The following is a 115,343-nucleotide window of genomic DNA, read 5'->3' on the forward strand; positions in this document are numbered from 1 at the left end:
CCGAGGCGCGCATTCTACAGCAGCCTCTGTATCTGTCAAGCGGTTATTTTAAGAAGTTTTCAAAGTTTCCTTATCAACTTCAACCACTTGCGCTTCGACCAACATCACGTTGCTCGTTAGCGGGAGGCGAATTCTACAGCGTTACAACCTGCTGTCAACTGCCTTTTTTCACCGCTTTCGATCAACTTCATCGAAAGCCAACCGAATCGTCCAACTCATTGATTATCAAGGAGTTTTTCGTTCTGTCTGCGCCAGAAGAGGTGCGAATTATAGAGAGATTAGAGAGGCCGTCAACCCCTAATTCACGCTTTATTCCAAAACCAGCGTAATACGCCCGAAAGCCTTCTTCCCAGCCTGGCAAACATGAGTCGCTCCCACCTTAAAGACGAACGAGCGATCAACAACTTCACCATCTATACGCACGCCACCCGAAGCAAGCAGATCCCGGGCGACTGCGGAGTTCTTAACCAACCCTGCCTTATTAAGGACGGCTGAGATCGGCATATCTTCAGGGGCACCTACCGAGATCTCGGGCAAATCGTCTGGCAGTTCACCTTCCTTCATGCGGTTACCCGCAGAGCGGTGGGCACTGGCAGCAGCTTCGTCACCATGGAAACGAGCAACGATCTCTTCAGCCAGCTTGATTTTGATATCGCGCGGGTTTGCACCCTTCTCACAATCTGCCTTGAAGCCGTTGATCTCTTCCATAGAACGAAAGCTCAGCAGCTCGAAGTAACGCCACATCAATGCATCCGGGATCGAAACCAGCTTGCTGTACATAACGCCCGGCGCTTCCTGGATACCTACATAGTTACCCAGCGACTTGGACATCTTCTTCACACCATCCAGACCTTCCAATAGAGGCATGGTGAGGATGCACTGCGCTTCCTGCCCGTAGGCGCGCTGCAACTCGCGCCCCATCAGCAGATTGAATTTCTGGTCGGTACCACCCAGCTCGACATCGGAACGAAGAGCGACAGAGTCGTACCCCTGCACCAACGGATAGAGGAACTCGTGGATAGCGATTGGCTGGCTGCTTTTATAGCGCTTGTCGAAATCATCACGCTCAAGCATCCGCGCCACGGTGTACTGCGACGAGAGACGAATGAAATCCGCAGGGCTCAGCTTGTCCATCCACGTAGAATTGAAAGCCACCTCGGTCTTGGCAGGATCAAGAATCTTGAATACCTGGGATTTGTACGTCTCGGCGTAGTCGAGAACCTGCTCACGGGTCAGCGGAGGACGCGTGGCGCTTTTGCCACTTGGATCACCGATCATGCCAGTGAAGTCGCCAATCAGAAAGATGACGTGATGCCCCAACTCCTGGAACTGACGCAGCTTATTAATAAGCACGGTATGACCCAGGTGCAGGTCAGGTGCCGTAGGATCGAACCCGGCTTTAATACGCAGCGGTTGACCACGCTTGAGCTTGGCCACAAGCTCGGCCTCAACCAAAAGCTCATCTGCCCCACGCTTGATCAGCGCTAGCTGCTCTTCAACCGACCTCATATCCATCCCCTAAAAATAGCCGTTTTCAAAAGGGGACCAACCATACAAGATCAGCGCCCAATTACAAGTTTTGCCCAGCATTGCGGGACGAATCGAAAGCCGATTCATCCGCAGGGTTGCTTCGCACAGGTTTTGGTTATATTTTATACAGTTATTTCATCTTCATCATGTCATTCATCTTTTCCAATTCATCTTTTTTCAAAGTCAAATTACCTATGATAGACACGCCGCCTAAAGCGCCACCGCTTTATCCCAAGACTCACCTGCTCGCAGCCAGCGGCATCGCCGCCCTGTTAAGCCTGGCGCTCTTGGTTTTTCCCTCAAGCGAAGTCGAAGCTAAAAAAACCGTTTTGAATCTTGATATGGAAGCGCCTGCTGATCAAAGCGCACCTAACCAAGACGCTCTGGAAACGACTGAAGCCACACATTCGGCAACAGATTCTCCATTCGCCCAGATCGACAATGGCGATGAGCAAACTGAGAGCAATGCGGCCAATGAACCCCAGCCCACCGCAGACAGCGCAGTGGCGGCTGCTGCACCCAAGAATCCCAACCATCGGGAAGTTACCGTAGCCAGAGGGGACACCCTGTCCACTCTGTTTGAAAAGGTAGGCCTTCCAGCTGCGACCGTGCATGAAGTCATGGCCAGTAATAAGGAAGCCAAACAATTCAGCCGCCTGCAGGATGGCCAGGTCCTGCAATTCGAACTGACGCCAGAAGGTCAGTTGAAGCAACTGCACACCAAGCTCAGCCAGCTGGAAAGCATCAGCTTGTCCAAAACGGACAGTGGCTTCACGTTCAATCGTGAAATCAGCAAGCCAGACGTGCGTACGGCCTACATACACGGCGTGATCACCAACTCCCTGTCACAGTCCGCACAGCGTGCAGGCCTTTCGCACACCATGACGATGGACATGGCCAACATCTTTGGCTACGACATCGACTTCGCTCAGGACATCCGTAAGGGTGACGAATTCGACGTCATCTACGAGCAGAAGGTCATCAACGGCAAAACGGTAGGCACCGGCAATATCCTTTCTGCCCGCTTTACCAACCAGGGCAAGTCCTACTCCGCAGTTCGTTACACCAACAAACAGGGCAACACCAACTACTACACCGCCGACGGCAACAGCATGCGCAAGGCCTTCATCCGCACGCCCGTTGACTTCGCCCGCATCAGCTCAATGTTCTCCATGGGTCGCAAGCACCCCATCCTGAACAAGATCCGCGCGCACAAAGGCGTCGATTATGCAGCGCCACGCGGTACGCCGATCAAAGCTACCGGCGACGGCAAGGTACTGCTGGCAGGCCGTCGCGGCGGATATGGCAACACGGTAATCATTCAGCACGGCGATACGTACCGTACGCTGTACGGTCACATGCAAGGCTTTGCCAAAGGCGTTCAGACTGGAAGCACCGTCAGACAAGGTCAGGTGATCGGCTATATTGGTACTACCGGTCTGTCGACAGGCCCGCATTTGCACTATGAGTTCCAGGTAAATGGCGTGCACGTCGACCCTCTGGGTCGTAAATTGCCGATGGCGGATCCGATCGCCAAATCCGAAAAACAGCGGTTCATGCAGCAGAGCCAGCCATTGATGGCTCGTATGGATCAGGAAAAGGCCACCATGCTGGCCTCGAGCAAACGATAAGCCATGGCCTTCTTTTATATAGGTGTGATGTCCGGCAGCAGTCTCGATGGGATCGATATCGCCCTTGTTGAGCAGGATGACCGGCCAAGACTGTTGGCAACTCACTACATCCCGATGCCGGAGGACTTGCGCGCCGAGTTGCTAGGGCTTTGCTCCAGCGGACCGGACGAGTTGGCTCGTGCAGCGATCGCTGAACAGAAGTGGGTTCGCCTGGCAGCTGAAGGCGTACTGACGCTTCTGACCCAACAAGGTATGGTCGCTGGCCAGATTCGCGCCATCGGCAGCCATGGCCAGACCATCCGCCATGAGCCCGCTCGCGGTTTCAGCATCCAGATCGGCAACCCGGCGCTGCTGGCTGAGCTGACCGAGATCACCGTAGTCAGCGATTTCCGTCGCCGCGACATCGCGGCTGGTGGTCAGGGCGCACCTCTGGTTCCCGCGTTTCATGAGGCGCTGTTCGACGACAATAAAGACCGTCGTGCCGTTCTCAACATTGGCGGTTTCAGTAACCTGAGCCTTATCGAACTGGACAGGCCGGTAACCGGCTTTGACTGCGGCCCAGGCAACGTTTTGCTTGATGCGTGGATTCAGTCGCAGCGCGGTGAAGGTTTTGATCGTGACGGCGCATGGGGCGCAAGTGGCAAAGTTGATCCTGCCCTGCTGAAAGCGCTACTCAGCGATCCGTTCTTCCTGACCAAGGGTCCAAAGAGCACAGGACGGGAGGTGTTCAACCTCGGCTGGCTGCACCACCATCTGTTCCAGCTGCCGACGCTTTCTGCCGAAAACGTACAGGCGACATTGATGGAGCTGACCGCTCTGTCGATTACAGAATCCCTGCAATCGGCTCAGTCGGAAACCAAGGAGCTGCTGATCTGTGGCGGCGGTGCGCACAACGTGGCACTGACCAATCGCCTGGCGGAATTGCTCCCTAATACCAAAGTCAGCAGTACGGCCGCCTTTGGTGTTGACCCTGACTGGGTAGAAGCCATGGCGTTTGCCTGGCTGGCTCATTGCTGCCTGGAAGGCGTGCCTGCCAACCGTCCGACCGTCACGGGCGCTCAGGGTCTGCGAGTGCTGGGCGCTATCTACCCGGCCTGACTCCAGACAAACAAAAACGCCGCGCATTTGCGCGGCGTTTTTATGTGTGCAGGACAATCAGATCGAGAATGAAGACCCGCAGCCGCAAGTAGTGGAAGCGTTAGGGTTCTTGATAACGAAACGCGAACCTTCAAGACCTTCCTGATAATCCACTTCAGCACCCGCCAGGTACTGGAAGCTCATTGGATCGACCACCAGGCTTACGCCTTCGCGCTCAACGATGGTGTCATCGTCGGCGACGTCTTCATCGAAAGTGAAACCGTACTGAAACCCGGAACAACCGCCGCCAGTCACGAATACACGCAGCTTAAGGCGATCGTTGCCCTCTTCATCGACCAGGGTCTTCACCTTGTGCGCAGCACCATGGGTGAATTGCAAAGCCGTTGGAGTGAAGGATTCGACGCTCATGTTAAATATCTCCCGGCGCTAAGCCGTCATAATGCGTAATGACGCGCATTATCCGCTTCTCCGAGAAAATTGGTCAACTATTCCAGAGCAGCGGCAAGTTTCAAGCCTCAAGCTACAAGTGGTCGCACCAACCTCTTGAAGCTTGAAGCTTGAAGCTAAAAACTGCTTCTAGGGCATCATCCCGGCATGGGACAGACCCAGCTTCTCGTCCAACCCGAACATGATGTTCATGTTCTGTACGGCCTGTCCCGACGCACCCTTGACCAGGTTGTCGATAACCGAAAGCACGACGACCAGATCCCCACCCTGCGGGCGATGGACCGCAATACGGCAAACGTTGGCACCACGCACGCTGCGGGTTTCCGGATGGCTGCCAGCAGGCATCACATCGACGAATGGCTCGTTGGCATAACGCTTCTCGAACAGCGCCTGCAGATCAACCGACTTATCGACGACTGTGGCGTACAGCGTGGAGTGAATACCGCGGATCATTGGCGTCAGGTGCGGGACGAAGGTCAAACCCACATCCCCGCCAGCCGCGCGACGCAGCCCTTGGGTGATTTCAGGCAAGTGACGATGGCCTTTGACCGCATAAGCCTTGAAGCTTTCGTTGGCCTCGGAGTACAGCGAGCCAATACTCAAGCCACGACCTGCACCGCTGACACCGGACTTGCAGTCAGCAATCAGGCGCGTGTTATCGGCAAGCCCGGCTTCCAGCAATGGCAGGAAACCCAGTTGCGTGGCGGTTGGATAGCACCCTGGCACAGCAATAAGGCGAGCCTGCTTGATTTGCTCACGGTTAACTTCAGGCAAACCATAAACTGCATCCTTGAGCAACTCTGGCGCGCCGTGAGGCTGACCGTACCACTTCGCCCACTCCACGGAGTCTTGCAGACGGAAGTCAGCAGACAGGTCGATGACCCGAGTGCCGGCATTCAAGAGTTCGCCTGCAAGGGAATGCGCGACGCCATGAGGCGTAGCGAAGAAGACGACGTCACAGGCACCAAGCGTTGCAATGTCAGGCACGCTAAATGCCAGGCCATCATAATGGCCGCGCAGATTAGGGTACATATCAGCAACAGGCAGACCTGCCTCGGATCGAGAAGTAATAACGACCACTTCAGCTTGCGGATGCTGTGCCAACAGACGCAGCAACTCGACACCGGTGTAACCCGTGCCGCCGACGATACCGACCTTGACCATAACCTGCCCTCAACGTACCAACTGGAAAGCCGTCGATAATATGGGCCTGGCGCGTCTGCGACAACCGACAACGTGACGTATGGGCGCTCAAGCCACTACTATTTGCATACCGTGAACCTGGGAATAACTAAAAATGCTTTTATGGATCAAGGCTTTTCATATCGTTTCAGTGGTCTGTTGGTTCGCAGGGCTGTTCTACCTGCCAAGACTTTTCGTTTACCACTCCATGAGCGAGGACGCGGTCAGCCGCGAACGCTTCTGTACCATGGAGCGTAAGCTGTACCGGGGAATCATGGGCCCGGCGATGATCGCGACATTGATTTTTGGCATCTGGCTTATCGCTTTGGTGCCGGGGTACATGAGCCAGGGCTGGATGCACGCCAAGCTGACACTGGTCATTCTGCTGATCGGCTATCACCATGTGTGTGGCGCACAGGTCAAACGCTTCGCTCGTGGCGAAAATGGCCGTAGCCATGTGTTTTACCGCTGGTTCAACGAAATCCCTGTATTGATCCTGCTGGCAGTCGTCATTCTGGTGGTGGTTAAACCTTTCTAATCTCCTGACGGGACCGTCCACTCATCCTAGGCGGTCCGCGTTGCCGATCTCACGACAAGGAAGCGAAGCATGACCACCCCGCTGTTCAAGATTGTGTTCGAAGGGCAGTTGCGTAACGGTGTTGAGTTGCAGACTGCCAAGCTCAATCTTGCTAGCCTTTTCAAGAGTGAAGTCTCCGCTGTAGACAATCTGTTCAGCGGCAAACCCGTCGCCCTCAAGCGAGGGCTGACTCAGGCCGACGCTCAGGTCTACCTTAAAGCGCTTAACGATGCTGGTGTCGAAGCGCGCATCGACAGTGACCCCGTAATAATCCTGAACATTGAAGAAGTAGAAGAAACCTCGCCGACGCTACAGTCCTCTCAGCCAGTACCGACTTCGCCATACGCACCACCTCGCGCAAGTGTCATAGATGACGAGACAAAACAATCAGAACTGAAAATCTTCAGCTTTCAGGGGCGAATTGGGCGTGTACGTTACCTGGCGTGGATATCAGTGCTGGTTGTCACAGGCTTTATTGCTGCCGGCATATGCTCAGTGATCATGAGCGCCTCTTTGGTTGGCGGCGGCTTGTTGCTGGCGATTGTCGGAGCGGCATTCTTCCTGGTTGGCCTTCAGATAGGTGCTCAACGGCTGCACGATGCAGGATGGTCGGCGTGGCTGCTGTGTTTATACCTGGTGCCCTACATAGGCTTTGTGCTGCCTCTGCTTCTGATTTTCGCCCCGGGCAACAAGGGAGCCAACCGCTATGGCCCGCCGCCGCCCCCTAATAACCGTGGCGTCATCCTGCTGGCCTGCATGTGGATTCTGTTCATTGGCGTGTCCGTGATCACCACACTGACTGGTGGGTTCCTTTCACTGAAAGAAGAGCTGTCGGACGTCACCACACAGTATGAGCAGTCACTGCCTGATGACGATCAATAGCCTGTCGTCCAGGCCCTGGACTAAACTCCGCGGCTCGCACTACGTTCAACGGAGAACCGCATGACCCGTTACGCCTTGATCACCGGGGCAACCAGCGGAATTGGCCTGGCCATGGCCGAAGCCTTGGCACGCAGAGGAAGGAGCCTGTTACTGGTCGCTCGTCAGCGCGATCTGCTGGAAACGATCGCCATTGAACTGACTCAGCGTTTCGGCGTAGAGGTACTGATTCGCGCCTGCGATCTGGGCGAACCCTTGCGCCTGTCAGGTTTTCTGCTGGAACTGGAAGAAGAAGGTGCGCACCAGATCGACCTGCTGGTCAATTGCGCCGGTATCGGAACATCCGGTCCGTTCCTGGCCCAGGACTGGGGATTGGAGCAGGACCTGATTGACTTGAATATTCTGGCCCTGACGCGCCTGTGCCACACGGTCGGAAACCTGATGGCGCTGCAAGGCGGCGGGCAGATTCTCAACGTTGCATCTGTGGCTGCGTTCAGCCCAGGCCCCTGGATGAGCGCCTATTACGCAAGCAAAGCCTACGTGTTGCATTTTTCAGAGGGGCTGCGCGAGGAGGTCAAGAAAAACGGGATCAAAGTATCGGTCCTGTGCCCCGGCCCCACGCGCACCAGCTTTTTCCGTACTGCCCAGCTTCAAGTGGGCAAGAGCGGCAATCAGAAAATGATGAGCCCCGAAGAAGTGGCGCTGTACACCGTTCGCGCGTTGGCAAAGAACCGGGCGGTTATCATTCCTGGCTGGCGTAATCGATTGATCACATTCAGCCCCCGACTGGTCTCACGCTGGGTAAGTCGTAACATTGCCGGGCTGATCAACAAGTCAGTGTGCTCGCGCTGACCGACGAATGCTGGGCGCAGACCGATGCTCTCAGTACAGTCGGTTCGGTCCATTCATCTACACGTTCCACCCACCACAAGGAGCAAATGGCTGTGGATACTTTGTTCACCAAGATCATTAACCGCGAGATACCCGCAAAGATCATCTACGAAGACGATCAAGTGCTGGCCTTTCACGACATTGCCCCCCAGGCACCGGTCCACTTTCTGGTTATCCCGAAAAAACCGATCCGCACGCTTAATGACCTGACCGAAGAAGACAAAGGCCTGGCCGGTCATATTCTGTTCACCGCGCAACGTCTGGCGAAAGAGTTAGGCTGTGAGGATGGATTTCGTGTCGTCATGAACTGCAATGAGCTGGGCGGACAGACCGTCTATCACATTCATATGCATGTTCTGGGTCAGCGCCAGATGAACTGGCCGCCGGGTTAATCCCGATATTCAAAGACTTGCAGTACGGCTGGAGCCTGCCAGGGCTCTAGCCAGCTGATCCAGCTCAAGCCTCATCTGGCGGATTGGGGTAGACTGGCCCCATGGTTTTTCCGGAGGTGCCCATGGCTACCGAACGTCACTACTCCCCTATCGACCGTATCCTTTTGCAGGCCGACGCTGCGATGCGCACGCTGTTGCCGTCCAAGGGATACTCCTCTCGTCCCTCGCCCGCCCTCGTCCAGCCCGAAGTTGCGATGAGTGACGTTGATACTCGGCACGTTGCAGGCCTGATGCGTATCAACCACACAGGTGAAGTGTGCGCCCAGGCGTTGTATCAAGGGCAGGCACTCACCGCCAAATTGCCCGATATACGCAAAGCGATGGAGCATGCCGCAGAAGAAGAGATTGACCATCTGGTCTGGTGTGAACAGCGCATTCACCAGTTGGGCAGCCATACCAGCGTACTCAATCCACTATTTTACGGCTTTTTCTTCGGCATCGGCGCCGCAGCAGGGTTGATCAGCGACAAGGTCAGCCTGGGTTTCGTCGCAGCGACTGAAGATCAGGTCTGCAAACACTTGAATGAGCACCTTGAGCAACTTCCCGCCGAAGACGAAAAGTCCCGTGCGATTCTTGAGCAGATGCGTGCCGACGAAGAACACCACGCACAAAGCGCGCTGGATGCAGGCGGCTTCCGCTTCCCGGCGCCGGTCAAGTTTGGCATGAGCGTGCTGGCCAAGCTCATGACCAAAAGCACTTATCGTATTTAAACCCGATAAATCGCGAGCACAAAAAAGGCGCCTTCAGCAGGCGCCTTTCTTTTTGCATTGAATCCTAGACGGCGACGTTAACGTTGCGGCCGTAGAAGATTTCCAGCATTTCGTGCTTGACCTTGGCGGTCACCTGATCGCGTTGCACCGGGGACAGATTGCTGGTCGCGTCGCCGAACAGGTAGTTATCCAGTTCGAAGTTCTTGAGCAGCATCTTGGTGTGGAACAGGTTCTCCTGATACACGTTCACGTCTGTCATCTGGTAACTGTTGCGCGTGTCTTCAGAGAGGTAGTTCTGAATCGAGTTGATCTCATGGTCGATGAAGTGCTTCTTGCCTTCAACGTCACGGGTGAAGCCGCGCACACGATAGTCGACCGTCACGATGTCTGATTCGAACTTGTGAATCAGGTAGTTCAGCGCTTTAAGCGGTGAAATCACCCCGCAGGTTGACACGTCGATGTCCACACGGAAGGTCGCGATACCGTCAACCGGGTGAATTTCCGGATAGGTATGGACGGTGATGTGGCTCTTGTCGAGGTGCGCCAGAATGGTTTCCGGCAGCGGGCCCGGCGACTCTTCGATCTGGCTTTCGGTAGGCGTCACCGGCTGCTCGGAAATCAGAATAGTCACGCTGGCGCCTTGAGGATCGTAATCCTGGCGGGCGATGTTGAGGATGTTGGCGCCAATGATATCGACGACATCGGTCAGAATCCGCGTCAGGCGTTCGGCGTCGTACACACTGTTGATGTACTCGACGTAAGCCTGCTGGTCCTGCGGGGTTTCCGCATAGCAGATGTCATAGATGTTGAAGCTCAAGGTCTTTGTCAGGTTATTGAACCCGTGGAGCTTGAGTTTGCTTTTCACCGTTAAAAACTCTCTATATATGTGCGGCCCAAGCCACGTGATCAAGCATGCCCGTCAGTTGAGCGAAGCTCAGCTGCGTAGGACGGTTAACACCTCTTCGCGGTGGCGATTTTGGTTGTCTGGTCGGGAGCGGCCGCAAACAACCTGCGCATCCTGCTCCCTGAAAAAGGGGCGCATTATGCAGACGTCAGGAGCTGTCTGCCAGAGTGTGCGCCGCTTTTATGATAATTGGGTGTCGTTAGCCCAATTCAATGATTTCGTAGTCGTGAGTAATCTCGACCCCGGCGTTGCCGAGCATGATCGAGGCTGAGCAGTATTTCTCGGCGGACAGCTCGATGGCGCGCTTGACCTGAGCTTCTTTCAAGCCACGGCCCTTCACCACGAAATGCAGGTGAATTTTGGTGAATACCTTTGGGTCTTCAGTGGCGCGTTCGGCTTCCAGAAAGGCCTCGCAGCTTTCTACTGGCTGGCGCGACTTCTTCAGAATGCTGACCACATCGAAGTTGCTGCAACCGCCGAGGCCGATCAGCACCATCTCCATAGGGCGCACGCCCAGATTGCGACCGCCACTCTCGGGCGGGCCGTCCATCACCACTACGTGACCACTGCCGGATTCACCGAGGAACATGGCTTCACCAGCCCATTGAATGCGTGCTTTCATCGCCAGGGGCTCCAATGCTGAAAAGGCGGCCAGCTTAGCACAGCGCTCGCCACGCTCTGAACGTGCCGAGAAATTCCACTTTAAGACCAACCTGTAGGAAATTTCCGAAATGGTCTCAAATGAGATCCAAAAAGCTGGCTAAATGCAATCTGCTGCCGATAACGCTAACAATGCCTCCGGCGATGTACTTTTTCAGGACAAAAGAATGCTAGCTATTCCCCTGTCATCAAAGACCAAGCACCTGGAAAAGTTTCTGGCTCACGCCCAGCGTCGCCGCTATCCGGCCAAATCCAACATCATTTGTGCAGGGGATCGTTCCGAGTCCTTGTTCTTCATCATCAAAGGCTCGGTCACCGTGCTGATCGAAGATGATGAAGGCCGCGAGATGATCGTTGCCTACCTGAACTCCGGAGATTTCTGCGGCGAGCTTGGGCTTTTCGAACCTGTCGGAAATGAAAAAGAGCGCAGCGCCTGGGTGCGTGCCAAGACCGAGTGCGAAATTGCTGAAATCAGCTACAGCAAATTCCGCGAGATATCGCTGCTGGAACCGGAAATCCTGTACGCCCTTGGCGCCCAGATGGCCGAACGTCTGCGCAACACCACGCGCAAGGTTGGCGACCTTGCCTTTCTCGATGTCACTGGCCGTGTCGCCGGTACGCTGCTGGATTTATGCAAACAACCGGATGCAATGACTCACCCTGACGGCATGCAGATCAAGATCACGCGCCAGGAAATCGGACGTATTGTGGGATGTTCACGAGAAATGGTTGGCCGGGTGCTCAAAGCGCTGGAAGAACAGAAACTGGTCCACGTCAAAGGCAAGACGATGGTGGTGTTTGGTACGCGTTGAGAAAGCCAATCGGGGGCTATCGCTGAATCACCCATAGGCATGGATTGAAAGGCATGGATTGAAATCTTATCTCCCGTGGGAGCGAATTCATTCGCGAAAGCGGTATCTGAAGCGATAGATATGCATTGAATGGACTGGCCTCTTCGCGAATGAATTCGCTCCCACAGGTCGTGGGCTCACCTTTGCCCCGATAACAGCGAAAGTCCTTCCTGATAGGTCTGCGCCAACCTCTCCAACACACCCTCAACCGCAAACGCCTCGCGCAATGCAATATGGCTGTCGGCTCGCACGCGCTGATCAAGCTCGCAGATTTCGTTGAAGCGATTAACGGCGGCGACCATTTCATGCCGTTCGTTATCGACCAGCAATGCACCGTGGGCGAGCACGACAGGCCTCAGTCCACCTTGACTCTGGCGCCAACGCTGGGCAGTGCCGACCATCTTGCGGCCATCAAGGTTGACGTTGAAGCGACCGTCACAAAACGCACCCTCCACTTCGCCCAACGAAGCAGCGCCGCCCAGCTCATTCAAAACATCCAGAATCGGCTGACATAGACGGCGATAGGCGAGTTCGATACGGTCGCGATCCGGGTCACTTGCAGGCTGGGCGTAAACCAGGGCGATGTTCACCGTGGCCGACGACTGTGGCACCGGCTCACCTCCGGTTTCCCGCAACAGAATTGGCCAGCCGCTGTCAGCCAGCGTTTCGCTGGCCTCTACAAATCCGGGCAAACGGCTCATGCGGCGAGGCATCACCAGCGCTCGATCGCTCGGTCGCCAGAGCAGTAATGCAAAATCGGAATTCCCGTCACAGACTGAGGCAAGCAAGTCCTGCTCGGCTTTCAGGCCAGCTTCGACGCAGATATCAATCACCGAACCAGACATGTTGATCCTCTGTAAAACCTGTCGAAGCAAAGCCGAGGAATGATCAGTCCAGGGTAGAGCTGCGCACCGGAGGCGTACCGCGCTCAGGAAAGAACAGACGCTGCAGTTCATCACCCGGATGCTCGGCGCGCATGAACGCTTCACCCACCAGGAAGGAATACACATCGCTGATTTCCATCAACTCGACATCGGCACGGTTGAGAATGCCGCTTTCAGTGATGACCAGACGATCACGAGGAATACGCGGGAGCAAATCCAGCGTGGTTTCCAGGCTCACTTCGAAGGTGTGCAGGTTGCGGTTGTTAACGCCGACCAGTGGCGTATCGAGGGTTTTCAATGCGCGCTCCAGCTCATCGCCGTCGTGCACTTCAACCAATACGTCCAGCCCGACGCTTTTCGCGACCGAAGCCAGCTCAGCCATTTTCACGTCATCCAGCGCAGAGACAATCAGCAGCACACAATCAGCGCCAAGGGCGCGGGCTTCAATGATCTGATAGGGATCAATCATGAAGTCCTTGCGGATCACCGGCAGCTTGCACGCAGCACGCGCCTGCTGCAGATAAGCATCAGCACCCTGGAAGTAATCGACATCGGTCAGCACCGAGAGGCAGGTCGCCCCGCCCTTCTCATAGCTTCGGGCGATGTCGGCAGGTACGAAGTTCTCGCGAATCACGCCCTTGCTCGGCGATGCCTTTTTAATTTCGGCAATGACCGCCGGCTGCTTGCGCTTGGCTTGCTCGATCAACGCGTTGGCAAAGCCGCGAACCGGGTCAGCCGCTGCAGCCAGCTTCTCGACTTCGGCCAGGCTGACGGAAGCACTGCGAGCTGCAACCTCCTCGGCCTTACGGGCAAGAATCTTTTCCAGAACTGTTGGCACGCTCATTCTTCATTCTCCTGCTTGAATACCGCGGTAAAGGCACCCAATTCTTCAAGCTTCTCCCGGGCCAGGCCGGTATGAAGCGCATCGTGAGCCAACTCGACACCTTCTTTGAGCGTGTAGGCATGATCAGCAGCATAGAGCGCTGCGCCCGCATTGAGCACGATCATTTCAGCCGCTTTTTGGCCATGTTCGGTTTTACGACGACCCAGCGCATCGCGGATCAGAACCAGCGAAGCTTCAGGGCCATCAACGCTCAGGCCAAACAGGCTCTGGCTTTTCATGCCCAGATCCTCAGGCTGCACCCAATATTCGGTGACTTCGCCGTTTTTTAGTTCAGCCACGAACGTCGGTGCAGCAAGACTGAACTCATCCAGGCCATCCTGCGAATGCACCACCAGTACATGCTTGCTGCCCAGACGAAGCAGAACTTCGGCCAAGGGGCGGCACAGGGCCTGACTGAATACGCCCACTACTTGATGGCGGACACCGGCCGGATTCGTAAGCGGGCCGAGCATATTGAACAGGGTACGCAAGCCGAGATCGCGACGCGGGCCTGCGGCATGCTTCATTGCGCCATGATGAGCCTGGGCGAACATGAAACCGATGCCCACGCTGTCAATGCAGCGCGCCACTTGTACCGGCGTGAGGTTGAGGTATACGCCAGCCGCTTCCAGCAAATCAGCGCTGCCGCTCTTGCCCGAGACGGCGCGATTGCCATGTTTGGCTACAGTACAACCGGCCGCGGCAACCACGAAAGAAGACGCCGTCGAAACGTTGAAAATGTTAGCGCCGTCACCGCCGGTGCCCACTACGTCTACAACGCCATCGAGGGTTTTCAGCTCAACCTTGTCGGCCAGCTCACGCATGACCGAAACCGCACCGACAATCTCATCGATGCTTTCGCTCTTCATGCGCATGCCCATCATGAAAGCTCCAATCTGCGCTTCCGTGCACTGCCCGGTCATGATGGCGCGCATGACGTCGCTCATCTCGGCAGTACTCAAATCCAGATTATCGACAACACGCCCCAGAGCGGTCTTGATGTCCATTGGCTTAGTCATAACGAATCCTTAACCCTGTCGGGTGCCGCCGGTTTGCTTGAGGAAGTTGGCGAACAGCTCGTGGCCCTGCTCGGTCAGAATCGACTCAGGGTGAAACTGAATCCCCTCGACGTTCAGTGTCTTGTGGCGCAAGCCCATGATTTCGTCTCTCGAACCATCTTCCAACGCAGTCCAGGCTGTCACTTCGAGGCAATCAGGCAGGGTGTCGAGTTTGACAACCAGCGAGTGATAGCGGGTAACGGTCAGAGGGTGATTCAACCCTTCGAACACGCCGTGATCCTCATGAACCACCGGACTGGTCTTGCCGTGCATGACCTGACGGGCGCGCACAACGTCACCGCCGAACGCCTGACCAATTGACTGATGACCAAGGCATACACCCAGAATCGGCAGTTTGCCGGCGAAGTGTTTGATCACCTCCAGCGAGACACCCGCTTCATTCGGCGTACAAGGGCCGGGCGATACCACAATGCGCTCAGGGTTGAGGGCTTCGATCTCGGCAACGGTCAATTCGTCGTTGCGGATCACCTTGACGTCGGCACCCAGCTCACCGAAGTACTGCACGACGTTGTAGGTAAAGGAATCATAGTTATCGATCATCAGCAGCATTTGGCTTAAACCCATTGAATTACTGACTATTTTTTCAACCTTCAAAATCGCTGCCGATTGAGTGCCCGCTAGTTTAACGACCGGGGGTTGACCCGGAAAAGCGGCAGGGCGGAGTTTTAAAGGCGTATCAGGAGGTCCGGACAGGCCGGAAGAGAATAAGTCAGGCGCGCCAACGCCAGCGGGCGTGAGCCTTGATAACGCGCATCAAGAGTTTGCTGACGATCAACACAGGGGAGGTCTCATTTTTACGTTCCGGCACATTAGCGTACCGAGGGATGGCGCGCAATATCACATACCCTTGGCGAGATGACCAAAATCTACTTTTGGAGTCACTAAACAATCAAATCTGTAAAGCAGCGAATACACATCAACCATAACGCCAACCGCTGGGCGGTTAATGACTAATTAGCCGGTCGTGCAGGGTTCAGATAGCTACTTTTCCTTAAGCATTAAAAAATAAAAAGGAACCTGACCATGCTCAGACCCCGACGGTTTGCGGCGCTTGTCGCTTGCTTGCTGGTTTCAGCCTGCCCTGACAGCTGGGCAGCCTCTTCGCCTTATTCAACCATGGTGGTATTCGGTGACAGCCTGGCCGATGCCGGGCAGTTTCCCGATACGGATGGCCCAATGGGATCGACGCTACGTTTCACCAACCGTACCGGGCCAACTTATCAGGACGGCAGCGGTGAGGTTTTCGGACTGAACTCATCGACCTTGCTGGGTCTGAAACTCAATGTTGCTCAGGCCGACCTCGCGGCCTCCACGTCGCCAGTGAACGCCGCCTCAGGTTTGGCAGACGGCAACAACTGGGCGGTAGGAGGAGATCGTACCGATCAGATTTATGATGCAATCACCTCGCAGTCCAACGTTATCAACCCCGATAACGGAGCAGTTTTACGCAGCCGACCGGGTTACCTGATCGCTAACAACTTTCGGGCAGATCCTGACGCCCTGTACTACTTGACCGGGGGCGGCAATGACTTCCTGCAGGGCCGAGTGCTGAGTCTGGCGCAGTCCCGGGAGGCCGCAGATCGTCTTGCCGACAGTGCCCAGGTCCTGCAGCAAGCGGGGGCTCGATACATCATGGTCTGGCTGCTGCCAGACATCGGTCAGACGCCAGCCGTGTCCGGCACCATCCTGGCACCCGTCACTTCAATACTGAGCGGTGTATTCAACGCCCAACTGATCAGCCGCCTGGCGCAGATCGATGCGCAAATAATCCCGCTGAATATCCCACGCTTCGTTTCGGAAACGTTGAATGAGCCAGCCCGCTTTGGTCTCGCCGCGGATCAGAATCTAACGGGAACCTGCTTCAACGGTGACAACTGCGACGAGAACAACACCTACGGGATAAGTAGTGCTACGCCGGACCCGAGTAAATTACTGTTCAACGATGGGGTGCATCCCACTGTCACCGGCCAGCGGCTGATCGCCGATTACGCCTACTCGTTGCTGGCTGCGCCTTGGGAAATCAGCCTGCTGCCGGAAATGGCCAACGGCACATTACGTGCGCAACAGGATGAACTGAGGAGCCAATGGCTAGCGGATTGGGGAAATTGGCAGGGCGTCGGGCAGTGGCGTGCGATTGTCGCCGCTGGTGGTCAGAAAATGGACTTTGATGCACAGGACAACTCAGCGAATGCTGACGGTCATGGCTACAACGTGACCGTTGGCGGCAGTTATCGACTCGCCGATCATTGGCGAGTCGGCATGGTGGGCGGAGCTTATCGGCAACAACTGGACGCCGGGGATCGGGATTCGGACTACAAACTCAATAGCTATCTGGCGACTGCCTTTGTCCAGTATCAGGCGAACCATTGGTGGGGTGATCTTACTGCCTCAGGTGGGCATCTGGATTACGAGAATGCCGAGCGCAAATTCGCACTGGGTATCAGCCAGGGGAATGAGAAAGGCGATACGGATGGTGAAATCTGGGGAGCCAGTACAAGACTGGGATTTGATATCGCGGGCGCCAACAGCCCTTGGCATTTATCGCCCTTCATCAGCGCGGACTACGCACATGTGAACGTGAATGGCTATTCGGAAAAAGGCACTCGCTCAACGGCCCTGACCTTTGATGACCAGACTCGCAAGTCACGACGCCTGGGTGCTGGGTTGCAGGGCAAGTTTCAGGTCACCCCCACGACGCAGCTGTTCGCCGAAGTAGCGCATGAGCGGGAGTTTGAAACTGATCAACAGGAGGTGACCATCGCCTTGAACAGCCTGCCGCTCAATGATTTCACCCTTGAAGGCTACACGCCGCAACGAGATCTGAACCGCGCCACACTTGGCGTCAGCCAGAAACTGACCCGAGACCTGACGCTACGCGGCGGGTACAACTGGCGCAAGAATGATGATGTCACCCAGCAAGGGATGAGCGTCGGGGTAAGTCTGGACTTTTAAGCGCGTTGCAGTCGTAGGACCGGCTTCAGCCGGGAGAGCGCCTGCTCTGACAAAGCAGATGTGGCGACTGAACCAAAGTCCTCCCGGCTAAAGCCGGTCCTACGTTTATTCGTGAACTGCAGTATCTGCGCTTACTGCTCCTGCTCAGCCAGCGCCACGGCGCGGAACATCGCCCGGCGTTTGTTCAGGGTTTCTTCCCATTCCAGCGCAGGCACCGAGTCAGCGACGATGCCGCCACCGGCCTGTACATGCAGTTCGCCGTTCTTGATGACCGCGGTCCGGATCGCAATCGCGGTGTCCATGTTGCCGTTCCAGGCCAGATAACCCACAGCGCCGCCGTAGACGCCACGTTTCACTGGCTCCAGTTCGTCGATGATTTCCATGGCGCGGATTTTCGGTGCGCCGGACAAGGTGCCTGCTGGCAAAATCGCCCGCAGTGCATCCATCGCCGTCAGGCCGCTTTTCAACTGACCGGTGACGTTGGACACGATGTGCATCACGTTGGAGTAACGCTCAATGACCATTTTCTCGGTGAGCCGGACCGAACCGATTTCCGAAACACGACCGGTGTCGTTGCGCCCCAGATCGATCAGCATCAAGTGCTCGGCGATCTCCTTGTCATCGGACAGCAGGTCTTCTTCCAGCGCCAGATCAGCTTCTTCGTTCGCACCGCGAGGACGGGTGCCGGCAATCGGGCGAACGGTGATCAGGTTGTCTTCAACACGCACCAGCACTTCCGGAGAACTGCCAACCACGTGGAAATCGCCAAAGTTGAAGAAGTACATGTAAGGCGTCGGGTTGAAGCAGCGCAGTGCCCGATACAGATCAATCGGTGCAGCCTTGAAGTCGATGGACATACGCTGCGACGGAACCACCTGCATGACGTCGCCCGCCAGGATGTATTCCTTGATGGTATCGACTGCCCGCTCGTAGTCATCCTGCGTGAAACTTGAGCGGAATACCGGATCAGCCGCTTGCGGCCGGGTCAGGTCCAGGCCACGACGCGGGGTGATGGGCTGGCGCAGTTGTTCCATCAGTTCGTCGAGACGGGCCAGGCCGTTTTCGTATGCGTCCTGCTGGGCCGGGTCGACCAACACGATAGCGTGCATCTTGCCCGCCAGGTTATCGAACACGACGACGGCATCAGACACCATCAGCAGGATATCTGGCACGCCCAACGGATCAGGATTCGGGCATTTGCCGAGACGCTTCTCGACATAGCGAACACAGTCATAACCGAAGTAACCCACCAGCCCGCCGTTGAAACGTGGCAGGCCAGGAATGGTCGGCACGTTGTAACGCGCCTTGAAGGTTTCAACGAACGCCAGCGGGTCTTCGGTCTCAAGATGCTCGATCTCGACGCCGTCGTGAGTGACACGAACATCGTGATCGTGAACGCGCAAGACCGTGCGGCATGGCAAACCGATGATCGAGTAACGGCCCCATTTCTCGCCGCCCTGCACCGACTCCAGCAGATAGGAGTTCGGTTGGTCGGCAAGCTTGAGGTAGATCGACAGCGGCGTGTCGAAGTCGGCCAGGGTTTCGTAGGCAAGCGGGATGCGATTATAGCCAGCAGCAGCCAAACGCAGGAATTCTTCGCGATTCATCATCAGCCTCATTGGTGAGGGTTAGCAGTCAGGTAAGCAAACAGTGCCGGTAAACGTATCCGGCCGGATTCAAGTCAGGCGCGCCAACGCCAGCGGGCCAAGGCCTTGATGACTTTCATCCAGAGTTTGCGAGTGACCACCACGATGGAATCTCTAAAGGAGGGATCTTTGATTTCCGGCAACAGTATCCCAGCGTCCAGATTCAGGCAACCGGGAATCAGACGTCGCAGGTCATCAATGACCAGCGCCGGGGACTCTTCTTCAATCGGTCGACCATGGTTGTAGCCGTAGCTCATGGCAACACAGGGCACACCAGCGGCTTTGGCTGCCTGCACGTCGCTGCGTGAATCACCGACGAACAGCGACTGCGAGGCTGGAATATTGGTCATCTTCATGACAAAGAACAGCGCCGCCGGATCAGGCTTTTTCGTCGGCATGGTGTCGCCACCGATGATCAGGCGGAAAAAGCGGCCCAGTTTCATCTCATCCAGCAGCGGCGCGACGAACCGTTCCGGCTTGTTGGTGATCAGCGCCATCTCCACGCCCATCTTCTGCAACCACTTCAGGGTTTCACGAACGCCAGGATAGACGACCGTGAACTCATGCTTTTCGGCATAGAACTTCATGAAGATTTCCAGCGCCTGATCGGCCTGGGCATCATCGACACCACTGTGGTCCAGATCATTGGCCAGAGCGCGGCGTACCAGAACAGGCGCACCGTTACCGATCCAGTTTCTGACCTGCGCCAGACCGGCCGCAGGACGACCCAGTTCAAGCAGCATTTTGTCGACTGCTACGGCCAGATCGGGTACCGAATCCACCAGGGTACCGTCCAGATCAAACATGATCAGCTTTGGCAGGCGCCCCGGAAACAGTTGCTCGAAGCCGCTCATGCGCGGGACAGCGCCAGTTCTGCGCGCATCTTGTCGATGACTTGCTTGTAGTCCGGGGTATTGAAGATGGCGGAACCGGCGACAAAAGTATCAGCACCGGCGGCGGCGATCTCACGGATGTTATTCACGTTCACGCCACCGTCGATTTCCAGACGAATGTCCAGACCCGAGGCATCAATCAACGCGCGCGCCTCACGCAGTTTGTTCAGCGTCCCCGGGATGAATTTCTGACCGCCAAAGCCAGGGTTAACGCTCATGAGCAGGATCATGTCGACCTTGTCCATCACGTACTCCAGCAAGTTCAGCGGAGTCGCCGGGTTGAATACGAGCCCCGCCTTGCAACCGCCCTCTTTGATCAACTGCAACGAGCGATCAATGTGCTGCGTCGCTTCCGGGTGGAAAGTGATGTAGCTGGCACCCGCCTCGATGAAATCGCCGATGATGCGATCCACCGGGCTGACCATCAAGTGCACATCGATGGGTGCCGTCACGCCATATTTACGCAGCGCCGAGCACACCATCGGACCGATGGTCAGGTTCGGCACGTAGTGGTTGTCCATCACATCGAAGTGAACAATGTCGGCGCCAGCGGCCAGCACAGAGTCAACTTCCTGACCCAGACGGGCGAAGTCGGCGGAGAGAATCGATGGAGCAATGAGGAAGGGCTGCATGACGCACCTTTTTGAACAGAATCACGGTGGCGCGCATTGTACTCCAGTGGCAGTTGCAAGCTATAAGCTATAAGCTATAAGCCACAAGCTAGCTACAAGCCAAAAGCCAAAAGCCAAAAGCTGAAGGTGCCCTAGCCAAATACTGCTTTAGCTTGAAGCTTGAAGCTTCCCGCTTGCCGCTCACTCAATCTGAGTGCGCAACTTCTCGCTACGCCCGCGCAACCACTCCAGCACCAACAGCAGTACCACCGAGAATCCGATCAGCAGCGTCGCAGCAGCAGCGATGGTCGGGCTGAGGTTTTCCCGGATGCCGCTGAACATCTGCCTTGGCAGCGTCGCTTGCTCGGGGCCGGCGAGGAACAGCGTCACGACCACTTCATCGAAAGAAGTCGCGAAAGCGAACAGCGCGCCGGAAATCACACCCGGCGCAATCAGCGGTAACGTCACTCGACGAAATGCCGTTAGCGGCGACGCGCCCAGGCTGGCAGCCGCCCTGACCAGATTATGGTTGAAGCCCTGCAAAGTCGCCGACACGGTAATGATCACAAACGGCACACCCAGCACCGCGTGAACCAGAATCAATGACAGGAAGCTGTTACCCAACCCCAGGGGCGCGAAGAACAAATAGCTCGCCACACCAATAATCACCACCGGCACCACCATTGGCGAAATCACCAAGGCCATGACCAGCGCCTTGCCGGGGAAGTTGCCGCGGGTCAGGCCAATCGCCGCCAGCGTGCCGAAAACCATGGCCAGCACAGTCGCAGCGGGAGCGATGAGCAGGCTGTTCTTCAGCGCGCGCATCCACTCGTTGGAATTGAAAAAGTCCTGATACCAATGCAGTGAGAAGCCTTGCAACGGGTAAACCAGAAAGCTGCCGGAGTTGAACGACAGTGGAATGATCACCAGCACCGGTAGCACCAGGAACAACAGGATCAGGCCACACAGGATGCGCAGGGCGTAGTACCAGACACGTTCCAGCGGCGAGGAATAAGAACTCAACATGGCAATGCTCCTCAGCTCAAACGCAGGCGGCTGGCGCCGACCAGCCAGCTATAGATCAGATAAAGCACAATGGTCGCCAACAGCAGCAGACCGCCCAGTGCCGTGGCCATACCCCAGTTGATGCTGGTGTTGGTATAGAAGGCGACAAAGTAGCTGACCATCTGGTCGTTCGGGCTGCCCAGCAATGCCGGGGTGATGTAGTAACCAATTGCCAGAATGAACACCAACAGGCAACCCGCGCCGATACCGGCATAGGTCTGCGGGAAATACACCCGCCAGAAGCTGGCAAACGGGTTGCAGCCCAGAGAGATAGCGGCACGCATATAAGTTGGCGAGATGCCTTTCATCACGCTGTAGATCGGCAGAATCATGAACGGCAACATGATGTGCACCATCGAGATGTAAACGCCGACTCGGTTGAACACCAGTTCCAGCGGTTTATCGATGATGCCCATGGCCATTAATGCACCGTTGATCAGACCACTGGATTGCAGCAACACGATCCATGCCGCCACCCGAACCAGAATCGACGTCCAGAACGGCAGCAACACTAGAATCATCAGCAAATTGCTCTGCCGCGCAGGCAGGTTGGCCAGCAAGTACGCCAGCGGGTAAGCCAGCGCCAGGCAGATCAGGGTAATGACAAACCCCATCCAGAACGTGCGGGCGAAGATGTCCAGATAGATCGCTTGATCAGGGGTCGCAGGTGCCACTTCACCAAGGTCATCAATGCGATGGTCCACTGCGGCCAGCAAATAATAGGGGGTGACACTACTGGTATTGCGTCGGATCACCTGCCAATAGGCCGGATCTCCCCAACGCTCATCCAGTGCTTCGAGTGCATCTTTATAAGAAGCAGGCTCTTCCTTGAACGGCAGCGCACGCGCGGTGCTCGTCAACAGGCTGCGATAGCCAGCCAGTTCCATGTTCAGGCGCTTGGACAGATCGCCCAGGGTTGAGTTTTTGCGGGTTTCCGCCAGGTCCATACTCAGTGCCTTGTAGACCGGCTCCGAGGGCAAGCCCTTGCCGTCCCATTTGGCGACTTCGATCACGGTAGTCGGTAGAGCATTAACCACTTCCGGGTTGCCGACGCTTTTGTATAAAAGCGCCACAATCGGTACCAGAAACACCAGCAACAGGAAGATCACCAAGGGCGCGATCAATGCCTGGGCCTTCCAGCGGTTAACCCGCTCGGCACGAGCCAGACGTTGCTTCAAGGTAGGGCTGGCGCCTTCAGTCAGGGGCACGGCGATGGCCATAGCGAACTCCGAAATCTTTGAACGAAGGGCGCATTCCCTACTGTAGGGAACGCGCCCGGATCTAACTCAACCTGATGCGCTTACTTGGCAGCCCAAGCGTTGAACCGCTGTTCCAGGTTTTCACCAAAGTCAGCCCAGAACTTCACGTCTATCTGCACCTGATCCTTGATGTTCTCAGGGGTGGTCGGCATGTTCTGCAGGGTTTCAGCGCTCAACAGTTTGACGGCATCGGTGTTGGCCGGACCGTAAGCGATGTTTTCCGAAAAGGTCTTCTGTTGCTCAGGCTGCAGGCTGTAAGCGATGAACTTCTTCGCCGCTTCGGCATTTTTCGAACCCTTTGGAATGGCCCATGCGTCGAAGTCATACACGCCGCCGGTCCACACCACTTTGAGCTTGCTTTCTTTGGCGACCGCTGCGATGCGGCCGTTGTAGGCCGAGCTCATGACCACGTCACCCGATTGCAGGAACTGAGGCGGCTGTGCGCCCGCTTCCCACCACTGAATGCTTGGCTTGAGTTTGTCGAGCATCTTGAAGGCGCGGTCCTGACCGTCTTTGCTGGCCAGCACTTTGTAGACGTCTTTTGGCGCAACGCCGTCGGCCATCAGGGCGAACTCCAGGGTGTACTTGGCGCCTTTACGCAGGCCACGCTTGCCCGGGAATTTTTCGGTGTTCCAGAAATCGGCCCAGCCGGTCGGCGCCGAAGCCAGTTTGTCGGCGTTGTAAGCCAGCACGGTGGACCAGACAAAGAAGCCTGCACCGCAATGAGAAATGGCGCCCGGCACGTACTTGGACTTGTCGCCAAACAAGGCCGGATCGAGCTCTTCGAACATGTCTTCGTCGCAGCCGCGGGCCAGCTCAGGCGATTCAACTTCTACGAGGTCCCAGTTAACGCTTTTGGTGTCGACCATGGCTTTGACTTTGGCCATCTCGCCGTTGTACTCGCCAGCGATGATCTTGCCGTTGCCCGCCTTTTCCCACGGGGCGTAGAAGGCTTTTTCCTGGGCTGCCTTGTTGGCACCACCAAACGAAATCACGGTCAGGTCAGTGGCGGCCATGGCTTGCGCGCCGCACATCATGCCCAGCGTAATTGCGGTGAGTTTCAAAGATTTGAGCATTTGGTTGTTTTCTCCACGAGCAGTGTTGGTATATGCGTTGTGGGCGATGAATTCGCCTCTGGCTGATGCCTTTTTATTGATAGATCAATGCACGTGCTGCAAGGGATCGAGTGCGCGAACGTGCTCGATTTGCCATCCAATTGGCACAACATCGCCAACACTCAACGCCGGATCCAGCTCGGCGATGGGTTGTTTGACGAAGAAGTCGGTTTTGCCTGCTACCTCCAGGCGCACACGAACGTGGTCGCCCAAATACACAAATTCTGCGACGCGACCGGAGAAACGGTTCACGCAGCTCTCGCTGTTGCCATTCAAACTGATGCGTTCCGGGCGAATCGACAGAGTGACGTCATCGCCCACCTGGCCAACATTCACGGCCAGCGCCTCGACTTTCTCGCCCTTCTCCAGTTGCACAACACAACGCTCGCCGGAATGGCTGAGCAGCTTGCCGTTAAGGCGATTGTTTTCGCCGATGAAGTTGGCTACGAAGGTGTTCTTCGGTTCCTCATAGAGATTGCGCGGGGGGGCGATCTGCTGGATTTCGCCCTGATGAAAAACGGCCACGCGGTCGGACATGGTCAGCGCTTCACCCTGGTCGTGAGTCACGTAGACCACGGTCACGCCCAGACGCTGGTGCAGGTGTTTGATCTCCATCTGCATGTGCTCACGCAGTTGCTTGTCCAGTGCGCCAAGCGGTTCGTCCATCAGAACCAGTTGCGGTTCGAAGACCAGCGCACGGGCCAGGGCCACACGCTGTTGCTGACCGCCGGATAATTGCGCAGGGTAACGATGGGCGAACGTGCCGAGCTGAACCATGTCCAGCGCACGTTTGACCTTCTCGCTGACGTCAGCCTTGCTCATACCGCGTACGGTCAGCGGAAACGCCAGGTTTTCGGCGACGGTCATGTGCGGGAACAGTGCGTAGTTCTGAAACACCATGCCGATGTCGCGCTTGTGCGGTGGCACGTTATTGATGGAGCGACCCGCGAGGAGGATTTCACCCGCTGTCGGCGTTTCAAATCCGGCCAGCATCATAAGGCTGGTGGTCTTGCCGGAGCCGGAAGGCCCGAGCAGGGTCAGGAACTCGCCTTTGCGAATGTCCAGGTTAAGGTCTTTGACGATAAGGGCTTCGCCGTCGTAGCTCTTCTGCACACCACGGAAGCTGACCAGAACATCATTAGCCCCAGCGCTTGAATCGACGTTGCTCATTACCCACACCTTTGTTTTGTCTGCGTGCGGTCAGCCTAGTTTAGGCTGAGAACCGCGCAAATCGGGGGGCAGGAGAGATTGGGGTAGGGATTGCCCTACAGGGATGGCGGGGATAGGTATGTGCAGGCGTCGCTATTTTATGTAGGCGATGCCCCATCACCAAGGCGCCGCACTATCACGCAGCCAACCTAGAACTGTAGGAGCGCGCTTGGTCTGGGCCGCATCCGGACGATTCGATCTGTCAGTCGATGAATGTATCGCCTGTGCTGACGTGATCGCGGGCAAGCGCGCTCCTACAGATTTTTGTCGCTCACAGGTATGAGCATATTCACAACAACTTATGCTCCATCGCATATTTCACCAGATCAGCCAGAGAATGCAGGTTCATCTTCTGCATCAGCCGTGCTTTGTGGGTGCTGATGGTCTTGCTGCTCAGGTTCAGTTGCTGGGCGATGTCGTTGACGTTGGCGCCTTGAGCCAAGCGTTCGAACACAGAGAACTCGCGCTCGGACAATAGCGAATGCAATGGCCTGTTATCCGTCAGCCCGACTTCGAAGACCATGCGGTCGGCAAGGTCCGGGTCGATGTAACGACCACCCGCCGCTACCCGTCGAATTGCCGTCAGCAGTAACGCCGGATCGCTGTCCTTGGTCGCATAACCGGCAGCCCCGACTTTCAAGGCGCGCGCTGCCATCTGCGCTTCGTCGTGCATTGACAGCACCAGTATGGCTGGCGGATTGGCCAGCGCGCGAATACGCGGGATCGCCTCAAGGCCGTTCGCTCCCGGCATGGAGATATCCAGCAGCACCACCTCGCATTCAGTCTGACGAAGAGCCTCAAGCAGCTGCTCACCGTTACTGGCCTCGCCCACCACGAGCAAATCCTTGGCAAGGCCGATCAACTGCTTGATGCCTTCACGAACAATAGTGTGGTCTTCAGCTACCAGTACACGAATCACTTGTGTTGCTCCTGCCCGGCTTGATGCAGCGGAATATAGGCGCGCAAGGTTGTGCCCTCACCTGTCTCACTGTCCAGCTCCAGTCGCCCGCCAAGCATCAACACCCGCTCGCGCATGCCCACCAGACCGAACGACACGACCTTACCCTGCGGCTGAACAAAACCAATACCGTCGTCGGCAATGGTCAGGCACATGACGCCATCGTCCAGCGTAAGGCTCACGTCCACGGTGTGCGCCTGAGCATGACGTATAACGTTAGTCAGCGCCTCCTGCAAAATCCGGAACATGCCAATGGCCAAAGCATCGCTGAGCGTCGGCAAATTATCAGGCACGTCCACCAGACACGGAATTTGCGTGCGCGCCTCGAACCGTTGCGCCTGCCATTCGATGGCCGACGCGATACCCGCATCGAGAATCGGCGGACGTAGCGCGGTCGCCACGTCGCGTACTAACTGGAACAATTGCGATATCAGGCGCTTCATGCTGTTGAGCCGATCGCGCAAGCCCGGATCAAGATCGGCGTAAGCCAGCTCACACATGGACGTTTCCAGCTTGAGCACGGTCAACATCTGACCCAATTCGTCGTGAACTTCCCGGGCGATACGCGCCTTTTCCTCCTCGCGCACGCTTTCCAGATGCGCCGACAGCTCGCGCAGTTGTTCGTGGTAACGACGACGCTCGGTCACGTCAGTGAGGAACACCACCAGATACTCGGACTCCTCGAAGCGCAGGAAACTCAAGGAGACATCGGCGGGCAGAACGCTGCCGTCGGCACACACACAATTGGTTTCGAATGTCTGAGCAATCCCTTCACTGGAGCGCGCACTTTTCCAAAGGCCCAGCCAGCGATCCATGTGCAACGTGGGTTCGAAATCAATTAACGGCCGATCCACTACGCCGCCGGACGAATAACCCAGCATGGCTTCTGCCGCATGGTTGGCATAGCGCACGCGACTGTCCCAGTTGACCCAGAGAATGCCCACAGTGCTTTGATCAATGGAAAACTGTGCCAGCTTTAACGCCTCTTCACCTGCCTCGCGCCGCGCCAGTTCTTCGCGAGCAAGCAACACATCGCGCTCCAGCGACTGCTGCTGACGGCGCTGCCATATAACAATGGCGGAACTGGCCAGCAGTAATACCAGCAGCAACAGACAGATGTTTTGCCAGAAACCAGGCGACTCGCTGGCTTTCACAGCATTGAGCGGCAGCCAGCGCGCATGCAACTGATCAAGCTCTTTGGCCGGAATCGCATGCAGGGCAGCGCTGATAATGTCCGCCAACTCAGGCACATCTCGACGGGAAGCGACGCGCAGCAATTGGGGATAGCCAATATCGCCGACAATACTCAGCCCGGCGAACTCCGGTTCCCGAGACAAGCGACTGAGCTGCGCCTCATCGAGCACGGCATAACGCGCCTGCTGACTCAACAATAATTGCAGCGCTTGCCGATCCAGCGGTACGCCTTGCAGGTTGATATGGGGATAGGTGTTACGCAGGTAGTCGGCGGTGACGCTGGGCATGCGAATCACTACGCGCGTGCGGCTGTCGAGCTTCTCAAGGTCCACGACACCAGAGCCGTCGCGCTCGCCCACCACCAGTTGCGAAATCCGCATATAGGGATCGGAAAACAGCCAGACACGAAGGCCAGCCGGGGTTTGAGTCAGACCGGGGGCAATATCCACCATGCCTTGCGCCAAGGCCTCCTCCAAAGCGGCCTGATCAGGGAAGTTACGCCAGAGCAGTTCTGTTTGCAGGCTCCTGCCGAGCAGATTCATCAAGTCGACGTTGGCGCCGGAAAGCTGCTGCTGGCGACGATCAAGCTGCGCATAAGGTGCCTGCATCACCAGCCCAACCCGCAAGGGCCCACGCTTTGCAAGCCATGCGCGCTGCTCTGCCGACAGCGGCGTGGACACGGCTGGCTCTGAATCCGCCTGAGCCACGACGTTGAAAATCATCAAGAGCAGGGCCAGACAGCCGATAACTCCAGTGCGCAGCAGAACCATCATCAAGGTGTCGTTCCCATGTGTTCTATGTAGTCGTTTGAACCGATGCGCCACTCAAGCATGGGCCTGACAAATCCTTACCAACCCATTAGGCTGCCAAGATAGTTTCTGGCCTGGAATATCCGATGTCCTACACATTTCGCGCAACGCTTCCTTCGCTTTGTCTGGCGCTGATACTACCTTGCGCGTTGCCTGTCATGGCGGCAGATCCTGCTCCTGCAAAAGATGCTGCAACCGAACCCGCTGTGGAAAGGGCACCACTGTTACCGCGCACCCAAGAAGATGCGCTGGCCCTTGAAGGGCGCTTGCCGGTTGCCGATCAACAGCAATTGCAGGCTGGCGAAGACAGTTTCCTCGCCTTGTGGAAGCCAGCCAACACTGACGATCCCAAAGGTGCAGTGATCATTATTCCCGGTGCTGACGAGTCGGCTGACTCTCCGGATGCCGTAGGCCCGCTGCGACGCAAGTTTCCTGACATCGGCTGGTCAAGCCTGAGCCTGACCTTGCCCGACCAGCTGGCTGATTACAATCAGGCCAGAGCCGCCGACACGCCTGCAGAAGCGGGTGCAGCAGAAAAATCCAAAGACGCGGCCAAAACTACCGCGCCAACTGATGCCGACAAAGCCGCTGCTGCTGAAAAAGAGGCTGCTGCTGAAACAGCAAGAGCCGCTGCCGCAGAGGAGCAGGCCAAGGCTCAGGCTGAGCGTATCTTCGCCCGAATTGAAAGCGCCATCAGCTTCGCACAGCAGAACAAGGCCCGCAGCATCGTGCTGCTCGGACATGGCAGCGGTGCCTACTGGGCAGCTCGTTACTTGAGCGAACGCCCGGCGCCGCTGGTACAGAAATTCGCCATGGTCACGGCGCGAGAGCCCGCAGATACCAAGCCACTGCTGACCGAGTTGATACCCGGCCTTAAAGTGAAAACCTCGGACTTCATTTACAAGGACGCGAACAACAGGTCTCCAATGGAACGTCTGCAAATCAGCAAGCGTGCAAAAGGACCAGGCTACAGCCAGATTCCTCTGACCGCGATTCCGGGTAACGCTGCTGCAGAGCAGGAACAGATGTTTCGCAGGATTCGCGGTTGGGTTGAGGCGCAGTAAAGATGATTGATCGGAGCGGAAATGCTGCACCGCTCCTATCACACAAAATATAACTATCTGATTTGGAATGCTTTTTACTGTAGGAGTGAGCTTGCTCGCGATAGCTCCAGTACAGGCAATATATTCATCGACTGACAGGCCGAATCGCGAGCAAGCTCACTCCTACAGGGTCCGTGTTTGCTGCGCGACAGCGTGGTGTCAGGGACACCGAGCGACTCCCACAGAATAAAGCACAACACCATAATCAAAACCCGCGCCGCGCCTTGATCACTTTGTAGGCGTTATGCAAATCCTGAGTCCGGTCCGTTGCATCGCGCACCTGCAACTGACTAGCGCCAGAACCGGCTACTTTATCCGGGTGGTGTCGACTGAGCAGGCGGCGGTAGGCACGTTTTACATGCGCAGGGTCCGCATCGGCTTGCACGCCCAGCAGTTTCAGTGCCGCCTGGTAATCGTTGCTGTTATTAGCCAGGGGTTTTCGGGGGGCCTCGTGCCCGGAAGCCAAAGAGTCAACTCTGGCCGGCGACCAGCCGAGCCATTTACCCCACCAGACGATCAACTCTCGCTCACCGCGTGAAGGTTTTCCGTTGGCCCATGCCATGCGCCAGCAGGCGCGCAGCAGCGCTTCAGCCGTGTGAGGCTGGGGGGCGAGCCGACGCAGATGGCCGCGCAGATTATCACCACCGTCCTTGCCTCGATTGAAGGCCGCTATTGCACGACGCTGAGCGGGCTCACTCATGCCCATACGATGCATTTCAGCCCGCGCCTGCTGGATGTGCTGCTCGACCACCCGCCCGTCACTCTTTGCCAGCCGACCCAGCAGAACGAACAGCAACTCATCATCGCGCAGCGCCGCTCGACCGCGCATGCGCTCCCGCAAATGCGCCCAGCTTTGCAGTGCCAGACGTCGATCCAGTGCTTGCCCCAACAGCGCACCCAGCAAGGCGCCCGGGATGCTGGCAATGGCAAACCCGGCTCCGGCGCCCAACAGGGTGGATGGCCAGAGCATCAGTGTCCCGCCGCGAGCAACTGCTCGACCTGAGCAAGGCGCTCATGGGTGCCGACATCGACCCACTGCCCGGTGAAATGCTCACCGGTCACTTGCCCTTGCTCCATGGCGGCTCGCAACAGCGGCGCGAGTTTGAAAGCACCGGCCTGGCAATCTGCAAACAGTTTCGGGTGAAGGATGGCGATGCCACTGTAGGTGAGCCTTGCACCGGCATCGCTGGAATCACGAACCTGCCCGTCGATCAACGAAAAGTCACCCTGCGGGTGGTGCTCCGGATTATCGATCAACACAAGGTGAGCCAGACCGGCCATTGGCACTCGCAGTGCGCTGAAGTCGTAATCGGTCCAGACATCGCCGTTTACGACCATAAAAGGCTGATCACCCAGCAGCGGCAGCGCACGAAAAATACCGCCGCCCGTTTCAAGCGGCTCACCTTCAGGGGAATACGCAATACGCAGCCCCAAACGTTCGCCGTCCCCCAAGTAATCTTCAATCTGTTGCCCAAGCCAGGCGTGATTGATCACTACATCGTGAAACCCTGCCTCATGCAGCGCGCGCAGGTGATATTCAATCAACGGCACACCGCCTGCACGAACCAGCGGCTTAGGAGTGTGCAGGGTCAATGGACGCATTCGTTCGCCCTTCCCTGCTGCCAGAATCATCGCTTTCATGCCTGCCTCGTCAACACAATCGATAGCCTTATTTCAATGATGACCTTCATACCGTGGCGCGATTCAGAGCGATCCGCTCGCCGGTCGCTTCAGGCTGGTCAGCAAATTAGCCAGTTCAGCCAACTCTGGTCGCCGCTCCAGCACCGCGTCTATATAAGCAAAGAAGCGCGGAACATCGGCCAGATAACGCGGTTTGCCGTCACGATGGCAGATACGGGCGAAGATACCGATGACCTTCAAATGACGCTGTACGCCCATCAGGTCACTGGCACGCAGAAACTCTGCAAAGTCCTCCTGAACAGGAATCCCCGCCGCGCGAGCCTTTTCCCAGTAAATTTCCAGCCAGCCATGCACTCGATCTTGCGGCCAACTGAGAAAGGCGTCCTTGAACAGGCAGGTCACGTCGTAAGTGACGGGTCCGTAGACCGCATCCTGGAAATCCAGCACTCCCGGATTGGGTTCACTGAGCATCAGGTTACGCGGCATGAAGTCACGGTGCACCAGCACTTTGGGCTGCGCCAGCGCGCTCTCGATCAAGAGATCACTGACACGTTGCCAACTCGCCAATTGCTGCTGATCCATCTCGATGCCGAGGTGTTTGCGCACATACCATTCAGGGAACAGTTCCAGTTCACGGCGCAACAAGGCGACGTCATAGCTGGGCAGCGGTGCATCCATCGGCAGTTGCTGATAAGCCAGCAGCGCATCGAAAGCATCTGAGAACAAAGCGTCCGCGTTTTGTTCGTTGATGACATCAAGGTAGGTTTTTCGCCCAAGATCGCTAAGCAGCAAAAAGCCTTGAACAAGATCTTCGGCATAAATTTCAGGAACATTAATCCCTGATTTATTTAACAAACGGGCCACATCCACGAATGGTTTGCAGTTTTCCTGAGGCGGCGGAGCATCCATCACAATAAAAGTTTGCTCACCGCCCTCCCAGCGAAAATAACGGCGGAAACTGGCATCGCTACTGGCCGCGGTCAACGTGGCCGGGGGAATTGCGCCCCAGCCCTGCGCTGAAAACAGCGCGGGAAGCTGCTCATCGAGCCAGGATTTCAGGCGTTGCAGGCGTACATCTTGATCTGGCATTGCAAGGGTCTCCGACGGCGCTAGCCGTCAAGCGGGTCATGCTTTATTATCCGACATCTTTTTCAGCCCATCGAGAGGCGTGCGGCCCCCCCGCGGGCAGATGGCGCGCAGGAAGCCCGGATTAATAAGATGGCATTGAAATCCCCCGCGTTTCGTAGAAAGTTTCCGTTGCTCATAACCGGCAGTTTGCTGGCGATGCAACCTCTAGCCACTCAGTTCGCGGTAGCCGCGGAACAGTATGACTGCTCAGTCTCTGCTTCGGGTGCCTGGAATTGCGCGCCGAAAAGCAATGCAGTCGAGCTGCCTCCGCGTCCAGTGCACAGCACGACGTCGGTCAGCTCCAACGGCACTGTCACGTCGGACAGTAGCTCCACCAGCGAACCTGCCGTGGCCAAGCCGCAGTTGGTGACCGAAGCCAAAGGGCGCGGTCTCAAGTCGCGTAGTGCTGACTACAGCCACCTTGACTGGGTTCCTCGCGAAAGCCTGACGCCTGCTCAGCTCGCAGAAACCGGACCTTATTGCTCCGGGGCCTACGTTGAGCCGATTCGTCCTGGCATGGATGACAAGACGCCGAAGAAAGACGCGCCGATGTTCATCGGTGCCAAGGCTTCGCGTTATCAGCAAGAAGAGCAGATTGCTTCGCTGGCCGGTGACGTCGTTCTGCGTCAGGGCAGCATGCAGGTCCAGGCCCAGGAGGCCAACCTGTATCAAGCCGAAAACCGCGGCGAGTTGAACGGCGATGTCCGTATGCGCGACAACGGCGCTCTCATCGTCGGTGACCGTGCCGAGCTGCAACTGGACACCGGTGAGGCCCAGATCGACAACGCAGAGTACGTGCTGCACAAGTCGAACGTGCGCGGTAACGCCCTGTATGCCAAGCGTGCCGAGAACGCGATCATTCGCCTCAAGGACGGTACGTACACCACGTGCGAACCGAACAGCAACGCGTGGACGCTCAAAGGCAACAACATCACGCTGAACCCGGCCACCGGCTTCGGTACGGCGACCAACGCCACCCTTCGGGTCAAAGACATACCGGTGCTCTACACCCCGTACATCTACTTCCCGATCGATGATCGTCGCCAGTCAGGTTTCCTGCCGCCGTCGTTCAGTACCAGCACCGATACCGGCTTCATGCTGGTAACGCCGTACTATTTCAACCTGGCACCGAACTACGATGCCACGCTCTATCCTCGTTACATGTCCAAACGCGGCATGTTGATGGAAGGCGAGTTCCGCTATCTGACCAAAAGCAGCGAAGGTCAAATCGGCGGCGCTTACCTAAACGACGACGACGACGAGCGCAAGGACCAGAGTGACTACAAAGACACACGCTGGATGATGAACTGGCAGCACAAGGGTGGCCTCGACTCCCGCTGGCTGACCCATGTTGATTACACCGATATCAGCGATCCGTACTACTTCCAGGACCTGGAATCGGATCAGATTGGTGTTGAGCAGTCGGAATTCCTCAACCAGCAGGGTTCCTTGACGTACCGTGGCGATAACTTCAATGCCGTTTTCAATGCCCAGGCTTACAAGCTGGCGACGGTATCGAGAATCACACCATACGACCGCTTGCCACAGATCACCTTCAATGGGTCATTGCCTTACCATCCAGGTGGTTTGCAGTTCGACTATGAGACGGAAGCAGTGCGCTTCGACCGTGACTTGCGCGACGGCACCTATATCAATCAGGACGGCCTCCCTGAGACCCGCCTGGACCAAAACGTTTCCGGCCTGGCACGCGCCAACGGCGACCGTTTGAATCTTGCACCATCGGTCAGCCTTCCCATGAACTGGAGCTACGGGTTCCTGACGCCGAAACTGAAGTATGTTTATACCCAGTACGATCTGGATCTGGACGCGAGAGGCAAGGCATCCCTGCTTGCCGATGAAGACTACAGCAGCAGCCAAAACCGAAGCGTACCGATCTTCAGCGTCGACAGCGGCCTGTACTTTGACCGGAACACCAACTGGTTTGGCAAGGACTATCGTCAAACGCTGGAACCTCGTTTGTTCTATCTCTATGTCCCAGAGAAAGATCAGTCCGACATTCCGGTTTTTGACAGTTCCGAAACCACTTTCAACTATGCCTCGCTGTTTCGCGATAACCGTTTCACAGGTTCAGACCGCATTGGTGACGAGAACAAGCTTTCGCTGGGTGTTACCAACCGCTGGATTGAAGACAATGGTTTCCAGCGTCAGCGCTTCAGCATAGGTCAGGCTCTGTACTTCAAGGATCGTGAAGTTCAACTGCCGGGCGTGGTCTTCAAGGACCGTGATGATGCGCAGGCTAACGTCTCGCCTTACGCACTTGAATATGAGTATCGCTTCAACCGCGACTGGCGTTTGAATTCCGACTTCAACTGGGATCCGGACAGCCGCAGCACCCGCTCGGGCAGTGCGATGTTCCACTACCAGCCTGAAGATAACCCGAACAAGGTTGTCAACTTCGGCTACCGCTATCGCGACGACCAGATTCGCTACGACCAGACTACCGGTCGATGGACAGTGGGTGGTGGCGATTACGGCACTCCGGGTCAACCGGGTTACGTGAAGGACTACTACAAGATCCAGCAGCACGACTTCTCGGTCATCTGGCCGATCGTGCCACAGTGGAACGCAATCAGCCGCTGGCAGTATGACTACAACCGCGATCGCACAATCGAGGCCTTTGGTGGCTTCGAATATGACAACTGCTGTTGGAAACTACGCCTGATCAGCCGTTACTGGATTGATTACGACGAGTTCAGCCAGAACGAGCCTGAGAACGAGAAAGGCGACCACGGCGTATTCCTACAAATTGTGTTGAAGGGACTGGGCGGTGTAACTGGCGCCAAGGTAGAGAGTTTCCTCGACAAAGGCATCCAAGGTTATCGTGAACGTGAAGACCAAGCTTTCTGATTGTCTGCGCCCGCTAATGCTGGGCGCGTTACTCCTGGGAACTGCAGCTCACGCGGCAGTTCAGCAACTGGACAGCGTTGCAGCCATCGTCGATAACGATGTGATCATGAAGAGCCAGGTGGACCAGCGTGTCCGCGAGGTTCAACAGACCATCGCCAAACGCGGTTCAGGTGTTCCTCCTGCCGAGGCTCTGCAGCCACAGGTTCTGGAACGTCTGATTCTGGAAAATCTGCAGCTGCAGATAGGCGACCGCTCCGGCATTCGCATTACTGATGAAGAGCTGAACCAGGCAATCGGCACCATTGCTGAACGCAACAACATGAGCGTGGAACAATTCCGCGCCGCGTTGGCCCATGACGGTCTTTCCTACAACGATGCGCGTGAGCAGGTTCGTCGGGAAATGATCATCAGCCGGGTGCGTCAACGCCGTGTGGCCGAGCGCATTCAGGTATCGGAACAGGAAGTGAAGAACTTTCTGGCTTCCGGTCAGGGCCAGGCTCAGTTGTCAGAAGAGTTCCACCTGGCGAACATCCTGATTGCTACGCCTGACAGCGCCTCGTCAGACCAGATTCAGGCGGCTGCGCGCAAGGCTCAGGATCTGTACAGCAAGCTCAAGCAAGGCGCTGACTTCGGTCAGGCAGCCATTGCCAACTCGGCCAGCGAAAGCGCCCTTGAAGGTGGCGACATGGGCTGGCGTAAAGCCGCTCAACTGCCGCCTCCATTTGGTGACATGCTGGGTTCGATGCCGGTTGGCGACGTTACGCCTCCAGCCCGTACTCCGGGCGGTTTCATTATCCTCAAGCTGCTGGAGAAGCGTGGCGGCCAGGGTCAGGCACAGATGCGCGATGAAGTTCACGTGCGTCATATCCTGATCAAGCCAAGCGAAATTCGTAGCGAAGAGGAAACCCGGCGTCTGGCGCAGAAGATCTATGATCGCATTCAGAACGGCGATGACTTCGCTGAACTGGCGAAGAGCTTCTCGGAAGATCCGGGCTCGGCACTCAACGGTGGTGACCTGAACTGGGTAGATCCGAACTCGCTGGTTCCGGAGTTCCGTCAGGTCATGAACGACACGCCGCAAGGCACCTTGTCCAAGCCGTTCAAGACTGCCTATGGCTGGCACGTGCTGGAAGTTCTGGGCCGTCGCGCCACGGACGCGACCAACCAGGCGCGCGACCAACAGGCCCTGATGGTATTGCGTAACCGCAAGTATGACGAAGAGCTGCAAACCTGGTTGCGTCAGATCCGTGACGAAGCCTACGTTGAGATCAAGCTCCCTGGCGCAGCCCAGGCTGCACAGTGAAACCCCGGCGTTTCGCACTGACACCCGGCGAGCCGGCCGGCATTGGTCCTGACCTTTGCCTGCTGCTCGCCACGCAACTTCAGCCACACCCCCTTATCGCCATTACCAGCCGCGACCTGCTCACCGAGCGGGCCGCGCACCTGGGCGTGGTTGTCGATCTGATCTGCGTCACACCTGATGCCTTCCCGGACACCGCCGCGCCTGCCGGCAGCCTTTACGTCTGGGATACGCCACTGCAAGAACCGGTGATTACGGGCCAACTGAACAAAGCGAATGGCGCGTTCGTTCTGGAAACCCTGACCCGCGCCGGACAAGGCTGCATGGACGGCCACTTCGCCGGGATGATTACGGCCCCGGTCCATAAGGGCGTCATCAACGAAAGCGGTATCGCCTTTTCTGGCCATACCGAGTTTCTTGCCGAGCTGACCGGGACTGAACAAGTGGTGATGATGCTGGCAACCGGCGATCTGCGTGTCGCCCTGGTCACCACTCACCTGCCGCTACGCGAAGTCGCTGACGCTATTACTCCTGAGCGCCTGGAACGTGTGACACGCATCCTGCACGCGGATCTGGTGAACAAGTTCGGCATCGCCCGGCCGCGCATCCTGGTGTGCGGGCTTAACCCCCACGCCGGAGAAAGCGGGCACCTGGGGCGCGAAGAGATCGACATCATAGAACCTGCTTTGGAGCGTCTGCGCAGCGAGGGCCTGGATCTACGCGGGCCACTGCCAGCTGACACTCTGTTTACCCCCAAATATCTGGAGCACTGCGACGCAGTGCTGGCGATGTACCACGACCAGGGCCTGCCTGTACTCAAGTACAAAGGCTTCGGTGCTGCCGTCAACGTGACCCTCGGTTTGCCGATTGTCCGCACCTCTGTCGACCACGGCACTGCGCTGGATCTGGCAGGCACCGGCAACATCGACACCGGCAGCCTGCAGGTCGCTCTGGAAACCGCCTATCAGATGGCCGAGACCCATTCATGACCGAGCAATTTCAACACAAGGCGCGCAAGCGCTTCGGACAAAACTTCCTGCATGACGCGGGCGTGATCGACAAGATCCTGCGAGCCATACGTGCCCGTCCGGAAGACCGCCTGCTTGAGATCGGGCCCGGCCAGGGCGCCCTGACCCAAGGCTTGCTCGGCAGCGGCGCACAGCTGGACGTCGTGGAACTGGACAAAGACCTGATCCCGATCCTGATCCACCAGTTTGGCAACAAGCCCAATTTCAACCTGCATCAAGGCGACGCACTGAAATTCGACTTCACCTCGCTCGACGCACCGGCCAATAGCCTGCGCGTCGTCGGCAACCTGCCTTACAACATCTCCACGCCGCTGATTTTCCATCTGCTGCACAACGCCAACTTGATTCGCGACATGCACTTCATGCTGCAGAAGGAAGTGGTTGAGCGCATGGCAGCGGTTCCCGGCGGCGGTGATTACGGTCGCCTGTCGATCATGGTTCAGTACCATTGCCGGGTTGAGCACCTGTTCAACGTCGGACCGGGCGCTTTCAACCCGCCACCAAAGGTGGACTCGGCAATTGTCCGCCTTGTGCCCCACGAAACACTGCCGCATCCGGCCAAGGATCATCGCCTGCTGGAGCGCGTGGTACGTGAAGCGTTCAATCAGCGCCGCAAGACATTGCGCAACACACTCAAGTTACTGCTTAGCAGTGACGATATTACTGCTGCCGGGGTCGATGGCAGTCTGCGCCCCGAGCAACTGGACCTGGCCGCCTTCGTTCGCCTCGCTGACAAGCTGAGCGAAATGCCAGCACAGGCCTGAGCTCGCAGGACATGTAGATGATCGAAGTCTGATTGGTCATTTATCGTTTACATGTCCTAGACTGATTCCACCGGCTTTCCGGTTTTATCCGCATCCGCTTCCAAGGCCTTCCGAATGCCCGATTCCCGATACCAGGTCGACGTCAGCGTCGTCACACGCTTCCTGGCAGAGCAGTCACAACCCGAGCAGAATCGCTTTGCCTTTGCCTACACCGTCACCGTCCACAATAGCGGCGAATTGCCTGCCAAGTTGATGTCCCGGCATTGGGTAATCACTGATGGTGATGGCCATGTCGAAGAGGTACGCGGTGAGGGCGTGGTGGGGCAACAACCTTTGATTGCTGCCGGGAAGAGTCATACTTACAGCAGCGGCACCGTGATGACGACGAAAGTTGGCAACATGCAGGGCTCATATCAAATGCTCGCAGACGACGGCAAGCGCTTCGATGCGGTCATCGCTCCGTTTCGCCTGGCGGTGCCGGGGTCTCTTCACTGATGGCGGTGTACGCCGTTGGTGACCTGCAAGGTTGCCTCGAACCTCTGCAGTGCCTGCTGGAACATGTGAATTTCGACCCTGCCAGGGATCGACTCTGGCTGGTGGGCGATCTGGTCAACCGCGGCCCTCAGTCGCTGGAAACCCTGCGCTTTCTGTACAGCATCCGCGACTCGGTCAACTGCGTACTCGGTAACCACGATCTGCATATGCTTGCCGCGTCGCGCAACATTGAGCGCCTGAAGAAAGGCGATACGCTGCGTCCCATTCTTGAGGCACCCGATTGCAACGATCTGCTGCAATGGGTGCGGCGGCAAAAGCTGCTGCACTACGATGCCGAGCGCAACGTTGCCATGGCTCACGCCGGTATCCCTCCCCAGTGGACCTTGAAAAAAGCCCTCAAGCTTGCCGCTGAGGTGGAGGCCGCCCTGCTTGATGACTCGCTCTACCAACCGTTCCTTGACGGAATGTATGGCAACGAGCCGAACAAGTGGGACCCCGAACTGCATGGCGTCGCACGGCTACGGGTTATCACCAACTACTTCACCCGCATGCGCTTCTGCACCAGCGACGGCAAGCTGGACCTCAAGGGCAAGGAAGGAATCGAAACCGCCCTGCCCGGCTATGCGCCCTGGTTCAAGCATCAGGACCGCCGGACACGCGATGTGAAAATCATCTTCGGTCACTGGGCTGCGCTGGAGGGCCGTTGCGATGAGCCCGATGTCTACGCGCTGGACACCGGCTGCGTCTGGGGCTCTGCGATGACAATGCTTAATGTCGATACCTTCGAGCGGTATCTCTGCGATTGCGATGAGCACGGCAATGCTGAATCAGGTGCGACCCGAACCATTCTGCATGACCCGGCAGGCGTGATCAGGCGTTAAACTCAGCACAACGTACTTCAACTGTAGGAGCTGCCGAAGGCTGCGAAAGCGGTATATCTGCCACACCTCCATTCGCAGCCTTCGGCAGCTCCTACAGAATCACACCCCGGATAACATTCAAAGGAGCCAACCATGACCGAATTCAAACGTATCCCGCCAGAACAGGCTCAAGCCCTTCGCGAACAAGGTGCCGTGCTGGTGGACGTTCGCGATCCACAGGCCTTCGCCGGCAATCACATCCCTGACTCCCAACACCTGGACAACCAATCCATTGCCGATTTCATCCGCAATGCAGATCTGGATAAACCGGTAGTCGTAGTCTGCTATCACGGTAACTCCAGCCAGAGCGCTGCGGCCTATCTGGTGAATCAGGGTTTCTCCGATGTATACAGCATGGACGGTGGCTTCGAGCTATGGCGCAATACCTTTCCCGCTGATACAGCCCAGAGCTGACAGAAAATATTTTTATTGCAGTTGATCCCGCGTCCTGCGCGGGCTCGCGACCTAACTGACGGACGGTCTGTCAGTCTTTCTGCTCATCCCTTCTTTATCTTTCCGATTCCGAACTATCCTTAGCCTCAGGCCATCCGTAATCAGGGGAGAGCCGGTACACCGGCGCGTGGGTCATCGGTAGCTACTTTTATGGTGTTTGGGGGGTAAACGGCATCCGGATTCTCGGCTGCTGCCAACATCGACTGACGATCCGCCGCCGGCTCTACGTATCGAGCGAGGTGACGTCATGAGTATTTTTAGCCACTTCCAACAACGCTTTGAATCGACACGGCAGGAGGAGCTCTCCTTACAGGAGTATCTAGAGCTCTGTAAGCAGGATCGCAGCGCTTATGCGTCTGCGGCAGAAAGACTGTTGCTTGCTATCGGCGAGCCGGAGCTGGTTGATACCTCGACCAACTCCCGGCTCTCGAGGATCTTTTCCAATAAGGTCATCCGCCGCTACCCGGCCTTTGCTGACTTCCATGGGATGGAAGAATGCATCGACCAGATCGTCTCGTACTTCCGCCATGCCGCTCAGGGCCTGGAAGAGAAGAAACAGATCCTTTATCTGCTCGGCCCGGTGGGTGGCGGTAAGTCATCGCTGGCTGAAAAACTCAAACAACTGATCGAAAAAGTCCCGTTCTACGCGATCAAGGGCTCGCCGGTTTTCGAATCTCCGCTCGGTTTGTTCAACGCAACCGAAGACGGTGCGATTCTCGAAGAAGACTTCGGTATCCCGCGTCGCTATCTGAGCACCATCATGTCGCCCTGGGCGACCAAACGTCTGGCTGAGTTCGGGGGCGACATCAGCCAGTTCAAAGTGGTCAAACTCTATCCATCGATTCTCAACCAGATCGCGGTGGCCAAAACCGAGCCGGGCGACGAGAACAACCAGGACATTTCTGCACTGGTGGGTAAGGTCGATATCCGCAAACTCGAGGAATACCCACAGAACGATGCCGACGCCTACAGCTATTCTGGCGCGCTGTGCCGGGCCAACCAGGGCCTGATGGAATTCGTCGAAATGTTCAAGGCACCTATCAAGGTGCTGCACCCACTGCTTACCGCTACCCAGGAAGGTAACTACAACAGTACCGAAGGTCTGGGCGCGATTCCGTTCACCGGTATTCTGCTGGCCCACTCCAACGAATCGGAATGGCACAGCTTCCGCAACAACAAGAACAACGAAGCGTTTATCGACCGGATCTACATCGTCAAAGTGCCGTACTGCCTGCGCGTGAGCGATGAGATCAAGATTTACGACAAGCTTCTGTTCAACAGCTCATTGTCCAAGGCCCATTGCGCTCCAGACACCCTGAAAATGCTTGCGCAGTTCACTACCCTGTCGCGCTTGAAAGAGCCGGATAACTCCAACATCTACTCCAAGATGCGCGTGTATGACGGCGAAAACCTCAAGGATACCGATCCAAAGGCCAAGTCGATTCAGGAGTACCGTGACGGCGCAGGCGTCGATGAAGGCATGAATGGCCTGTCCACACGTTTTGCGTTCAAGATTCTTTCCAAGGTGTTCAACTTCGATCCACACGAAATCGCAGCCAACCCGGTGCATTTGTTGTACGTGCTGGAGCAGCAGATCGAGCAGGAGCAATTCCAGGCTGAAACCCGCGAGCGCTATCTACGGTTCATCAAGGAATACCTGGCACCGCGCTACATCGAGTTCATCGGCAAGGAAATCCAGACCGCGTATCTGGAGTCCTACAGCGAATACGGACAAAACATCTTTGACCGCTACGTGCTGTACGCGGACTTCTGGATTCAGGATCAGGAATACCGCGACCCGGAAACCGGAGAAATCCTCAACCGCGTGGCCCTGAACGAAGAACTGGAAAAGATAGAGAAACCGGCCGGCATCAGTAATCCGAAGGATTTCCGTAACGAAATCGTCAACTTCGTATTGCGGGCCCGCGCTAACAACAACGGCAAAAACCCGACCTGGCTCAGCTACGAAAAACTGCGCGTGGTGATCGAGAAGAAAATGTTCTCCAACACCGAGGACCTCCTTCCCGTCATCAGCTTCAACGCAAAAGCCAGCAAAGAGGATCAACAGAAACACAACGACTTTGTTACCAGGATGGTCGAGCGGGGCTATACCGACAAACAGGTACGGCTTCTTTCCGAATGGTACCTACGGGTCCGGAAGTCGCAGTAAGGCAGCTGCAAGCGTCCAGCTACAAGCTGCAAGAAAGAAGCGCGTGAAATCTGATAGCCGGGTAATTGCTTCTACTTGCAGCTTGCAGCTCACAACTTGAAGCTCCCCGGAGGGGCCTATGAGCTATGTGATCGACCGACGTCTCAATGGCAAGAACAAGAGCACGGTAAACCGCCAGCGGTTTTTGCGGCGTTACCGTGATCACATCAAGAAAGCAGTCGAAGAAGCCGTCAGCCGCCGTTCCATCACTGATATGGAACATGGCGAGCAAATCAGCATTCCCGGTCGCGACATCGACGAACCGGTGCTCCATCACGGTCGTGGCGGCAAGCAGACCGTGGTTCATCCGGGTAACAAGGAATTCACCTCGGGTGAGCACATTGCCCGCCCACAAGGCGGTGGCGGAGGCAAAGGGCCGGGCAAAGCCAGTAATTCCGGCGAAGGCATGGATGAGTTTGTCTTTCAGATTACTCAGGAAGAGTTTCTGGAGTTCATGTTCGAAGACCTTGAACTGCCCAACCTGGTCAAACGCAACCTGACCGGCACCGACACCTTCAAAACCGTACGCGCCGGCATCAGTAACGAGGGCAACCCATCGCGCATCAATATCATCCGCACCCTGCGTTCCGCTCACGCACGTCGCATTGCACTGTCCGGCAGCAGCCGCGCCAAACTCAGAGAAACCATCACTGAGCTGGATCGTCTGAAGCGCGAAGAACCCGACAACTTCGGCGATATTCAGGAGCTGGAGTCTGAAGTTGATCGCCTGAAGGCCCGCATTCGCCGGGTACCGTATCTCGATACCTTCGACCTCAAATACAACCTGCTGGTCAAACAACCAAACCCAAGCTCCAAAGCGGTCATGTTCTGCCTCATGGACGTGTCGGGTTCCATGACGCAAGCCACCAAAGATATCGCCAAGCGCTTCTTCATCCTGTTGTACCTGTTCCTCAAGCGTAATTACGACAAGATCGAAGTGGTCTTTATCCGCCATCACACCAGCGCCCGGGAAGTCGACGAGGAAGAATTCTTCTATTCGCGGGAAACCGGCGGCACCATCGTTTCCAGCGCACTCAAGCTGATGCAGGAAATCATGGCTGAGCGTTACCCCACCAACGAATGGAATATCTACGCGGCTCAAGCGTCGGACGGCGACAACTGGAATGACGACTCGCCTATTTGTCGCGACATTCTGATCAAGCAGATCATGCCGTTTGTTCAGTACTACACGTACGTGGAGATTACTCCACGTGAACATCAGGCCTTGTGGTTCGAATACGAACGTATCGGTGAAGCATTCGCCGACACGTTTGCCCAGCAGCAGCTGGTCTCTGCCGGTGATATCTATCCGGTATTCCGTGAACTCTTCCAGCGCAGGTTAGTGACATGACCGCTAGAGAGCAGAAGCGCCAACCCCTGTCCACGGGTTCCGAGTGGACGTTTGAACTCATTCAGGCCTACGACCGCGAGATCAGCCGTATCGCGGAACGCTATGCGCTGGATACCTATCCCAACCAGATTGAAGTGATCACGGCCGAGCAGATGATGGATGCTTATGCCTCAGTGGGTATGCCCTTGGGCTATCACCACTGGTCCTACGGCAAACACTTCCTGAGCACGGAGAAATCCTACACACGTGGCCAGATGGGTCTGGCCTATGAAATCGTCATCAACTCTGATCCTTGTATCGCTTACCTGATGGAAGAGAACACCATCTGCATGCAGGCACTGGTAGTGGCCCACGCCTGCTACGGGCACAACAGCTTTTTCAAGGGTAACTACCTGTTCCGAACCTGGACCGACGCCAGCTCGATCATTGATTACTTGGTGTTTGCCAAGCAGTACATCATGCAATGCGAAGAACGCCACGGTATCGATGCCGTCGAAGACCTGCTCGACTCCTGCCATGCACTCATGAACTATGGCGTGGACCGCTATAAACGCCCTTACCCAATCTCGGCCGAAGAAGAACGCCGTCGACAGAAAGACCGGGAAGAGCACCTTCAGAAGCAGATCAATGATCTGTGGCGCACTATCCCTAAAAACGCCGACAAAAACAGCAAAGAGGACAACGCTCGTTTCCCCGCAGAACCGCAGGAAAACATACTCTACTTCATCGAAAAACATGCACCGCTGCTGGAACCATGGCAGCGTGAAATCGTACGTATCGTGCGCAAGATTGCGCAGTACTTCTATCCGCAGCGCCAGACTCAGGTGATGAACGAAGGCTGGGCGACGTTCTGGCACTACACGCTGATGAACGACCTGTATGACGAAGGTTTGGTCACCGACGGCTTCATGATGGAGTTCCTGACCTCGCATACCAGCGTCATCTATCAACCTGGTTTCGACAGCCCTTATTACAGCGGCATCAACCCCTACACGCTGGGCTTTGCCATGTATCGCGATATACGCCGCATGTGTGAAGAGCCTACCGAGGAAGATTACCGCTGGTTCCCCGAACTTGCTGGCACGGATTGGCTGACTGCCGTGAAGTTTGCCATGAGCAGCTTCAAGGACGAGAGCTTCATCCTTCAGTACCTGTCACCCAAAGTGATCCGGGATCTGAAGCTGTTCAGCATCATGGACGACGATCAGAAAGACGACCTGGTGGTGCCAGCCATTCACGATGAGCCTGGTTACCGAATCATCCGCGAAACCCTGGCGGCGCAGTACAACCTGGGCAATCGTGAGCCCAACGTGCAGATCTACAGCATCGACCGCCGCGGCGACCGCTCATTGACGCTTCGCCATCAACAGCACGACCGTAAACCCCTGTCTGAATCCACCGACGAGGTGCTCAAGCACCTGCATCGGCTCTGGGGGTTTGATATCCATCTGGAAACGCTGCAAGGCGATCAAGTCATGAAAACTCATCATGTCCCCCCAAAGAGCGAGCATGCCGACAGTGAATATCCCCGGCTTGATATGGCGGTAGTACACCTCTAGAACGCCTGTTTAATGGGATTGCTCAGCGAGGTATTTGTTTGGCACCCGATGACTATTGATTAGGTTTTACCTCCGCAAGAGCGACACAGGGTTTATCCTGTCGCGCTTACGGAGGTTTTTTATGCAGATCTATAAAGTCGGTGGCGCAGTGCGCGACCGCCTGCTGGGCAAACCGGTTACCGATGTGGATTGGGTGGTGGTAGGCGCGACCACCGACGAAATGCTGATCAAGGGCTATCGACCGGTGGGTACGGACTTCCCGGTTTTTCTTCACCCACTGACGGGCGAGGAATATGCCTTGGCCCGTACCGAACGCAAAAGTGGACGCGGATACGGCGGCTTCGTTTTTCACGCCAGCCCTGACGTTACCCTCGAAGATGACTTGATCCGTCGCGACCTGACCATCAACGCCATCGCCGAAGATAAAGAGGGCAATCTGACCGACCCTTACGGCGGCCAGAGTGACCTTGAGGCCCGCGTTTTACGCCACGTTTCCCCCGCGTTCGCCGAAGATCCACTGCGAATCTTGCGTGTAGCCCGCTTTGCCGCACGCTACGCGCCGGAAGGTTTCAGCATCGCGCCTGAAACGCTGCAACTGATGCGTCAGCTCAGCGAATCAGGCGAACTTGATGCGCTGACCCCGGAACGCAGCTGGAAGGAAATTTCCCGCGCGCTCATGGAAAAACAGCCACAAGTATTTATTCGGGTGTTGCGTGACTGCGGCGCTCTGAAGGAGCTTTTGCCAGAAGTAGACGCGCTGTTCGGCGTCCCTCAGCCAGCCGCCCATCATCCGGAAATAGACACCGGCGAGCATGTGCTGAGCGTTCTGCAACAGGCTGCCATCCACCAACAACCACTAAGCGTGCGTTGGGCCTGCCTGCTGCACGACCTGGGGAAAGGCCTGACGCCTGAAGACGAATGGCCGAGGCACATCGCCCACGAGCATACCGGCTCGCAGTTGATCAAGGCGGTTAATGCTCGCTTCAAGGTGCCACGGGAGTGTCAGGAATTGGCATTGCTTGTGGGCCAATACCACACCCATGGCCACCGGGCATTGGAGCTGAAGCCTTCTACGGTGCTGGATTTGCTGCACAGTTTTGACGTCTATCGTCGGCCTCAGCGCTTTGAAGACTTCATCATTGCCTGCGAAATGGACGCCCGAGGCCGACACGGTTTTGAGCAGCGCGATTACCCGCAAGCCGAATACCTGCGCGGCGCAGCCGAAGCGGCACGCGCGGTCTCGGTGCAGCCACTGATCGAAAAGGGCTTCAAGGGTCAGGAACTGGGCGAAGCACTCAAAGCCGAACGACTGGATGCGTTGAAGGTTTACAAGGCGCAGTACAATAGCTGAGCTTGATACGATCTCCTGTAGGAGCTGCCGAAGGCTGCGAAAACGATAGACCTGATCAATCGCTTTCGCAGCCTTCGGCAGCTCCTACAAGATTCAGCTATGCAGCAAACCTGGCGGCGTCAATTGCGTGCCCCGCCATTCAAACGCAACCGGCCACAGTTGCTGCTCAATTTTCGCGCGCTCCCAAAGCTGCTCGAAAGAGGCGCCAGCCTCAGGATGCAGACGATCCGGCGCAATCAGCGACAATGGCCACAGCACGAAGGCGTTTTTCAGGATCTCGGCACGAGGCAGGATCAAACCGTCGAAGTCACCGACCTGGTCGCCATATAGCAGCACGTCGATATCCAGCGGCAGCCCCTTTCGATCCGGAGCGTAACGGCCGTTATCGGCTTCGATAAACTTCAGGCGGCGGTCAAGCTCCATCAACGGCAGCGCGGTCAAACCCGTTACTACAAGGTTGAAGAACAGACCACTCTTGATTCCGACTGGCTGACTTTCAAACACCGGAGAACAAACGATATCGCTGACGAAGCCATCCAGCGCCTCCAGCCCCGCAATCAGGTGCCTCTCGCGCTCGATGTTACTGCCCAAACCAAGGTAAATCCGTGTCAGCGACATCCGCGCTCGATCTCCACGCCCACACCAGCAGCAGCTGCAACCGCGCCGGGCTTGGTCAGTTTCAAGTGCAGCCAGGGAATCTGGAACTCACTCATGAGCACTTCCGCCAATCGCTCAGCAAAGGTCTCCACCAACTGAAACTGCGCCTTGTCGGCAAAATCCAGAATGCGAGTGGAGACGCTGGCGTAGTCGAGTGCCTTGCTCAGATCATCACCAGCAGCGGCTGGTCGATTATCCCAGGCAAAACTCAGGTCCAGGCGCAGACACTGGCGAATGCCCCGCTCCCAGTCGTAAGCACCGATAACGGTATCGACTTCCAGACCTTCAATGAAAACTCTGTCCAAACACCACACTCCACTGCACGACAAGGGCGCGATGCGCCGTTAGAATCAGGGCTTCCCAGCCCGGAATAGTTAGCATGTTTTGGTTACTGGCGATTTTCGCCTACCTGCTTGGCTCACTGTCCTTCGCCATTCTCCTGAGCCGCCTCACTGGCAGCCCGGACCCGCGCGCCAGTGGCTCTGGCAATGCGGGCGCGACCAACATGTTGCGTCTGGCCGGCAAAAAACTCGCGATCCTGACGCTGCTCGGCGACCTGTGCAAAGGCCTGCTGCCGATACTGCTCGCCAATCTCGCCGGGATGGACCCCAAAGCACAGGCCTGGATTGGGCTCTGCGCAGTGCTGGGTCATCTGTTCCCGCTCTACTTTCGCTTCCGCGGTGGCAAAGGCGTCGCCACTGCCGCCGGTGTACTGCTTGGGCTTTATCCGCCCGCCGCCATCCTGGCAATCTGTGCGTGGGGACTGATGTTCTATATGACCCGCACCAGCTCGATCGCAGCCTTGGTCGCTACCCCGCTGACGCTGCCATTGCTCGCCTGGCAAGAACCGCGAGCGTTGCTGCCGATGACTCTGCTCACGCTGCTGATTGTCTGGCGGCACCGGGGCAATCTACGCGACCTGTTTGCCGGGCGCGAACGGCATTTTTGAATCGCCTGAATGAATCCGCCTCACGTCGCCGCTTTAAATCCTTGAACCTACAAACCTTGCAACTGCTCCATCGGCCAGCGAGCCTGAACGCTGATGCTCAGATCTTCCTTCTGCCCCGCCAATAAACGCTGGCATCCAGCAAAAGCGATCATCGCGCCGTTGTCGGTACAGAACTCAGGGCGCGCATAGAAAACATTGCCTTTGAGCTCGCCCAGCATTTTTTCCAGAGACGCGCGCAGGGACTTGTTGGCGCTTACGCCGCCCGCAATCACCAGACGCTTCATGCCGGTCTGCTTCAGTGCCCGCTTGCATTTGATGGTCAAAGTCTCCACCACTGCCTGCTGGAAGGCCAGCGAGATGTCGCAACGAGTCTGCTCGCTGTCGTCTCCGACACTTTGGCACTGCTGCCAGGTCGTCAACGTGGAGGTTTTCAGGCCACTGAAGCTGAAGTCCAGCCCCGGGCGATCCGTCATTGGACGCGGAAAGACAAAACGCCCGGCCACACCTTTGGTCGCCAGTGCCGCAATTTCAGGTCCGCCTGGATACTGCAGGCCCATCATCTTTGCCGTTTTGTCGAAGGCTTCGCCCGCAGCGTCATCCAGCGTCTCGCCCAGCAACTCATACAGGCCAATGCCATCAACCCGAACCAGTTGCGTGTGACCACCGGACACCAACAAAGCGACGAACGGAAACTCCGGCGGCTGCGCTTCCAGCATCGGGGCCAGCAAGTGACCTTCCATGTGGTGAACACCCAGCGCCGGAATATCCCACGCGAACGCCAGCGCCTGAGCACACGAGGCGCCGACCAGCAAAGCGCCTACAAGGCCCGGCCCTGCTGTGTATGCGATAGCATCGATGTCTGTAGCGACAACGCCCGCGTCGGCTATAACCTGACGAATCAAAGGCAACATGCGCTTGACGTGATCACGCGAAGCAAGCTCCGGCACCACACCGCCATAAGCACGATGCAGGTCGATTTGACTGAACAATGCGTCGGCCAGCAGCCCGCGCTCACTGTCATAGAGCGCGACGCCGGTTTCGTCGCAAGAGGTTTCTAATCCCAGTACTAGCATGGGTTTGCGCCTTGTTTAGGCTGAATTCGAAGGCGCGCATAATAGTCGCCGCCCGATGCCCCGACCAGCGGTTTTCGATCAGAGGCTTTGCATTCCTCTCAATGAGGGGTTAACATCCGCAACCCTTAAAAACCGACGTACTTATGTGCAGTCTTTGCACGAGACGTTGACCCCGGTAATGAATGAAGGTAGCTCTGGATGCCAGCCGTCAAAGTTAAAGAGAACGAACCCTTCGACGTAGCTCTGCGTCGTTTCAAGCGCTCCTGCGAAAAAGCCGGTGTTCTGGCTGAAGTTCGTAGCCGCGAATTTTACGAGAAGCCTACTTCTGAGCGTAAGCGTAAAGCAGCAGCCGCTGTTAAGCGTCACGCCAAGAAAGTACAGCGCGAACAGCGCCGCGCCGTTCGTCTGTATTAATTTACAGACGTCTGTCGCAAGCTTCTGCAATGCCCGGCCCCAAAGCCGGGCTAGCGGCAGTTAAGGCACCGCATAAGCTACATCGAAGAAGCACACAGGTCGCACACGCGCACCTCACACTTCCTCAAAGCACGTCCCGCCTGAGATTCAGGCCACGTTGATCACGTCGTTATGACGAATGCATCAAGGTGAATGACGAGTATGCCTTGATGATCTTCGCAAGAAGCTCAGCCAAGGCAGCGTCGCCCTCGACACGCTGAGCACAACGAATCCGTAACCGGTATTCGGTTTGCTACAAACAGCAACATGCTTAAAAGCCGCCACTGCCTGATTTCTGCTGCCTGATGTTAACAGCAGGTCACGGGTAGATTGCTGGCAGCTACTATTCCAGATAATGATGAGCAGCCGCGCTCAAGTCAGGCTGTGCATGCCTTTGTGGCATTACAGAAAGACCTGCTGCAGCCGTTACATCCTGGATTCGCCACGAGCCTCATGGCGGAACGCTTGATATGAGAACGATATGGCCGGGCTGATTCCCCAAGGCTTCATTGACGACCTCCTGAACCGCACCGACATTGTCGATGTTGTCAGCTCACGTCTGCAATTGAAGAAAACCGGGAAGAACTTCAGCGCCTGCTGCCCGTTCCACAAGGAAAAGACGCCGTCTTTCAGCGTCAGCCCCGACAAGCAGTTCTACTACTGCTTTGGTTGCGGCGCAGGGGGTAACGCCCTTGGTTTCATCATGGACCACGACAATCTGGACTTCGTCCAGGCCGTCGAAGACCTGGCGAAATCAGCGGGCATGGAAGTTCCCAGAGAACAAGGTACTAAAGGGCAAAAGCCCCGCCAGCCTGTGGACTCGCCGCTTTACCCGCTGCTGACAGCCGCCGCCGAGTATTACCGCCTTGCGCTGAAGAACCATCCATCGCGCAGAGCCGCAGTGGAATACCTGAAAGGTCGCGGCCTTTCCGGTGAAATTGCTCGTGACTTCGGCCTTGGCTTTGCCCCGCCCGGCTGGGACAACCTGCACAAGCACTTGAGCAGCGATACGCTTCAACAGAAAGCCATGATTGATGCCGGCCTGTTGATCGAGAATGCCGAAACCGGCAAGCGCTATGACCGCTTCCGCGACCGGGTGATGTTTCCGATCCGCGACAGTCGCGGCCGGGTCATCGCTTTTGGCGGACGGGTATTGGGTGACGACAAGCCCAAATACCTGAACTCGCCGGAAACACCTGTATTCCATAAGGGCCAAGAGCTTTACGGCCTGTTCGAAGCACGCAAATTCAATCGCAACCTCGATGAAATCATCGTGGTCGAAGGCTACATGGACGTCATCGCTCTCGCCCAACAAGGCTTGCGTAATGCCGTTGCAACACTGGGCACCGCGACCAGCGAAGAACACTTGAAGCGGCTGTTCCGGGTTGTACCCAACGTCCTGTTCTGCTTTGACGGCGACCAGGCGGGTCGCAATGCCGCATGGCGCGCACTGGAGGCAACGCTTTCCAGCCTGCAGGACGGACGCCGCGCACGATTTCTGTTTCTGCCCGAAGGCGAAGACCCGGACACCCTGGTTCGCGCTGAAGGCACCGACGCGTTCAAAGCCCGTATTCATCAGCATGCGCAGCCGCTGGCCGACTACTTCTTCGAACAGCTGACCAAAGAAGCAGACCCACGCTCCCTTGAGGGCAAGGCCCACATGGCCACCCTGGCAGCACCGCTGATCGACAAAGTGCCCGGCGCCAACCTGCGCACGCTCATGCGTCAACGACTGACGCAGATAACCGGCCTGAGCAACGAAAACGTCAGCCAACTGGTGCAGAACGCACCGGCGGAGGCACCCCCGAGTTACGACCCGGGCTTCGATTACGACGCGATGCCCGACTATGCTGATTACCAGCCACAGGTCGGATACGAAGCCCCTCAGCAAGAATGGACGCCGAAAAAATCCGGCGGCCAGGGCCAGAAAAAGTGGGAAAAGAAGCCGTGGGACAAAAAAGGTAAGCGTGGAGATGACGAACCACGTGCCCCGCGGACGCCGACGACCGTCGAACCACCAACGTTGACGGCATTGAGAACACTTCTGCATCACCCGGAGCTGGCCGAGAAAGTCGAAGATGCCAGCCACCTGGCGGCAGAAGATCATATTTATGCGCAGCTACTGGTCGCTTTGCTCGAAGCCTTGCAAAAAAATCCGAAGCTGCGCTCGCTGCAACTGATCGCCCGCTGGCACGGCACAGAACAAGGCCGATTGCTGCGAGCATTAGCGGAAAAGGAATGGTTGATCTCGGCCGATAACCTTGAACAACAGTTTTTCGACACTATAACTAGGTTATCCGCCCGCCAACGCGAGCGAAGCCTGGAGCAATTAATCAGGAAGGAACGCCAGTCAGGCCTGGACGCGGAGGAAAAACTTCTGCTGCTCAAGCTGTTAAATCGGAATGTTCCTGCACAAACCCCGACCTCAACTGGCGCGTGAGGTCATAGCTCGGGTATAATCCCCGGCTTGTTTTTTGCCCGCCAAGACCTTCAGTGGATAGGGTGTTATGTCCGGAAAAGCGCAACAGCAGTCTCGTATCAAAGAGTTGATCACCCTGGGTCGTGAGCAGAAGTATCTGACTTACGCAGAGGTCAACGACCACCTGCCTGAGGATATTTCAGATCCCGAGCAGGTGGAAGACATCATCCGCATGATTAATGACATGGGGATCCCGGTACACGAGAGTGCCCCGGATGCGGACGCCCTGATGCTGGCCGACGCCGATACCGATGAGGCAGCCGCAGAAGAAGCGGCCGCAGCGTTGGCAGCGGTTGAGACCGACATTGGTCGCACCACTGACCCTGTGCGCATGTATATGCGTGAAATGGGTACGGTCGAGCTTCTGACACGTGAAGGCGAAATCGAAATCGCCAAACGTATCGAAGAAGGCATTCGTGAAGTGATGGGCGCAATTGCGCACTTCCCAGGCACGGTTGACCACATTCTCTCCGAGTACACCCGTGTCACGACGGAAGGCGGTCGCCTGTCCGACGTGCTGAGCGGCTACATCGACCCGGATGACGGCATTGCGCCGCCAGCTGAAGTCCCGCCGCCTGTTGACCCGAAAACAGCCAAGGCTGCCGAAGGCGATGACGACGAGGAAGAGAAGGACGAGTCTTCTGACGACGAAGAAGAAGTCGAAAGCGGTCCCGATCCGATCATTGCCCAGCAGCGTTTCGGTGCGGTTTCCGATCAAATGGAAATCACCCGCAAAGCCCTGAAAAAGCACGGCCGTGACAGCAAGCAAGCGATTGCCGAGCTGGTTGCACTGGCTGAGCTGTTCATGCCGATCAAACTGGTCCCTAAACAGTTTGAAGGTCTGGTTGAACGCGTTCGTAGCGCACTTGAGCGCCTGCGTGCTCAGGAACGCGCCATCATGCAGTTGTGCGTACGTGATGCACGTATGCCGCGCGCCGATTTCCTTCGCCAGTTCCCAGGCAACGAAGTCGACGAAAGCTGGACGGATGCGCTGGCTAAAGGCAAAAGCAAATACGCTGAAGCCATTGGCCGCCTGCAGCCTGATATCCAGCGTTGCCAGCAGAAGCTGACCGCGCTGCAGACCGAAACCGGTCTGACCATTGCTGAAATCAAGGACATCAACCGTCGCATGTCGATCGGCGAGGCCAAGGCCCGTCGCGCGAAGAAAGAGATGGTTGAAGCGAACCTGCGTCTGGTGATCTCGATCGCCAAGAAGTACACCAACCGTGGCCTGCAATTCCTCGACCTGATCCAGGAAGGCAACATCGGCTTGATGAAGGCGGTGGACAAGTTCGAATACCGTCGTGGTTACAAGTTCTCGACGTACGCCACATGGTGGATCCGTCAGGCCATCACTCGCTCGATCGCCGACCAGGCACGCACCATCCGTATTCCGGTGCACATGATCGAGACGATCAACAAACTCAACCGTATTTCCCGGCAGATGTTGCAGGAAATGGGGCGCGAGCCGACCCCGGAAGAGTTGGGCGAACGCATGGAAATGCCTGAGGATAAAATCCGCAAGGTATTGAAGATCGCTAAAGAGCCGATCTCCATGGAAACCCCGATCGGTGATGACGAAGATTCGCACCTGGGTGACTTCATCGAAGACTCGACCATGCAGTCGCCAATCGATGTCGCTACCGTCGAAAGCTTGAAAGAAGCAACTCGCGAAGTTCTGTCGGGCCTTACCGCCCGTGAAGCCAAGGTTCTGCGTATGCGCTTCGGTATTGATATGAATACCGACCACACGCTGGAAGAAGTGGGCAAACAGTTCGACGTGACTCGTGAGCGTATTCGTCAGATTGAGGCGAAGGCTCTGCGTAAGTTGCGCCACCCGACAAGAAGCGAGCACTTGCGCTCGTTCCTTGACGAGTAAGCGAGCAAAGCTGCACACAAAACCCCCGGCCCTGCCGGGGGTTTTGCATTATGGGTCGCAAATTTTCAACTTGGAGCGACGGTTTTCTCACTACGGCTACACTCTTCGGAGTGCCATCACGCCATCATGAGGCTGCCATGTTACAACTGTCGGCCATTATTCTGACGTACGCTCTAGGTTCTACAGCGGCTGCCGCGAACACGGAAGACCTTTCTACCCTTTACTCCGGGGTAATCTCAGTTTCGCAATTCATGAGCGTTAGCTCGCTCCCTGGACCTACGGCCCTTTATGCGACGTCATCCATGCCGTCGGCCAGTGCAAACCCAACGAGCATCAACACCCCCTCTACAGCATCTGAATCCGGATCAGAGCTGATGCCACGCACCAGCGGCACATCCCTCAAGGAAAGCTTCCTGCTATACGGCCTGCCGGGGCTTTTACTGCTTTCAACTGTCTTGATCATCGTGATTCGTGTGAACCGTCAACTGAGCTCGGAAATCACCCGAAGGATGGAGCTGGAGCAACAACTCCGAAGTAGCGAGTATCACTACCGCGGGATGGTCGAGAGCCTGTCGGCAATTGCCTGGGAGGCCAACCCGGAAGATTATTGCTACAACTACGTCTCACCTCAGGCTGAGAGCCTGCTGGGCTACCCGCTTCATCAATGGAAGGAACCGGGGTTCTGGCAGAGCATCGTGCACCCTCAGGACTTGCAGAAGACTGAAGCGCTGTGCAGAGAAGCCGCCAGCAGCGGCAACGATCACAGTGTCGACTACCGCGTCATCAGTGCTGACGGCCGAACACTCTGGATACGCGACATCGTCAGTTTGATAAAGCAGGGTCGTAAGTCCGTCATGCGCGGGCTGATGATCGACATCAGCGAAACCAAGCAAACCGAAGAAGCCCTGCGACTTTCCGAAGGTAAATTCGCCTCGGTATTCGCTCAGTGTCCGGACATTCTGGTGATTGCCAGCCTGGTGGACGGCGCCGTTCTGGAAGCCAATACCGCATTTGTCGACCAGATAGGCTTCCCCGTGGCTGACATCATTGGGCGGACACCCACCGAACTCGACATCTGGGGCATTCCAGGCATAGGCCCCGGGATACTGGAACGACTACAGAAAGGCAGCATCCGCAACCTTGAGATGCCCTTTCGGCGCAAAGACGGCCGCATGTTTTCCGGGCTGGTTTCCGCCGAACCTTTTGACCTGGACTCCACGCCAGCGGTAGTCGTTGTCGTGCGGGATATCACCCAGCTCAAACAGGCCCAGCAAGAACTTCAGATGTCTGAAGAGAAGTTCGCCAAATCATTCCATTCCTCACCGGACGGCCTGCTGATTACTCGTCAGCGCGATGGGATGCTGGTCGAGGTCAACGAAGGGTTCAGCCGCATCACCGGTCACGAAAGCTCGACTTCACTGGATCAGTCCGTCATCGATCTTGGAATCTGGGCGAATCTGGACGAGCGTAGCAAGCTGCTGGAGCAGTTGAACCGCGAAGGTTTCGTCCGTGATTTTCGTAGCCACATCAGGCACAAGGATGGTCAGATTCGGCTGTGTGAAATCTCGTCACGGCCACTGCTAATCGGCGGCGAAGCGTGCATGCTGACCATCGCCCGGGACATCACCGAGCGTCATCAGATGCAGGAAAAGCTGCAACTGGCTGCCACTGTCTTCGAGAGCACTGCGGAGGGCGTGTTAATCACCGATACCCGACAGCGAATAAACGCGGTCAATCGGGCCTTCAGCGAAATTACCGGCTATAGCGAGCAGGAAGCGCTTGGTCAAACACCGAGCCTGATGGCTTCAGGTCTGCATGACAGCGCGTTCTATGCAGCCATGTGGTACCAGTTGACCGCTGAAGGACATTGGCAGGGAGAAATAACAAACCGCCGAAAAAACGGGGAGGTCTACCCAAGCTGGCTGACGATCAGCGCGGTCCGAAACAGGGAACAGTTCATCACCCACTTCGTCGCAGTCTTCGCCGACATTTCAAGCCTCAAACATGCTCAAGCACGCCTGGACTATCAAGCTCATCATGACCCGCTGACCGGTCTGCCCAATCGAACGCTTTTCGAAAACCGCCTGCAAGCGGCCTTGCTGCACAGCATGGAATCCAACAGCCTTGGCGCGGTGCTGTTCCTTGACCTTGATCGCTTCAAGCACATCAACGACAGCCTCGGACACCCCGTGGGCGACCTGCTGCTCAAGGGCATAGCACAACGCCTCAAAGAAACCCTGCGCGACATCGACACCGTGGCGCGCCTGGGCGGAGACGAGTTCATCATCCTGCTGCCGGGCCTGCTGCACCCGAGCGACGCCGAAACCATCGCCGCCAAGCTACTGGCCTGCTTCACCGCACCGTTTCAGGCCGGGGAACATGAGTTCTTCATGAGCGCCAGCATCGGCAGCTGCCTGTTCCCTACCGACGGTCACGACGTGGCAACCGTGGTGAAAAACGCCGATGCCGCCATGTACCGTTCAAAAGCCAAAGGTCGCAACCGCGTCGAAAGCTATACACAGGACCTGACCTCACAGGCCAGCGCCCGCATCGCTCTCGAACATGAACTACGCCGAGCCATCGAGCGTAATGAGTTCAGCCTTTGCTATCAGCCGAAAATCAGCCTGCTCAACCAACAGCTGGTTGGCGCAGAAGCCCTGCTTCGCTGGACACATCCCACTTTTGGCGAAGTACCACCTGAGCATTTCATTCCGTTGGCTGAAGAGAACGGCATGATTCTGCAGATCGGCGATTGGGTGCTGGAACGCGCCTGCCTGCAACTGTTCGAGTGGAACAAGCTTTACGCCCCTTTCGGCGCGCTCTCAGTGAACCTCGCTGGCGCACAGTTACGCCAGCCCAATCTGCTGGCCCGGATCGAGCAACTGCTCTCTGACCACAACCTGGCCCCCGACTGCCTGCAACTGGAGATCACCGAAAACTTCATCATGAGCCAGGCCGAAGAAGCCCTCGCCGTCCTGCACAAACTCAAAAACCTCGGCGTACAACTGGCCATTGATGACTTCGGCACAGGCTACTCATCCCTGAGCTACCTGAAACGCCTGCCACTGGACATCCTGAAAATCGACCAGTCATTTGTGCGCAGCCTGCCCGACGATCCACACGACGTCGCCATCGTCCGCGCCATCATCGCCCTGGGCCGCAGCATGCAATTGACCGTCATCGCCGAAGGCGTAGAGAACAACGAACAACAGCAATTCCTCGCCAACGAAGGCTGTGAACAGATCCAGGGCTACATCGTCAGCCTCCCTCTCCCACCCGATGAATTCAGCTCGAAATTTCTTCGTACGACTCTTTCGGACTTTTCGGATAGCACAGCATCGAAACCGCCGTTATAATCCGCGGCCTACTGAGGGCCTATAGCTCAGTTGGTTAGAGCAGGGGACTCATAATCCCTTGGTCCACGGTTCTTATGTGGTATGAATGTCGGTGTGGCATTTGGAACCGTTTTTTGATAGATTTATGTGACGTTTTAGGGCCTCTAGCTCATGTTGGTTAGAGCAGCGGACTTAGCAGCTCAGTACCTAACCCTAACGGCATGGTGCTGAACGAATGGGTTGCCTTGGGGTAAGTTAACTCTGCCTCTTGGTAGAATCGCTCAAATTCGGGGAAGCCTCTGTTTCGACGTGGTAATCCCGAGCCAAGCCTTGATATTTGAGGAAGGTGTAGAGACTGTACGGGCGAGCCGTAAAGGTAAGAGACAGTCCAGACCACAAACCCGAAAGGGGCAGCGAAAGCTGTAGCTGGTACGCATAATCCGTTGGTGCCCGGTTCGACTCCGGGGGGGCCCACCATTTCCTAAGCCAGACCATTCGGTCTGGCTTTTTCACTTCGGCATGAATGGAAATTCATATGCCAGTAGCATCGATCGTGCTCCGTTGGCTTAACCCACAGCGGCAGATTGATTGATTTTTCACTATTGATGGCAGAGCCGCGCTGCCTGAAAAACCTCCTCCCAAACTTTTTTGTTGACACCGCGACCTCCACACACAATGCTGAAAAACGGTGTGGTACTTGGAACGTGGTACGAATGAAAAATTTTATTCTGGCTGAAGCCCCTCTGACGAGCGAGGCGACTTACCTCCTACTCCACCTCAATCCGGACGTGCCCGACGACACACGTGAGTTTAAGCCTTTCTCTCACTACTCGACCTGGCTAGCGAATCAAGGCTACGCCCCGAATACGACTAAGGCCTACTCCGAACATGTAGCGCGGTTCATTGACTATGTGTACGAGGCGTCACAGACCCAATTCCCGGTAGACGTCGAGGTCAATATTGAGACAATCATCTTCAGCTACCAAGCGTTCCTGCTTTTTGGGAGAGGTGCCGCCAATCCAATAGCAAGCAGACTGGCCGAAAGCCTTGCTAAGGAGCGACTCACAGGTCACAACTCGCTCTCCCAGACCATCGAATCTTCAATACGCTGGTTTCTGCAAGTCGCAGAGTCTAAAAATAGGATCGCACCCGACCAATTGTTCAGCGCGTTTTACACGAGCCACGCCGACTACAGGAGCCAGTACGAGATCTCTGCACAGAGGGCCAATTCTTGGCTAGCGGGCGTCATCCGCGATTCACTCAACGCCGTTTTGCCCAAGCGCAAACGGGACACTCTGTTTCCCCAGGCAAAGCGAAGAGACAGGAAAAATGACAAGCAGCCGTTCAAAACTGTCGCTTTTCCTATCGAACGGTCTGTCGACTTGGTTAGACAGGCTAAGCCGAAAAAGGCAAAGACCTTCTACCGAGACATGGCACTTTACGCCTTGCTTGCGGCAACGGGAGCCCGGTCAAGCGAGGCGCTGCAAATCCGGATGTGCGACATCGATTGTGACGAATTCGCAGTGTTCCTTCGAAGCCCATTTGGTCGCAAGACACCGGGTGTCACAGAGGCGGAATACAAGCATCTTGCATGGAAAGGGCGCGAGACCGAACTGACCTACATGATTGAACCGTTCGCTCGGATCTTCTGGGAAAACCTAGAGAAATACCTGGGACTTGAATACAACTCAAGCGTCGATCATGACTTCGTTTTTCAAAACTCGAACGGAAGGCCATATTTCGCTAGCGACAGAAGCAGTCGTGACAAGACCTTCAAGGGCTACGCAACCAAAGCGGGCATAAGCGACATCACCGGGATCAGCCCACATTCGCTAAGGCACATGTACGGCACCTACACGCTGAACTACATGCCGGTACCAGGACAAGCTACGCCCGGCTTTCCGATCACCTACGTAAAGATCCTCATGGGTCACTCCAGCGTCACGTCTACGATGAAATACGCTAAGCACGATACAGACATCATCGAGGCTTATCTGGAGCACGCAAACCAATACGTAACGCAACGCGGGGAAGACTCTCTCAAAACAATACGAGAAGAATTTCATTCCCGACAGCTTGAGATATTGAGGGCAGAGGCCGCCAGAATCGAAGGATCCAAACATGATTAACCTCACCAAGGACATCATTATTGTCAAATCCGGGGAGGACTTGGAGAGGTCGATCAAAGACGCGATCACACAGGCAAAGGAATGCGTCTGCAGAGAAGTGTTCGACACAAATCATATACCCATTAGCAAAATCACGAGCGGCTCTCGGAATGAGTATTACAACGCCTCCGTGGTGAGGATTTTTGATGGTCACCTGAATGCCTCGAATGCCCCTGCATACGATGAGGAATGGGTACGCAGGCTTCACATTTGCTCAAAGAAAACACCTGCTCTCGCAATTGCCAAGTCTGTAGTGCCGAAAACATCTCATGACTGGCTGAACAAATCCGCTCTAGAGCGTCTCAGCAGGGATAGTCTCTTGATATTGCATTTCCTATGGCAATCCAAAGTGGTGTTGCTGCCAGCGGATGTGAAAAAGCCAGTGATAGGAAGTACAGCAGCAAATTCAAAAGCCACTTCGAATACCTTTGAATTCGCAGCAGCCACATATACTGAAGTGTTGGCTTTAGTTAGCCGTCCGTTCGTACCTCACGCCTTCCAAGAAGGCGTCCCAGACATTACGACCGTAATGAAATTGACTGCGATCAAAAACTTCGAATGGTATGCGTGGCGGATGATCCGGTGCACAGACTGGCATCGAATTGAAGATATTGATCCCAATGATATTGATGCCCTTGTAATGCATCTCACCTTGGCACGCAGGGGCGAAGTAGACTGGTTTGTATATCCAATGGCCCCCGCAGCTTTTTGGACATATGTCCAGAAGCTTTACCCCGACCGTTATCAACGACGAACAACGGGACACTCGACGCAACCCGACGCGGCAGCGTATGGAAAAAACGATGCTCTTGGTGACACAGGGCAGTTCGACGAACAGACGGTGATAATCAATATCTGGAATAAATACCAAACCAAATTCGTTGAGCTTCAAAAATCCCGTGGGATGAAAACCTACGACTCTTACACCAAAAGCTTCGCGGTTCTGAATAATTTTCTGTTTTACGATCTACCTGCATCGACAGGCAAGCTCCCCCCACTCCCGAATGAGCTAACTCGCAACCATATCGAAGGGGATGGATACGTTGGATTGTTGGGGTATCTCCGCAAGGGAAGGACGAATTCTACCATCCAGCACTTGTTATATAAAATTGACGCCCTGTTCAACTACTTGTCAGCGCATTCGAAGAGTGACCACAGGCTGGCAGGGTTTGCCAATCCCATATGCGACATTGATTTTCCAGTGGTGAAACGTAATTCTGGATCTAATAAACCAGCGTTTGGCTCAGAGCATTTTCCGCATCTGCTGCAGTATAGCTATGCGATTGAGTCGTTTGCCAGCTACCTTGCAACCAAGGTGCATGAAGAACAAATAAAGCTATACTCACCAGAATATCAATCAGACGTTGAAACCAAGGATTGGAACGAGGCACACAAGGTAGTTCAAACGGAAAAATTTGGCTACGTGCCAATTGTATTTTATCGCAACCCCCAATTTGACATATCACAACCTAAATCAAAATCGAATCAACTCATGAGGTATGAGGCCCTGCACCTGGTCTCAAGATCCATTGTCCCCATTGTTGATCGCGCTGTTGAAAACAATGGCGAATGGGTGTTCTACCCACAGTTGAATTACATTAGACACAATATCGTTGCGTTGGAAACAGGCATTCGCAGCATTCACATACGATGGCTGGACAAACGTAGTTACGGCAAAAATATCGACCGTTCAAGATCACTGCCTCCCCTCTGCAAGCTGCACGTTAACACAGACAAGGTGAACGGCCCTTGGGATGCCACGGTATGTAAATCAGTGATTGAAGTGCTGGATCGTCAGAATTCCATGCTCACATGGTTTGACGATGCGTCTCTTGATACAGAAGTATGGTATGACCACCACGAGGACAGTCCGTTTGGGAAAATTATTTCAATCTTCTCAAAAGGTGAAACTCCAGGAGTCTTGCACAGCGGAGCCTATGCTAAATATTTTAAGAGGCTAATTTATTCCTTTGATCTATTCTGCCGATTCCAACTTGGTATCAATTCTACTAACTCGATGCCGGAAGAATTATCAGGCATTGAATCCATTGAAGATCCAAACGATTTTTTGGCAGCTGTGAAACTAGAGAGTCATGCCTCCAAACTCATTGAACACACGCCCCACTCGTGCCGTGTGTCGGTTGTATCGGAATTCATAAGAATTCTGCCCCCTCACATTATTGGCGCACACATTACAGGTCATGCGACTGAAGCACACGTCATGTATTACGCCAAAGTCGATCCAGCTTACCTGAGAACAGTGGCTGAATATCAAAAAATGAGAATTGAGCATGGGTGGGAATTTGATCGCCCGGCAATGTCCACCATCAAGGCTGAAGATGTCGCCTCCAAGCTTCAGCAGGCATTTCGTAGAGACAAGGAAAAAGCCCTCGTCGATTTTGGCGCAATATCGTTCGATCGCGAGACCAAAGATGATGTGGTATCGGGGGTGAAGACTGCGAGACAACGCTCCCTCGATTCGCTGGCCTTTATGCCCACCCACATCTGCCCAGTAGGCAACCAATGCACGGCAGATGTTGTTAGAGACCTTGGCGCTGTGCCGGGATCGGTGATGCCCTGTGGTGGCTGCTACCTCTCAATCAAGACCGTTGACCACCTCCCCAGGATTCACGGCCACATCCGCGTGCTCACTGATGAATGCAGCGAGCTGGAAAGCCACATCGCCGAGGCTAAAAAGAATGGGGCATCGCCAGAAAGCCTGGTACACAGAGCCAACCATCGCAAATTTCTGGCTTCAGAAATTATCTCGTGGAGCATCACCGCTCATTGCCTTGAGCAGATGCTGAACGACATCAAAGCACGGTCGAGCTTCTTGATAGAGAAGCCTGAAATCGTATCGGAGCATTTGGAACGTCTGGAGCTGAAAGACCACACGCTGACCAACCTGATAGCCAGGACTTCCGAAGCCAAATCACATGCAGAGTATTTCACGCCTCAGTTGAAGCATCAGATCATGGTTGCGCGGAACAAGCTTCTAGCGTTCACGGGAGATTTCAATCGAATGCTGCAGGAAGCTCCTACTGGATTCACGCTGATCGACGAATTCAGAGGCCTGATTCGATCGACGTGTGAGGTGCTCGGCCTTTCCCTGCATGACCTGAGCGAAGCCATGGGCAAGCCCATAGCTTTAGACCGTCCCGATTCCATTCTGAAGCTGATTTCCAGTCCAGGGAGCGTCCCAGCATGACCAAGGGAGCTAAGCCGGGTCAGAATCGCTTTGCGGGCTCTCAAAAGCGAAGCCGCGACTACCGGACTATTCGAATCAAGGAAGAAGTCATTCCCAAACTGAAGGCCTTTGCCGGGAAGACATCCTTCGATGGCGTAACTCCGTTTTCCAGGTTTTGTGCGGAGCTGTACAACGACGGTCTTCCTGTGAACGAGAAACCGATCGGATACCGAACCCTTGTTCAGAACGATGAGTATTGGGCGCTGATCGGCCCGATCTACTACAAGTATTGGGATTCGACAGGCACGGAATCCACGAAAGATAAACTTGTAGGTAAGCTGGCTGTAAAGCGCGCAGATCTGCTTCAAGCCGACGTAGAAAGGCTAAAGAAAGAAGCTGACGCTCTACGAGCTGCGCTACGCATCCATGGTGCTTCTCCAGCACCTCTTCCGGATGCGAAACACACCGATCAAGGATTCATGGCGAAATTCGACAAGACATGTCGGGCGCTCAAGCTCGTGCTTGATGCCAGCGACGGAATGTTTGCGGTTGATATGCAGGCTAACAAGATCACTTGTGCATTCAACGATCTTGAGCCGACGGAAGGGCTTGCGCCAAGAGAGCTCGTCGAGCCATTCATTGCCTGGATCAAATCTAGGGAGAAGAATCATGGTGGGCAGTGAGCAGAAACGCTCTCCCTATGAGCGCTATAAGGATTACGTTGCCCAGCTGGAACAGGCCGGCAAGAAATTTCCTGTGAATCAGTTTGGAGATATCAACTTCAGCAAAATCGCTGACGAGTGCGGTAATCGTCGCCAGTGGTTTTCCGAAAGTGCCAAGAAAGTCTTCGGCCCCCAAGCGGACGCCTTGGAGCGGATCATCGCCAAGGACATCCGACGCGTTGGCAGCGAATTCGCCCCACCCAAAGATCCCGAATCTGTCCTGGTGGATATCGCCGATACGAAGAGTCGCGAAGCCAATCGCCTGCGGGCTGTCCTTGAGCAGAAATCAAAGGAAAACGATCTGCTTCGTGACCAGGTAGAGCGGCTGTCTGCTGAGGTGCGACTGCTCCGTGCTAATGCGGCTGAAGTCAGTGGCCAACAAGAGCTGATGATTGATTCGGGAAGGTCATTCATCTTATGAGCAATCTATCCGGCGTGATTCAAGTTAGCTCGGTAAAGCCCGGCAGTATCGGGGGCGCGATTTTTTCTGGCCGCATCATCGGCCAAAACAAGATCTACACATGCAAAGCCAGCTACAAAATCATTACTCGCGTTCCTCAACCAGGTGAATGCTGGCGAGTAGACGGGTCGATCGTGGGGCATGATCAATACCGAGATTTTGTATTGGTCGAAAACTGCCACATTGTGAATCTCCCTGTGGCTGCGTATGTCGAGCGCTTGCTGATAAAGCATCCTGCTTTTCGGGGTCTTTCCTTTGGTAAAGCCAAGGTAAGCAAGCTCATCAAGGAGTTTGGAGCAGACAACTTGGCCCAGAGCCTGACGGCTGGGAGAGTGAGCCACCTAGGAGAAGTGATCAATCCAGACCTTGCCCAAAAGGTTGTGGATGCTTGGGCAGCACTCCAGAACGAGATATCAACCATTGAATTTCTCATGGCGCACAATTTCGATCCGGGGCTGGCCAAGAGCATCCTGAGAGTATGTCAAACAGATACGGTGGAGCGCCTAAAGCGCAACCCGTACAGTCTGATTGCGTTCCACGGTGTTCATCCAAAACTCTGGAGCACCGTGGAGGCCGCCGCATTCAAGCTGGGTATTTCTCAAGACGATCCGCGCCGCCTGGCAGGTATGGTTGAGTACATCCTTTACCTTCGCCTAGATCAAGGGCATACCGCGTGCCCAGTTGATGACCTGAGAGCCCAGCTTAGACAAAAGCTCCCCTCCTCCATCCTCGTTGACCTGGCAATATCATCAGCGCTTGATAGACGTGCGGTGTGCGTGAAAAAGCTGCAAGGCATGACGCTGATCCAACCGCTCGGAGCAGCCTTGGTCGAAAGCCAACTTGAGCAACATGTGGCACAGTTGTCGTCTGCTCAAGGCTCTCTTCTTCACGGATCGCCTCAGGAAATCTCGCGTGCCATAGAAGAATACTGCTCAGACACGACTGCTTCCGCTGCACACTCTCTCACTCCGGAGCAGAAGAATGCGGTCTTAATGGCACTCACCAATCGAATCAGCACCCTTACAGGATTCGGGGGCACTGGAAAGACAACTGTGCTGAAAGCCATTGTGGATATTGCCTCCAGATACCGTCCCGTCCACGTTTTGGCCTTGAGCGGCAAAGCCAAGGAGCGCGCCAAAGAAGCTATTGATCGAGACACTTATACGATCCATAGCTTCCTGATCAAAATCCGTAGCAGCGAGTCTGACCTCAACAGCGGTGGTGATCCACTCGTAGTGGTCGACGAAGCCAGCATGGTCGACATCGCGTTGATGCTGAAGCTTCTGAACGCCTTTGCGAAGAAGGAATTGTCACTCCTGCTTTCGGGAGACACAGGGCAGTTATCTCCAGTTGGTTACGGCATTTTCTTTCATGCCCTGGCAAAGTCGAAAGCAATACCCTCTACACACCTGACCAAGGTTCACAGGACAATTGGGAGCAGTGACCTTCAAAGAACAGCCATGCAGGTGCGCTCAGGGGAGCTGGATGCCCTCCCAGCTTGGAACGGAGAGAGGGAGGGCGTGTATTTGATCCCATGCACCAGCACGCAGGATCTACTAACTCACCTGGCCAAACTCAAAAAAATCATCCCAGACGCTCAGATTCTGACCCCGCATATGTCAGATCGCATGCCTGACTCCGGCAACAAAATTAACAACTATCTTCAAGCCGCTCTTCAGAACACTGATGAGTCGCAAGGGATCAAGATGGGGAAATTCTGGTTGCGAGTTAACGACCCTGTCATCGTCACCCAGAACAGCTACGAGTATAATCTGTTCAATGGCAACACCGGAGTAATGACCGGACTCACATCGGTCGATGGCGAAATCGCCGGTATCTTCACGTTCAACGGGGCCGAGATTACGCTTTCCAGGATGGACTTGTTCCTGCTCGGAATGAAGCTCGCTTACGCGATTTCAATCCATAAGGCCCAAGGTAGCGAGTACCAAACCTCTATCATCTGCTCGCTGAGCCAAAGTGAGTTCGTGGAACGTAGCATGCTGTACACCGGCATTTCGCGTTCAAAGCGGTTGGCACTGATCCTGAGTACGCAAGAGATCGTGCAGCAAGGAGTTGCTCGACCTAACCGCAGCGACACTCTCTGTGTCGGATTTTCGGTTTAACTCCAACATCCACACCCTGCCCCCCATCTCGGTGTCACTTTGTCAAAAAAAATCACGGAGTGTCTGCCCGGCGAAGCTCGGGTAGAAACCGTTATTTTTATTGACAACACCATGTTCAGCGAAGCGATCAGCCTTGGCTCTGGAAGTGGTTAGGCTTTGCCTGACCGATTCCCGAGCCCCTCGGGCGGTGTAGAGCGGGGTCTGGGGCAGCGCCCCAGGGTGTAGCTTTCCTGGCTAAAAAGCGCAGTCAAACTGTCTTATACAAATACGACACCCATGTTGCATATGTAATATTATGATTTTTCATTCATTAAACGTCTTTCAGCCCACGTGCATGCTAGATTTCATCCTCATAACGACCGGACGGACAGTGTCCTAACCCCAAATATATGCACCACATAAGGGTTCGAGTCCGTGTGGGCCCACCAAATTAAAAAGCCGCGCTAATGCGCGGCTTTTTTTGTCACTCCGCCGCGCACACCAGAGCGGCTCAAACTAATCGACACCTAAGCAAATCCACGTCAAGCCTATTGCTGACGGCATCGGTATGGAATGATTGAGGATATACCTAAATGGGTATATATTTTTGTAGCTGTTTCTAGGGAAGCAAAGTCGTTGGTGAAGTCGTTGTTTTGGATAGCAAGCAGTCGAAAAGACTTGCTGCAGATGCCCGAGGACGTACGGGATGTTTTTGGGTATGCCCTGCATCTCGCTCAGGATGGAGGGAAGCACGCTCAAGCCAAACCTCTGAAGGGGTTCTCAGGAGCTGGGACGCTTGAGATCGTTGAAGACCACGATGGCGATACTTATCGAGCGGTTTACACTGTGAAATTCGGAACAGCTGTCTATGCGCTGCACTGCTTTCAAAAGAAATCGAGTACAGGCATCAAGACTGCACAACACGATATTGACCTGATCAAATTACGGTTAAAAGCGGCGGAAGAACACGCGAAGGGTTTGAAAAATGATTGAGATCGAAGAAGGTAGCGGCAACGTCTACGCTGACCTCGGCCAGGATGACGCCAAGGAGATGCTGGTCAAGGCTCAGCTAGCGTCGAAGATCGGCGGCATCATCAAAGCTCGCCATCTGACTCAGCTCGAAGCAGCTGAAATCCTGGGCATGCCTCAGCCCAAAGTGTCCGAAATGCTGCGCGGGAAATTCAGAGGAATCAGCGAGACCAAGATGATCGACTGCCTGTCTCGACTTGGGCGTGACGTTCAGATAGTCGTCAAGACAGCGCCTCGTTCGCGTCATGGTGTGGGACGTGTTGAAGTTGTGTTTGCTTGATCGGGCGTTAAGTTACGACGACACTGCCAAGCAAAGGATGGCAAAACCGTTGGAGCGAGGCTTGCCCGCGAAGAACGAAGACGCGCTGTTCCTGACTTACCTAATCGACTGATTCGCGGGCAAGCCTCGCTCCAACATGGTTATGGTCGACCATCTTGCTGGGTGAACATTGGATGCCTCACAGGTTTGCCCCACAGAAGTTCGTTTCAGCTCAGCCCTGCAGTCAATCCACCACCACATGCGGCAAGAACCGGCTGCTGTCCTTGGTGATCAGGCTGTCGTCTTCCCGAATGCCAATCCCTGAAGCCACATCGCCCACGACCCATGAACCAATGAGTGTGTAGCTGTCGCCGAAACGTGGCAGCGGCGCGAATTGCTGCAGGATGTAGGGGGCGTCGTTGTAGGGGCCGTCTTCGAAAATGACTTCGTCACCAGGGGTGCGGATTTCGATGTTGGCGCCTTCGCGGGAGAAGTAGGGTTTGCGGACCCAGCCTTTCGGGACAGGCGCTCGCGGGTCTTTGTCGACGAAGGTCGGCAGCAGATTCGGATGGCCTTCGTTGAATTTCCAGAGCAGCGGCAGAATGCCTTTGTTGGAGATGATGGACTTCCACGCAGGCTCGATGAATTGCGTGTCGCATTGCGGGACTGCCTGCCCATGAGGCTCGTGGAACACGTGTTCCCAGGCATGCAGTTTGAAAATACGCTCGATCCAGCGGCCTTCAAGGTCGACGAAGCGGCCTTGGGAGTTGAGGCCGATGTCTTCGATGTCGATGTGCCGGGTTTCGATGCCGACGTGTTCCGCCATCTTGCGCAGGAACTCAGTGGTGCCTCGGTCTTCTGCTGAACCTGACATGGCGGAGAAGTAGAACGGCCCGCCCTCTCTGATGGCTGCGAAAGCCCGGACCAGATCTTCTGCCAGCGAATTGAACTGCGAGGCATGTGCAGGCAAGACGCCTCGGGCGATTTGCTCTTCCAGCCAGATAAGCTGAAATGCGCCAGCTTCATAGGCAGAAGTTGGCGTGTCCATATTGCCTTCCAGCAGCTTAGCCGGATTCACGCCGTCATAACTGAAGTCGAAGCGCCCGTACAAATGTGGGTGCCCTTCCTTCCAGGACGTCCGGACCAGATCGAAGAACGCTGGCGGGATGGCCAGTTCAGTCAGCAACTCCTCGCTTTCCACCACCCGCTCGACGGCATCCATACACATGGCATGAAGCTCCTGAGTCGGAGCCTCGATGTCGCGGGTGATCTGGGCTTCGGAGAACTGGTAGTAAGCGCGCTCATCCCAATAGCGCTCGCCGTCGATGGTGTGGAAATCGAATCCCTCACGCTCGGCCGTCTCGCGCCAGTCAGGCCGCTCTTCGATACTGATCTTTTTCATGGCTGGCGCTCCCGTTAGCCGCCGAAACCGCTGCTTTTGCCGCCCCAGCCACTGCGCGCCGTTGCCTGGCTGCCAAAGCCGCCACGGGAAACCGATGACGAGACTGACGAGTTACGGCCCAGTGTGCTCTTGGAGTAGGTACCGGTTGAGCTGGTGCGCGCCTGAGTGGAATTGCCGAAGGTCTTGCCGCGCTCGATCTGACGCGACAGCGTCGAGGACTGATAGCCGCCGCGCGAGTCGCGCTCCTGATAAACCGGTTGGGAATAGTAACGACCGCCGCCACCACTGAACCCGTTGATCATGTTGCTGACCAACATGCCCATCAGAAACCCGTTGACGCCGGAGCTGGCGAAGCCTGAGCCCCCCGACTGGTTCGCCTGAGCCTTGGCAGCCTCGACCTGATCCTTGGGCAGCTCACCGGAAATCTCCAGCTGAAAGCCGCCCAGCTTGGGCGTGAATTTGCCGTCGGAATTCTGCTGGCAGTAATCAGGGACAAAATCCGCTTCACATGCGGCCGCATTGTCGTACGTTGGCGCAATACGGCGGTGATCCGCCAGGGCCGTCATGTAGGCATCCGAGCACACATCGACGGGAACCTTCTGGTCCACGCAGGCTTGCACAGTCGGATACGTCTGCTGGGCCGTCACTTCCACAGTATCGGACTTGCTGCACGCACTGATGGCCAGCGGCAAGGTGCTGGCCAGGACCAGCTTCAAAGAACTACGTCTCATCGAATACTCCTTTCGATCACAGGCAATCAGGTCGACGGCGTCATGCAGGCCGAATTGAGGAAGCCGACACTGATCGAAACGCTGGCTGCGTAAATGGCAGCGGCCAGTTCGCCACGGGTGATGCGAGCCGAGAGGTCTTTGAGAACAAAATTGGTCGCGGTGAACGCCAACAATTGCACGACGGCTGCGATAAGCGCCCAGATCACCACGTCCAGCACACTGATGCTGTAAGTAATCACGTTACTGGCAGGCAGGGCGAAACCAATCAATGCACCGCCCAGCGCAATAGCTGCAGCGACATTGCCTTCACGAATCTGCACGAACTCCTTGTGCGGCGTCAGACGTGTGTAGGCCATCTGGAACAGAGCGAACAAGCCACCCGCCACAATGATGTAGATAATGAAGCTCAGCACGGATTGAAAGCTGAGGGACAAACTAAGCGCATCAAGCATTTTTACTTCCTTTTAGAGGACGGTGAAATCAGTGGATTGCAGCGTGACGCCAACCGAGGTCGTGAGCGAGACCACGCCCTCTTCATCCTCTTCGACAGACAGCAGCAAAAACTCGCGTCGATCAATCAAGCCCGTGTCGCGGGCGTACAGCATACTCAAATGCTCGATACGGTAGCTGCCATCCGGGTTGGCAACATGTTCAGTCATCGGCGTCAGCTCAGTCTGTCCTTGTTCAGTACCCCACTGGCGCTCGTACTCCCAGCCGTCATGCTCATACACTGGCAAACCGATTTTCGATTCAGGGCCCACCAGACGCTTCAATTCAGACTCGCTGTTGATGGTCACGACACTGCTGTAGCCGAACAGGATAACGTCCTGAACGTCTTCAGCCGCAGGGCCATTCATCATGACCTGCATCCAGTAGTCTTCATCTTCGAAATAGAAGCGCACCAGCCGGATGGACTGTCCGAGGTCAACATGGCCCACAGACCACACCACCTCTTCGTTGGGTACGACCAGTTCCGAATGCCCATCAAGCAGCAGCTTGAGGGAGTCATCAAGATCCAGCATGCGCCCGGTTGCCAGGCCAAACGGCGCGAGCAACGCAGCGCCATTCAACGGCGCGGTCGCGGCGGATGGCTTTGGCGGTGCCAGGCCCAAAGCTCGTTTGATCCAACTCATAATGCGTTTCCTTTCATTGACGCCAGAGCGATGCTCAGCGCGAAATTGCTCAAACTGATGGTTTTTCCACCAGCCCTTTTGCGTGCATCAGCCAGGCCACGACAATACCTGCAAGCGCGCCCGCAATGTGTGATTCAAACGAGACGCCCGGCACCGGTATGAAGCCCAGGATCAGTCCGCTGTAACCCACTAACGTGATCAATGCGACGGCGAAGCTGACCAGACTGCGCTGAAACCACGCGCGCGCCAACAGATAAGCCCACAACCCAAAGATCAATCCGCTGGCCCCGACATGAATCGTCGGCCGACCCACCATCCAGACCAACAGGCCGCCTAACAGCGTTACCAGCAAAACCACACGAACATAACGCTGCAAGCCTTCAGTTGCCACCAACCAGCTCAGCACGATAAAGGGCAGCAGATTACTCAGCAAATGACGAACAGAGCCGTGCAGAAAAGGAGAAAAAATAATGCCTTGCAGCCCCGACCAGGTCCTGGGAACCAGACCATGATTCAGGAGGCTGTTTGCGGTCAGCGAGTTAATCACCTGAACTGCAATCATCACAGCGGCAAGGCCAAGAATAACCCGTAGCCCGTTTCCGACATTCATGTAGGCACCGTTCGAATCAGACGAAGGCTATCGAGAAAAGCAAACAGAAAAAAGGGGCAAACGGGTATCCGCCTGCCCCTCTTTAAACGATGTTACTGACCCGCGTTGCCGCCTTGGTTCTGCGCCTTGAGGCGAGCCAGCACGTCAGCAGCGCCACCGGTTTTCGCACCGATACCGGCGTCCTGCAGACGACGCTCAAGATCACCGCCATTGGCGGCGTCCGCGAGCTCTTCCGCGGCTTCCAGCTTGGCATCCTGCTCGTCCTGACGCTGCTTGATGCGCGCCAGCGAACCCACTGCAGTTTCCAGACGACCATTGGCACCGCCCGTGGCTGCCGCGGCGTTGATCTGCGCTTTCTGCACGCTGTCACGCGCCTTGGCCATGTCGGCTTGCTGACGCAGGCCTTTGATCTGGCTTTCGGCCTTGGTGACCTGAGCCGTCAACTTGGTGACCTGAATGCCGAACTGGTCAGCTGCGGCTTTTTCCTGATCGCGCAGTGCAGTCAGTTCGGAAACCTTTTCCGCACATTCCAGAGCCAGGCCTTCTTCGCCCTTGTTCATGGCGGCGATGGCTTTCTGTTCCCAGTTGGCGATGTTCTTGTCGTGTTCATCCACACGCTGTACGGACAGCTTGTGTTTGGCTTTGATCTGGATCAGTTGATTGCGAGCGGCGAGCATAGAGGCATCGGCGTCACGGATTTCCTGGTCCAGAATTCGGAGTGCCTGAGCGTCGACGATTGCCTCACCGACCTCGGAGGCGCCGCCACGCATAGCGGTAACCATTTTCTTCCAAAGGCTCATTGATTTGTCTCCCGATTACTGTGAGTCAACTGTTAAAAAATCTTCGTAGGCATCAGCGGCGCGGATCACGTTGTCTGCCAGGGTAAACACTTCCTGGACAATGACGGTCAGTGAAGAAGCCGCGCTCAGCGCGCCAAACATGCTGTAAACGGTCTCGCCGTTCGGCATGGTTTCGATACCGATGGACGACAGCGGGAAGATGTCCCGGCTGCGCAAAACGGTGTCGTTGAAAGCCGCGACGTCTTTTACCTGGGAGGCGTAAACCAGTACGCAATCCACAAGAATCTGATCGCCAGCAATTGCAATGATGATCGGCAGGCCGCCGAAGTTGTTCATCGTCACGCTCAAGCTTGGCTCGGCCCCCTGAACCAGCGTCAACTCGACTTCATTACTCTTTACCACGTCCAGTTCAGCGAGCGCCGAGTGCAGCGTGTCGATGGTCCAGTTGGTATTTTCGCTCATGAATTCCTCCAGTTTGATGCGGTTACCCAAATAGGGCTGGCGTAACACTTTTTCGACGTTTCTCAAGACTTCAGCGTTTTCAGGAAGCACATACAGCTCTCTTTTAACGTACCCGGCCGCCGTCAGCCGTGCACGCATTTCACGCATGTAGTCGGTTGAAGTTTTTCGAGCCATCCAAGCGCCTTCCGGGACATCACATGTGATAGGTCAGCAAGCTACGCTCAAAAAAACTGATAAGCAATACCTCACATGTGATGAAACATTTCATTGCGACTGTGGCTTACTGGTGCCATCCCGCGTCTCCTCCGGGATCGATTCTCAAACCGCGCGGTCTTTTACGCATGACGAATTCCCGCTCTCTCCGTTTGCCTTTCTGGCTGCGTCGCGTTTTGCGACCTTTGCTGGATCCTTATCGCCGCTTCCGCCACGCACGCCTGATCCACGCGGCGCGAATCGCGGTCGGGTTGCTGGTGACGATTCTCTTGACCACAGGGCTCAACCTGCCTCACGGCGAGTGGGCATCGGTGACAATGCTGATCGTGATTGGCGGCTTGCAGCATCATGGCAATATCCGCAAAAAATCAGTCGAGCGAGCCTACGGAACGTTGATTGGCGCGGGGCTTGGATTGCTGGTCGTTGTGCAGCAAGGCTATCTGGAGATACCGCTGCTGACCTACGCCATGATGTCGGTGATGTGCGGATTCTTTGCGTATCACGCGATCGGTAAAGGCGGCTATACCGCTCTGCTGTCGGCTATTACCTTGTTCATCGTCGCAGGCCATGGCTACAACCCGATCAGCGATGGCTTGTGGCGCACGGTCGACATCCTGATCGGTATCGCACTGGCCCTGGCTTTCTCTTTCGCACTGCCTCTGTATGCCGTGTTCTCGTGGCGCTACAACCTGGCCAGCGGCTTGCGTGACTGCGCGAAGGTCTATGGCCGCATCATCCACGGCCAACCGGTAGCGGCTGATGAGCATTTGAAGTTAGTGGCTCGCCTGAACAGCACGATGCTGCAATTGCGCTCGCTGTTGCCGTCGGTGTCCAAGGAGGTGCGAATTTCCATGGTCGAACTGGATGCCATTCAAGGGCACTTCCGTATGTGCCTGAGCACGCTGGAGATCCTCGCCAATATACGGCCTGATGATCTTGATCAAGCGGCCGGCCCTGAGTGGCGCGCACGTCTGGACACGGAGTTTCGTCAAACCCGCCGCCAGTTGATCGCCATGGCGCGCGCTCTGCAGACAGGCGCTACCGAGCGCCTGCAGCGTACCTCCGAAACCAGTCTGCCAGACATGGGTTACCCGATACCGGTGCAACTGACCGGATATCACCTGTTGATGCTGCAACTGGCGAGCAACATCGACGGCCTGCAGCAAAGGCTGGCAAAGACATCCAGACGCTGGAAAATTTGAGCATGAAGCAGTTGCTTGAATGGCTGCTTCGTTTTTCGACCTGCCCTTTTGGCCCCCCAGTCAAATCTTCGTCATAGCGCTGTCACAAAGGGAAGATAGCTTCATCTGCAAAAACATCCTGATCGCGACCGAAAACGCTTTTAAAAGCGACACAACGGACAAGATTCTGGCTTCATCAGCCTCACAGATGACATATCTTTAAAACTGCTATAGCTTGCCCAAACGCACATTGCTATCAGCGACAAAACAAAGAGGAAGTCCACACTTCCCGAATTTCAAAGGGGCAAATTACCGGCCCCTTTCTCTATACCTTCTTTGCACATGTTTATGTGAAGGCTGCCGCCTAATCACTCTTTGAAGTACACGAAAATGATCGAACCCGAACGGATCGTCACTCTCTCCCGGGAAGTGGAAGCGTTAGCGAATCGAGGTGTCAGCGACATACAGATGATCACGCGGCAAACCCGATTATTGGCGATCAACGCGCTGATTGAAGCGGCGCATGCGGGTAAAGCCGGCCTGGGTTTCTCGGTGGTGGCAGAGGAGGTCAAAGACATTTCCGAACGGATTTCGAAAATCGCCAGTGGCCTGACCCAGGATTTGCAGGCATCAGTCAACGAACTGACTGACCTGGGCCGTGGCATGTGCTTCGACGTACGCGGTCAGCGGCTGGCAGATCTGTCGCTGAACATGATCGAGATCATCGACCGCAACCTTTATGAGCGCACGTGCGATGTGCGCTGGTGGGCAACCGACGCCTCGCTGGTCGATGCGTTAACCACAACCACGCCGCAAACCAGTGCTCACGCCAGCGGGCGGCTGGGGATCATTCTCGACAGCTACACCGTGTACCTGGACATCTGGGTTGCAGACACCAAAGGGCGCGTTATCGCTTCGGGTCGACCGGATACTTTTGGCAAGGTTATCGGTGCAAACGTGGCCGAGGCGCCATGGTTCAAGCAAGCCGTGCGGCATTCATCCGGCGATCAGTATTTCGCCGGAGAAGTGGCCGTGGAACCGTTGCTTAACGGCTCGCAAACCTGTGCGTTCAGTGCGGCTGTACGCAGCAAAGCCGGTAAGCAAACGCCGGTGATTGGCGTGATCGGGATTTTCTTTGACTGGAAAAATCAGGCGGATTCGATCATCAACGGCGTGCGCTTGAGCGACGAAGAGCGCGCTCGCAGCCGGGTGATGCTGATCGATGCCAATCACAAGGTCATTGCCAGCTCCGACGCCCAAAGCCACTTGGGCCAAAACGTTGACCTGAAGGTCAAAGCCGGACAAGCCAGCGGTTACAGCGCTCAGGCTAATAACGTCATTCAGGGTTACTCGATGACACCTGGATTCGAAACCTATCCAGGCATGGGCTGGCTGGGTGTGATCGAGCAGCAGCTGCCCGCGATAGAGGGGTAGCGCGGCGTAGATCAAGCTAAATAGTTTGAAATGCATTCCTGTAGGAGCTGCCGAAGGCTGCGATGGAATTATCCTGACACACCGCATTCGCAGCCTTCGGCAGCTCCTACAGGGACCGTGTTGATGTGTGATTACACTCAATACCCCGCAGCAGCCCCATTACTGCGTGGATCAAACGCGCCTTCGAAAGAGCCATTCGGCAAGCGCACCGCCGCTGCCGCATGCCCCATGGTTTCGGTAAAGGGCGCAAGTATCTCGACCTCATGACCACGCGCTTTCAATTGCTCGACCACCTCAGGTGCGACGCGTGACTCCAGCTTCAACGTATCGCTGCTGTCGCCCCAGGTTCTGCCCAGCAACCAGCGCGGCGCGGTGACAGCCTGTTGCAGTGGCTGGCCGAACACCGCGTATCGGCTGAACACCGCAGCCTGTGTCTGTGGCTGACCATCTCCGCCCATGGTTCCATAGACCAGCGTACGGCCGTCACTCAACCGCGCCGCCGCAGGGTTCAATGTGTGGAACGGCTTCTTGCCGGGTTTCAGCGCCAGCAGGTGATCAGGGTCGAGGCTGAATGAAGCGCCCCGATTCTGCCAGTTCAGGCCGCTTTCCGGCAGCACCACGCCACTGCCAAACTCGTGATAGATACTCTGGATAAACGACACCGCCAAACCACTGCTGTCGATGATGCCCATCCAGATCGTATCGCCCGGTCCCTTACCTTCCCCCCAGAGTGCCGCGTGATGTGGATCGATGCGTTCAGCCAAAGCATGCAAGTAGTCAGCTTCAAGACAGGCCTGTGGCTCGATGGTCATGTGCTCGGGATCGGTGATGTGCTCATCGCGCACTGCAAAGGCCAGTTTGGTGGCCTCCACAAGGGTGTGGATATGCTCGGCGCTGTCAGCCGTGCACTGGCTCAGGCCAGCGTGGTCTGCGATGCCAAGGATCAATTGCGACACCAGCCCCTGACTCGGCGGCGGCATGTTGAACACGGTGCCAGCGCTGTGTTGGAGCGCCAAGGCCCGGACACGTTTCGCGCGATAACCGGCCAGGTCGCTACGAGTGACCGGCGCGCCTACCCGCTCCAGATCCTTGACGATGGAGTCCGCCAGCGAGCCGCGGTAAAAACTGTCCAGCCCCTCTTCTGCCAGGGTTCGCAAAGTAGTCGCGAGACGCGTTTGCTTGAACAGACTGCCTGCCAAAGGCGCTCGGCCGTTGTGCAAAAAGGTTTCGGCGAAGCCTGGAATGTCCTGTAACTCAGCTTTCTTGCTTGCCGTTGCCATCTGCTGGGACGGCGTCACCGGGATGCCGGATTCCGCATAAAAGATTGCATCGGCCAGCAGTCGAGGCAGCTGCAGACGACCGCCCCTTTCGGTGCTGACCTGCAACGCTTCTTGCCAACCGCCGACAGTACCGGCAACCGTCAGCGCAGCATCAGGGCCTCGAACCGGAATACGCGTCATGCCCGCGTAATGCTCCATGGTCGCGAGGCTCCCGGCAGGGCCGCTGGCATCAATGGCAACCGGCTCTCCCTCTGGCGGCACAATCAACCAGAAGCCATCGCCGCCCAAGCTGTTCATGTGTGGATACACCACCGCAATCGTCGCGGCAGCAGCGACCATCGCTTCAATTGCGTTGCCACCCTCACGCAAAACAGCCAGTGCCGATTGCGCAGCCAGGCTATGAGGCGCGACGGCGATGCCACGGGCAGCGAGCGTTGTATTAAGCATTCAGACTCCTTGGTTGACGGGCTGCGGGGCGTTCTTCGCCAGCCAGTTGATGCGCATGCGTTTGAGTACGAAAAAAGCCAGCGCAGCGGTAATGATGTCGAAGCTGATCGCAACGGCAAACACCGGTACCCAGCTGTCGGTGTATTGATGCAGCAAGGCCGCCACCGGACCGCCGAAGATTGAGCCGATGCCTTGGGCCATGTACAGAAAGCCGTAGTTGGTCGTCGCGTTTTTGCTGCCGAAGGTATCCGTCAGCGTCGACGGGAACAGCGAGAAAATCTCACCCCAGCCGAGAAATACCACGCCTGACAGCAACACGAAAAGGACCGGGTTATCGATGGTCAGAAACCACAACGTCATCGCGACGCCTTCAAAGAAGAAAGCGAAGGCCATGGTATTTTCCCGCCCCCAGCGATCTGAGATCCAGCCAAACAAAGGCCGCGTCAGCCCGTTGCAAATACGGTCGATGGTCAACGCCAGTGGCAGGGCCGCCATGCCCATGACCATCACGTTGGTCATGCCGAAGTCCTTGGCGAAACTGGCCATCTGCGAGGTGACCATCAGGCCCGACGTGGACATCATGGTGAACATCGCAAACATCAGCCAGAAGACCGGTGTTTTAAGCATCTGTCGCGGCGCCACATCGGCAACCACTCTGCCGACAATAGGCACCGGCTGTTCGGCGAGGTGCGCGGGCGGTTGCCGCAAGAACTGCGAAGCGACAAACCCGACGATGCCGAGGATCAGGCCGAAGGTCATCAGCGTCGACTCCATGCCGACATCCTTGAGGCTATTGCTGATCGGGAAGGTCGTGAGCATCGCGCCCATGCCATAACCTGCAGCGACCGCGCCCGCCGCCAGACCACGGCGATCCGGGAACCAGCGAACCATCAAGCCGACGATCCCGACATACACGATGCCGGTCCCCAGACCACCCAGCAGGCCATAACTCAGGTACAGCGAAGTCAGTGAGGTTGCCTGGCTGGCGAGAATCCAACTCAACCCGGAGAGTACACAGCCCGTGGCAATCAACTTGCGCAGGCCAAAACGATCAATCAACCAGCCTTGGGCCGGTGAAAAGAAGGTCTGCAGAATAATTAAAAGCGAGAAGGTTATCTGCACCTGGGCCAGAGAAACACCCAGCTTCTGCGTTAACGGACCAGTAAATAAAGTCCACACATATTGCGGACTGGAAATGGCCATCATACAAACCATGCCGATAACCAATTGATACCAGCGCGAACTGAAAGCCCCGACGACGGGCTGCTCTAGCGTAAGCGTCTTGCTGACCATAACGAATCTCACTGTGCAAGTGGGTATACGTCTGTTCAGCAAGCGGCATGCCAATAATATTCAAGCGGCAACAGCAAAAGTCATGAACTTTACAAGTCCAGTCCAGATTATAAAAAACCATCGCCCGCACTTATAACTTCCGAAGCGAGAGTCGAAATAACGGCATTAATAGTTTGGGGATTATATTTACACATTACTTATTAACGGCCTTTACCTTACGCCTAACTTTCAGGCTCATCTAACGCTGGCAAGACACAAGGCATCGCTTAACGGACACATTGCCTTTTTTGTTCACCTTGTGGCTCACAGAGTGCGCACCAGAATGATTCTGCCTGCTTCGTTTTAGCCCGCACGCACCCCATTGGCAGCCACCACAGGTAATATGCCCGCAGCCTTGAAGGAGAGACACTTTGTCCACCACCCGCCAACCCGTCCTTGATGAAGTCGACCGCCAATTGATCGCAGCCCTGCAGATTAATGCTCGCGAAAGCGTTGCCATGCTTGCCCGGCAACTGGGTATCGCCCGGACCACCGTGACGTCCCGGCTGGCGCGGCTTGAAAGCGCCAAGGTCATCACCGGTTATGGCGTGCGCCTCAGTCAACGGGTGGTTGACGGGGGGTTGCAGGCCTACGTCGGGATCACCGTGCAACCGCGCTCGGGCAAGGAAGTGCTACGCCGCTTGAGCAGCCTGGCTCAGGTTCAGCAGCTGTGTGCTGTGAGTGGTGAGTTTGATTATGTAGCCTGGCTGCGCACTGATTCGCCGGAGCAACTGGACCAGTTGCTGGATTTGATCGGCAGCGTTGATGGCGTCGAAAAAACCACGACCTCGATCATTCTCAGCAGCAAGATTGATCGCGGACAGCCTGTTTAGCCATTACCCCTCATCGCATCGCGCGTCCGGCATCGGAATGCGATCCCACAGGCTCAATTGAGCCCGTAGGACCGGCTTTAGCCGGGAGGACGCCGGGATACTCGCTAAATGTCTCTTGGCAGAAATACCGCTCTCCCGGCTGAAGCCGGTCCTACTAGATCAAAGGCACGGCAGCCCATAAGACAAATTGACTATTACCGTCGTCACATCGCACAAAATCACTCCATAACGACGACACTTTGCATCTTATTAACATCCCCGCGCTTGTCTAGACTGTCTCTTTCGCGTTCCAGCCAGGTCAGTCATGAAAAACAATCGCCACCCCGCAGACGGTAAGAAGCCGATCACTATTTTCGGCCCGGACTTCCCTTTCGCCTTCGATGACTGGATCGAGCACCCCGCCGGGCTGGGCAGTATTCCTGCCGAGAATCACGGTCAGGAAGTGGCGATCGTTGGCGCGGGCATCGCGGGTCTGGTGGCGGCCTATGAACTAATGAAGCTGGGTCTGAAGCCTGTCGTCTACGAAGCATCCAAGATGGGGGGCCGTCTGCGATCTCAGGCTTTCGAAGGCACTGAAGGCATCATCGCGGAGTTGGGCGGTATGCGTTTTCCGGTGTCTTCCACGGCGTTCTATCACTACGTCGACAAGCTTGGCCTGGAATCGAAGCCTTTCCCAAACCCGCTGACGGCCGCCTCGGGCAGTACCGTTATCGATCTGGAAGGCGTCACCTATTACGCGCAGAAACTCTCGGATCTCCCCGCGATGTTCCAGGAAGTCGCCGACGCCTGGGCTGATGCGCTGGAAGAAGGTTCGGGTTTCAAGGATATCCAGCAAGCCATCCGCGACCGTGATGTGCCGCGCCTCAAAGAACTGTGGAACACCTTGGTGCCATTGTGGGATGACCGTACGTTCTATGACTTCGTCGCCACCTCCAAAGCGTTCGCCAAACTATCGTTCTACCACCGTGAAGTCTTCGGGCAGGTCGGCTTCGGCACCGGCGGCTGGGACTCGGACTTCCCCAACTCGATGCTGGAAATCTTCCGCGTGGTCATGACCAACTGCGACGATCACCAGCACCTGATCGTGGGTGGCGTAGAGCAAGTGCCGCTGGGCATCTGGCGCCATGTACCGGAGCGCTGCGCCCACTGGCCGGAAGGCACCAGCCTTGCTTCGCTGCATCACGGCGCGCCACGTACCGGTGTAAAGCGGATTGCCCGCGCCGAAGACGGTCTGCTGGCCGTCACTGATAACTGGGGTGACACCCGCCACTACGCGGCGGTACTGACCACCTGCCAGAGTTGGTTGCTGACCACCCAGATCGAATGCGAAGAATCACTGTTCTCGCAAAAAATGTGGATGGCGCTGGACCGTACCCGTTACATGCAATCGTCAAAAACATTCGTGATGGTCGATCGTCCCTTCTGGAAGGACAAAGATCCGGAAACCGGCCGCGACCTGATGAGCATGACCCTCACCGACCGTCTGACCCGCGGCACTTACCTGTTCGATAACGGTGACGACAAGCCAGGCGTGATCTGCCTGTCTTACTCGTGGATGAGTGATGCGCTGAAGATGCTACCGCAGCCCATCGAAAAACGGGTCAAACTGGCGCTCGATGCGCTGAAGAAGATCTACCCTAAAGTCGACATCGCCGCGCGGATCATCGGAGACCCGATTACCGTTTCCTGGGAATCGGACCCGCACTTCCTTGGCGCTTTCAAAGGCGCATTGCCGGGGCATTACCGTTACAACCAGCGGATGTACGCGCACTTCATGCAGCAGGACATGCCTGTCGAACAGCGCGGCATGTTTATCGCGGGAGACGACGTATCCTGGACTCCCGCGTGGGTGGAAGGCGCAGTGCAGACCTCACTGAATGCGGTGTGGGGCATCATGACCCATTTCGGCGGCAAGACCCACGCCGACAACCCAGGCCCCGGTGATGTGTTCCACGAGATTGGTCCCATCGCCCTGACCGATTGAACAAAAGGCTGAACCATGCACATCGCCCTGTACCAATGCCCGCCGCTGCCGCTGGATATCGGCGGCAATCTGCAACGTCTGGATGATCAGGCGCGAGAGGCGGCAGCACTCGGTGCAAAGCTGCTGGTTTGCCCTGAGATGTTTCTCACCGGCTACAACATCGGTGCCGAGGCGGCGCGTACCTTGGCGCAACCCAGTGATGGTTTCGCTGCGGGTGATATCGCGGCGATTGCCAAGGGTTACGACATTGCGATCCTTTATGGATATCCGGAGCTGGGCGCTGACGACCTGATTTACAACTCTGTGCAGTTGATCGACGGCCACGGCAAGACCCTTTGCAACTATCGCAAGACACACCTGTACGGCGACCTGGACAAAGCGATGTTCAGCCCCGGCGAGGACCGTTTTCCGATTGTGGAGTTGAACGGTTGGCAGCTGGGCTTTCTGATCTGCTACGACGTTGAGTTCCCGGAGAACACCCGACGTCTGGCGCTGGAAGGTGCCGAGTTGATTCTGGTGCCAACGGCTAATATGGCCCCTTATGATTTTGTCGCCGAGGTGACCGTTCGTGCCAGGGCCTACGAGAATCAGTGCTACGTGGTTTACGCCAACTATTGCGGCAGCGAAGGCGACATTCATTACTGCGGCCTGAGTAGCCTCTGCGCCCCGGACGGCAGCCGACTGGCCGTGGCTAAACAGGACGAGGTGTTGATCTCGGGCACCCTGGATCGACAGTTGATGGAGCAGTCGCGGTCGATCAATACCTACTTCAATGATCGACGGCCGGGGTTGTATGTGGGGTTGGGTGAAGGCTGAACCACACATCTGTAGGACCGGCTTCAGCCGGGAGAGCGTCGATGAAACCGATGCATTTTCTGGATCATAAATACGCCCTCCCGGCTAAAGCCGGTCCTACGGATCAATGTTTGCCGCGAGACCGCGCGGTGCCATGAATAACCAATTCCGCTAGCATGACCCGATCACGTCTCCCGGAACGCCCATGCCTGCCTCGCCCACCACCGAACACCTGACCCTCGCCAACGGCCTGAACGTCGTGCTGTGCCATGCGCCACGGCTCAAGCGCTGCGCCGCTTCGTTGCGGGTGGCCGCGGGGAGTCATGATGTGTCCGCTGCATGGCCAGGGCTTGCGCACTTTCTGGAACATTTGTTCTTCCTCGGCACCGAGCGGTTTGCAGGGGATGAAAAGCTGATGGCCTTCGTCCAGCGTCATGGCGGGCAGATCAACGCGAGTACCCGTGAGCGAACCACTGATTTCTTTTTCGAGCTGCCGTTGACGGCGTTCGCGCAAGGGCTGGAGCGTCTCAGCGACATGCTCGCTCGTCCGCGCATGACCATGGCCGATCAACTGCGCGAGCGGGAAGTCCTGCATGCCGAGTTCATCGCCTGGTCTCGCGACGTCAAGGCACGCCAGCACATGCAGATGCTGGAAAGTATTTCAGCTCGCCATCCACTGCGCGCCTTTCATGCAGGCAATCGCTATAGCTTGCCGGTGCCGCGTCCGGCGTTTCAGCAGGCGTTGCAGGATTTTTATCAGCGGTTTTATCAGGCTGGGCAAATGACCTTGTGCCTGGCGGGGCCTCAGTCGCTGGAGGAGCTAAAACAGCTGGCGACGAATTATGGCGCAGGGCTGGCCAGTGGCGTAAAGGTCGCGCAAGCCACCCCTCCGAAGCTGGTTGATGATGGGGATCGGATACTTGTGAGGGCCGATCAACAACTGCTTCTGGCCTGTGAGGATTTGCCTGAGGGCGCGGATGAAGCCGCTGCGTTCTTGTGTCATTGCCTGAATGGCAGCCGGGCGGAGGGCGCTGTTGATGCGCTGAAGGCGGAAGTGGTTTATCAGTTTGCTGGTCAGACTTTGATCAAGGTCGATGTTAGCGGCGTCAAAGAAATCGCTATCGCGGGCAAGCGCGCTCCTACGGATGGAACGCGTTTTCCTGTAGGAGCGCGCTTGCCCGCGATGGCGTCGGCACTGACACAAAACCTCAAAACCCATTGGCCATCCCTGCGCGACGACTACAACCGCCTTCAGCAACGACAACTGGATGTCAGCTCCGCTCTGGAACTGGCCCACCACCACGCCCGCAACCTGCCCCAAGGCTTATCTGAGCAAGGCGGCACAGCGCTGATCGCTTTGCTGGAACAGATTCAACCGAACACACAACCTTCAGAAATCCACTGGCAACTCCCGAAACCAAACCCTTTCCTGAACGTCCCGAGTAACGGCCACGAAGGCGCACTCTATCTGCGCTGGCGCCTGCCATCCCCGCAACCCACGCTGTGGCGGATGTTTGAGCAGAGCTTGAAGCCCTTGGCGCGGGATGCGAAGCAAGCAGGCGTCAACCTTGAGTTCAGTGCGTACGGCCATTACTGGCAACTCAAACTCAGCGGCCTCGACGCCCCGATGCCTGAAATCCTCAAGCATGCGTTACAACGACTGAGCGCCCCCGACGATGCAAGCCTGGGCCAACCCGGCGATGAACCTGCCCTGATTCCAATCCGGCAGTTGCTCAAAGCACTGCCCGATTGCTATCTGAACGCAGCACCCGCCAGCGAAACCGGCGACGTTCAAGCCTTCTGGCCAGCAACGCAGTGGATCAGCTTCACGTCAGGCTTTGCTCCGGAAACGATCCTTACGCTGAGCAGCGTCTTACGCAGTACGCAGGGCCAGCGGGACGAGCAAACACTCCAGGCACCAGCGCTGGCTCCCGGTAAACACTGGCAATCCGCCGCACCACAATCCTCGGAGAGCGCCGTGCTGCTGTTCTGCCCCACGCCCTCCTCTTCCATCGCCGACGAAGCTGCATGGCGATTACTGGCTCATCTGGCACAAAGCCCGTTCTACCAACGGCTGAGGGTCGAGCTGCAACTGGGTTACGCGGTGTTCAGCGGTTTACGACAGATTGCCGGACGAACGGGAATACTCTTCGGTGTCCAGTCGCCTAACGCCTCGGTGCCACAACTGGTCGAGCACATAGAACAGTTTCTGAACGATCTGCTTGACTGGATCAACGACGCTGAGCTGACAGCCCAGACTGAAGCCTTGGTCGCGCAATTGGATATAGATGCCATGGAAACCGCGCAAGCAGCCGACCTGCGCTGGCAGGCGTATCTGGCGGGCCGCGACGAACGGTTCCTGTCCGCGCTACATGAAACATTACGAAACCTCGACCTGCAGACTGTGTTGCAAGCCGCTGCTAGCCTTCAAAAAGCCAAGAGCGGCTGGCTTTGCCTGACCAATAGTCAGCAAACCCCATGGCGCGGGGCCTGATCGTTACCAAAGCTGCAAAAGCTTTGTTCACGAATCCGACAGCCAGAATTTGTTAAATTAAGTAACATAGCTTCCCAATCATCGAACGTATGCCTTTGCAGGTGTACTAACGATTTACCACCCACCGCTGCAATCACCCAGAAGGAGTCTTTTATGTGGACTAAACCTGCTTACACTGATCTGCGTATCGGTTTCGAAGTCACGATGTACTTCGCAAGCCGTTGATGACAACGCGGTGCAAAGCCTCGGTTCGCCGGGGCTTTTTTTATTGGTAAGTTCTTTTTTCTTTTAGATCCTCTTTTCATGCCTCGCCCCAGGGAGCTGACATGCACATCCAGATTCTAGGCTCCGCTGCTGGCGGCGGCTTTCCACAGTGGAACTGTAATTGCGCGAACTGCGCCGGTTTCCGCGAGGGCAGCCTGCGGGCCCATGCCCGGACCCAATCGTCCATCGCGCTCTCCGACGATGGCATCAACTGGGTGCTGTGCAACGCCTCTCCGGACATTCGCGCACAGCTGGCCGGTTTCGGCCCTATGCAACCAGGCCGCTCCCTGCGCGACACCGGGATCAGCGCGATCATCCTGATGGACAGCCAGATCGACCACACCACCGGCTTGCTCAGCTTGCGCGAAGGCTGTCCGCATCAGGTCTGGTGTACCGACATGGTTCATGAAGACCTGAGCACCGGCTTACCGTTGTTCAACATGCTCAAGCACTGGAACGGCGGCCTGGCCTGGAACCGGATCGAGCTTGAAGGCAGCTTTGTGATTCCTGCGTGCCCGAACCTGCGTTTCACGCCATTCCCGCTGCGCAGCGCGGCCCCGCCTTATTCGCCGCATCGCTTCGATCCGCACCCGGGCGACAACATTGGCCTGATGGTCGAAGACCTGAAGACCGGCGGCAAGCTGTTCTACGCGCCGGGGCTGGGCAAGGTCGATGATGCGCTGATGGAAAAAATGGTCGCCGCCGATTGCCTGCTGGTGGACGGCACGATGTGGGACGACGATGAGATGCAGCGTCGTGGAGTAGGCACACGGACCGGAACGGAAATGGGTCACCTGGCGCAAAACGGCCCTGGCGGCATGCTCGAAGTGCTGGAACGCCTGCCGAAACAGCGCAAGGTGCTTATCCACATCAATAACACCAACCCGATCCTCGACGAAGACTCGCCCGAACGCGCTGAGCTTGCTCGCCGTAATGTCGAAGTAGCGTTTGATGGGATGAGTATTGAGTTGTAAGCAGCGGAATGACAACGAATCCGTTGGAGCGTGGCTTGCCCGCGAATACGATGGCTCAGACGCAAAAGGTGTGTCGAATGTACCGGCCTCTTCGCGGGCAAGCCTCGCTCCAACAAAGTTAGTTTTTTGAGGGAGTCTAAATGAGCGAAGCAACGCCGCTGTCCCCCGCTGAATTCGAACAGGCCTTGCGTGCCAAAGGCGCGTATTACCACATTCATCACCCGTACCACGTGGCGATGTACGAAGGCCGTGCGACCCGCGAACAGATTCAGGGCTGGGTCGCCAACCGGTTCTACTATCAAGTGAACATCCCGCTCAAGGATGCTGCCATTCTGGCCAACTGCCCGGATCGTGAAATTCGTCGTGAGTGGATTCAGCGCCTGCTGGATCACGACGGTGCACCCGGCGAAGACGGCGGTATTGAAGCCTGGCTGCGTTTGGGCCAAGCCGTTGGTCTGGATCCGGATCAACTGCGCTCACAGGAACTGGTTCTGCCAGGCGTGCGCTTCGCCGTGGACGCCTACGTCAACTTTGCCCGCCGCGCCAACTGGCAGGAAGCGGCCAGCAGCTCGCTGACAGAGCTGTTCGCCCCGCAGATCCACCAGTCGCGTCTGGACAGCTGGCCACAGCATTACCCGTGGATCGATCCAGCAGGCTATGAGTATTTCCGGACCCGACTGGGTCAGGCACGTCGAGATGTAGAGCACGGCCTGACGATCACCCTGCAGCACTATACGACTTATGAAGGCCAGCAGCGCATGCTGGAAATCCTGCAGTTCAAACTCGACATTTTGTGGAGCATGCTGGACGCCATGAGCATGGCTTACGAGCTGAACCGCCCGCCTTATCACAGCGTGACCGACCAACGGGTCTGGCATAAGGGGATTGCCCTATGAGCTTTGATCGACAACAAGTCCCGAGCTGGCGCCGGGGCTACCGCTACCAGTTCGAACCGGCCCAGAACGGCCACGTGCTGCTCTACCCGGAAGGCATGATCAAACTCAATGAAAGCGCCAGTGCTATTGGTGGTTTGATCGACGGTCAGCGCAGCGTGGCGGCGATCATTGAAGCCCTGAACGAGCAGTTCCCGGGCTTTCCCGAGCTCGGCAGCGATGTCGAGCAATTCATGGAGGTCGCCCGTGGCGAACACTGGATCGAACTTGCCTGAGTCGACCCCGGTCGAGTCAGCCATCAAGATTCCGCCCAAGCCCGCAGTCGGTTTGCCGCTTTGGCTGCTGGCCGAGCTGACGTATCGCTGCCCGCTGCAATGTCCGTATTGCTCGAACCCGTTGGACTTTGCCAAACAAGGCCAGGAGTTGACCACCGAGCAGTGGTTCAAGGTCATGGCCGAAGCGCGGGAGATGGGCGCGGCGCAGATTGGTTTCTCCGGCGGCGAACCGCTGGTGCGTCAGGACCTCGCGGAGCTGATCCGCGAAGCCCGTCGTTTGGGTTATTACACCAATCTGATTACATCGGGCATCGGTCTCACCGAGCAAAAAATCATCGATTTCAAGGAAGCTGGGCTCGATCACATTCAGATCAGTTTCCAGGCCAGTGACGAGCAAGTGAACAACATGCTCGCAGGCTCGAAAAAAGCCTTCGCGCAGAAGCTGGAGATGGCCCGTGCGGTCAAGAAGCACGGCTATCCGATGGTGCTTAACTTCGTGACCCACCGGCACAACATCGACAAGATCGATAAAATCATCGAGTTGTGTATCGCTCTCGAAGCAGATTTCGTCGAGCTGGCGACGTGTCAGTTCTACGGCTGGGCGCACCTGAACCGCCAGGGCTTGCTGCCCACCAAGGATCAGCTGGTTCGCGCCGAGCGGGTCACGAACGAATACCGCGACAAGCTGGCTGCCGAAAATCATCCGTGCAAGTTGATCTTCGTCACCCCGGATTACTACGAAGAACGCCCGAAAGCCTGCATGAACGGCTGGGGCAATATCTTCCTCACCGTGACTCCGGATGGCACCGCCCTACCCTGTCACGGGGCACGGCAAATGCCGGTGCAGTTCCCCAACGTTCGCGACCATACGATGCAACACATCTGGTACGACTCATTCGGTTTCAACCGCTTCCGTGGTTACGACTGGATGCCCGAACCGTGTCGCTCATGTGACGAAAAAGAGAAGGATTTCGGCGGCTGTCGCTGCCAGGCATTCATGCTCACCGGCGATGCCGCCAATGCCGACCCGGTGTGCAGTAAATCACCTCATCACGGGATGATTGTGCAGGCTCGAAAAGAAGCCGAATATGCGACTCAAACCATTGAGCAGTTGGCCTTTCGCAATGACAGAAACTCGCGCCTCATCGCCAAATCCTGAAACGTTTACTGCAGCCCAGGCGGTCGCCGCCGGCGTTGATTTCGCCGAGTTGGCTGTCAGCCCGCTGGGGCTGTTCTGGAATGAATACCGGCCTGAGGATGGCGCGTGCCGTATCTGGCGCTGGTTTGAAGGCAACACGACCTGCCTGACCCCCGATGGCTTCAGCGTGCGCAGCCGGGTCTATGAGTACGGCGGCGGTTCTTTCTGCCTGACCGACGATGGCCTGGTGTTCGTCAACGAAAGCGATCAGCAGCTCTATCGCCAGCCACTGTTGTTTGATGAGTTCGAGGGTGAAGGTCTGCCCGAAGCCATCACCACCGGCAAAAAACGCTACGGCGATCTGGTATTTGCCAACGGGCAGATTCTGGCCGTCGAAGAAGATAAAGAATTCCATCAACTGGTCAGCATTGACGTCGCCAATGGCAAGCGTCTGGTGCTGGCGCGCGGGGCGGATTTCTATGCGTCTCCTACCCTCAGTCCTGACGGTCAGCGCCTGGCCTGGATTGAATGGCAAAAGCCGCACCAGCCCTGGACCAGCACACTGTTGATGAGCAGCAAACGTCAGGCTGCAGGTGGTTGGTCCGAGCCGCGCTGCCTGGCGGGCGACCGTGATGAAGAGTCCATTCAGCAAGCCCGTTTCGACGCCACGGGGCGTTTGTATTGCCTGAGCGATCAGGGCGGTTTCTGGCAGCCTTGCGTAGAAGGCTCATTCGGCCTGACCCATCTCAAGGCATCCGATGCCGATCATGCGCCAGCGCCTTGGCAATTGGGCGGGCGCAGTTGGTTGCCGTTACCTCACGGCGCTTACCTCGGCACCTGGTCGGAAAACGGGACAGGCGTGTTGGGGATGCGTGATTCCCACGGCACGCTGCAAGACTTCAGTGGCGAGTACAGCCGCTTCCGCAGCCTGGCGCTCGACGATCAATACGTTTATTGCGTCGCGGCTTCAGCCACCTGCCCTTCGGCGGTGCTCGCGATCAGTCGCGAAGATCACAGCGTTCAGGTCCTGGCCGGAGGCGTCGCGCCCCTGCCGCCTGAGCAAATCAGCCGTCCAGAAACCCTGCGCTACAAAAGCGGCGATGGCGAAGCGAACGGCTATTTCTACCCGGCCATGAACGCCGTCGGCACTCCACCGCTGGTGGTATTCGTCCACGGCGGGCCAACCTCGGCCTGCTACCCGGTCCTTGACCCGAAAATCCAGTACTGGACCCAACGCGGCTTTGCCGTGGCCGACCTCAACTACCGCGGCAGCACCGGTTATGGCCGGGAATATCGCCAGAGCCTGCACCTGAACTGGGGCGTGGCCGATGTGGAGGACGCCTGTGCAGTCGTTGCGCACCTGGCGGGACGCGGGCTGATCAATCCGGATCAGGCGTTTATTCGTGGCGGCAGTGCCGGGGGCTATACAACCCTGTGCGCACTGGCCTTCAAGAAAGTCTTCCGCGCCGGTGCAAGCTTGTACGGCGTCAGCGACCCACTGGCACTGGCCAAAGCCACGCATAAATTCGAGAGCGATTATCTGGACTGGCTGATTGGTGACCCTGAAGAGGACATCGACCGCTATCACGCCCGCACGCCACTGCTCCACGCCGCCGAGATCCAGGTGCCGGTGATTTTCTTCCAGGGCGAGCTCGACGCAGTGGTCGTCCCCGAACAGACCCGCGCTATGCTGATGGCCCTTAAATCCCGAGGTGTTGTGGCTGAAGGGCATTTTTACGCCGACGAACACCATGGCTTCCGCAAGGCGGTCAACCAGGCGGACGCGTTGACGAAGGAGTGGGCGTTCTATCGAAAGGTGATTGATCAGGTGTGATCAATCGGGGGACTTGTTGGAGCGAGGCTTGCCCGCGAAGAACGAACATGCGGTATGCCTGTTCCACCGCGGTGTCTCATTCGCGGGCAAGCCTCGCTCCAACAGGTTGTGCCGCGCCTGAATACCTATCAAATCAAACCGAAGGCTGTGTAGCCTGCATCGACGGTCTCTGACTGACCTCGAAATACCAGTTGGCCAGACGCGGGTAGCGGTTGCGCCAGGCCAGGTCCGGCTGGCGGAAGTCGAGGTAGCCCAGTGCCGCAGCGACGCTAATCGAGGCCACATCAAACGCCGAGCTAAGTTCGGTAATCGCTTCCTGCTCGAAGTAAGCCAGGCTGCGCTCGACCTTTTCCTGCTGATTATCGAGCCAGGTGTCCCAGTGCTTTTCCGCCGGACGCAGCGCTTGCTCGTATCGAATCAGCAACGCCGCATCCAGCAAAGCGTCGGCCAGAGAAGCCAGGGTCAAACGCCTCCAGCGCGCCGAGCCCTCGCGCGGAATCAGCGCAATGCCGACATGCTGGTGATCGAGATAATCGAGGATCACCCTGCTGTCATGAATGACGTTGCCATCCGCCAACCGTAGCGCGGGAAGCTTGCCAGCGGGGTTATCGTTGTTCAGTTCTTCAACCGGGGCGACAGGCGAAAGCGTGGTGGGTTGAAGTGTCACCCGGTCCAACTGTCCCGTTTCATGCAGTACCAGCATCACCTTGCGGGCAAACGGTGAAGCCGCGTTGTAGTACAACGTCATGGTCGGCGCAGACATGGAGGTTCCTCGAATAAGACAGTCCCTCAGACTAGCCAGCGCCACGGTGGTCCGCAATATTTGCTTTCAGGACTTGCGAGCCAGCAAGCCTCTGATGCTGAACACTGCTGCGACGCCCATGCCCAGCCAGGCCAGTGCATCCCACCAGCCATCACCCAGCAACGCAGCGAAAAGCCCCAGCCCGGTCAGCAAGGCAATCACTCCCGGCGCGGCAAAGGTCTTCCAGAATGTGGAACGCTTCATTGCAGCGTCTCTTGTGGCGACACATGGATTGGACGTGCAACCTTTCTGCGCACCCACCACAAATACAGCCCGCTGCTCAGGACAATAATCGTCAGCACATCAAGCGCCGCCCATAGCACTTTCATTGGCATGCCGCCGTAATCCCCAAAGTGCAGTGGCTGAGACATGCCCAGCGCATCCATGTACCAAGGCCGTTCGACCACCGCCGTGACATCCAGGGTTTGCGCATCAATCAGCACCGGCGTCATGAGGTGCGCCGTTAAATGCGTATTACCTTTCATGAACACCCCGTAATGGTGCTCGCTGGAGAAACGCGTTCCGGGGAAAGCAACGAAGTCGATCTGCATGCCCGGCGCTGCGGATTCGGCGATCTCCACCAGACGCGTTGCGGGGGCAAGTTGAGTCAGCGGCGGCGCACCGCGATAAGGTTCGATCATCTCGGCTAGCGTGTCGTTGCGCCACGACGCGATCAACAGGTCGGCGCAGGCGCTGATCACTCCGGTCACCCCTACTACCAGTGCCCAGGTCAGGGTCACGACGCCAATCAGGTTGTGCAGATCAAGCCAGCGCATGCGCGTTGATTTGTCGGCGCGCACCGTGGCGAATTTGAGTTTGCGCATGAACGGTGCGTACAGCACTGTCCCGGAAATAATCGCCAGCACGAACATCAGGCCCATGAATGCCAGCAGCAACTTCCCCGGCAGCCCTGCATACATATCCACATGCAGGCGCAACATGACCATCATGAAACCGCCATTGGCAGACGGCGTTTCCATGGCTTCGCCGGTGCGCGAATCAAGCATGAAAGAGTGCGAATCGTTGGGTTCGGTGCCCGCTGTTTTGGCCATGATCGCCCAGACACCGTTCGGCTCGTCGTCCTCCCAGCCGAAGTACTGCATGACCTCGCCGGGACGATGAGCCTCGGCAGCTTCGACCAGTTGTTGCAGGTTCAAGTGCGGCGTGTCGGCTGGCATTTCCTTGAACTCAGGTGAATTGCCCAGCAGGTGATCAATTTCGTGACTGAACACCAGTGGCAACCCGGTCAGCGCCAGCATCAACAAAAACAGGGTACAGATCAAGCTCGTCCAGGTATGAACGAAGGACCAGCGGCGCACGGTTTGGCTTTTCATGCTGTTCTTCTCGAAAACCTTTATCCAAAACAAAAAGGCCGCTGATTAGCAGCGGCCCTTCAGTACAACATGAAATAACAAGAACGATTCGCGATTGTGTCAGAGCCAATGATTACTGGCAAATGCTGGCTGTCGGATGAAATCCTTTGGCGAAACTTTGTCAGGAGGGTATGCCGTGTAGGTGATGCAATTCGTGGCCTGAGTCCGGGAATCTGCAAACCAAGGAGCGCGCCTGCCCGCGATAGCGTCAGCACAGGCGATACATTCATCGACTGACAGACCGAATCGTGGGCAAGCGCGCTCCTACAGCTCACCCGTTTGCTGCGCGACAGCGCGGCGTCTGAACGACGGGGCCGCAACTACAGAAATCAAAAGCCTTTAACGAACCACACCCTCTTCAATAAGCAACTTCAGAATCGCCTCAGCCCCCGCCTCTGGCGTAACGCCCTTGAGCACTTGCCCGCCGCCACCGCTGGCTTTGGCCGTTGCGGCTTTCATGCGGTCTGCGCCGCTTTTGGCCTTGATGACTTTAAGGCGTTTGGGCCGGGGTTTGGCCGGTTGCAGGACCGAGCCGCCGAGCAGTTCATCGCTAATGATTTCCACCTGTTCGGCTGCAAGTGTGCCGCGTTGCGCAGGACCGTAAGCGCTTTGCCGGGGCTTGGGCGCAGCGTTATCCACAGTCGCCAGAAACGGCAGCCGTACTTTCAAGCGCCGACGCTGACCACGAGGTAATGCCTGAAGCACCAGAGCACTGCCGTTATCCAGTGACTCCACTTCCGCCAATCCCACTACGAGCGGCCAACCCAGCTTTTCAGCCAGCAGAAACGGCAACATCCCGGACCCCTCTCCGGTTTCCGCCTGACTTCCGGTGAGCACCATCTGCACACCGGACTCTCGGATGTAATCCGTCAACGCAGGTAATGCGTCAGCGTTTTCCGGCTGTTCCAATACATGCAACTCGTCCAGGCCCATGCCCAGATAAGCTCGCAGCGCAGGCTCCTCGGGGTTCCCCGCATGCAGCACGTGTAAGTTATCCCCAGCCAGCTGCAAGCCTAACTCAACGGCGCGAGCGTCCTGCTCAGCGCGGCGTGCGCGGCCGGATGTCGGGTGTGCGCCGATGGAGACCAGGCTGATGATGTGCGTAGCAGCATTATCCACAGAGGAAGCAGTTGGTTCAGGCCGCATCTTGTTTTGCTCCATGACGATGGGTTTCCACCGCGTCGATCAGCGCCTTGAGAATTGCCGCGCTGTCGCCGATCACAGAAAGGTCAGCGCGTTTGATCATGTCGCAGCCGGGATCAAGGTTGATTGCCACGACTTTGTCGCAGGCACCAATGCCTTGCAGGTGCTGGATTGCGCCGGAAATGCCTACCGCCACATAAACCCTTGCCGTGACCCAGGTGCCGCTCGCGCCGACCTGTCTATCACGGCCCATGAAGCCATCGTCCACCGCCACCCGAGATGCACCTTCGGTCGCACCAAGGGCCGCAGCGGTCCGATGGAACAAATCCCAGTCCTTGACGCCATTACCGCCGGAGAAGATGAACTCCGCTTCCGCCATCGGAATCATGGCCGGATCGACAGCGACAGCGCCAAGGTCTTCAATCCGCGGCAGGCTGCGCGCCACGCTTGTGGATAACTCGACGGGCAATACTTCATGGCGGGTTTCACTGACCGGCTCAGCACACTCCGCAGCAGCGAGGATCAAGCGCGCCAGTGGTCTTGAGATATCTTCCTGGCCCGCACCGGCGCGACCGATGCATTGCTCATCCTTGACCTGCCAGACACGTGTGGCCGGACGCTCGCCCAGACTTGCTGCGAAGCGACGGCCCAATTCGCCGCCACCGCTACGACTGTCCGGCAACAGCCAGTGACGTGGGTTGAACTGATTATCCACAGCTCGCAGGCCCTGGACGCGCTGCTCCGGTGAGTAACCGCTGAACTCGCTACCCTCCAGAACCAACAAGCGATCCACGCCTGCCGTCGCGAATGCACTCTCTTTGTGCTCACCAAACACCACCGCCAGTACCGCGCCGTTCTGACCAGCAAGCTGATGAGCAAGGCCCAAAAGGTCGCGGTCGTGAGCGCTCAAACGCCCGCCGACCATATCCGGCACAACGCATATATAGAAGGCTGGCTGCGGCACTTGATGCAGCGGCAACTGCACTTCAGCTGTGGCTGAGCGTTTCACCGCCCCACCTTGCTGAGCGCCACTGCGGTCTATTCGCTTGATGCCGTTGGGACCGATAAATCCAACGCCGTGCACGTTCTTGCGCATCAGGCCGTTAGGCCCCATCCAGCTGGTTTGTGCCGGTTGCATCGCAGCATGCAGCGGATGCAGACGGTTACGGGCGATCCATTCAGCGCGAGGATCACGACGGATAATGTCGCTCATCAGTGCACCTCCGCAGGTTCACGTTTTACTGGCGCGGGCTTGCTGGGGATAACTTCTTCCACCAGTGCATCTGCCACCAATTCGGCAATGTCTTTGATCAGCGGCCGCGGCTCGACCACGCCTTCGAGCATCGCGGTGCATTGCGGGCAACCGACAGCCACCAGTTCAGCACCGGTTTCGCGGATGTCGTCCATGCGCATGTCGGGGATACGTTGTTTGCCAGGAATATCCGTAATGGGCGCGCCGCCACCGCCACCGCAGCAACGGGAGCGGAAACCGGAACGCTGCATTTCCTTGACCTCGATACCCAGCGCGCGCAACACATCACGCGGCGCTTCGTACTCGCCGTTGTAGCGGCCCAGATAACACGGGTCGTGATAGGTCACGCTGGAGCCCTTGTGCTGGCCCAGATTCAGCGCGCCACCTTGAATCAACTCAGCCATGTAAGTGCTGTGGTGTTGCACGAGGTAATTGCCATCGAACGCGCCGTACTCGTTTTTCAGCACATGGAAGCTGTGCGGATCGCAGGTGACGATGCGTTTGAAGCTGTATTTGTTCAGCGTCTGAATGTTGCGTCTGGCGAGCATCTGGAAGGTCGCTTCATCACCGAGACGTCGGGCCACATCGCCGCTGTCCCGCTCTTCAAGACCCAGCACGGCGAAGTCGACTTTGGCCGCTTTCAGGACTTTGACAAAGGCGCGCAAAGTACGTTGGTTGCGCATGTCGAAAGCGCCGTCGCCCACCCAGAACAGGACTTCGACAGCTTTTTTGTCGGAGAGCAGATTGAGGTTCAAATCCGCCGCCCAGTTCATCCGCCCGCCCGGTGCGAAGCCGCCGGGGTTATCGGTGGCGATCAGGTTTTCCAGCACTTCAGCGCCTTTGTTCGGCGTCGCGCCTTTTTCCAGGGTCAGGTGACGGCGCATGTCGACGATGGCGTCCACGTGCTCGATCATCATCGGGCATTCTTCGACGCAGGCACGGCAGGTGGTGCAGGACCACAAGGTTTCAGCATCTACCAGGCCGTTGACGATGGGCTGATGCGGGTTGCCGCCGTGCAGGCCGATCTCTTTGCCGGGATAAGGGCTGCCGGCGAACTTGGCGTCAGTGCCGCCAGCCAGACCCACCACCATGTCCTGAATCAGTTTTTTCGGGTTCAACGGCTGACCGGCTGCGAACGCCGGACACGCGGCTTCACACTTGCCGCATTGCACGCAGGCGTCAAAACCGAGCAGTTGGTTCCAGGTGAAATCCTTGGGTTTTTCTACGCCGAGTGGCGCGGTTTTGTCGTTGAGGTCCAGGGGTTTGAGGCCGGTTGAGCGACCACCGCCAAAGCGTTCGGCGCGACGGTGCCAGGCCAGATGCAACGCGCCGGCAAAGGCGTGCTTCATCGGGCCGCCCCAGGTCATACCGAAGAACATTTCCGACACGCCCCACAGGCATCCCAGGCCTAGTAGCGCGACCAACACCCAGCCGCCGAAGTCCTGCGGGAGAATCCCCGCCACCGGCAGCGTGACCAGGAAGAAGCTGACGGAAAACGCCATAAGGCTTTTCGGCAGGCGCATCCACGGGCCTTTCGACAGGCGAGCCGGTGGGTTACGGCGGCGCCGGGACANGCCGATGAACATCAGGGTCGAGGCCAGCAGCAGGGCATAACCGAGGATGCGGCTGTGCAGGCCAAAGCCGTGTACGACGATCGCGAGCAATGCCGACAGCACAAAGCCCAGCGCCGTTGCGACGTGGGTATTGGCGATGTATTTGTCCCGAGCCACGACATGGTGCAGATCGACCATGTAACGCTTGGGCATGGCCAACAATCCGCCGAGCAGGTCGACTTTAGAGGCTCGGCCGTTGCGCCACATATTCACCCGCCGCACAGCCCCCAGGACAGCAAAGCCCAGAGCAGCGAACAGCAAGATGGGAAGCAGTGTGTTCAGCATGTGAAGCTCCTACGGCGCGCGGTCCGACAGAGGTCATCGGTCTCCTGTAGGAGTGAGCTTGCTCGCGATCCAGTGCGCAGCGCTGGCAATGGATTCAAATTCAAACCCGATTGAAGGCCGTTCCGGCCTTATCGCGAGCAAGCTCACTCCTACAGGGGTACTCGTTTCTTCTGTGGGAGCTGGGCTTGCCCGCGATTGAGGCGCCGCGGCTCATAAGGCCAACCTCGTCATCATTCATCGCGAGCAAGCTCGGCTCCTACAGGGGTATTCGGTGTTTCCTGTGGGAGCCGGGCTTGCCCGCGATAAAGGCGCTGCGGTCTATCAGGCAAACCACGTCATCGTTCATCGCGGGCAAGCGCGCTCCTACGGGATCGACTTAGAAGTCCTTACAAAGACGCAAACCGTCATAGATCGCTGCATGGGTATTACGCTGTGCCACGCAGTCCCCAATACGGAACAGCAAGTACCCGTCACCCGGTTCGCTCAAACAAGGTTGCGGCTGAATAGCGAACAACGCTTCGATGTCGATCTGGCCCTTGTTACGCGAATCTGCTTTCAACGCGTAATACAACTCTTCGTCCGGGCGCACACCGTTTTCAACGACCACCTGATCCACTACCCGCTCTTCTTTGGCACCGGTGTATTCGTTTTCCAGTACAGCCACCAGCTTGTCGCCTTCGCGGTAGACCTTCTCCAGCATCATGTCGCCGGTCATGATCACTTCTTTCGGATACATGCTGCGGTAGTAAGTCGGGAACGACGTGCCGCCAATGGCAACGCCCGGCTTGATGTCATCAGTGACGATCTCCACCTGGCTGCCTTTGTCGGCCAGGAAGTCAGCCGTCGACATCCCGGTGAATTCACAGATAGTGTCGTAGACCAGCACGTTCTTGCCCGGCGCGACCTTGCCGTCGAGGATGTCCCAACTGCTGACCACCAGACCTTCAGCCGCGCCCCAATGTTCGTTTTGCTCCAGAAAAGGATGACCGCCCACCGCCAGCACGACGATGTCCGGACGCAGATCCATGATGGTCGCCGGGTCTGCCGCCGTACCCAGGCGCAGATCGACTTTCAAACGCGCCAGCTCCAGCTGGAACCAGCGAGTGATGCCTGCAATCTGGTCACGCTGCGGGGCTTTCGAGGCGGTGGTGATTTGCCCGCCGATGAATTCTTTCTTCTCGAACAGCGTCACGTCATGACCGCGCTCGGCCGAAACCCGTGCAGCTTCCATCCCCGCAGGCCCGGCACCGACGATCACCACCTTGCGCTTCGGCCCGGTGGATTTTTCGATGATGTGCGGCACGCCCATGTATTCACGAGAGGTCGCGGCGTTCTGAATACAAAGAACGTCAAGGCCCTGGTATTGGCGGTCGATGCAGTAGTTGGCACCGACGCACTGTTTGATCTGGTCAATCTGGCCCATCTTGATCTTGGTGATCAGGTGCGGGTCAGCGATGTGCGCGCGGGTCATGCCGACCATGTCGACGTAACCACCTTCAAGAATCCGCGTAGCCTGATTCGGGTCCTTGATGTTCTGCGCGTGCAGCACCGGTGCCTTGACCACTTCCTTGATACCGGCCGCCAGATGCAGGAACGGCTCCGGTGGGTAACTCATGTTCGGAATAACGTTGGCCAGGGTGTTGTGGGTATCACAGCCCGAGCCGACGACGCCGATGAAGTCGATCATGCCGGTCTGGTCGTAGTACTTGGCGATCTCCTTCATGTCTTCGTGGCTGAGGCCATCCGGGTGGAATTCGTCACCACAGATGCGCAGGCCGACGCAGAAGTCAGGACCGACCTCCTTGCGCACCGCCTTGATCACTTCCAGGCCGAAACGCATGCGGTTTTCGAAGCTGCCGCCCCACTCGTCCGTTCGCTTGTTAACCCGCGGGCTCCAGAACTGGTCGATCATGTGCTGGTGCACGGCTGACAGTTCGACACCGTCCAGGCCACCGGCCTTGGCCCGCGCCGCAGCGCTGGCGTAGTTGCCGATCACGCGCCAGATTTCTTCCGGCTCGATGGTCTTGCACGTCGCACGGTGCACTGGCTCGCGGATGCCCGAAGGCGACAGCAACGTCGGCCAATGGTCGCCGTCCCAGCGGGAGCGACGGCCCATGTGGGTAATCTGGATCATGATCTTGGCGCCGTGCTTGTGCATGGCGTCCGCGAGATTCTGGAAGTGCGGGATGATCTTGTCGGTCGCCAGGTTGACCGACTTCCACCAGCTTTGCGGGCTGTCGATAGCGACGCTGGATGAACCACCACAAATCGCCAGGCCGATACCGCCCTTGGCTTTTTCCTCGTAGTACTTCACATAGCGGTCCGTGGTCATGCCGCCATCGGTGGCGTAGACCTCGGCGTGCGCGGTGCTCAATACCCGGTTACGGATCGTGAGTTTGCCTATCTGGATAGGCTGAAACATCGCTTCGAAAGCCATGACACGATCCTCGACTTACAACGGTTTGACGATGAACAGGCCGTCGTCATGGCCTTCTTCCGAACCGCCGTAAACCTGCTCGGCGACCGTACGAATCGGGCTGCCTGCTGCGGCGAGAATCTGATCCATGGCGCCGGCAAACCAACCGGTGAACATGTAATCAACCTTGCGACCGACTTTGCCGTAGACGTACACAAAGCAGGAGTGCTCAAGCTTGACGCTGGCGGTGCCTTTCTCCAGATCGATGTCTTGAATCTTGAACAGCCCCCAGCCACGCTGCGACAGACGCTTCATGTAGTGTTCGAATACTGCAACGCCTTCCAGACCGTGGCATTCAGCTTCTTTCTCGCACCAGTGCCACGCGGATTTGTAGCCCGCCTTGTAGAGAATGTCAGCGTAGGCATCAGCGCCCAGTACTTCTTCAATGCCCATGTGGTTGTTGACGAAAAAGTGGCGCGGCACGTACAGCATCGGCAACGCATCAGAGGTCCAGACGCCGGTTTCGCTGTCGACTTCGATAGGCAGTTGCGGGGCGATTTTAGCCATGGGGTCAAACTCCAGATGTTCGGGGTACGCCCACTGCGCGAAATGGCAGCGGGGTGATCAATTCAGTAAAGGTTTTGCTCGTGATCGGGGGTTACTCGCCCCAGACATCCTTGAGCACGTTGACCCAGTTCTCGCCCATGATCTTGCGCACCACACGCTCGGAGTGGCCGCGCTTGAGCAAGGTCTCGGTCAGGTTCGGGAACTCGCCAACCGTGCGGATACCCAGCGGGTTGATGATCTTGCCGAAGCTGGTCAGGCGGCGGGCGTAGCCCTTGTCGTGGGTCAGGTATTCGAAGAAGTCCTGACCGTGCCCCTGAGTGAAGTCGGTGCCGATACCGATGGCGTCTTCGCCGACGATGTTCATGGTGTATTCGATAGCTTCGGCGTAATCGTCGATGGTCGACTCAATGCCTTTGGCGAGGAACGGCGCAAACATGGTTACGCCTACGAAACCGCCGTGATCGGCGATGAACTTGAGTTCTTCGTCGGACTTGTTGCGCGGGTGCTCTTTAAGACCGGACGGCAGGCAGTGGGAGTAGCAGACCGGTTTTTTCGATTCGAGGATGACTTCTTCTGAAGTCTTGGAACCGACGTGGGACAAGTCGCACATAACGCCGACCCGGTTCATTTCAGCGACGATTTCGCGGCCGAAACCCGACAACCCGCCATCACGCTCGTAGCAGCCGGTGCCCACCAGATTCTGGGTGTTGTAGCACATCTGCACGATGCCCACGCCGAGCTGTTTGAAGATCTCGACGTAGCCAATCTGGTCTTCATAGGCATGCGCATTCTGGAAGCCGAAGAGGATGCCGGTCTTGCCCAGTTCTTTCGCCTTGCGGATGTCGGCGGTGGTACGTACCGGCATCACCAGGTCGCTATTTTCGCGCATCAGCTTCTGGCTTTTGCAGATGCTGTCGATAGTCGCCTGGAAACCTTCCCACACCGACACGGTGCAGTTGGCCATGGTCAGACCGCCTTTGCGCATGTCTTCAAACAGCTCGCGGTTCCACTTGGCGATGATCAGCCCGTCAATAACGATGCTGTCGGCGTGTAATTCGGCTGGGCTCATCAGGCTGTCCCTTTATATAAGTGCTGATTAGGTACTGGCGCGCCGAATCGTATGCCGACGCTATTGAGGCCAGCATATGCCTGAGGGTCGGCCGAGCCGGGTGCAAAAACGACAGGGGGTTTGCCGAAAGCGTCAAGAAACGACAAAGGGCGACAGGACGCTGTCGACGTGTATCTCGCCAAACTGTTCTTTAGGCCGCGCTTAGGCCAGAATCCAGCTCATCAAATGGAGTGGAGAGACTCGATGAACAAGGTTTTCCTGGCTTTGGTTCTTTTGGCGACCGGCATAGCGGGCGCTCATGCAGCACAAAACCCTGATGTCTCGCCATGCGACGGTGTCGAAGAAGACCAACAAACCCTCGAGTGCTCCAAGTACAGCCGCGACACGGCCGAGGAATTGCTGAAAGAGAACTTCCAGAACCTGTTGCAGCGGGTTAACACTCAGTTCGGGGCGAACAAGTCCCAGGCCAACGCCTTCGCCGAAAAACTCAAGACTGCCCAGCTGGCCTGGGAGAAGCTTCGCGACGCCGATTGCGCGGTGGAAGTGTTCCCGGCAGCGGCTGGCAGCAAAGCGTTCAACATCGCCCAGAACGATTGCCTCGCGCGTACCAGTGATGAGCGCTCCGAGTATCTGGAATCCATCGCGCAGGAATGAACACCTGAATGAGCTATGGTGTCTGCCTTTTTATCCAGGCAGTTACGTAAAGGCTCATTCATGATCATCTGTGGTGTAGAAATCAAAGGCAGCGAGGCTATTTTTGCATTGGCGACCCGCCAGCAAGGTGGCCTCGAACACTTGCCGCTGGCGACCAAGAAGCTGGCACTCGAAGACGATGACGAGTCTGCCAACGTCAAAACCTTCGCGACCCAGATCGCCAGCTTTGTGCGTGAAAACGGCATCAGTCATGTGGTTATCAAGAAGCGCAGCAAAAAAGGCGAGTTTGCAGGCGGCCCGACCACGTTCAAGATCGAAACGGTTTTCCAGTTACTACGCGATTGCGAAGTAACCTTGTTGTCGCCACAAACCATCAATGCGCAGAACAAGAAACATAACTTCGACCTGCCTGCTTCGCTGAACAAGTATCAGCATGAAGCTTACAAAGCGGCGTGTTCTGGGTTGATGAAGAGTAAATAGAAATACCGGGCTCCTACCCGCAATTGCGCAGGCTCAGGCTTACCGCGTTTAAAGGTAGGAGCCAACTCGTTGGCGAGAGGGCCTGACGCGTTTCTTCAGGCACGCCGCCTCGCGAACAAGTTCGCTCCTACCCAGAAATTGTGCAGGCTCAACACTTTCAAAGGTAGGAGCCAACTTGTTGGCGAAAGGGCCTGACACGGTTCTTCAGGCTCGCCGCCTCACGAACAAGTTCGCTCCTACCCAGGAATTACGCAGGTTCAAAACTTTTAAAGGTAGGAGCCAACTTGTTGGCGAGAGGGCCTGACCCGGTTCTTCAGGCACGCCGCTTCGCGAACAAGTTCGCTCCTACCCGGGCAAAACGCGCAGGCTCAACACTTTTAAAGGCAGGGGCCAACTTGTTGGCGAACGGGGCTGACGCGGTTCTTCAGGCACGCCGCCTCGCGAACAAGTTCGCTCCTACCGTGATATAGCGTCATCACCCGACGATAGCGCGCACCACGAAGTACAACAACGACGGCCCCAGCAGGCAGCCCAGTCCGGTGTGGAACGTTGCCGTCAACGCGCCGTAAGGCACCAGTCGCCGATCCGTTGCGGCAAGGCCAGCCGTCACACCACTAACGGTGCCCGCCAGACCGCCGAAAACCATTGCCGAGCGCGGGTTATCCAGCCCCATCCAGCGCGCCGCCATCGGGGTGCCGACCATCACGATGATCGCCTTGATCAAGCCAGTCGCGATCGACAACGCCATCACATCCGATGTCGCCCCCAATGCCGCGCCAGTGACCGGGCCAACGATATAGGTCACTGCACCCGCGCCAATGGTGGTCATGCTTACAGCATCGCGATAGCCAAACACCCAGGCGATGCTCGCGCCGACAATGAACGGCAGGATCGTGCCAAGCAGCAGCGCAATCACGCCAATCAATCCGGCTTTGCGCGCTTCAGTTGCCTGCACTTCAAACGCCGTGGCAACGATGGCGAAGTCACGCAGCATGGCGCCGCCCATCAGCCCGATACCGGAAAACAATGTCACGTCCGCCAGGCCTTTTTGGCCACCGGTCATCGTGCCGCCGACCCACGCCAGAACCAGGCCGATGACAATGGCGATGGCCGAGCCATGCACCCTGCCGAACGTCAGCCGCTTGGAAAGCACGACAGAAATCCACATCACCACGCCCACAAACGCAAATGCCGTCACCAGCCCGTTGCTGATCAAACCCTTATCAATGATTTCCCACATATCAGCGGCTCCCTGCTGGCGTTGGCGAAGGCGTTGGTACCGGCGTGATGCCCGGAATGATCACCGGCTCTTCCGGAGGCAGCGGCTCGCCCTTGTTGATGCGGCTGATCAAGGCAATGGTGCAACCGCACAAGACCACCGAGCCGACGGCTGCGAGTACGGCGACAGGGCCGCCTTTGAGGGCCGTGACGACGTTTTGCTGCGCCGCCATCGCGACCACCACCGGGATGTACATAGCGCCCCAGAAACCGACGCCCATCTCGCATTCCTTGCTCATACCGCCGCGCTTCTCCATCCACAGACGGGCACAAATCAGCAGGATCATCGCGATCCCGACACCACCCACGTTGGATTTGACGCCCAGCATTACGCCAAGCAAGTCACCGAGAATCACCCCTGCCAGCATGCAGATAGCCAGCAGTGCTACACCGTAGATAATCATTATTGTTATTCCTCAGTTTGCCTTACGAAGTTGTTGTTCTTGTTCTTCGAAACGGTCCAACGTCCGTGCGCTCTATGGGTTGCGGCTGCCCTCCTCGCGCGACAACGCGACCAGACTGTCCAGGCGAGCGCCTTGAAAAGCGACTGCCGTTCCCTGCTCGAAAACTTTGCGCGCCAGCCCGGTCAACACGGTGCCCGGCGGGAATTCAATCTGCAGACGCGCGCCGCGCTCGTAAGCGGTCTGCACCGTGCTGCGCCAGTCGATGACGCGGCACATGTTGAAGGCCAGATCGTCGCGCAGCTTGTCCGCAGTCAACATTGGCCGCGCCGTGCTGCCACTCAGATAACGCACCGCGGGAGCTTTGATCGTCACGTTAGCGAAAGCCTCAGCCAAGGCCTGCGCCGGTTGTTCAAGCAGCGCGCAATGGGACGGCACACTCACCGCCAGACGCTTGACCGTCGCCGCACCGCTGACCTTTGCCAGGCGCGCCACGTCAGCCATGGCCTCGGCGCTTCCGGCGATCACAAACTGGCTTTCGGCGTTGATATTGGCCAGGTACATGGGCTGTTGAGGACCGTGCACTTCGGCGACCAGCGCTTCGACGGCGGTCTGATCCAGCCCGATAATCGCCGTCATGCCATAGCCTTGGGGATAGGCGCTCTGCATCAGTTCACCACGCAAGGCCACCAACCGAACGGCGTCAGCGAAGCTCAGCGAACCGGCGACAACCGCTGCCGGATAAGCACCAATGGACAAACCGGCAACGGTGTCCGGCACGCAGCCCTGGGTTTGTAAAAGACGCGCACTGGCGACCCCGGCAATCAACAAACACAACTGCACTGCGCGAGTGGATTGCAGCGCTTGCTCAGAATCCAGCAGCAATAGGTCTTCGCCCAACGCATCGCTTGCTTCATTCAGGCAATCACGAATCGATTGCTCATCTGGCAACTGATTCAACATGCCCGGCTGCTGCGCGCCCTGGCCGGGGAACACCCAAAAGCTGCTCATGCGCAGGCCTCGGTCGGCTGCCAGGGTTGGGTGACCAACCAGGCACCCTGCTCACTCTTGAGCAACACCTGACGCGAAGCACCCGCCCACTCGCGCAATGCCAGCGCGCCAAAAGGCGTCTGCAATTGCACGTCAATGCGACACACGGAGCGGTCCAGAACCTTCACCAACTCGCCAGCCCATTCACGGCTGACAAAGCGCGGGGTGCGCACAATCAAGTCCAGGTCACTGTTCTGATGCAGTGCCGCCACACCGCTGGCCAGCTCGAAGCCAGCGCTGCCGCTCACGCCCCAAGGCAACGCCAGCAGATCCATCAACGGGCGAATCTGATCCAGTGCTTGCAGCGCAGGCCAATCGTGCGTTCCTTGAACATGCGTCAACTGCTCAGGACGCACGAAACGCTCGATAGCATCCCGTGGCATCAGTCCCGCGAACCGTTGCTCACGACCCGGACCACGAATACCCACCGCGACAAGTGCTCGCGGCGCCAATGAACGACGCACCACCACCGGATGCTCAAGGCGTACGGCCTCAAGCACCCAGTCCGGCGCATCGGCAGGCAAGGCAGACACAGGCATGCCCCACAACAAATCGTGGGGCAGCACTGCCAGATCAGCGTTCATTTACCACTGCGCCCGCAGCAGTTCGCGCACTTTTGACGAGGCTTGGCGATTGCTCGCGCCAAGTCGGCTGCTCAGGTCATTCCCTGTGGCCTTCACGTCTTTGATCGCACTGTTCAGCACATCCTGAACCTGGCTGATATCTTCGCCGGAGGGCTGTTCGATCTGGCTCACCGACAAGGTTTCCCAGAGCAGGCCAAGGCTGGCGTAGTTCTCGATGTCGTACGCCATGGGCGGGATGCTGGAAGCGAGTTTTTCCAGTTCGTCGACGCTGCGCAACGTGACTCGCGCGGCTGACTCTTTGCCCATGGCGTGCACCATGACGCCAGGATCACGCAAGGCAATCAGCCGATTGGCCTGATAACCGTGAGCCAGGAACGCACCGGACATCGCCTTGCCGACCAACAAACCAATCACCGGATGGCCCGCCAGTCGCGCACGGGCATAACTGTCTACAGCGCCCGCCAAAGCTTGATGAATGCCCAGCGCTTCTTCGCGCCGCCCATACGCCTGGCTCGGCACATCGACGATAGCGATCAGTGCTCGCTTGTGTTCGTTATCACGATCCAGCTCGATGGCGGAATCCACGGCCTTGGCCAAACCCCAGCCTTCCAGTAAACCGACCTCGCCATTGCGAGCACGGGGGAACCGGTTGTCAGCATCGGCGACCACTGCCAGAAAGCGCACCGCCTGCTCACCCAATACGCCATCCGCTGCCTTGACTGAATGCGGCAAACCCACCACTTCGGCCGCGTTGGCGCTGAGCGCTTTGAACCAGTTCAAACCTCGTTGGGAAGCGCTCATGGCTTGGCTCCTTTGGATTGCGGCTCGGTATAGAGATCGCGCACGGTTTGCGGATCGATTTGCGAAGCAGTATCGAGACGTGCCAGACAATGCAGAAAGGTTTCGTACTGGCTGCTGCGCTCCTGAGCCGGAACACCGAGGCTGATCCAGCCGGTCACCTGTTCACGGATCGCTTGAACGTCGTCAGCGGCAAAACCGTCCACCAGATGGCTGGCGTAACGCTGCTCACCTCCGGTAAGGCTCCAGATGAAAGGCCGATCGCGGGAGTCGTATTCTTCGATGCCCGCTTCCTGCTCGATCACTTGCGGGCCGTTCAAGCCGAGCCGTGCTTCCTGAGTCACCAACAGGTAACTGCACAAGCCCGCCGCGATGGACATGCCTCCAAAACAACCGACGCTGCCTGCCACCACGCCGATCACCGGCTGGTACTGGCGCAGGTCGACAATCGCCGCGTGAATTTCGGCAATCGCGGCCAGCCCAAGGTTGGCTTCCTGCAGCCGCACGCCACCGGTTTCCAGTAGCAAAATCGCGGCGGTCGGAATGCCGTTGCGGTTGTCTTCAGCGGCCAGCTCCAGTGCACCGGCCATTTTCGCGCCGCCTACTTCACCCATGCTGCCGCCCTGAAACGCACCTTCGATGGCGGCGATAACCACGGGCAAACCATCGACCGTACCTTTGGCGACAATCACCCCGTCGTCCGCCTGAGCGACGATGCCTTGCTTGATCAACCAGGGCGACATGACACGATCAAAAGGACCGATCAGCTCACGAAAGCTACCCTCGTCGAGCAAAGCCTTGGCTCGCTGACGCGCACCAAGCTCGACAAAGCTGTGTTGCTGGAGCAAGCGGGCGGTATCAGTCATGGCCGATCTCCTCGAAGCCTTGCTCCAGACGCAAACGAACCACGCCTGGTGTGGCGCCGAAATCATGAATATCGATGGCCAACGCAGGTGGCGTCTGACCGTCGAACATGCGCTCGAACAAATGCTGCCAGCGGGCAGACGCGCCATTCACCGACGTCACCACGTTGATCGACAACTTGCCGGGTACACCGGGTTCAAGCAGTACTTCCAGATCACCGGAACCGACACAACCCACCAGCGCACGGCCCAGTGGCGGCTGCCCGGCGGGAAATTCAAAAGACAGGGTTTCCATGATCAAACACTCCTCGATTCAGAGCCGAGCACAGGCTCAAGGCTATCGATGAACAGGCATGCGGCGAGCAAATCGGCAGCGCCACCGGGGGATGCATTGAGCTGCAACAACTGCTGATCCAGCGCGTGCAATTGGCGACGACCGGCCAGGCTCGCACTGCCGCCCGCATCCAGCACCCGTTGCGCGCCGTGCTGCATGGCGTGCAAACCTTCAAGGCCGGAGCGATACAGCACACAGGTGTCTGCCAACGTGGTCATGATCGCCAGCAAGGCATCGAGTCGCGCGTTCTGCTCGCCGCTGGCGGACGCCCGACTGTGTTGCAGTTGCGGCAGGCCTTTTTGCATGACGGCGGGGAAGCCCAGTTGCGCCTGTTCTTTCGCGCCCATGGCGCCATAACGCTGCGCCACTTGTGCGCCGTGGCTAAGTTGCGCAACCACGTTGCGGTCTTCAATCAAGGCCAGCTTTGCGGCGCGCAAGGTCAATTGCGCTGGGCTGCAGTTATTGGGTTCAAGTGCGGCAGCGGTGACCAAAAGGCCCAAGGCCCAGATCGCGCCACGGTGGGTGTTCACGCCGTTCGTGGTGCGCAGCATCGCGGCTTCACCTTCGCGACCAATGCGGCCCAAGGCCTCGCGCAAAGGCTGGCCGATTTCCGCGAACTGTTCGGCGGACTCGGCCATGCCTTTGAACATTGGCCACAGCGACAACGCCGAAGCGTGCATCAGGCCCAGATGCAGATCGCTGTGCGCGCCACTGCCGCGCCGATCCACCAGTGCAGGCTTAGGTGACAGGTCCGCTTCATCGATCAACGCGTCGACGGCAAGGTCAGCCAACTGTTCGGCGAACAACGGGCTGTCAGATTTGGCTTTGTGTGCGAGTGCGCTCATTACCAGCTCCTGAATTTTGCAGGCGGGTTGTACAAGCCGCCCGACCACTGCACCAGATCACCGATGCTCTTGGCGGCGAGCAATTCGCGGCTGGCATCGGTGCGGCGGATACCCAGGTCTTCCGGCAGCGCAATCAAACCTTCGCGACGCATGCGCGCGGTGTCTTTGGGGTTATGGCGCATGCCGATGACAGTCACGCCTGCCACCGCAGCGATCATCGCCTGACGCTCTTCCAGGCTGCGTGCCTTGTACAGATAGGCAATGCCTTCTTCGGTGAGCAAATGGGTGACGTCATCGCCGTAGATCATGATCGGCGCGAGGGGCATGCCGCTTTTCTTCGCCACTTCGACCGCATCAAGGGTTTCCACGAAAGTGGGTTTACCACCTTCCTGGAAAGTCTCGACCATTTGCACCACGAGCTTTTTGCCGCGCTCAAGATAAGCATCCGGGCCGTCGCCGCTCTGTTGGCGCATGTCCAGCCAGGCGGGGGTTGGATGGCGACGCCCATGAGGGTCGTGGCCCATGTTCGGCGCGCCACCAAAACCGGCGAGGCGACCACGGGTGACGGTTGAGGAGTGACCATCACCATCCACTTGCAAGGTCGCGCCGATGAACAGATCCACCGCGTACTGTCCGGCCAGTTGGCAGACCATGCGGTTGGAACGCATCGAGCCATCGCGCCCGGTAAAGAACACGTCTGGCCGGGCAGCAATGTAGTTTTCCATACCCAGCTCAGTGCCGAAGCAGTGCACGCTCTCCACCCAGCCGCTTTCGATGGCGGGGATCAACGTCGGGTGCGGATTGAGCGTCCAGTTGCGACAGATCTTGCCCTTCAGACCGAGTGATTCACCGTAGGTCGGCAGGATCAATTCGATGGCGGCGGTGTTGAAGCCGATGCCGTGGTTGAGCGACTGCACATTGTGTTTTTCGTAGATGCCACGAATCGCCATCATCGCCATCAGCACGTGTACTGGCTTGATGTGGCGCGGGTCGCGGGTGAACAACGGTTCGATGTAAAACGGCTTGTCGGCGACCACCACAAAGTCGACCCACGACGCCGGAATATCAACGCGAGGCAGATCGCTGACGTCGTCCACCAATTGGTTGACCTGGACGATGACAATGCCGTCGCTGAACGCGGCCGGTTCGATCAAGGCGGGAGTGTCTTCAGTGCTTGGGCCGGTGTAGATGTTGCCCGCCCGGTCGGCCATGAAACCGGCAGAGAGCACGACGTTGGGAATCAGATCGACCACGAGCCGCGAGTACAGCTCGATGTAGGTATGAATCGCGCCGATTTCCAGCAGGCCGTCTTCCAGCAACTGGCTGATGCGCAGGCTTTGCGTGCCGGCAAAGGAGAAATCGAGCTTGCGGGCGATGCCGCGTTCGAACAGATCAAGGTGCTCCGAGCGACCGACACTGGGCATGATCATGTGCAGGTCGTGCAACTTGGCGGGATCGACTTTGGCCAGGGCACGGGAAAGAAAGTCCGCCTGCTTCTGGTTGTTGCCCTCAAGCACCACGCGATCACCGGACACCATCAAGGCTTCCAGCGCCGCGACGATGTTGTCGGTCGGCAACACCACACCATCGGCAAGATGCCGCACCTGCTCGAGCCGCCGCTGTTTCTCGGTGCGACGACGCGACCAGCGCGCGTCGGGGGTCGTTATTGTTGTCATGTCCACTCCACGATTTCGCTGTCGTGGGCCACCTTAGGAGCTAAGGGTGCGGGGCATCAATCAAGTAGAGCGCGGGATCGTTACGGTTGGAGTAATGATCAGTTGATGGCGGCTAATGCTGGCCCAAAAGCTGTAGTGCAAGGCTCAGATCATTGTGGGAGCTGGGCTTGCCCGCGATGCAGGCACCGCGGTGTTTCAGGCAGATCGCATCATCGTTCATCGCGAGCAAGCTCAGCTCCGACAGAAGAAAGTAGCTTCGCAGCAACTATCGAAGCGACCGCTCAACCATCGCGTTGGCCATTTCAACCAGATGCACAACAGAAAACGCCAGATCGCGCTTTGAACCGGTCAGGCTGTCGCCGCATTCGTAAGCAGTGGCCATGGCGCAGCGCAGCAACTCCGAGGCGTGAGTCAGGGCTTGCTCCTGGGTCAGGGCGTGATTGGCGAGGAAGGGTATTTGGGGTGTTGTTTCGGGCATTTGATTGCATCCAATAAAAGACAAAGGAGCCGCATCCATCGCTACCAAACGAAGGGGTGGCGGCCGTGCACAAGTTGGTAGAACCGGTTATTGGCACCCGGCGCATCCGAAGATGCCATGCGCACGGCCACCATAATCGTAAGCCGCAAAAAAGCGCCTTTACGAAGGTGGCGCATTGCGCCAATAAGCTCGAGGTCTACCAAACCTGATCGCTGATTTTGCAGCGACGGCAGGAGGTTAGAGACCCAAATCACAGGGCGCAATAGGCCGGGATTTTCTCGGAAATTTCACTCAAGTGAAAGGGCGATGTCTGGCTGTGGAGCGGGGAAGTTGTGGCTCAATATCTCGGCGGGTAATACATACGTACTGATTCGCTCCGCCTAAATCAGTTACTTTTCATTGAAAACGCTCTTCGGATTTCATCATGACCTCGCCTGACAACCCGCGGAATGAAAACTCCAGCGTTGAGACGACTTACTTGCTGAGTAACGAATCAAACGCCAAGCGCCTGCGCCGCTCTGTCGCTCAACACAAAGCCAGGACAGTTCTGACCGACGATATGTCCTTGAACCTAAGCGAGCTAGAAGTGAACCGACGCGCTCACGCAGCAAGCACAGGCCATTGTAGGAGTGACCGGGGTGGCGCTCCACCTTGCTCGCGATTCGGTTTCTCTGTCGACGACAATTATCGCCTGAATTAACGCTATCGCGAGCAAGCTCACTCCTACAGGTCCAAGGTTAGCTGCGGGACAACAACCGCTCAATCCAAGACCAACTGATACCGCGTACTCCGCCCTCCCCCCGGCAGTTTCAGCACGCAGCCCTTTTCCAGAAGATCAGCAAGGTGCCGGGTGGCAGTGGCTTTACTGACCTTCGCAACAGCCTGATATTGCGCGGCGCTGATGCCGCCTTCGAAACCCGGTTTGTCTGCCAGTAAACTTCCGTCCAGCAAACGGTTGAGGACTTTGATTTGCTCTGGCGATAAACCGTCTTCCCGGTGTTGCTGCCAGAAGCGTGCCTTGGCCAGAACGCGGTCGATGCGTTTGATCGCCTGCTCAAGGGTATGCAGCAGGGTTTGCAGAAACCACTCAAGCCACGGCGTGATATCCAGACCGTCTTTCTGACTGCGCTCCAGAATTTCATAGTAGCCTCGTCGATCCGCAAGAATGCTCGCGGACATGGCGTAAAAGCGGATCGCCTGGTTCTCAGCCTGCGCCAAAGCAAGGTCAGTGATCGCTCGCGTCAGGCGGCCGTTGCCATCGTCGAAGGGATGCAGCGTCACGAACCAGAAGTGCGCAATGCCCGCACGCAGCAATGGGTCAAGGCTGACATCTTCCCGGCTGGCGGAGAACCAATCGAGAAACGCATCGAGTTGTCCCTCCAGACCTTCGCGCGCCGGGGCTTCGAAATGCACAGTTGGCCGGTCCACACGCCCCGACACCACCTGCATCGGCTCTTCGCCCCGCAAAGCACCTACCCGGATGTCGTGGGACAGCAGCGATGCCTGAGCCGGAAACAGCAGCGTATGCCAGTGCAGTACCCGCTCAAGGGTGAGCGTCGCAGTGTGTTGCTGGGTGGCATCGAGCATTAGCTCGGCCAGACCTTCACTGCGTGGGCTGACCCGCTGATCAGTCTCAAGTCCAAGACGCTTGGCCAGCGAGGAGCGCACCGAGCCAACATTCAGTTGCTCACCTTCAATGGCTGAAGAAGTGATGATGTTTTGCAGCAGCGCATCAAGCTCCGTCTGTGCGCTCGCATCGGCACCGGCCGCCCCCAACATGCCCAGCAACTGGCCCTGCGCCTGAGAGCAGCAACGCAACAGTGAGGCGAGCCGCTCCGCCTGCCAGCGAAAATGCGGCCAGTCAGCGTGCTGCCAGATCCAGTTCAGGGGTTCGTTCATGATGACGGCCGTTATGCACATGAGCCGAATAATAAACCTATTCGGCTCATTCCGTGAGCCGAATATAAAATCTAATCGGCTCACATACCCGGCGGGATACGATTCTTTGTAGGAGCGCACGAGCACCGCGAGGCCGCGATGGCGGTGTGTCAGGCAGAACGCTATCGCTGCCTCGCGGTGCTCGTGAGCTCCTACAGGGAAGTTTGTGTGAGGTCCGCATCCACCAACCACTGCTCCAACCCCTCCAGATCGGGGATCTTCGCGATGGTCTCGCCGATTTGCACGGCCGCGAGCTCAAGCGCATCGAGGGGGACGTCAACATAGCTGAGCTGGTTGTCGACCTTGCAGGAACGGGGGATGCCTTGGGTCAGCAGAGCAATGAATTTCAGCTCGTCGCGGCCACCCAGGGCGTTGAGTACGACGATGCGTGCGCGGCCGCCGACAAGGGTACGGCCGCCGCACGCGGCTTCGAAACTGAGCAAGGGCAAAGTGCGCTGCCGCCAGCTGATCGGCCCCAGATACCATGCAGGCGCATCACTGTCGGCGCTGCAATCCTGATAATCGATGAGTTCCGCCACGGCGACGTTGGGCAGCAGCAAATTGCGGTCGCTCAGGGGCAGAATCAACCCGGTCAGCTGTGTCGCACTGGCAGCGTTAGGCATTGACCTGACTCCAATAGGCGATGCTTTCGAGCAGCACTGATTCCTGATACGGCTTGCTCAGGTACTCATTGACGCCCAGCCCCATGGCACGGTCGCGGTGTTTCTGGCCGGAGCGGGAGGTGATCATGATGATGGGCAAATCCTTGAGCTGCTCGTCGGCGCGAACATGGCTGAGGACTTCGAAACCGTCCATGCGTGGCATTTCAATATCCAGCAACATGACGTCCGGGACGCGCTCCTTGAGCAGCAGCATGGCGTCGACACCGTCTTTGGCCGTCAGCACGTTCATGCCGTGACGCTCCAGCAGGCGGCTGGTGACTTTGCGTACCGTGACCGAATCGTCCACCACCAGCACCAGCAGCGGTCGGCCCTGCTCGGCGTCGCTCCACACCGGCACACTGCGACCCGCCGCTTGCTCGGCCAGCAAGCGGCCATGCAACCGACGAATGTGCGCCAGCAAATCGAGAATCAGCACCACGCGGCCATCGCCCAGAATGGTCGCACCGGAAATACCCTGCACCCTGGAAAACTGCGGGCCAAGGCTTTTAACGACGATTTCCCGCGAGCCCGCCAGCGCATCGACCTGCACCGCCACCCACTGGTCCTGAACGTGCACCAGTAATACCGGTAGCGGCTGAGTCTGCCCGATGAACGAAGGCGGCTGACTGTAATTGAGCAGTTCGCCCAGATAGCGCAACTCGTAAACCCGCTCGCCATATTGATAACGCGGCGGCGTCGACTGGTAGCACCTTTCCAGCTCGCCGGGCATGACCCGCACAATGCCTTCGACAGTATTGAGCGGTACGGCGTATTGCTCTTCGCCCCATTGCACCATCAGTGCACGGTTGACCGACACAGAGAACGGCAGGCGAATCCGGAACAGTGCGCCCTGCCCCTGCACCGATTCGATGACCATGGTGCCGCCCAGTTGCTTGACCTCGGCATGCACCACGTCCATCCCGACGCCGCGCCCGGAAATCTGCGTGACGGTTTCCGCAGTCGAGAACCCAGGCTCCAGAATGAACTGCAACGTCTCGTGATAACCCGGCTGTGCATAAGCCGGAATCATGCCGCGTTTGATGGCCTTCTTTCGCACCGCATCCAGGTCCACACCTGCGCCGTCGTCGCTCATCTCGAAGACGATATCGCCGCCTTCGTGCTTGAGATCCAGAAGAATAGTGCCGAACTCGGGCTTGCCCTGAGCCAGACGCTCCTCAGTGCTTTCAAGGCCATGATCGATGGCGTTGCGCAGCATGTGCTCCAGCGGCGCAACCATGCGCTCAAGCACCGTACGGTCCATCTCGCCTTCAGCGTTACCCACCTCGAAATGGACTTTTTTGTGCAGCTCGGCGGACACCTGACGCACGATGCGTTTGAGGCGCGGCACCATACGTTCGAAAGGCACCATGCGCGTGCGCATCAGACCTTCCTGCAGTTCGGTATTGACGCGGGCCTGTTGCAGCAAAAGGGTCTGCGCGTCGCTGGCCCGGGCGTCGAGGGTTTCCTTGAGGTCCATCAAGTCGGACGCGGACTCGAACAAGGCGCGGGACAATTGTTGCAGCTGGGAATGGCGATCCATTTCCAGCGGGTCGAAATCTTCGTAACCCAGCCGCTCGGCCTGCACCTGCTCACGACTGAGGATGCTGCCTTGGGTTTCCATGTCCAGACGCCGCAACTGATCGCGCATCCGCTCAATGGTCGTGGCCATTTCTGCGAGGGTGCCTTCGGCGTCAATGACTTGCTGTTCGATACGGCCGCGAAAGATCGATGTCTCGCCCGCCAGATTGACCAGCGTTTCCAGTTCTTGCGCCGGAACCTTGACCATCTCGCTAGCCGCGCGCTCCCCCTCGGTATCAGGGGCCGGGGCTGGTTCGGGCATGAGTATCGGGGCCAACGGTTCGAGCATCGCTGGCGCGAGGGTTGGACCATTCGAGCTATCGCCAGAGGCCTGCTTGCGAATGCTCTCGATCAGCAGCGCCGCACCGGGCAACGGCTTGTCGGTGCGCACCGCGTCGAGCATATCACCGAGCAAATCGTGGCCGCTTTGCAGCAGGCTGATGGTGATCGGATCGGGCTTCACTGTCCCGGCCGACAAACCCTCATATAGCGTTTCCAGCTCGTGAGCCAGATCGCCGATGGGGGTGATTTCTGCCATGCGCGCGCCACCTTTCAAGGTGTGCAGATCGCGCAGCAGGTTTTCCACTTCGAGCAAATTAGCGGGGTCGGCCTGCCACCTTGCCAGCGCAGCGCCGGAGCTGTCGATGAGGTCGAAGCCTTCTTCGAGGAAGATTTCCAGCAACTCGGTGTCGCGCTCAGGCGAAGTATTGGCTTCAACTTTGGGCTGTGCCGGAATGGGCTCGCCCATTGACGTCGGCGTGGCGCCCATACGCAAGGCCTGAATGGCATCGATCAACGCCGTCGGGTCACTCAGCACCCGGTGCTTCTGCAACTCTTCAAGCATCAATGCCAGATGGTCATGGCTTTGGACCAGCAAGTCAGCCAGGGCCGGAGAATGGCTGTAGCGGCGGTCGATAAGGCCTTCGTAAACGCTTTCCAGTTCATGCCCCAGATCGCCAATGGGACCGATTTCAGCCATGCGCGCGCCACCCTTCAAGGTGTGCAGGTCACGCTGCAAGGCTGATAGCGGCAACGGGTTTTCCGGGTCATCGAACCAGCGCTGCAGGGCTTGCCCGGCGCTGTCGAGGATATCCACCGCTTCCTCGAGAAATATCTCGACGATCTCGTCATCGAGGTTCAACGGGTCGCCGAGAATCGGCATATGACTGGCCAACGTTTCGGTGGCCGCGTTCAGCTCGGTGATGCTCAGCGTCTGGCTGCCGTCACTTTTGATCAGGCCCGTGGCTGAAGGGTCCAGCGCCTGATCATGCAAGTCCCGCAACGCCTGAATGCGGGCCGGACAGGCTTCAACTTCTTGCCCGGCCGCCAGTTGATCAAGCATGCAGATCAGCGCTTCATGGGCCTGTTCGGCCTCATCAAAGAAACGTTCGCTGACCGCCAGGC

General features: G+C 57.0%; 101 protein-coding genes and 4 pseudogenes (1 of these 105 running past the window's edge). 49 read left to right on the top strand and 56 right to left on the bottom strand.

What is annotated here, in order from left to right; all coding sequences use genetic code 11:
* Nucleotides 1–329, top strand: a pseudogene (locus tag AO242_RS29545) (hypothetical protein); the annotation flags it as partial.
* Here the strand turns inward: AO242_RS29545 and tyrS are convergent.
* On the bottom strand, nucleotides 310–1,509 hold the full coding sequence (tyrS, locus tag AO242_RS08975) for a tyrosine--tRNA ligase (RefSeq protein WP_099268448.1): 1,200 nt from the start codon (nucleotides 1,507–1,509) through the stop codon (nucleotides 310–312). The pseudogene AO242_RS29545 and the gene tyrS sit on opposite strands and share 20 nt — an antisense overlap.
* A gap of 215 nt (nucleotides 1,510–1,724) precedes the next feature.
* On the opposite strand from tyrS, the gene AO242_RS08980 reads away from it, so the two are divergent.
* Complete coding sequence (locus AO242_RS08980) at nucleotides 1,725–3,161, top strand: peptidoglycan DD-metalloendopeptidase family protein (RefSeq protein WP_099268449.1); 1,437 nt, start codon at nucleotides 1,725–1,727, stop codon at nucleotides 3,159–3,161.
* A 3-nt stretch (nucleotides 3,162–3,164) separates the two neighbouring features.
* Complete coding sequence (locus tag AO242_RS08985) at nucleotides 3,165–4,259, top strand: anhydro-N-acetylmuramic acid kinase (RefSeq protein ID WP_099268450.1); 1,095 nt, start codon at nucleotides 3,165–3,167, stop codon at nucleotides 4,257–4,259.
* 57 nt (nucleotides 4,260–4,316) lie between these two features.
* Here AO242_RS08985 and erpA read toward each other — a convergent pair whose 3' ends face one another.
* Both erpA and argC read right to left on the bottom strand, forming a co-directional pair.
* Nucleotides 4,317–4,667 (bottom strand): iron-sulfur cluster insertion protein ErpA, encoded by a 351-nt coding sequence (gene erpA / locus AO242_RS08990; RefSeq protein ID WP_027900658.1) that lies wholly within the window; start codon nucleotides 4,665–4,667, stop codon nucleotides 4,317–4,319.
* A 168-nt stretch (nucleotides 4,668–4,835) separates the two neighbouring features.
* A complete protein-coding gene (argC, locus tag AO242_RS08995) occupies nucleotides 4,836–5,870 on the bottom strand; it encodes an N-acetyl-gamma-glutamyl-phosphate reductase (RefSeq protein ID WP_095101166.1) in 1,035 nt (344 codons plus the stop codon).
* Between the two features lie 133 nt (nucleotides 5,871–6,003).
* Here argC and hemJ point away from each other — a divergent pair, with 133 nt between their 5' ends.
* From hemJ to coq7, 5 genes are all read left to right on the top strand, one after another.
* A complete protein-coding gene (gene hemJ, locus AO242_RS09000) occupies nucleotides 6,004–6,426 on the top strand; it encodes a protoporphyrinogen oxidase HemJ (protein WP_099268451.1) in 423 nt (140 codons plus the stop codon).
* Between the two features lie 69 nt (nucleotides 6,427–6,495).
* A complete protein-coding gene (locus AO242_RS09005; protein ID WP_099268452.1) occupies nucleotides 6,496–7,347 on the top strand; it encodes a DUF805 domain-containing protein in 852 nt (283 codons plus the stop codon).
* A gap of 60 nt (nucleotides 7,348–7,407) precedes the next feature.
* A complete protein-coding gene (locus AO242_RS09010; RefSeq protein WP_027900661.1) occupies nucleotides 7,408–8,196 on the top strand; it encodes an SDR family NAD(P)-dependent oxidoreductase in 789 nt (262 codons plus the stop codon).
* Between the two features lie 92 nt (nucleotides 8,197–8,288).
* Nucleotides 8,289–8,627, top strand: a complete 339-nt coding sequence (locus tag AO242_RS09015) for a histidine triad nucleotide-binding protein (protein WP_027900662.1) — start codon at nucleotides 8,289–8,291, stop codon at nucleotides 8,625–8,627.
* A 122-nt stretch (nucleotides 8,628–8,749) separates the two neighbouring features.
* Complete coding sequence (coq7, locus tag AO242_RS09020) at nucleotides 8,750–9,397, top strand: 2-polyprenyl-3-methyl-6-methoxy-1,4-benzoquinone monooxygenase (RefSeq protein WP_099268453.1); 648 nt, start codon at nucleotides 8,750–8,752, stop codon at nucleotides 9,395–9,397.
* A gap of 64 nt (nucleotides 9,398–9,461) precedes the next feature.
* Here the strand turns inward: coq7 and speD are convergent, their stop codons facing one another.
* Both speD and AO242_RS09030 read right to left on the bottom strand, forming a co-directional pair.
* A complete protein-coding gene (gene speD / locus AO242_RS09025) occupies nucleotides 9,462–10,262 on the bottom strand; it encodes an adenosylmethionine decarboxylase (RefSeq protein WP_027900664.1) in 801 nt (266 codons plus the stop codon).
* 238 nt (nucleotides 10,263–10,500) lie between these two features.
* Entirely contained in the window at nucleotides 10,501–10,923 is a 423-nt protein-coding gene (locus tag AO242_RS09030) for an OsmC family protein (protein WP_027900665.1), read from the bottom strand.
* 205 nt (nucleotides 10,924–11,128) lie between these two features.
* Here AO242_RS09030 and crp point away from each other — a divergent pair, with 205 nt between their 5' ends.
* The gene (crp, locus tag AO242_RS09035; protein ID WP_099268521.1) at nucleotides 11,129–11,773 is read left to right on the top strand and encodes a cAMP-activated global transcriptional regulator CRP; all 645 of its coding nucleotides are present in this window, start codon (nucleotides 11,129–11,131) and stop codon (nucleotides 11,771–11,773) included.
* Between the two features lie 176 nt (nucleotides 11,774–11,949).
* Here crp and AO242_RS09040 read toward each other — a convergent pair whose 3' ends face one another.
* The 4 genes from AO242_RS09040 to AO242_RS09055 are packed head-to-tail and all read right to left on the bottom strand — an operon-like array spanning nucleotide 11,950 to nucleotide 15,207.
* Nucleotides 11,950–12,657, bottom strand: a complete 708-nt coding sequence (locus AO242_RS09040; protein ID WP_099268454.1) for a lipoate--protein ligase family protein — start codon at nucleotides 12,655–12,657, stop codon at nucleotides 11,950–11,952.
* Nucleotides 12,658–12,700: 43 nt separating this feature from the next.
* The gene (gene trpC / locus AO242_RS09045; RefSeq protein ID WP_099268455.1) at nucleotides 12,701–13,540 is read right to left on the bottom strand and encodes an indole-3-glycerol phosphate synthase TrpC; all 840 of its coding nucleotides are present in this window, start codon (nucleotides 13,538–13,540) and stop codon (nucleotides 12,701–12,703) included.
* Nucleotides 13,537–14,586, bottom strand: a complete 1,050-nt coding sequence (gene trpD / locus AO242_RS09050) for an anthranilate phosphoribosyltransferase (protein WP_027900669.1) — start codon at nucleotides 14,584–14,586, stop codon at nucleotides 13,537–13,539. Before trpD ends, trpC begins: the two co-directional genes overlap by 4 nt.
* Nucleotides 14,587–14,607: 21 nt before the next feature.
* Nucleotides 14,608–15,207 (bottom strand): aminodeoxychorismate/anthranilate synthase component II, encoded by a 600-nt coding sequence (locus AO242_RS09055; protein ID WP_027900670.1) that lies wholly within the window; start codon nucleotides 15,205–15,207, stop codon nucleotides 14,608–14,610.
* Between the two features lie 474 nt (nucleotides 15,208–15,681).
* Between AO242_RS09055 and estP the strand changes: the two genes are divergently transcribed.
* Nucleotides 15,682–17,610 (top strand): esterase EstP, encoded by a 1,929-nt coding sequence (estP, locus tag AO242_RS09060; RefSeq protein ID WP_099268456.1) that lies wholly within the window; start codon nucleotides 15,682–15,684, stop codon nucleotides 17,608–17,610.
* Nucleotides 17,611–17,741: 131 nt separating this feature from the next.
* On the opposite strand, the gene trpE is transcribed toward estP, so the two are convergent.
* From trpE to AO242_RS09105, 9 genes are all read right to left on the bottom strand, one after another.
* Nucleotides 17,742–19,217: an anthranilate synthase component I gene (trpE, locus tag AO242_RS09065; protein ID WP_099268457.1), complete on the bottom strand. Its 1,476-nt coding sequence runs from the start codon at nucleotides 19,215–19,217 to the stop codon at nucleotides 17,742–17,744.
* Nucleotides 19,218–19,291: 74 nt separating this feature from the next.
* On the bottom strand, nucleotides 19,292–20,110 hold the full coding sequence (locus AO242_RS09070; protein ID WP_099268458.1) for a phosphoglycolate phosphatase: 819 nt from the start codon (nucleotides 20,108–20,110) through the stop codon (nucleotides 19,292–19,294).
* Complete coding sequence (gene rpe, locus AO242_RS09075; RefSeq protein WP_027900674.1) at nucleotides 20,107–20,781, bottom strand: ribulose-phosphate 3-epimerase; 675 nt, start codon at nucleotides 20,779–20,781, stop codon at nucleotides 20,107–20,109. Before rpe ends, AO242_RS09070 begins: the two co-directional genes overlap by 4 nt.
* A gap of 180 nt (nucleotides 20,782–20,961) precedes the next feature.
* Nucleotides 20,962–21,786: an ABC transporter permease gene (locus tag AO242_RS09080; protein WP_099268459.1), complete on the bottom strand. Its 825-nt coding sequence runs from the start codon at nucleotides 21,784–21,786 to the stop codon at nucleotides 20,962–20,964.
* A gap of 11 nt (nucleotides 21,787–21,797) precedes the next feature.
* Nucleotides 21,798–23,045 carry an ABC transporter permease gene (locus AO242_RS09085; protein WP_099268460.1) on the bottom strand — a complete coding sequence of 416 codons (1,248 nt, stop codon included), beginning with the start codon at nucleotides 23,043–23,045 and terminating at the stop codon, nucleotides 21,798–21,800.
* An 80-nt stretch (nucleotides 23,046–23,125) separates the two neighbouring features.
* The gene (locus AO242_RS09090; RefSeq protein WP_099268461.1) at nucleotides 23,126–24,160 is read right to left on the bottom strand and encodes a polyamine ABC transporter substrate-binding protein; all 1,035 of its coding nucleotides are present in this window, start codon (nucleotides 24,158–24,160) and stop codon (nucleotides 23,126–23,128) included.
* Nucleotides 24,161–24,244: 84 nt separating this feature from the next.
* Nucleotides 24,245–25,369 (bottom strand): ABC transporter ATP-binding protein, encoded by a 1,125-nt coding sequence (locus tag AO242_RS09095; protein WP_099268462.1) that lies wholly within the window; start codon nucleotides 25,367–25,369, stop codon nucleotides 24,245–24,247.
* 328 nt (nucleotides 25,370–25,697) lie between these two features.
* On the bottom strand, nucleotides 25,698–26,327 hold the full coding sequence (locus tag AO242_RS09100) for a response regulator (protein WP_099268463.1): 630 nt from the start codon (nucleotides 26,325–26,327) through the stop codon (nucleotides 25,698–25,700).
* Nucleotides 26,324–28,333, bottom strand: coding sequence for a PAS domain-containing sensor histidine kinase (locus AO242_RS09105; RefSeq protein WP_099268464.1), 2,010 nt, complete (start codon nucleotides 28,331–28,333; stop codon nucleotides 26,324–26,326). The genes AO242_RS09100 and AO242_RS09105 overlap by 4 nt, the downstream gene beginning before the upstream one ends.
* A 122-nt stretch (nucleotides 28,334–28,455) precedes the next feature.
* On the opposite strand from AO242_RS09105, the gene AO242_RS09110 reads away from it, so the two are divergent.
* A complete protein-coding gene (locus AO242_RS09110; RefSeq protein ID WP_099268465.1) occupies nucleotides 28,456–29,433 on the top strand; it encodes an alpha/beta hydrolase family protein in 978 nt (325 codons plus the stop codon).
* 244 nt (nucleotides 29,434–29,677) lie between these two features.
* Here the strand turns inward: AO242_RS09110 and AO242_RS09115 are convergent, their stop codons facing one another.
* The 3 genes from AO242_RS09115 to AO242_RS09125 form a co-directional block, all read right to left on the bottom strand.
* Nucleotides 29,678–30,442 carry a DnaJ domain-containing protein gene (locus AO242_RS09115; protein WP_099268466.1) on the bottom strand — a complete coding sequence of 255 codons (765 nt, stop codon included), beginning with the start codon at nucleotides 30,440–30,442 and terminating at the stop codon, nucleotides 29,678–29,680.
* Nucleotides 30,442–31,113, bottom strand: a complete 672-nt coding sequence (murU, locus tag AO242_RS09120; RefSeq protein WP_099268467.1) for an N-acetylmuramate alpha-1-phosphate uridylyltransferase MurU — start codon at nucleotides 31,111–31,113, stop codon at nucleotides 30,442–30,444. The genes AO242_RS09115 and murU overlap by 1 nt, the downstream gene beginning before the upstream one ends.
* A 63-nt stretch (nucleotides 31,114–31,176) precedes the next feature.
* The gene (locus AO242_RS09125; RefSeq protein ID WP_099268468.1) at nucleotides 31,177–32,202 is read right to left on the bottom strand and encodes an aminoglycoside phosphotransferase family protein; all 1,026 of its coding nucleotides are present in this window, start codon (nucleotides 32,200–32,202) and stop codon (nucleotides 31,177–31,179) included.
* Between the two features lie 129 nt (nucleotides 32,203–32,331).
* Here AO242_RS09125 and AO242_RS09130 point away from each other — a divergent pair, with 129 nt between their 5' ends.
* The 11 genes from AO242_RS09130 (at nucleotide 32,332) to AO242_RS09180 (ending at nucleotide 46,539) form a co-directional block, all read left to right on the top strand.
* Complete coding sequence (locus AO242_RS09130; RefSeq protein WP_099268469.1) at nucleotides 32,332–35,109, top strand: LPS-assembly protein LptD; 2,778 nt, start codon at nucleotides 32,332–32,334, stop codon at nucleotides 35,107–35,109.
* Entirely contained in the window at nucleotides 35,090–36,412 is a 1,323-nt protein-coding gene (gene surA, locus AO242_RS09135) for a peptidylprolyl isomerase SurA (protein ID WP_176560597.1), read from the top strand. Before AO242_RS09130 ends, surA begins: the two co-directional genes overlap by 20 nt.
* Nucleotides 36,409–37,398, top strand: coding sequence for a 4-hydroxythreonine-4-phosphate dehydrogenase PdxA (gene pdxA, locus AO242_RS09140; RefSeq protein ID WP_099268471.1), 990 nt, complete (start codon nucleotides 36,409–36,411; stop codon nucleotides 37,396–37,398). The genes surA and pdxA overlap by 4 nt, the downstream gene beginning before the upstream one ends.
* The gene (gene rsmA, locus AO242_RS09145) at nucleotides 37,395–38,201 is read left to right on the top strand and encodes a 16S rRNA (adenine(1518)-N(6)/adenine(1519)-N(6))-dimethyltransferase RsmA (protein ID WP_027899452.1); all 807 of its coding nucleotides are present in this window, start codon (nucleotides 37,395–37,397) and stop codon (nucleotides 38,199–38,201) included. Before pdxA ends, rsmA begins: the two co-directional genes overlap by 4 nt.
* A gap of 114 nt (nucleotides 38,202–38,315) precedes the next feature.
* Nucleotides 38,316–38,696, top strand: coding sequence for a Co2+/Mg2+ efflux protein ApaG (gene apaG, locus AO242_RS09150; protein WP_027899453.1), 381 nt, complete (start codon nucleotides 38,316–38,318; stop codon nucleotides 38,694–38,696).
* Nucleotides 38,696–39,577: a symmetrical bis(5'-nucleosyl)-tetraphosphatase gene (locus tag AO242_RS09155; RefSeq protein ID WP_099268472.1), complete on the top strand. Its 882-nt coding sequence runs from the start codon at nucleotides 38,696–38,698 to the stop codon at nucleotides 39,575–39,577. Before apaG ends, AO242_RS09155 begins: the two co-directional genes overlap by 1 nt.
* A 132-nt stretch (nucleotides 39,578–39,709) precedes the next feature.
* The gene (gene glpE / locus AO242_RS09160) at nucleotides 39,710–40,030 is read left to right on the top strand and encodes a thiosulfate sulfurtransferase GlpE (protein WP_099268473.1); all 321 of its coding nucleotides are present in this window, start codon (nucleotides 39,710–39,712) and stop codon (nucleotides 40,028–40,030) included.
* 286 nt (nucleotides 40,031–40,316) lie between these two features.
* Nucleotides 40,317–42,239, top strand: coding sequence for a PrkA family serine protein kinase (locus AO242_RS09165; protein ID WP_027899456.1), 1,923 nt, complete (start codon nucleotides 40,317–40,319; stop codon nucleotides 42,237–42,239).
* Nucleotides 42,240–42,357: 118 nt separating this feature from the next.
* Complete coding sequence (locus AO242_RS09170) at nucleotides 42,358–43,629, top strand: YeaH/YhbH family protein (protein ID WP_027899457.1); 1,272 nt, start codon at nucleotides 42,358–42,360, stop codon at nucleotides 43,627–43,629.
* Nucleotides 43,626–45,188 carry a SpoVR family protein gene (locus AO242_RS09175; RefSeq protein ID WP_099268474.1) on the top strand — a complete coding sequence of 521 codons (1,563 nt, stop codon included), beginning with the start codon at nucleotides 43,626–43,628 and terminating at the stop codon, nucleotides 45,186–45,188. The genes AO242_RS09170 and AO242_RS09175 overlap by 4 nt, the downstream gene beginning before the upstream one ends.
* Nucleotides 45,189–45,309: 121 nt before the next feature.
* Complete coding sequence (locus tag AO242_RS09180; protein WP_099268475.1) at nucleotides 45,310–46,539, top strand: multifunctional CCA addition/repair protein; 1,230 nt, start codon at nucleotides 45,310–45,312, stop codon at nucleotides 46,537–46,539.
* 93 nt (nucleotides 46,540–46,632) lie between these two features.
* Here AO242_RS09180 and folK read toward each other — a convergent pair whose 3' ends face one another.
* Together folK and folB are read right to left on the bottom strand one after the other, a co-directional pair.
* On the bottom strand, nucleotides 46,633–47,157 hold the full coding sequence (gene folK, locus AO242_RS09185) for a 2-amino-4-hydroxy-6-hydroxymethyldihydropteridine diphosphokinase (RefSeq protein ID WP_099268476.1): 525 nt from the start codon (nucleotides 47,155–47,157) through the stop codon (nucleotides 46,633–46,635).
* Nucleotides 47,148–47,501 carry a dihydroneopterin aldolase gene (folB, locus tag AO242_RS09190; RefSeq protein ID WP_027899460.1) on the bottom strand — a complete coding sequence of 118 codons (354 nt, stop codon included), beginning with the start codon at nucleotides 47,499–47,501 and terminating at the stop codon, nucleotides 47,148–47,150. Before folB ends, folK begins: the two co-directional genes overlap by 10 nt.
* Before the next feature lie 74 nt (nucleotides 47,502–47,575).
* On the opposite strand from folB, the gene plsY reads away from it, so the two are divergent.
* Nucleotides 47,576–48,145, top strand: coding sequence for a glycerol-3-phosphate 1-O-acyltransferase PlsY (gene plsY, locus AO242_RS09195; RefSeq protein ID WP_099268477.1), 570 nt, complete (start codon nucleotides 47,576–47,578; stop codon nucleotides 48,143–48,145).
* A 47-nt stretch (nucleotides 48,146–48,192) separates the two neighbouring features.
* Here plsY and tsaD read toward each other — a convergent pair whose 3' ends face one another.
* Entirely contained in the window at nucleotides 48,193–49,218 is a 1,026-nt protein-coding gene (tsaD, locus tag AO242_RS09200) for a tRNA (adenosine(37)-N6)-threonylcarbamoyltransferase complex transferase subunit TsaD (protein WP_027899462.1), read from the bottom strand.
* 198 nt (nucleotides 49,219–49,416) lie between these two features.
* Between tsaD and rpsU the strand changes: the two genes are divergently transcribed.
* The 12 genes and pseudogenes from rpsU to AO242_RS29655 all read left to right on the top strand — a co-directional run bounded on the left by rpsU (nucleotide 49,417) and on the right by AO242_RS29655 (nucleotide 67,424).
* Nucleotides 49,417–49,632 carry a 30S ribosomal protein S21 gene (gene rpsU, locus AO242_RS09205; RefSeq protein ID WP_002551877.1) on the top strand — a complete coding sequence of 72 codons (216 nt, stop codon included), beginning with the start codon at nucleotides 49,417–49,419 and terminating at the stop codon, nucleotides 49,630–49,632.
* Between the two features lie 520 nt (nucleotides 49,633–50,152).
* On the top strand, nucleotides 50,153–52,111 hold the full coding sequence (dnaG, locus tag AO242_RS09210; protein WP_027899463.1) for a DNA primase: 1,959 nt from the start codon (nucleotides 50,153–50,155) through the stop codon (nucleotides 52,109–52,111).
* Nucleotides 52,112–52,178: 67 nt separating this feature from the next.
* Nucleotides 52,179–54,029, top strand: a complete 1,851-nt coding sequence (rpoD, locus tag AO242_RS09215) for an RNA polymerase sigma factor RpoD (protein ID WP_027899464.1) — start codon at nucleotides 52,179–52,181, stop codon at nucleotides 54,027–54,029.
* A 413-nt stretch (nucleotides 54,030–54,442) separates the two neighbouring features.
* Nucleotides 54,443–57,385 (top strand): annotated as a pseudogene (locus AO242_RS09220) (sensor domain-containing protein); the annotation flags it as partial.
* A gap of 692 nt (nucleotides 57,386–58,077) precedes the next feature.
* Nucleotides 58,078–59,493, top strand: a complete 1,416-nt coding sequence (locus AO242_RS09230; RefSeq protein ID WP_099268479.1) for a tyrosine-type recombinase/integrase — start codon at nucleotides 58,078–58,080, stop codon at nucleotides 59,491–59,493.
* The gene (locus AO242_RS09235; protein WP_099268480.1) at nucleotides 59,486–62,740 is read left to right on the top strand and encodes a hypothetical protein; all 3,255 of its coding nucleotides are present in this window, start codon (nucleotides 59,486–59,488) and stop codon (nucleotides 62,738–62,740) included. The genes AO242_RS09230 and AO242_RS09235 overlap by 8 nt, the downstream gene beginning before the upstream one ends.
* Nucleotides 62,737–63,402 (top strand): hypothetical protein, encoded by a 666-nt coding sequence (locus tag AO242_RS09240; protein WP_099268481.1) that lies wholly within the window; start codon nucleotides 62,737–62,739, stop codon nucleotides 63,400–63,402. Before AO242_RS09235 ends, AO242_RS09240 begins: the two co-directional genes overlap by 4 nt.
* Complete coding sequence (locus AO242_RS09245) at nucleotides 63,389–63,862, top strand: hypothetical protein (protein ID WP_099268482.1); 474 nt, start codon at nucleotides 63,389–63,391, stop codon at nucleotides 63,860–63,862. The genes AO242_RS09240 and AO242_RS09245 overlap by 14 nt, the downstream gene beginning before the upstream one ends.
* On the top strand, nucleotides 63,859–66,024 hold the full coding sequence (locus AO242_RS09250; protein WP_099268483.1) for an AAA family ATPase: 2,166 nt from the start codon (nucleotides 63,859–63,861) through the stop codon (nucleotides 66,022–66,024). Before AO242_RS09245 ends, AO242_RS09250 begins: the two co-directional genes overlap by 4 nt.
* A 660-nt stretch (nucleotides 66,025–66,684) precedes the next feature.
* A complete protein-coding gene (locus AO242_RS09255; RefSeq protein WP_441343359.1) occupies nucleotides 66,685–66,996 on the top strand; it encodes a type II toxin-antitoxin system RelE/ParE family toxin in 312 nt (103 codons plus the stop codon).
* On the top strand, nucleotides 66,989–67,312 hold the full coding sequence (locus AO242_RS09260; protein ID WP_099268484.1) for a helix-turn-helix domain-containing protein: 324 nt from the start codon (nucleotides 66,989–66,991) through the stop codon (nucleotides 67,310–67,312). Before AO242_RS09255 ends, AO242_RS09260 begins: the two co-directional genes overlap by 8 nt.
* Nucleotides 67,290–67,424, top strand: coding sequence for a hypothetical protein (locus tag AO242_RS29655; protein ID WP_257153404.1), 135 nt, complete (start codon nucleotides 67,290–67,292; stop codon nucleotides 67,422–67,424). Before AO242_RS09260 ends, AO242_RS29655 begins: the two co-directional genes overlap by 23 nt.
* 111 nt (nucleotides 67,425–67,535) lie before the next feature.
* On the opposite strand, the gene AO242_RS09265 is transcribed toward AO242_RS29655, so the two are convergent.
* The 7 genes from AO242_RS09265 to AO242_RS09295 all read right to left on the bottom strand — a co-directional run bounded on the left by AO242_RS09265 (nucleotide 67,536) and on the right by AO242_RS09295 (nucleotide 72,603).
* Nucleotides 67,536–68,693, bottom strand: a complete 1,158-nt coding sequence (locus tag AO242_RS09265; protein WP_027899468.1) for a glutathionylspermidine synthase family protein — start codon at nucleotides 68,691–68,693, stop codon at nucleotides 67,536–67,538.
* A 14-nt stretch (nucleotides 68,694–68,707) separates the two neighbouring features.
* On the bottom strand, nucleotides 68,708–69,424 hold the full coding sequence (locus AO242_RS09270; RefSeq protein ID WP_027899469.1) for a DUF1190 domain-containing protein: 717 nt from the start codon (nucleotides 69,422–69,424) through the stop codon (nucleotides 68,708–68,710).
* A gap of 26 nt (nucleotides 69,425–69,450) precedes the next feature.
* Nucleotides 69,451–69,876: a DUF350 domain-containing protein gene (locus AO242_RS09275; RefSeq protein ID WP_027899470.1), complete on the bottom strand. Its 426-nt coding sequence runs from the start codon at nucleotides 69,874–69,876 to the stop codon at nucleotides 69,451–69,453.
* 12 nt (nucleotides 69,877–69,888) lie between these two features.
* Complete coding sequence (locus AO242_RS09280; RefSeq protein ID WP_027899471.1) at nucleotides 69,889–70,557, bottom strand: DUF2491 family protein; 669 nt, start codon at nucleotides 70,555–70,557, stop codon at nucleotides 69,889–69,891.
* A 49-nt stretch (nucleotides 70,558–70,606) separates the two neighbouring features.
* The gene (locus AO242_RS09285; RefSeq protein ID WP_099268485.1) at nucleotides 70,607–71,167 is read right to left on the bottom strand and encodes a rhomboid family intramembrane serine protease; all 561 of its coding nucleotides are present in this window, start codon (nucleotides 71,165–71,167) and stop codon (nucleotides 70,607–70,609) included.
* A gap of 92 nt (nucleotides 71,168–71,259) precedes the next feature.
* Nucleotides 71,260–71,967, bottom strand: coding sequence for a PspA/IM30 family protein (locus tag AO242_RS09290; RefSeq protein ID WP_027899473.1), 708 nt, complete (start codon nucleotides 71,965–71,967; stop codon nucleotides 71,260–71,262).
* Between the two features lie 15 nt (nucleotides 71,968–71,982).
* Nucleotides 71,983–72,603, bottom strand: coding sequence for a YjfI family protein (locus AO242_RS09295; RefSeq protein ID WP_027899474.1), 621 nt, complete (start codon nucleotides 72,601–72,603; stop codon nucleotides 71,983–71,985).
* A 167-nt stretch (nucleotides 72,604–72,770) separates the two neighbouring features.
* On the opposite strand from AO242_RS09295, the gene AO242_RS09300 reads away from it, so the two are divergent.
* Both AO242_RS09300 and AO242_RS09310 read left to right on the top strand, forming a co-directional pair.
* Nucleotides 72,771–73,844 carry an FUSC family protein gene (locus AO242_RS09300; protein ID WP_099268486.1) on the top strand — a complete coding sequence of 358 codons (1,074 nt, stop codon included), beginning with the start codon at nucleotides 72,771–72,773 and terminating at the stop codon, nucleotides 73,842–73,844.
* Nucleotides 73,845–74,213: 369 nt separating this feature from the next.
* Entirely contained in the window at nucleotides 74,214–75,257 is a 1,044-nt protein-coding gene (locus AO242_RS09310; RefSeq protein ID WP_099268488.1) for a methyl-accepting chemotaxis protein, read from the top strand.
* Between the two features lie 137 nt (nucleotides 75,258–75,394).
* Here AO242_RS09310 and AO242_RS09315 read toward each other — a convergent pair whose 3' ends face one another.
* Together AO242_RS09315 and oxlT are read right to left on the bottom strand one after the other, a co-directional pair.
* Nucleotides 75,395–76,984 carry a gamma-glutamyltransferase family protein gene (locus tag AO242_RS09315; protein WP_099268489.1) on the bottom strand — a complete coding sequence of 530 codons (1,590 nt, stop codon included), beginning with the start codon at nucleotides 76,982–76,984 and terminating at the stop codon, nucleotides 75,395–75,397.
* Nucleotides 76,985–78,277, bottom strand: coding sequence for an oxalate/formate MFS antiporter (gene oxlT, locus AO242_RS09320; protein ID WP_049826839.1), 1,293 nt, complete (start codon nucleotides 78,275–78,277; stop codon nucleotides 76,985–76,987).
* 410 nt (nucleotides 78,278–78,687) lie between these two features.
* Between oxlT and AO242_RS09325 the strand changes: the two genes are divergently transcribed.
* From AO242_RS09325 to AO242_RS09370, 10 genes are all read left to right on the top strand, one after another.
* Entirely contained in the window at nucleotides 78,688–79,149 is a 462-nt protein-coding gene (locus AO242_RS09325; protein ID WP_027899479.1) for an Lrp/AsnC family transcriptional regulator, read from the top strand.
* 304 nt (nucleotides 79,150–79,453) lie between these two features.
* On the top strand, nucleotides 79,454–81,133 hold the full coding sequence (locus tag AO242_RS09330; RefSeq protein ID WP_027899480.1) for a flavin monoamine oxidase family protein: 1,680 nt from the start codon (nucleotides 79,454–79,456) through the stop codon (nucleotides 81,131–81,133).
* Between the two features lie 15 nt (nucleotides 81,134–81,148).
* Nucleotides 81,149–81,949, top strand: coding sequence for a carbon-nitrogen hydrolase family protein (locus tag AO242_RS09335; RefSeq protein ID WP_099268490.1), 801 nt, complete (start codon nucleotides 81,149–81,151; stop codon nucleotides 81,947–81,949).
* 184 nt (nucleotides 81,950–82,133) lie between these two features.
* On the top strand, nucleotides 82,134–84,422 hold the full coding sequence (gene pqqF / locus AO242_RS09340; protein ID WP_099268491.1) for a pyrroloquinoline quinone biosynthesis protein PqqF: 2,289 nt from the start codon (nucleotides 82,134–82,136) through the stop codon (nucleotides 84,420–84,422).
* Nucleotides 84,423–84,575: 153 nt separating this feature from the next.
* Nucleotides 84,576–84,647, top strand: coding sequence for a pyrroloquinoline quinone precursor peptide PqqA (pqqA, locus tag AO242_RS09345; protein WP_008365141.1), 72 nt, complete (start codon nucleotides 84,576–84,578; stop codon nucleotides 84,645–84,647).
* A gap of 101 nt (nucleotides 84,648–84,748) precedes the next feature.
* Complete coding sequence (gene pqqB, locus AO242_RS09350; protein WP_099268492.1) at nucleotides 84,749–85,660, top strand: pyrroloquinoline quinone biosynthesis protein PqqB; 912 nt, start codon at nucleotides 84,749–84,751, stop codon at nucleotides 85,658–85,660.
* Between the two features lie 140 nt (nucleotides 85,661–85,800).
* Nucleotides 85,801–86,556, top strand: a complete 756-nt coding sequence (gene pqqC, locus AO242_RS09355) for a pyrroloquinoline-quinone synthase PqqC (protein WP_099268493.1) — start codon at nucleotides 85,801–85,803, stop codon at nucleotides 86,554–86,556.
* Entirely contained in the window at nucleotides 86,553–86,828 is a 276-nt protein-coding gene (gene pqqD / locus AO242_RS09360) for a pyrroloquinoline quinone biosynthesis peptide chaperone PqqD (protein WP_027899483.1), read from the top strand. The genes pqqC and pqqD overlap by 4 nt, the downstream gene beginning before the upstream one ends.
* On the top strand, nucleotides 86,800–87,987 hold the full coding sequence (gene pqqE, locus AO242_RS09365) for a pyrroloquinoline quinone biosynthesis protein PqqE (RefSeq protein WP_164581574.1): 1,188 nt from the start codon (nucleotides 86,800–86,802) through the stop codon (nucleotides 87,985–87,987). The genes pqqD and pqqE overlap by 29 nt, the downstream gene beginning before the upstream one ends.
* On the top strand, nucleotides 87,953–89,800 hold the full coding sequence (locus tag AO242_RS09370; RefSeq protein WP_099268495.1) for an alpha/beta hydrolase family protein: 1,848 nt from the start codon (nucleotides 87,953–87,955) through the stop codon (nucleotides 89,798–89,800). Before pqqE ends, AO242_RS09370 begins: the two co-directional genes overlap by 35 nt.
* 133 nt (nucleotides 89,801–89,933) lie before the next feature.
* On the opposite strand, the gene AO242_RS09375 is transcribed toward AO242_RS09370, so the two are convergent.
* The 9 genes from AO242_RS09375 to AO242_RS09415 form a co-directional block, all read right to left on the bottom strand.
* Entirely contained in the window at nucleotides 89,934–90,563 is a 630-nt protein-coding gene (locus tag AO242_RS09375) for a glutathione S-transferase (protein ID WP_027899486.1), read from the bottom strand.
* Between the two features lie 66 nt (nucleotides 90,564–90,629).
* Nucleotides 90,630–90,806, bottom strand: a complete 177-nt coding sequence (locus AO242_RS09380; protein ID WP_049826841.1) for a hypothetical protein — start codon at nucleotides 90,804–90,806, stop codon at nucleotides 90,630–90,632.
* Complete coding sequence (locus tag AO242_RS09385; RefSeq protein ID WP_099268496.1) at nucleotides 90,803–91,936, bottom strand: PepSY-associated TM helix domain-containing protein; 1,134 nt, start codon at nucleotides 91,934–91,936, stop codon at nucleotides 90,803–90,805. Before AO242_RS09385 ends, AO242_RS09380 begins: the two co-directional genes overlap by 4 nt.
* 378 nt (nucleotides 91,937–92,314) lie before the next feature.
* Nucleotides 92,315–93,121, bottom strand: coding sequence for an electron transfer flavoprotein subunit beta (gene etfB, locus AO242_RS09390; protein ID WP_099268497.1), 807 nt, complete (start codon nucleotides 93,119–93,121; stop codon nucleotides 92,315–92,317).
* Entirely contained in the window at nucleotides 93,111–94,331 is a 1,221-nt protein-coding gene (etfA, locus tag AO242_RS09395; protein ID WP_099268498.1) for an electron transfer flavoprotein subunit alpha, read from the bottom strand. Before etfA ends, etfB begins: the two co-directional genes overlap by 11 nt.
* The gene (gene dgcB / locus AO242_RS09400; RefSeq protein ID WP_099268499.1) at nucleotides 94,331–96,268 is read right to left on the bottom strand and encodes a dimethylglycine demethylation protein DgcB; all 1,938 of its coding nucleotides are present in this window, start codon (nucleotides 96,266–96,268) and stop codon (nucleotides 94,331–94,333) included. Before dgcB ends, etfA begins: the two co-directional genes overlap by 1 nt.
* A gap of 376 nt (nucleotides 96,269–96,644) precedes the next feature.
* Nucleotides 96,645–98,705, bottom strand: a complete 2,061-nt coding sequence (gene dgcA / locus AO242_RS09405) for a dimethylglycine demethylation protein DgcA (protein WP_027899494.1) — start codon at nucleotides 98,703–98,705, stop codon at nucleotides 96,645–96,647.
* Nucleotides 98,706–98,720: 15 nt separating this feature from the next.
* Nucleotides 98,721–99,251, bottom strand: coding sequence for a DUF5943 domain-containing protein (locus tag AO242_RS09410; protein ID WP_027899495.1), 531 nt, complete (start codon nucleotides 99,249–99,251; stop codon nucleotides 98,721–98,723).
* Between the two features lie 91 nt (nucleotides 99,252–99,342).
* Entirely contained in the window at nucleotides 99,343–100,320 is a 978-nt protein-coding gene (locus AO242_RS09415; RefSeq protein WP_027899496.1) for a dipeptidase, read from the bottom strand.
* A gap of 243 nt (nucleotides 100,321–100,563) precedes the next feature.
* On the opposite strand from AO242_RS09415, the gene AO242_RS09420 reads away from it, so the two are divergent.
* Entirely contained in the window at nucleotides 100,564–100,974 is a 411-nt protein-coding gene (locus tag AO242_RS09420; RefSeq protein WP_095101055.1) for a lysozyme inhibitor LprI family protein, read from the top strand.
* A gap of 60 nt (nucleotides 100,975–101,034) precedes the next feature.
* Entirely contained in the window at nucleotides 101,035–101,454 is a 420-nt protein-coding gene (locus tag AO242_RS09425; RefSeq protein WP_099268500.1) for a DUF3010 family protein, read from the top strand.
* 475 nt (nucleotides 101,455–101,929) lie between these two features.
* Here the strand turns inward: AO242_RS09425 and madM are convergent, their stop codons facing one another.
* The 14 genes and pseudogenes from madM to AO242_RS09490 all read right to left on the bottom strand — a co-directional run.
* On the bottom strand, nucleotides 101,930–102,694 hold the full coding sequence (madM, locus tag AO242_RS09430; RefSeq protein ID WP_099268501.1) for a malonate transporter subunit MadM: 765 nt from the start codon (nucleotides 102,692–102,694) through the stop codon (nucleotides 101,930–101,932).
* Between the two features lies 1 nt (nucleotide 102,695).
* Nucleotides 102,696–103,136, bottom strand: a complete 441-nt coding sequence (madL, locus tag AO242_RS09435; RefSeq protein ID WP_099268502.1) for a malonate transporter subunit MadL — start codon at nucleotides 103,134–103,136, stop codon at nucleotides 102,696–102,698.
* A gap of 72 nt (nucleotides 103,137–103,208) precedes the next feature.
* Nucleotides 103,209–104,144, bottom strand: a complete 936-nt coding sequence (gene mdcH, locus AO242_RS09440) for a malonate decarboxylase subunit epsilon (RefSeq protein ID WP_099268503.1) — start codon at nucleotides 104,142–104,144, stop codon at nucleotides 103,209–103,211.
* Nucleotides 104,141–104,767 (bottom strand): malonate decarboxylase holo-ACP synthase, encoded by a 627-nt coding sequence (locus tag AO242_RS09445; RefSeq protein ID WP_099268504.1) that lies wholly within the window; start codon nucleotides 104,765–104,767, stop codon nucleotides 104,141–104,143. The genes mdcH and AO242_RS09445 overlap by 4 nt, the downstream gene beginning before the upstream one ends.
* A complete protein-coding gene (gene mdcE / locus AO242_RS09450) occupies nucleotides 104,768–105,568 on the bottom strand; it encodes a biotin-independent malonate decarboxylase subunit gamma (protein WP_099268505.1) in 801 nt (266 codons plus the stop codon).
* Nucleotides 105,565–106,431, bottom strand: a complete 867-nt coding sequence (locus AO242_RS09455) for a biotin-independent malonate decarboxylase subunit beta (protein ID WP_099268506.1) — start codon at nucleotides 106,429–106,431, stop codon at nucleotides 105,565–105,567. The genes mdcE and AO242_RS09455 overlap by 4 nt, the downstream gene beginning before the upstream one ends.
* Complete coding sequence (locus tag AO242_RS09460) at nucleotides 106,424–106,723, bottom strand: malonate decarboxylase subunit delta (RefSeq protein WP_087265683.1); 300 nt, start codon at nucleotides 106,721–106,723, stop codon at nucleotides 106,424–106,426. The genes AO242_RS09455 and AO242_RS09460 overlap by 8 nt, the downstream gene beginning before the upstream one ends.
* A gap of 2 nt (nucleotides 106,724–106,725) precedes the next feature.
* On the bottom strand, nucleotides 106,726–107,607 hold the full coding sequence (locus AO242_RS09465) for a triphosphoribosyl-dephospho-CoA synthase (RefSeq protein ID WP_099268507.1): 882 nt from the start codon (nucleotides 107,605–107,607) through the stop codon (nucleotides 106,726–106,728).
* Nucleotides 107,607–109,283, bottom strand: coding sequence for a malonate decarboxylase subunit alpha (mdcA, locus tag AO242_RS09470; protein ID WP_027901332.1), 1,677 nt, complete (start codon nucleotides 109,281–109,283; stop codon nucleotides 107,607–107,609). Before mdcA ends, AO242_RS09465 begins: the two co-directional genes overlap by 1 nt.
* Before the next feature lie 265 nt (nucleotides 109,284–109,548).
* On the bottom strand, nucleotides 109,549–109,761 hold the full coding sequence (locus AO242_RS09475) for a DUF6124 family protein (RefSeq protein ID WP_099268508.1): 213 nt from the start codon (nucleotides 109,759–109,761) through the stop codon (nucleotides 109,549–109,551).
* A 759-nt stretch (nucleotides 109,762–110,520) separates the two neighbouring features.
* Nucleotides 110,521–111,660: a Fic family protein gene (locus AO242_RS09480; RefSeq protein ID WP_099268523.1), complete on the bottom strand. Its 1,140-nt coding sequence runs from the start codon at nucleotides 111,658–111,660 to the stop codon at nucleotides 110,521–110,523.
* Between the two features lie 191 nt (nucleotides 111,661–111,851).
* Nucleotides 111,852–112,322 (bottom strand): chemotaxis protein CheW, encoded by a 471-nt coding sequence (locus AO242_RS09485; RefSeq protein ID WP_099268509.1) that lies wholly within the window; start codon nucleotides 112,320–112,322, stop codon nucleotides 111,852–111,854.
* Nucleotides 112,315–114,186, bottom strand: a pseudogene (locus tag AO242_RS30105) (hybrid sensor histidine kinase/response regulator); the annotation flags it as partial. The gene AO242_RS09485 and the pseudogene AO242_RS30105, both read right to left, overlap by 8 nt.
* Before the next feature lie 77 nt (nucleotides 114,187–114,263).
* Nucleotides 114,264–115,343, bottom strand: a pseudogene (locus tag AO242_RS09490) (Hpt domain-containing protein) (its annotated part continues 2,971 nt past the right edge of the window); the annotation flags it as partial.

The organism is Pseudomonas sp. ICMP 561 (genome assembly GCF_002699985.1).
Taxonomy (GTDB): domain Bacteria; phylum Pseudomonadota; class Gammaproteobacteria; order Pseudomonadales; family Pseudomonadaceae; genus Aquipseudomonas; species Aquipseudomonas quasicaspiana.

What these genes read in the sequence shown, in the direction of transcription:
- tyrS (WP_099268448.1), bottom strand. Translation starts at nt 1,509, where the DNA reads ATGAGGTCGGTTGAAGAGCAGCTAGCGCTGATCAAGCGTGGGGCAGAT.
- AO242_RS08980 (WP_099268449.1), top strand. Translation starts at nt 1,725, where the DNA reads ATGATAGACACGCCGCCTAAAGCGCCACCGCTTTATCCCAAGACTCAC.
- AO242_RS08985 (WP_099268450.1), top strand. Translation starts at nt 3,165, where the DNA reads ATGGCCTTCTTTTATATAGGTGTGATGTCCGGCAGCAGTCTCGATGGG.
- erpA (WP_027900658.1), bottom strand. Translation starts at nt 4,667, where the DNA reads ATGAGCGTCGAATCCTTCACTCCAACGGCTTTGCAATTCACCCATGGT.
- argC (WP_095101166.1), bottom strand. Translation starts at nt 5,870, where the DNA reads ATGGTCAAGGTCGGTATCGTCGGCGGCACGGGTTACACCGGTGTCGAG.
- hemJ (WP_099268451.1), top strand. Translation starts at nt 6,004, where the DNA reads ATGCTTTTATGGATCAAGGCTTTTCATATCGTTTCAGTGGTCTGTTGG.
- AO242_RS09005 (WP_099268452.1), top strand. Translation starts at nt 6,496, where the DNA reads ATGACCACCCCGCTGTTCAAGATTGTGTTCGAAGGGCAGTTGCGTAAC.
- AO242_RS09010 (WP_027900661.1), top strand. Translation starts at nt 7,408, where the DNA reads ATGACCCGTTACGCCTTGATCACCGGGGCAACCAGCGGAATTGGCCTG.
- coq7 (WP_099268453.1), top strand. Translation starts at nt 8,750, where the DNA reads ATGGCTACCGAACGTCACTACTCCCCTATCGACCGTATCCTTTTGCAG.
- AO242_RS09030 (WP_027900665.1), bottom strand. Translation starts at nt 10,923, where the DNA reads ATGAAAGCACGCATTCAATGGGCTGGTGAAGCCATGTTCCTCGGTGAA.
- crp (WP_099268521.1), top strand. Translation starts at nt 11,129, where the DNA reads ATGCTAGCTATTCCCCTGTCATCAAAGACCAAGCACCTGGAAAAGTTT.
- AO242_RS09040 (WP_099268454.1), bottom strand. Translation starts at nt 12,657, where the DNA reads ATGTCTGGTTCGGTGATTGATATCTGCGTCGAAGCTGGCCTGAAAGCC.
- trpC (WP_099268455.1), bottom strand. Translation starts at nt 13,540, where the DNA reads ATGAGCGTGCCAACAGTTCTGGAAAAGATTCTTGCCCGTAAGGCCGAG.
- trpD (WP_027900669.1), bottom strand. Translation starts at nt 14,586, where the DNA reads ATGGACATCAAGACCGCTCTGGGGCGTGTTGTCGATAATCTGGATTTG.
- AO242_RS09055 (WP_027900670.1), bottom strand. Translation starts at nt 15,207, where the DNA reads ATGCTGCTGATGATCGATAACTATGATTCCTTTACCTACAACGTCGTG.
- estP (WP_099268456.1), top strand. Translation starts at nt 15,682, where the DNA reads ATGCTCAGACCCCGACGGTTTGCGGCGCTTGTCGCTTGCTTGCTGGTT.
- trpE (WP_099268457.1), bottom strand. Translation starts at nt 19,217, where the DNA reads ATGAATCGCGAAGAATTCCTGCGTTTGGCTGCTGCTGGCTATAATCGC.
- AO242_RS09070 (WP_099268458.1), bottom strand. Translation starts at nt 20,110, where the DNA reads ATGAGCGGCTTCGAGCAACTGTTTCCGGGGCGCCTGCCAAAGCTGATC.
- rpe (WP_027900674.1), bottom strand. Translation starts at nt 20,781, where the DNA reads ATGCAGCCCTTCCTCATTGCTCCATCGATTCTCTCCGCCGACTTCGCC.
- AO242_RS09080 (WP_099268459.1), bottom strand. Translation starts at nt 21,786, where the DNA reads ATGTTGAGTTCTTATTCCTCGCCGCTGGAACGTGTCTGGTACTACGCC.
- AO242_RS09085 (WP_099268460.1), bottom strand. Translation starts at nt 23,045, where the DNA reads ATGGCCATCGCCGTGCCCCTGACTGAAGGCGCCAGCCCTACCTTGAAG.
- AO242_RS09090 (WP_099268461.1), bottom strand. Translation starts at nt 24,160, where the DNA reads ATGCTCAAATCTTTGAAACTCACCGCAATTACGCTGGGCATGATGTGC.
- AO242_RS09095 (WP_099268462.1), bottom strand. Translation starts at nt 25,369, where the DNA reads ATGAGCAACGTCGATTCAAGCGCTGGGGCTAATGATGTTCTGGTCAGC.
- AO242_RS09105 (WP_099268464.1), bottom strand. Translation starts at nt 28,333, where the DNA reads ATGATGGTTCTGCTGCGCACTGGAGTTATCGGCTGTCTGGCCCTGCTC.
- AO242_RS09110 (WP_099268465.1), top strand. Translation starts at nt 28,456, where the DNA reads ATGTCCTACACATTTCGCGCAACGCTTCCTTCGCTTTGTCTGGCGCTG.
- AO242_RS09115 (WP_099268466.1), bottom strand. Translation starts at nt 30,442, where the DNA reads ATGCTCTGGCCATCCACCCTGTTGGGCGCCGGAGCCGGGTTTGCCATT.
- murU (WP_099268467.1), bottom strand. Translation starts at nt 31,113, where the DNA reads ATGAAAGCGATGATTCTGGCAGCAGGGAAGGGCGAACGAATGCGTCCA.
- AO242_RS09125 (WP_099268468.1), bottom strand. Translation starts at nt 32,202, where the DNA reads ATGCCAGATCAAGATGTACGCCTGCAACGCCTGAAATCCTGGCTCGAT.
- AO242_RS09130 (WP_099268469.1), top strand. Translation starts at nt 32,332, where the DNA reads ATGGCATTGAAATCCCCCGCGTTTCGTAGAAAGTTTCCGTTGCTCATA.
- rsmA (WP_027899452.1), top strand. Translation starts at nt 37,395, where the DNA reads ATGACCGAGCAATTTCAACACAAGGCGCGCAAGCGCTTCGGACAAAAC.
- apaG (WP_027899453.1), top strand. Translation starts at nt 38,316, where the DNA reads ATGCCCGATTCCCGATACCAGGTCGACGTCAGCGTCGTCACACGCTTC.
- AO242_RS09155 (WP_099268472.1), top strand. Translation starts at nt 38,696, where the DNA reads ATGGCGGTGTACGCCGTTGGTGACCTGCAAGGTTGCCTCGAACCTCTG.
- glpE (WP_099268473.1), top strand. Translation starts at nt 39,710, where the DNA reads ATGACCGAATTCAAACGTATCCCGCCAGAACAGGCTCAAGCCCTTCGC.
- AO242_RS09165 (WP_027899456.1), top strand. Translation starts at nt 40,317, where the DNA reads ATGAGTATTTTTAGCCACTTCCAACAACGCTTTGAATCGACACGGCAG.
- AO242_RS09170 (WP_027899457.1), top strand. Translation starts at nt 42,358, where the DNA reads ATGAGCTATGTGATCGACCGACGTCTCAATGGCAAGAACAAGAGCACG.
- AO242_RS09175 (WP_099268474.1), top strand. Translation starts at nt 43,626, where the DNA reads ATGACCGCTAGAGAGCAGAAGCGCCAACCCCTGTCCACGGGTTCCGAG.
- AO242_RS09180 (WP_099268475.1), top strand. Translation starts at nt 45,310, where the DNA reads ATGCAGATCTATAAAGTCGGTGGCGCAGTGCGCGACCGCCTGCTGGGC.
- folK (WP_099268476.1), bottom strand. Translation starts at nt 47,157, where the DNA reads ATGTCGCTGACACGGATTTACCTTGGTTTGGGCAGTAACATCGAGCGC.
- plsY (WP_099268477.1), top strand. Translation starts at nt 47,576, where the DNA reads ATGTTTTGGTTACTGGCGATTTTCGCCTACCTGCTTGGCTCACTGTCC.
- tsaD (WP_027899462.1), bottom strand. Translation starts at nt 49,218, where the DNA reads ATGCTAGTACTGGGATTAGAAACCTCTTGCGACGAAACCGGCGTCGCG.
- rpsU (WP_002551877.1), top strand. Translation starts at nt 49,417, where the DNA reads ATGCCAGCCGTCAAAGTTAAAGAGAACGAACCCTTCGACGTAGCTCTG.
- dnaG (WP_027899463.1), top strand. Translation starts at nt 50,153, where the DNA reads ATGGCCGGGCTGATTCCCCAAGGCTTCATTGACGACCTCCTGAACCGC.
- rpoD (WP_027899464.1), top strand. Translation starts at nt 52,179, where the DNA reads ATGTCCGGAAAAGCGCAACAGCAGTCTCGTATCAAAGAGTTGATCACC.
- AO242_RS09230 (WP_099268479.1), top strand. Translation starts at nt 58,078, where the DNA reads ATGAAAAATTTTATTCTGGCTGAAGCCCCTCTGACGAGCGAGGCGACT.
- AO242_RS09235 (WP_099268480.1), top strand. Translation starts at nt 59,486, where the DNA reads ATGATTAACCTCACCAAGGACATCATTATTGTCAAATCCGGGGAGGAC.
- AO242_RS09240 (WP_099268481.1), top strand. Translation starts at nt 62,737, where the DNA reads ATGACCAAGGGAGCTAAGCCGGGTCAGAATCGCTTTGCGGGCTCTCAA.
- AO242_RS09245 (WP_099268482.1), top strand. Translation starts at nt 63,389, where the DNA reads ATGGTGGGCAGTGAGCAGAAACGCTCTCCCTATGAGCGCTATAAGGAT.
- AO242_RS09250 (WP_099268483.1), top strand. Translation starts at nt 63,859, where the DNA reads ATGAGCAATCTATCCGGCGTGATTCAAGTTAGCTCGGTAAAGCCCGGC.
- AO242_RS09260 (WP_099268484.1), top strand. Translation starts at nt 66,989, where the DNA reads ATGATTGAGATCGAAGAAGGTAGCGGCAACGTCTACGCTGACCTCGGC.
- AO242_RS09265 (WP_027899468.1), bottom strand. Translation starts at nt 68,693, where the DNA reads ATGAAAAAGATCAGTATCGAAGAGCGGCCTGACTGGCGCGAGACGGCC.
- AO242_RS09270 (WP_027899469.1), bottom strand. Translation starts at nt 69,424, where the DNA reads ATGAGACGTAGTTCTTTGAAGCTGGTCCTGGCCAGCACCTTGCCGCTG.
- AO242_RS09275 (WP_027899470.1), bottom strand. Translation starts at nt 69,876, where the DNA reads ATGCTTGATGCGCTTAGTTTGTCCCTCAGCTTTCAATCCGTGCTGAGC.
- AO242_RS09280 (WP_027899471.1), bottom strand. Translation starts at nt 70,557, where the DNA reads ATGAGTTGGATCAAACGAGCTTTGGGCCTGGCACCGCCAAAGCCATCC.
- AO242_RS09285 (WP_099268485.1), bottom strand. Translation starts at nt 71,167, where the DNA reads ATGAATGTCGGAAACGGGCTACGGGTTATTCTTGGCCTTGCCGCTGTG.
- AO242_RS09290 (WP_027899473.1), bottom strand. Translation starts at nt 71,967, where the DNA reads ATGAGCCTTTGGAAGAAAATGGTTACCGCTATGCGTGGCGGCGCCTCC.
- AO242_RS09295 (WP_027899474.1), bottom strand. Translation starts at nt 72,603, where the DNA reads ATGGCTCGAAAAACTTCAACCGACTACATGCGTGAAATGCGTGCACGG.
- AO242_RS09300 (WP_099268486.1), top strand. Translation starts at nt 72,771, where the DNA reads ATGACGAATTCCCGCTCTCTCCGTTTGCCTTTCTGGCTGCGTCGCGTT.
- AO242_RS09310 (WP_099268488.1), top strand. Translation starts at nt 74,214, where the DNA reads ATGATCGAACCCGAACGGATCGTCACTCTCTCCCGGGAAGTGGAAGCG.
- AO242_RS09315 (WP_099268489.1), bottom strand. Translation starts at nt 76,984, where the DNA reads ATGCTTAATACAACGCTCGCTGCCCGTGGCATCGCCGTCGCGCCTCAT.
- oxlT (WP_049826839.1), bottom strand. Translation starts at nt 78,277, where the DNA reads ATGGTCAGCAAGACGCTTACGCTAGAGCAGCCCGTCGTCGGGGCTTTC.
- AO242_RS09330 (WP_027899480.1), top strand. Translation starts at nt 79,454, where the DNA reads ATGAAAAACAATCGCCACCCCGCAGACGGTAAGAAGCCGATCACTATT.
- AO242_RS09335 (WP_099268490.1), top strand. Translation starts at nt 81,149, where the DNA reads ATGCACATCGCCCTGTACCAATGCCCGCCGCTGCCGCTGGATATCGGC.
- pqqF (WP_099268491.1), top strand. Translation starts at nt 82,134, where the DNA reads ATGCCTGCCTCGCCCACCACCGAACACCTGACCCTCGCCAACGGCCTG.
- pqqB (WP_099268492.1), top strand. Translation starts at nt 84,749, where the DNA reads ATGCACATCCAGATTCTAGGCTCCGCTGCTGGCGGCGGCTTTCCACAG.
- pqqC (WP_099268493.1), top strand. Translation starts at nt 85,801, where the DNA reads ATGAGCGAAGCAACGCCGCTGTCCCCCGCTGAATTCGAACAGGCCTTG.
- pqqD (WP_027899483.1), top strand. Translation starts at nt 86,553, where the DNA reads ATGAGCTTTGATCGACAACAAGTCCCGAGCTGGCGCCGGGGCTACCGC.
- AO242_RS09370 (WP_099268495.1), top strand. Translation starts at nt 87,953, where the DNA reads ATGACAGAAACTCGCGCCTCATCGCCAAATCCTGAAACGTTTACTGCA.
- AO242_RS09375 (WP_027899486.1), bottom strand. Translation starts at nt 90,563, where the DNA reads ATGTCTGCGCCGACCATGACGTTGTACTACAACGCGGCTTCACCGTTT.
- AO242_RS09380 (WP_049826841.1), bottom strand. Translation starts at nt 90,806, where the DNA reads ATGAAGCGTTCCACATTCTGGAAGACCTTTGCCGCGCCGGGAGTGATT.
- AO242_RS09385 (WP_099268496.1), bottom strand. Translation starts at nt 91,936, where the DNA reads ATGAAAAGCCAAACCGTGCGCCGCTGGTCCTTCGTTCATACCTGGACG.
- etfB (WP_099268497.1), bottom strand. Translation starts at nt 93,121, where the DNA reads ATGCGGCCTGAACCAACTGCTTCCTCTGTGGATAATGCTGCTACGCAC.
- etfA (WP_099268498.1), bottom strand. Translation starts at nt 94,331, where the DNA reads ATGAGCGACATTATCCGTCGTGATCCTCGCGCTGAATGGATCGCCCGT.
- dgcA (WP_027899494.1), bottom strand. Translation starts at nt 98,705, where the DNA reads ATGGCTTTCGAAGCGATGTTTCAGCCTATCCAGATAGGCAAACTCACG.
- AO242_RS09410 (WP_027899495.1), bottom strand. Translation starts at nt 99,251, where the DNA reads ATGGCTAAAATCGCCCCGCAACTGCCTATCGAAGTCGACAGCGAAACC.
- AO242_RS09415 (WP_027899496.1), bottom strand. Translation starts at nt 100,320, where the DNA reads ATGAGCCCAGCCGAATTACACGCCGACAGCATCGTTATTGACGGGCTG.
- AO242_RS09420 (WP_095101055.1), top strand. Translation starts at nt 100,564, where the DNA reads ATGAACAAGGTTTTCCTGGCTTTGGTTCTTTTGGCGACCGGCATAGCG.
- AO242_RS09425 (WP_099268500.1), top strand. Translation starts at nt 101,035, where the DNA reads ATGATCATCTGTGGTGTAGAAATCAAAGGCAGCGAGGCTATTTTTGCA.
- madM (WP_099268501.1), bottom strand. Translation starts at nt 102,694, where the DNA reads ATGTGGGAAATCATTGATAAGGGTTTGATCAGCAACGGGCTGGTGACG.
- madL (WP_099268502.1), bottom strand. Translation starts at nt 103,136, where the DNA reads ATGATTATCTACGGTGTAGCACTGCTGGCTATCTGCATGCTGGCAGGG.
- mdcH (WP_099268503.1), bottom strand. Translation starts at nt 104,144, where the DNA reads ATGAGCAGCTTTTGGGTGTTCCCCGGCCAGGGCGCGCAGCAGCCGGGC.
- AO242_RS09445 (WP_099268504.1), bottom strand. Translation starts at nt 104,767, where the DNA reads ATGAACGCTGATCTGGCAGTGCTGCCCCACGATTTGTTGTGGGGCATG.
- mdcE (WP_099268505.1), bottom strand. Translation starts at nt 105,568, where the DNA reads ATGAGCGCTTCCCAACGAGGTTTGAACTGGTTCAAAGCGCTCAGCGCC.
- AO242_RS09455 (WP_099268506.1), bottom strand. Translation starts at nt 106,431, where the DNA reads ATGACTGATACCGCCCGCTTGCTCCAGCAACACAGCTTTGTCGAGCTT.
- AO242_RS09460 (WP_087265683.1), bottom strand. Translation starts at nt 106,723, where the DNA reads ATGGAAACCCTGTCTTTTGAATTTCCCGCCGGGCAGCCGCCACTGGGC.
- AO242_RS09465 (WP_099268507.1), bottom strand. Translation starts at nt 107,607, where the DNA reads ATGAGCGCACTCGCACACAAAGCCAAATCTGACAGCCCGTTGTTCGCC.
- mdcA (WP_027901332.1), bottom strand. Translation starts at nt 109,283, where the DNA reads ATGACAACAATAACGACCCCCGACGCGCGCTGGTCGCGTCGTCGCACC.
- AO242_RS09475 (WP_099268508.1), bottom strand. Translation starts at nt 109,761, where the DNA reads ATGCCCGAAACAACACCCCAAATACCCTTCCTCGCCAATCACGCCCTG.
- AO242_RS09480 (WP_099268523.1), bottom strand. Translation starts at nt 111,660, where the DNA reads ATGAACGAACCCCTGAACTGGATCTGGCAGCACGCTGACTGGCCGCAT.
- AO242_RS09485 (WP_099268509.1), bottom strand. Translation starts at nt 112,322, where the DNA reads ATGCCTAACGCTGCCAGTGCGACACAGCTGACCGGGTTGATTCTGCCC.